General features: G+C 66.6%; 101 protein-coding genes and 2 pseudogenes (2 of these 103 only partly in view). 38 read left to right on the top strand and 65 right to left on the bottom strand.

From position 1 onward, the window contains the following. The 4 genes in view from ACUZUJ_RS14530 to ACUZUJ_RS14515 are tightly spaced (at most 26 nt apart) and all read right to left on the bottom strand, a layout consistent with a single transcriptional unit that may run on beyond the window. Positions 1-1,008: the 5' portion of a TolC family protein gene (locus ACUZUJ_RS14530; protein ID WP_478446223.1), read on the bottom strand. It extends 249 nt beyond the left edge of the window; only the first 1,008 of its 1,257 coding nucleotides appear in the window; its start codon is at positions 1,006-1,008; the stop codon falls past the left edge of the window. Between the two features lie 26 nt (positions 1,009-1,034). Then, positions 1,035-1,355: a DUF3240 family protein gene (locus ACUZUJ_RS14525; protein ID WP_104656787.1), complete on the bottom strand. Its 321-nt coding sequence runs from the start codon at positions 1,353-1,355 to the stop codon at positions 1,035-1,037. Beyond that, entirely contained in the window at positions 1,352-4,465 is a 3,114-nt protein-coding gene (locus ACUZUJ_RS14520) for an efflux RND transporter permease subunit (protein WP_104656788.1), read from the bottom strand. Before ACUZUJ_RS14520 ends, ACUZUJ_RS14525 begins: the two co-directional genes overlap by 4 nt. Positions 4,466-4,476: 11 nt before the next feature. After that, complete coding sequence (locus ACUZUJ_RS14515) at positions 4,477-5,688, bottom strand: efflux RND transporter periplasmic adaptor subunit (protein WP_197622091.1); 1,212 nt, start codon at positions 5,686-5,688, stop codon at positions 4,477-4,479. 280 nt (positions 5,689-5,968) lie between these two features. Between ACUZUJ_RS14515 and ACUZUJ_RS14510 the strand changes: the two genes are divergently transcribed. Both ACUZUJ_RS14510 and ACUZUJ_RS14505 read left to right on the top strand, forming a co-directional pair. Beyond that, on the top strand, positions 5,969-6,466 hold the full coding sequence (locus ACUZUJ_RS14510; RefSeq protein ID WP_478446222.1) for a cytochrome b: 498 nt from the start codon (positions 5,969-5,971) through the stop codon (positions 6,464-6,466). A 25-nt stretch (positions 6,467-6,491) separates the two neighbouring features. Next, complete coding sequence (locus ACUZUJ_RS14505) at positions 6,492-7,187, top strand: VIT1/CCC1 transporter family protein (RefSeq protein WP_104656791.1); 696 nt, start codon at positions 6,492-6,494, stop codon at positions 7,185-7,187. A gap of 2 nt (positions 7,188-7,189) precedes the next feature. Here ACUZUJ_RS14505 and ACUZUJ_RS14500 read toward each other — a convergent pair whose 3' ends face one another. From ACUZUJ_RS14500 to ACUZUJ_RS14480, 5 genes are all read right to left on the bottom strand, one after another. Then, positions 7,190-8,587, bottom strand: a complete 1,398-nt coding sequence (locus ACUZUJ_RS14500) for a sensor histidine kinase (protein WP_104656912.1) — start codon at positions 8,585-8,587, stop codon at positions 7,190-7,192. A gap of 17 nt (positions 8,588-8,604) precedes the next feature. Further along, on the bottom strand, positions 8,605-9,270 hold the full coding sequence (locus tag ACUZUJ_RS14495; protein WP_104656792.1) for a response regulator transcription factor: 666 nt from the start codon (positions 9,268-9,270) through the stop codon (positions 8,605-8,607). 210 nt (positions 9,271-9,480) lie between these two features. Next, positions 9,481-9,678, bottom strand: coding sequence for a YgaP family membrane protein (locus ACUZUJ_RS14490; RefSeq protein WP_104656793.1), 198 nt, complete (start codon positions 9,676-9,678; stop codon positions 9,481-9,483). A 63-nt stretch (positions 9,679-9,741) separates the two neighbouring features. Beyond that, positions 9,742-10,269 (bottom strand): rhodanese family protein, encoded by a 528-nt coding sequence (locus ACUZUJ_RS14485; protein WP_104656794.1) that lies wholly within the window; start codon positions 10,267-10,269, stop codon positions 9,742-9,744. A gap of 22 nt (positions 10,270-10,291) precedes the next feature. Beyond that, on the bottom strand, positions 10,292-10,603 hold the full coding sequence (locus ACUZUJ_RS14480) for an ArsR/SmtB family transcription factor (protein WP_104656795.1): 312 nt from the start codon (positions 10,601-10,603) through the stop codon (positions 10,292-10,294). Between the two features lie 82 nt (positions 10,604-10,685). Between ACUZUJ_RS14480 and ACUZUJ_RS14475 the strand changes: the two genes are divergently transcribed. Further along, the gene (locus tag ACUZUJ_RS14475; RefSeq protein WP_104656796.1) at positions 10,686-11,555 is read left to right on the top strand and encodes an MBL fold metallo-hydrolase; all 870 of its coding nucleotides are present in this window, start codon (positions 10,686-10,688) and stop codon (positions 11,553-11,555) included. Positions 11,556-11,693: 138 nt separating this feature from the next. On the opposite strand, the gene ACUZUJ_RS14470 is transcribed toward ACUZUJ_RS14475, so the two are convergent. From ACUZUJ_RS14470 to ACUZUJ_RS14430, 9 genes are all read right to left on the bottom strand, one after another. Continuing rightward, entirely contained in the window at positions 11,694-13,673 is a 1,980-nt protein-coding gene (locus tag ACUZUJ_RS14470; RefSeq protein ID WP_104656797.1) for a relaxase/mobilization nuclease domain-containing protein, read from the bottom strand. Positions 13,674-14,109: 436 nt separating this feature from the next. Continuing rightward, positions 14,110-14,721 carry a S26 family signal peptidase gene (locus tag ACUZUJ_RS14465; RefSeq protein ID WP_104656799.1) on the bottom strand — a complete coding sequence of 204 codons (612 nt, stop codon included), beginning with the start codon at positions 14,719-14,721 and terminating at the stop codon, positions 14,110-14,112. Next, the gene (locus tag ACUZUJ_RS14460) at positions 14,718-15,263 is read right to left on the bottom strand and encodes a DUF2840 domain-containing protein (RefSeq protein ID WP_104656800.1); all 546 of its coding nucleotides are present in this window, start codon (positions 15,261-15,263) and stop codon (positions 14,718-14,720) included. The genes ACUZUJ_RS14465 and ACUZUJ_RS14460 overlap by 4 nt, the downstream gene beginning before the upstream one ends. Continuing rightward, a complete protein-coding gene (locus ACUZUJ_RS14455) occupies positions 15,260-15,535 on the bottom strand; it encodes a chromosome partitioning protein ParB (protein WP_104656801.1) in 276 nt (91 codons plus the stop codon). Before ACUZUJ_RS14455 ends, ACUZUJ_RS14460 begins: the two co-directional genes overlap by 4 nt. Further along, entirely contained in the window at positions 15,532-16,170 is a 639-nt protein-coding gene (parA, locus tag ACUZUJ_RS14450; protein ID WP_197622094.1) for a ParA family partition ATPase, read from the bottom strand. Before parA ends, ACUZUJ_RS14455 begins: the two co-directional genes overlap by 4 nt. A 253-nt stretch (positions 16,171-16,423) precedes the next feature. Then, on the bottom strand, positions 16,424-17,293 hold the full coding sequence (locus ACUZUJ_RS14445) for a replication initiator protein A (RefSeq protein ID WP_425602037.1): 870 nt from the start codon (positions 17,291-17,293) through the stop codon (positions 16,424-16,426). A 14-nt stretch (positions 17,294-17,307) separates the two neighbouring features. Continuing rightward, positions 17,308-17,598, bottom strand: coding sequence for a helix-turn-helix transcriptional regulator (locus ACUZUJ_RS14440; RefSeq protein WP_104656914.1), 291 nt, complete (start codon positions 17,596-17,598; stop codon positions 17,308-17,310). A gap of 83 nt (positions 17,599-17,681) precedes the next feature. Beyond that, positions 17,682-18,464, bottom strand: a complete 783-nt coding sequence (locus ACUZUJ_RS14435) for a DUF2285 domain-containing protein (RefSeq protein WP_104656804.1) — start codon at positions 18,462-18,464, stop codon at positions 17,682-17,684. A 333-nt stretch (positions 18,465-18,797) separates the two neighbouring features. Further along, entirely contained in the window at positions 18,798-19,148 is a 351-nt protein-coding gene (locus ACUZUJ_RS14430; RefSeq protein WP_104656805.1) for a DUF2958 domain-containing protein, read from the bottom strand. Between the two features lie 258 nt (positions 19,149-19,406). Between ACUZUJ_RS14430 and ACUZUJ_RS14425 the strand changes: the two genes are divergently transcribed. Next, positions 19,407-19,697: a helix-turn-helix domain-containing protein gene (locus tag ACUZUJ_RS14425; RefSeq protein WP_104656915.1), complete on the top strand. Its 291-nt coding sequence runs from the start codon at positions 19,407-19,409 to the stop codon at positions 19,695-19,697. A 42-nt stretch (positions 19,698-19,739) separates the two neighbouring features. Here ACUZUJ_RS14425 and ACUZUJ_RS14420 read toward each other — a convergent pair whose 3' ends face one another. Next, positions 19,740-20,054 carry a DUF736 domain-containing protein gene (locus ACUZUJ_RS14420; RefSeq protein WP_104656806.1) on the bottom strand — a complete coding sequence of 105 codons (315 nt, stop codon included), beginning with the start codon at positions 20,052-20,054 and terminating at the stop codon, positions 19,740-19,742. A gap of 708 nt (positions 20,055-20,762) precedes the next feature. After that, positions 20,763-21,686, bottom strand: coding sequence for an AraC family transcriptional regulator (locus tag ACUZUJ_RS14415; protein WP_104656807.1), 924 nt, complete (start codon positions 21,684-21,686; stop codon positions 20,763-20,765). 102 nt (positions 21,687-21,788) lie between these two features. Here ACUZUJ_RS14415 and ACUZUJ_RS14410 point away from each other — a divergent pair, with 102 nt between their 5' ends. Together ACUZUJ_RS14410 and ACUZUJ_RS14405 are read left to right on the top strand one after the other, a co-directional pair. After that, the gene (locus ACUZUJ_RS14410) at positions 21,789-22,631 is read left to right on the top strand and encodes an NmrA family NAD(P)-binding protein (RefSeq protein WP_104656808.1); all 843 of its coding nucleotides are present in this window, start codon (positions 21,789-21,791) and stop codon (positions 22,629-22,631) included. Positions 22,632-22,666: 35 nt separating this feature from the next. Next, positions 22,667-23,092 (top strand): nuclear transport factor 2 family protein, encoded by a 426-nt coding sequence (locus ACUZUJ_RS14405; RefSeq protein ID WP_104656809.1) that lies wholly within the window; start codon positions 22,667-22,669, stop codon positions 23,090-23,092. A gap of 201 nt (positions 23,093-23,293) precedes the next feature. Here ACUZUJ_RS14405 and ACUZUJ_RS14400 read toward each other — a convergent pair whose 3' ends face one another. The 14 genes from ACUZUJ_RS14400 to purB form a co-directional block, all read right to left on the bottom strand. Next, entirely contained in the window at positions 23,294-23,503 is a 210-nt protein-coding gene (locus tag ACUZUJ_RS14400) for a hypothetical protein (RefSeq protein ID WP_104656810.1), read from the bottom strand. A gap of 62 nt (positions 23,504-23,565) precedes the next feature. Then, positions 23,566-25,632 carry a ParB/RepB/Spo0J family partition protein gene (locus ACUZUJ_RS14395; protein ID WP_458219945.1) on the bottom strand — a complete coding sequence of 689 codons (2,067 nt, stop codon included), beginning with the start codon at positions 25,630-25,632 and terminating at the stop codon, positions 23,566-23,568. A 65-nt stretch (positions 25,633-25,697) separates the two neighbouring features. Continuing rightward, a complete protein-coding gene (locus ACUZUJ_RS14390) occupies positions 25,698-26,525 on the bottom strand; it encodes a DUF932 domain-containing protein (RefSeq protein ID WP_104656812.1) in 828 nt (275 codons plus the stop codon). A 703-nt stretch (positions 26,526-27,228) separates the two neighbouring features. Then, positions 27,229-27,507, bottom strand: a complete 279-nt coding sequence (locus ACUZUJ_RS14385) for a hypothetical protein (protein WP_104656814.1) — start codon at positions 27,505-27,507, stop codon at positions 27,229-27,231. 65 nt (positions 27,508-27,572) lie between these two features. Then, on the bottom strand, positions 27,573-27,923 hold the full coding sequence (locus tag ACUZUJ_RS14380) for a DUF2958 domain-containing protein (RefSeq protein WP_104656815.1): 351 nt from the start codon (positions 27,921-27,923) through the stop codon (positions 27,573-27,575). 282 nt (positions 27,924-28,205) lie between these two features. Further along, entirely contained in the window at positions 28,206-28,715 is a 510-nt protein-coding gene (gene radC / locus ACUZUJ_RS14375; RefSeq protein ID WP_104656816.1) for a RadC family protein, read from the bottom strand. A 325-nt stretch (positions 28,716-29,040) separates the two neighbouring features. Continuing rightward, the gene (locus ACUZUJ_RS14370; protein ID WP_104656817.1) at positions 29,041-30,183 is read right to left on the bottom strand and encodes a PDDEXK nuclease domain-containing protein; all 1,143 of its coding nucleotides are present in this window, start codon (positions 30,181-30,183) and stop codon (positions 29,041-29,043) included. Next, the gene (locus ACUZUJ_RS14365; RefSeq protein WP_104656818.1) at positions 30,180-31,385 is read right to left on the bottom strand and encodes a tyrosine-type recombinase/integrase; all 1,206 of its coding nucleotides are present in this window, start codon (positions 31,383-31,385) and stop codon (positions 30,180-30,182) included. Before ACUZUJ_RS14365 ends, ACUZUJ_RS14370 begins: the two co-directional genes overlap by 4 nt. A gap of 252 nt (positions 31,386-31,637) precedes the next feature. Further along, positions 31,638-33,074: a dihydrolipoyl dehydrogenase gene (gene lpdA, locus ACUZUJ_RS14360; protein WP_008264626.1), complete on the bottom strand. Its 1,437-nt coding sequence runs from the start codon at positions 33,072-33,074 to the stop codon at positions 31,638-31,640. Positions 33,075-33,137: 63 nt separating this feature from the next. Next, positions 33,138-34,340, bottom strand: coding sequence for a dihydrolipoyllysine-residue succinyltransferase (gene sucB, locus ACUZUJ_RS14355; RefSeq protein WP_458219944.1), 1,203 nt, complete (start codon positions 34,338-34,340; stop codon positions 33,138-33,140). A gap of 40 nt (positions 34,341-34,380) precedes the next feature. Beyond that, positions 34,381-37,212 carry a 2-oxoglutarate dehydrogenase E1 component gene (locus ACUZUJ_RS14350; protein WP_014037774.1) on the bottom strand — a complete coding sequence of 944 codons (2,832 nt, stop codon included), beginning with the start codon at positions 37,210-37,212 and terminating at the stop codon, positions 34,381-34,383. A 186-nt stretch (positions 37,213-37,398) separates the two neighbouring features. Then, positions 37,399-38,295 (bottom strand): GNAT family N-acetyltransferase, encoded by an 897-nt coding sequence (locus ACUZUJ_RS14345; protein WP_458219943.1) that lies wholly within the window; start codon positions 38,293-38,295, stop codon positions 37,399-37,401. A 9-nt stretch (positions 38,296-38,304) separates the two neighbouring features. Beyond that, the gene (locus ACUZUJ_RS14340) at positions 38,305-39,717 is read right to left on the bottom strand and encodes a ribosomal protein uL16 3-hydroxylase (protein ID WP_119006508.1); all 1,413 of its coding nucleotides are present in this window, start codon (positions 39,715-39,717) and stop codon (positions 38,305-38,307) included. Between the two features lie 691 nt (positions 39,718-40,408). Beyond that, the gene (gene purB, locus ACUZUJ_RS14335; protein WP_049443184.1) at positions 40,409-41,776 is read right to left on the bottom strand and encodes an adenylosuccinate lyase; all 1,368 of its coding nucleotides are present in this window, start codon (positions 41,774-41,776) and stop codon (positions 40,409-40,411) included. A 294-nt stretch (positions 41,777-42,070) separates the two neighbouring features. On the opposite strand from purB, the gene ACUZUJ_RS14330 reads away from it, so the two are divergent. Further along, on the top strand, positions 42,071-43,510 hold the full coding sequence (locus ACUZUJ_RS14330; RefSeq protein WP_075677386.1) for a class II fumarate hydratase: 1,440 nt from the start codon (positions 42,071-42,073) through the stop codon (positions 43,508-43,510). A 70-nt stretch (positions 43,511-43,580) separates the two neighbouring features. Here ACUZUJ_RS14330 and ACUZUJ_RS14325 read toward each other — a convergent pair whose 3' ends face one another. The 7 genes from ACUZUJ_RS14325 to ACUZUJ_RS14295 form a co-directional block, all read right to left on the bottom strand. Continuing rightward, a complete protein-coding gene (locus ACUZUJ_RS14325; RefSeq protein ID WP_042358832.1) occupies positions 43,581-44,006 on the bottom strand; it encodes a hypothetical protein in 426 nt (141 codons plus the stop codon). Positions 44,007-44,112: 106 nt separating this feature from the next. Further along, complete coding sequence (locus ACUZUJ_RS14320; RefSeq protein WP_101765773.1) at positions 44,113-44,718, bottom strand: DUF2884 family protein; 606 nt, start codon at positions 44,716-44,718, stop codon at positions 44,113-44,115. Positions 44,719-44,748: 30 nt separating this feature from the next. Beyond that, positions 44,749-45,636: a DUF4097 family beta strand repeat-containing protein gene (locus tag ACUZUJ_RS14315; protein WP_049443187.1), complete on the bottom strand. Its 888-nt coding sequence runs from the start codon at positions 45,634-45,636 to the stop codon at positions 44,749-44,751. A 25-nt stretch (positions 45,637-45,661) separates the two neighbouring features. After that, positions 45,662-46,690, bottom strand: coding sequence for an ABC-2 transporter permease (locus ACUZUJ_RS14310; RefSeq protein ID WP_014037765.1), 1,029 nt, complete (start codon positions 46,688-46,690; stop codon positions 45,662-45,664). Then, entirely contained in the window at positions 46,687-47,562 is an 876-nt protein-coding gene (locus ACUZUJ_RS14305) for an ABC transporter ATP-binding protein (protein ID WP_014037764.1), read from the bottom strand. The genes ACUZUJ_RS14310 and ACUZUJ_RS14305 overlap by 4 nt, the downstream gene beginning before the upstream one ends. Then, positions 47,562-47,921 (bottom strand): GntR family transcriptional regulator, encoded by a 360-nt coding sequence (locus ACUZUJ_RS14300; protein ID WP_005410261.1) that lies wholly within the window; start codon positions 47,919-47,921, stop codon positions 47,562-47,564. The genes ACUZUJ_RS14305 and ACUZUJ_RS14300 overlap by 1 nt, the downstream gene beginning before the upstream one ends. A 2-nt stretch (positions 47,922-47,923) precedes the next feature. After that, positions 47,924-48,160, bottom strand: coding sequence for a hypothetical protein (locus ACUZUJ_RS14295; RefSeq protein WP_458219942.1), 237 nt, complete (start codon positions 48,158-48,160; stop codon positions 47,924-47,926). A 94-nt stretch (positions 48,161-48,254) separates the two neighbouring features. Between ACUZUJ_RS14295 and ACUZUJ_RS14290 the strand changes: the two genes are divergently transcribed. The 6 genes from ACUZUJ_RS14290 (at position 48,255) to ACUZUJ_RS14265 (ending at position 52,487) form a co-directional block, all read left to right on the top strand. Further along, on the top strand, positions 48,255-48,503 hold the full coding sequence (locus tag ACUZUJ_RS14290) for a hypothetical protein (RefSeq protein ID WP_458219941.1): 249 nt from the start codon (positions 48,255-48,257) through the stop codon (positions 48,501-48,503). Between the two features lie 23 nt (positions 48,504-48,526). Further along, positions 48,527-49,114: a glutathione peroxidase gene (locus ACUZUJ_RS14285; protein ID WP_101766425.1), complete on the top strand. Its 588-nt coding sequence runs from the start codon at positions 48,527-48,529 to the stop codon at positions 49,112-49,114. 96 nt (positions 49,115-49,210) lie between these two features. Beyond that, entirely contained in the window at positions 49,211-50,188 is a 978-nt protein-coding gene (locus ACUZUJ_RS14280; protein WP_014037761.1) for an FKBP-type peptidyl-prolyl cis-trans isomerase, read from the top strand. Positions 50,189-50,211: 23 nt separating this feature from the next. Next, the gene (locus tag ACUZUJ_RS14275) at positions 50,212-51,561 is read left to right on the top strand and encodes a UDP-glucose dehydrogenase family protein (RefSeq protein ID WP_049443188.1); all 1,350 of its coding nucleotides are present in this window, start codon (positions 50,212-50,214) and stop codon (positions 51,559-51,561) included. Then, positions 51,554-51,796 (top strand): SlyX family protein, encoded by a 243-nt coding sequence (locus ACUZUJ_RS14270; protein WP_005410256.1) that lies wholly within the window; start codon positions 51,554-51,556, stop codon positions 51,794-51,796. The genes ACUZUJ_RS14275 and ACUZUJ_RS14270 overlap by 8 nt, the downstream gene beginning before the upstream one ends. A 10-nt stretch (positions 51,797-51,806) precedes the next feature. Beyond that, positions 51,807-52,487: a DUF2058 domain-containing protein gene (locus ACUZUJ_RS14265; protein WP_049443189.1), complete on the top strand. Its 681-nt coding sequence runs from the start codon at positions 51,807-51,809 to the stop codon at positions 52,485-52,487. A gap of 48 nt (positions 52,488-52,535) precedes the next feature. Here the strand turns inward: ACUZUJ_RS14265 and ACUZUJ_RS14260 are convergent, their stop codons facing one another. The 4 genes and pseudogenes from ACUZUJ_RS14260 to ACUZUJ_RS14245 form a co-directional block, all read right to left on the bottom strand. Next, complete coding sequence (locus ACUZUJ_RS14260; protein WP_458219940.1) at positions 52,536-53,723, bottom strand: MFS transporter; 1,188 nt, start codon at positions 53,721-53,723, stop codon at positions 52,536-52,538. 85 nt (positions 53,724-53,808) lie between these two features. After that, positions 53,809-56,493 carry a methionine synthase gene (metH, locus tag ACUZUJ_RS14255; protein ID WP_458219939.1) on the bottom strand — a complete coding sequence of 895 codons (2,685 nt, stop codon included), beginning with the start codon at positions 56,491-56,493 and terminating at the stop codon, positions 53,809-53,811. A gap of 57 nt (positions 56,494-56,550) precedes the next feature. Further along, positions 56,551-57,642 (bottom strand): homocysteine S-methyltransferase family protein, encoded by a 1,092-nt coding sequence (locus tag ACUZUJ_RS14250; protein ID WP_049443192.1) that lies wholly within the window; start codon positions 57,640-57,642, stop codon positions 56,551-56,553. 145 nt (positions 57,643-57,787) lie between these two features. After that, positions 57,788-58,585: pseudogene (locus ACUZUJ_RS14245) on the bottom strand (ArsR/SmtB family transcription factor); the annotation flags it as partial. Positions 58,586-58,738: 153 nt separating this feature from the next. On the opposite strand from ACUZUJ_RS14245, the gene ACUZUJ_RS14240 reads away from it, so the two are divergent. After that, positions 58,739-59,887, top strand: coding sequence for an acyl-CoA dehydrogenase family protein (locus tag ACUZUJ_RS14240; RefSeq protein ID WP_458219938.1), 1,149 nt, complete (start codon positions 58,739-58,741; stop codon positions 59,885-59,887). A gap of 76 nt (positions 59,888-59,963) precedes the next feature. On the opposite strand, the gene ACUZUJ_RS14235 is transcribed toward ACUZUJ_RS14240, so the two are convergent. Next, on the bottom strand, positions 59,964-60,875 hold the full coding sequence (locus tag ACUZUJ_RS14235) for a hypothetical protein (protein ID WP_458219937.1): 912 nt from the start codon (positions 60,873-60,875) through the stop codon (positions 59,964-59,966). A 251-nt stretch (positions 60,876-61,126) separates the two neighbouring features. Here ACUZUJ_RS14235 and ACUZUJ_RS14230 point away from each other — a divergent pair, with 251 nt between their 5' ends. Next, positions 61,127-61,414: a hypothetical protein gene (locus ACUZUJ_RS14230; protein WP_075678314.1), complete on the top strand. Its 288-nt coding sequence runs from the start codon at positions 61,127-61,129 to the stop codon at positions 61,412-61,414. 153 nt (positions 61,415-61,567) lie between these two features. On the opposite strand, the gene ACUZUJ_RS14225 is transcribed toward ACUZUJ_RS14230, so the two are convergent. The 3 genes from ACUZUJ_RS14225 to ACUZUJ_RS14215 are packed head-to-tail and all read right to left on the bottom strand — an operon-like array spanning position 61,568 to position 66,681. Next, entirely contained in the window at positions 61,568-64,741 is a 3,174-nt protein-coding gene (locus tag ACUZUJ_RS14225) for a multidrug efflux RND transporter permease subunit (RefSeq protein WP_510468047.1), read from the bottom strand. 15 nt (positions 64,742-64,756) lie between these two features. Then, positions 64,757-66,025, bottom strand: a complete 1,269-nt coding sequence (locus tag ACUZUJ_RS14220; protein WP_014037750.1) for an efflux RND transporter periplasmic adaptor subunit — start codon at positions 66,023-66,025, stop codon at positions 64,757-64,759. Then, positions 66,025-66,681, bottom strand: a complete 657-nt coding sequence (locus tag ACUZUJ_RS14215; RefSeq protein ID WP_458219936.1) for a TetR/AcrR family transcriptional regulator — start codon at positions 66,679-66,681, stop codon at positions 66,025-66,027. The genes ACUZUJ_RS14220 and ACUZUJ_RS14215 overlap by 1 nt, the downstream gene beginning before the upstream one ends. Positions 66,682-66,931: 250 nt before the next feature. Here ACUZUJ_RS14215 and ACUZUJ_RS14210 point away from each other — a divergent pair, with 250 nt between their 5' ends. The 3 genes from ACUZUJ_RS14210 to ACUZUJ_RS14200 all read left to right on the top strand — a co-directional run bounded on the left by ACUZUJ_RS14210 (position 66,932) and on the right by ACUZUJ_RS14200 (position 73,882). After that, positions 66,932-71,908, top strand: a complete 4,977-nt coding sequence (locus ACUZUJ_RS14210) for an NAD-glutamate dehydrogenase (RefSeq protein WP_458219935.1) — start codon at positions 66,932-66,934, stop codon at positions 71,906-71,908. A gap of 208 nt (positions 71,909-72,116) precedes the next feature. Beyond that, positions 72,117-72,890, top strand: coding sequence for an NAD kinase (locus ACUZUJ_RS14205; protein WP_032962058.1), 774 nt, complete (start codon positions 72,117-72,119; stop codon positions 72,888-72,890). A 47-nt stretch (positions 72,891-72,937) separates the two neighbouring features. Further along, positions 72,938-73,882, top strand: a complete 945-nt coding sequence (locus ACUZUJ_RS14200; protein WP_458219934.1) for a 5'-nucleotidase — start codon at positions 72,938-72,940, stop codon at positions 73,880-73,882. Between the two features lie 135 nt (positions 73,883-74,017). Here ACUZUJ_RS14200 and ACUZUJ_RS14195 read toward each other — a convergent pair whose 3' ends face one another. The 12 genes from ACUZUJ_RS14195 to asnS form a co-directional block, all read right to left on the bottom strand. Further along, positions 74,018-74,569 (bottom strand): DUF2939 domain-containing protein, encoded by a 552-nt coding sequence (locus ACUZUJ_RS14195; RefSeq protein ID WP_432592516.1) that lies wholly within the window; start codon positions 74,567-74,569, stop codon positions 74,018-74,020. Between the two features lie 42 nt (positions 74,570-74,611). Then, the gene (locus ACUZUJ_RS14190; protein ID WP_458219933.1) at positions 74,612-75,604 is read right to left on the bottom strand and encodes an aldo/keto reductase; all 993 of its coding nucleotides are present in this window, start codon (positions 75,602-75,604) and stop codon (positions 74,612-74,614) included. Then, positions 75,604-76,290 carry a DUF2461 domain-containing protein gene (locus tag ACUZUJ_RS14185; protein WP_032127674.1) on the bottom strand — a complete coding sequence of 229 codons (687 nt, stop codon included), beginning with the start codon at positions 76,288-76,290 and terminating at the stop codon, positions 75,604-75,606. The genes ACUZUJ_RS14190 and ACUZUJ_RS14185 overlap by 1 nt, the downstream gene beginning before the upstream one ends. Beyond that, complete coding sequence (gene sbcB / locus ACUZUJ_RS14180) at positions 76,287-77,726, bottom strand: exodeoxyribonuclease I (protein WP_101765763.1); 1,440 nt, start codon at positions 77,724-77,726, stop codon at positions 76,287-76,289. Before sbcB ends, ACUZUJ_RS14185 begins: the two co-directional genes overlap by 4 nt. Then, a complete protein-coding gene (locus tag ACUZUJ_RS14175; protein ID WP_458219932.1) occupies positions 77,726-79,093 on the bottom strand; it encodes an FAD-dependent oxidoreductase in 1,368 nt (455 codons plus the stop codon). The genes sbcB and ACUZUJ_RS14175 overlap by 1 nt, the downstream gene beginning before the upstream one ends. 31 nt (positions 79,094-79,124) lie before the next feature. Further along, positions 79,125-80,399, bottom strand: a complete 1,275-nt coding sequence (gene kynU / locus ACUZUJ_RS14170; protein ID WP_049443201.1) for a kynureninase — start codon at positions 80,397-80,399, stop codon at positions 79,125-79,127. Positions 80,400-80,603: 204 nt separating this feature from the next. Then, positions 80,604-81,125 carry a 3-hydroxyanthranilate 3,4-dioxygenase gene (locus ACUZUJ_RS14165; RefSeq protein ID WP_049443315.1) on the bottom strand — a complete coding sequence of 174 codons (522 nt, stop codon included), beginning with the start codon at positions 81,123-81,125 and terminating at the stop codon, positions 80,604-80,606. Between the two features lie 19 nt (positions 81,126-81,144). Next, positions 81,145-81,807, bottom strand: a complete 663-nt coding sequence (gene can / locus ACUZUJ_RS14160) for a carbonate dehydratase (protein ID WP_014037740.1) — start codon at positions 81,805-81,807, stop codon at positions 81,145-81,147. Positions 81,808-81,879: 72 nt separating this feature from the next. Continuing rightward, positions 81,880-82,518, bottom strand: a complete 639-nt coding sequence (locus ACUZUJ_RS14155; protein WP_458219931.1) for an FMN-binding negative transcriptional regulator — start codon at positions 82,516-82,518, stop codon at positions 81,880-81,882. A 7-nt stretch (positions 82,519-82,525) separates the two neighbouring features. Beyond that, a complete protein-coding gene (locus ACUZUJ_RS14150) occupies positions 82,526-82,840 on the bottom strand; it encodes a hypothetical protein (RefSeq protein ID WP_014037738.1) in 315 nt (104 codons plus the stop codon). 7 nt (positions 82,841-82,847) lie between these two features. Beyond that, entirely contained in the window at positions 82,848-83,147 is a 300-nt protein-coding gene (locus ACUZUJ_RS14145) for a hypothetical protein (RefSeq protein ID WP_014037737.1), read from the bottom strand. Positions 83,148-83,177: 30 nt separating this feature from the next. After that, entirely contained in the window at positions 83,178-84,572 is a 1,395-nt protein-coding gene (gene asnS / locus ACUZUJ_RS14140) for an asparagine--tRNA ligase (RefSeq protein ID WP_014037736.1), read from the bottom strand. Positions 84,573-84,700: 128 nt separating this feature from the next. On the opposite strand from asnS, the gene ACUZUJ_RS14135 reads away from it, so the two are divergent. The 7 genes from ACUZUJ_RS14135 (at position 84,701) to zipA (ending at position 91,643) form a co-directional block, all read left to right on the top strand. Then, positions 84,701-85,039 carry a HesB/IscA family protein gene (locus ACUZUJ_RS14135; protein ID WP_006452998.1) on the top strand — a complete coding sequence of 113 codons (339 nt, stop codon included), beginning with the start codon at positions 84,701-84,703 and terminating at the stop codon, positions 85,037-85,039. 94 nt (positions 85,040-85,133) lie between these two features. Beyond that, positions 85,134-85,676, top strand: coding sequence for a CbrC family protein (locus ACUZUJ_RS14130; RefSeq protein ID WP_458219930.1), 543 nt, complete (start codon positions 85,134-85,136; stop codon positions 85,674-85,676). Positions 85,677-85,861: 185 nt separating this feature from the next. Further along, positions 85,862-86,299: a 30S ribosomal protein S6 gene (gene rpsF / locus ACUZUJ_RS14125; protein WP_006452997.1), complete on the top strand. Its 438-nt coding sequence runs from the start codon at positions 85,862-85,864 to the stop codon at positions 86,297-86,299. Positions 86,300-86,310: 11 nt separating this feature from the next. Next, positions 86,311-86,541, top strand: a complete 231-nt coding sequence (gene rpsR, locus ACUZUJ_RS14120; protein ID WP_002804494.1) for a 30S ribosomal protein S18 — start codon at positions 86,311-86,313, stop codon at positions 86,539-86,541. A 105-nt stretch (positions 86,542-86,646) separates the two neighbouring features. Next, the gene (gene rplI / locus ACUZUJ_RS14115; protein WP_014037734.1) at positions 86,647-87,096 is read left to right on the top strand and encodes a 50S ribosomal protein L9; all 450 of its coding nucleotides are present in this window, start codon (positions 86,647-86,649) and stop codon (positions 87,094-87,096) included. A gap of 259 nt (positions 87,097-87,355) precedes the next feature. Continuing rightward, positions 87,356-90,859, top strand: coding sequence for a chromosome segregation protein SMC (gene smc / locus ACUZUJ_RS14110; protein WP_458219929.1), 3,504 nt, complete (start codon positions 87,356-87,358; stop codon positions 90,857-90,859). A gap of 46 nt (positions 90,860-90,905) precedes the next feature. Next, on the top strand, positions 90,906-91,643 hold the full coding sequence (gene zipA / locus ACUZUJ_RS14105; protein ID WP_049443204.1) for a cell division protein ZipA: 738 nt from the start codon (positions 90,906-90,908) through the stop codon (positions 91,641-91,643). A gap of 101 nt (positions 91,644-91,744) precedes the next feature. Here the strand turns inward: zipA and ACUZUJ_RS14100 are convergent, their stop codons facing one another. After that, complete coding sequence (locus ACUZUJ_RS14100) at positions 91,745-92,869, bottom strand: pyridoxal phosphate-dependent aminotransferase (protein WP_049443205.1); 1,125 nt, start codon at positions 92,867-92,869, stop codon at positions 91,745-91,747. A gap of 230 nt (positions 92,870-93,099) precedes the next feature. Here ACUZUJ_RS14100 and ligA point away from each other — a divergent pair, with 230 nt between their 5' ends. The 9 genes from ligA (at position 93,100) to ACUZUJ_RS14055 (ending at position 107,530) form a co-directional block, all read left to right on the top strand. Continuing rightward, positions 93,100-95,571: an NAD-dependent DNA ligase LigA gene (gene ligA, locus ACUZUJ_RS14095; protein ID WP_458219963.1), complete on the top strand. Its 2,472-nt coding sequence runs from the start codon at positions 93,100-93,102 to the stop codon at positions 95,569-95,571. A 49-nt stretch (positions 95,572-95,620) separates the two neighbouring features. Next, entirely contained in the window at positions 95,621-96,106 is a 486-nt protein-coding gene (locus ACUZUJ_RS14090) for a GNAT family N-acetyltransferase (protein ID WP_458219928.1), read from the top strand. Then, positions 96,103-97,059, top strand: coding sequence for an EF-P lysine aminoacylase EpmA (epmA, locus tag ACUZUJ_RS14085; RefSeq protein WP_458219927.1), 957 nt, complete (start codon positions 96,103-96,105; stop codon positions 97,057-97,059). The genes ACUZUJ_RS14090 and epmA overlap by 4 nt, the downstream gene beginning before the upstream one ends. A gap of 138 nt (positions 97,060-97,197) precedes the next feature. After that, entirely contained in the window at positions 97,198-97,926 is a 729-nt protein-coding gene (locus ACUZUJ_RS14080) for a DUF3011 domain-containing protein (protein WP_458219926.1), read from the top strand. A 47-nt stretch (positions 97,927-97,973) separates the two neighbouring features. After that, positions 97,974-99,038: an S-methyl-5-thioribose-1-phosphate isomerase gene (gene mtnA / locus ACUZUJ_RS14075; RefSeq protein ID WP_458219925.1), complete on the top strand. Its 1,065-nt coding sequence runs from the start codon at positions 97,974-97,976 to the stop codon at positions 99,036-99,038. A gap of 217 nt (positions 99,039-99,255) precedes the next feature. Next, positions 99,256-101,976 carry a DNA gyrase subunit A gene (gyrA, locus tag ACUZUJ_RS14070; protein ID WP_458219924.1) on the top strand — a complete coding sequence of 907 codons (2,721 nt, stop codon included), beginning with the start codon at positions 99,256-99,258 and terminating at the stop codon, positions 101,974-101,976. 131 nt (positions 101,977-102,107) lie between these two features. After that, complete coding sequence (locus ACUZUJ_RS14065; protein ID WP_458219923.1) at positions 102,108-104,636, top strand: membrane-bound PQQ-dependent dehydrogenase, glucose/quinate/shikimate family; 2,529 nt, start codon at positions 102,108-102,110, stop codon at positions 104,634-104,636. 126 nt (positions 104,637-104,762) lie between these two features. Then, positions 104,763-105,851 carry a lysozyme inhibitor LprI family protein gene (locus tag ACUZUJ_RS14060; RefSeq protein WP_458219922.1) on the top strand — a complete coding sequence of 363 codons (1,089 nt, stop codon included), beginning with the start codon at positions 104,763-104,765 and terminating at the stop codon, positions 105,849-105,851. A 47-nt stretch (positions 105,852-105,898) separates the two neighbouring features. Further along, the gene (locus ACUZUJ_RS14055) at positions 105,899-107,530 is read left to right on the top strand and encodes a peptidoglycan-binding domain-containing protein (protein ID WP_458219921.1); all 1,632 of its coding nucleotides are present in this window, start codon (positions 105,899-105,901) and stop codon (positions 107,528-107,530) included. 51 nt (positions 107,531-107,581) lie between these two features. Here the strand turns inward: ACUZUJ_RS14055 and ACUZUJ_RS14050 are convergent, their stop codons facing one another. Continuing rightward, positions 107,582-108,571 (bottom strand): zinc-dependent alcohol dehydrogenase family protein, encoded by a 990-nt coding sequence (locus ACUZUJ_RS14050; RefSeq protein WP_119006486.1) that lies wholly within the window; start codon positions 108,569-108,571, stop codon positions 107,582-107,584. Positions 108,572-108,689: 118 nt separating this feature from the next. On the opposite strand from ACUZUJ_RS14050, the gene ACUZUJ_RS14045 reads away from it, so the two are divergent. The 3 genes and pseudogenes from ACUZUJ_RS14045 (at position 108,690) to ACUZUJ_RS14035 (ending at position 111,651) form a co-directional block, all read left to right on the top strand. After that, complete coding sequence (locus ACUZUJ_RS14045) at positions 108,690-109,595, top strand: LysR substrate-binding domain-containing protein (protein WP_049443215.1); 906 nt, start codon at positions 108,690-108,692, stop codon at positions 109,593-109,595. Between the two features lie 108 nt (positions 109,596-109,703). Next, entirely contained in the window at positions 109,704-110,156 is a 453-nt protein-coding gene (locus ACUZUJ_RS14040; RefSeq protein WP_424143675.1) for a DUF4952 domain-containing protein, read from the top strand. 63 nt (positions 110,157-110,219) lie between these two features. Then, positions 110,220-111,651 (top strand): annotated as a pseudogene (locus ACUZUJ_RS14035) (serine hydrolase domain-containing protein). A gap of 16 nt (positions 111,652-111,667) precedes the next feature. Here the strand turns inward: ACUZUJ_RS14035 and ACUZUJ_RS14030 are convergent. Then, positions 111,668-112,060 (bottom strand): DUF3037 domain-containing protein, encoded by a 393-nt coding sequence (locus ACUZUJ_RS14030; RefSeq protein WP_049443217.1) that lies wholly within the window; start codon positions 112,058-112,060, stop codon positions 111,668-111,670. Further along, positions 112,038-112,814: a HipA family kinase gene (locus tag ACUZUJ_RS14025; protein ID WP_021202746.1), complete on the bottom strand. Its 777-nt coding sequence runs from the start codon at positions 112,812-112,814 to the stop codon at positions 112,038-112,040. Before ACUZUJ_RS14025 ends, ACUZUJ_RS14030 begins: the two co-directional genes overlap by 23 nt. Positions 112,815-113,269: 455 nt before the next feature. On the opposite strand from ACUZUJ_RS14025, the gene ACUZUJ_RS14020 reads away from it, so the two are divergent. After that, positions 113,270-113,450, top strand: partial view of a hypothetical protein gene (locus tag ACUZUJ_RS14020; protein WP_049443219.1) — the 5' portion only. 149 nt of this gene lie beyond the right edge of the window; only the first 181 of its 330 coding nucleotides appear in the window; it begins with the start codon at positions 113,270-113,272; its stop codon lies off the right edge, out of view.

Raw genomic sequence — 113,450 nt, 5'->3', positions numbered from 1 at the left:
CGATTGCCATTGCGCGCGCTTGCTTTGCGCGGCTTGGACGGCCAGCCACGCGCCTTGCTCGATGGCGCGCCGCACATCGGCTGCCTCGGCTTCGGCGGCTGCGGCGTTGGCGCTCTCCGTGGCGGCTCGGGCGCTGCGGTAGTCCGTGCCGAAGGGAATGGAGAGCACCACGCCCACGACGCGCTCGGTGCCGCCGCGATCAGACAGGACGCGCACGCCCACGGTCGGGTCGGGCGTGCGCTCGGCGCGCGTGCGTTCGGCCACCTTGAACAGGCGCGTGGTTTCGCCGTTGGCAATCGCGATCTCGGCGCTTTCCCGGACGATGCGCGCCTGCCAGGCCTGCGGGCCGTCAGGCAGCTCCTGCGGCTCGGGCAGCGCTGGCAAGGCGGGGGGCACGGTGATCTCGGGGAACCCCAGGGCCAGGGTTTGTCGCGCCGCCAGTGCGGCGTCGCGCGCCATCAGGGCCTGCGCGGCCTGGGTGGCGCGCTCGGCGTCCAGCACGTCCATCTCGCGCCGTGCCGCATCACCGAGGGTCACGCGGCGGGCCAGGGCGTCGCGTTCGCGGGAAAGCAGTTGATCCTGCGCCGCCGTCTCTTCGGCCACGGCGCTGCTGCGCAACCAGCCCATCCAGGCATCGAGCAGGCGGCGGGCGACTTGGTGTTCGGCATCTTCCAGGCGCAGCTCAGCCACGCTGCGGGTGCTGCTGCCGATTTCTCGATCCAGCCGGGCCTTTCCCGGTAGGCGGATCGTGCGGCTGATGCCCAATTCCCATTCGTTGTAGCGGCGCTGCTCGGTGGTCACGTTGCGGCGCTGGAGACCCGAATTGGCCTGGAATTCGTGGCTGCCCACCTCCAGGGCGCGCTGGGTAGCCGCTGCGGCCTGCAAGCGCTCGGCCGCCGCGCGCACGGTGGGTTGCGCCTGCAGGGTGGCGTGAACTTGATCGGGCGGGGGGAGCCATTGGGGCGCTGGTTCCTGCGCCAGCGCCCACCAGGGGATGCAGGCCAGCACCGCTGCCGCGCAAGGGGAGAGAAACTTCATACCAGCCGCCCCATTGCCATGACAGGCTCCATCCACCAGCGCACGTCGCTGGATGCAATCCGCTGGCGCAGCGCGGCCAGCAGGCCATCCACGCGCTCGCGCTCGATCACGACCCACAGCACGCGCCGGTCAACGCGGCCACGCACCTGCTCGCGGATGGAGGCGTGTGCGAAGTCGCTGCTGTGCCCCTCGGCGTGCAGCAGCGTGAAGCCGGGCAGCGTCGGATCAGCCATCAGGGCGTCCGTCACGGCGTCTTCCAGCGCAGGGGGGAACACCAGGTTCAGGCGCACCCATTCGGTGCTGTGCGGCGCACTCATGCGGCGGCTCCTTTTGTTGTCAATTGCCCAAAGCGCCGGTACAGCACCGGCAGCAGCACCAACGTGAGCGCGGTGGAGCTGACCAGCCCGCCGATCACCACGATGGCCAGCGGGCGCTGGATCTCCGAGCCCGGCCCGGTGGACAGCAACAGGGGCACCAGGCCGAAGGCGGTGATGGAAGCGGTCATCAGCACCGGGCGCAGGCGGCGCAGCGAGCCTTCTCGCACCACCTGCTCCATGGGCAGGCCCAGCGCGTGCAGATGGTTGAAGTGCGTGACCAGCACCAGCCCGTTGAGCACGGCGATGCCCAGCAGGGCGATGAAGCCCACCGATGCGGGCACCGACAGGTACTGCCCCGACACCCACAGCGCGGCCATGCCGCCGACCAGGGCGAAGGGCACGTTGCCCAGGATCAGCACCGCCTGACGCACGGAGCCGAAGGTCATGAACAACACGAAGAAGATCATCGCCAGCGACACCGGCACCACCAGCCCCAGGCGGGCAGCCGCGCGCTGCTGGTTCTCGAACTGGCCGCCCCATTCCAGCCGGTAGCCTGCGGGCAGGGGGACGTCGCGCGCCACGGCGGCGCGGGCTTCCTCCACAAAGCCCACCAGATCGCGCCCGCTCACCATGGACTGGATCAACGCGAAGCGCGAGCCGCTCTCGCGCCGCACCAGCACCGGGCCTTGGGTGGTGGTGATGGCGGCCAGTGATGTAAGGGGAATGTCGCCAGCGTCGCCGGAGCCGGCTGAGCCGCTGCGGGCCAGCCGCAAGTCCTTGAAGCGCTCGGCCGAGCCGCGCAGTTGCGCATCGCCGCGCACGACGATGGGCGTGCGCCGGTTGGCTTCGATGACCATGCCCGCTGGCACGCCTTCGAGCTGCGCGCGCAACTCGTCCTGCACGGCCGTTACCGCCAGGCCTGCACGGCCCGCAGCTTGTGCATCCACCTTCACCTGCAGGTACTCGACGTGGTCGCTGGCCTGCGTCAGCACGTCGCGCGCGCCGGGCACTTTCTCGACGCTGGCCGCAACGCGCACGGCCAGTTCGCCCAGGGTGTTCAGGTCGGGGCCGAAGAGCTTGATGGCCACGTCGCCACGGCTGCCGGTGAGCATTTCGGAGACGCGCATCTCGATGGGCTGGGTGAAGCCGAAGTCCAGGCCGGGGAAGGCCGCCATCACCTTGCGGATTTCTTCGCCCAGCGCTTCCTTGTCCATGCGCCATGTCTTGCGGTCGCCGAGTTGCATGAACATATCGGTTTCGTTCAGGCCCATGGGATCAAGCCCCAGTTCGTCCGAGCCGACGCGGGCGATGCTGTGCTGCACTTCGGGCACTTTGGCCAGGATGGCTTTCTGCACGGCCAGGTCGATGTCGCGCGAGCGGTTCAGCCCGATGGAGGGCGGCTTCTGCAACTGCAGCAGGATGTCGCCCTCGTCCATCGTCGGCATGAAGGCCTTGCCGGTGCCCAGGTAGGCCACCACGCCCAGCACCAGGGCCGCCAGCGCCACGGCTGTGGCCCGCAGCGGGTGGGCCAGCGCGGCATCCAGCACCGGGCGGTACAGGCGCAGCGCGCCGCGCATCACCCAGGGCTCGCGGTGCGCATGCGCCTTGAGCAGTAGCGACGACAGCACCGGCACCAGCGTGAGCGACAGCAGCAGTGAGACGCCCAGCGCGAACACGATGGTCAGCGCCACGGGCGCGAACAGCTTGCCTTCCAGCCCCTGCAAGGTCAGCAGCGGCACGAAGGTCAGGCAGATGATGAGGATGCCCGAGGCCACGGGCAGGGCCACCTCGCGCGCGGCGGCGAACACGCGGTGCAGGCGCGGCAGTTGCGCGCCGCCTTCCCCATGAGCGTGCGGATCGAGGCGGCTGACGGCGTTTTCCACCACCACCACGGCGGCATCGACCAGCATGCCGATGGCGATGGCCAGCCCGCCCAGGCTCATCAGGTTGGCGCTCATGCCCGCGATGCGCATCAGCAGGAAGGTGCCCAGTGCGGCCAGCGGCACCATCAGCGCGACCACCAGCGCCGCGCGCATCTCGCCCAGGAAAAGCAGCAGCAGCACGACGACCAGCACCGTCGCTTCGATCAGCGCGCTTTCCACCGTGCCCACCGCGCGCTGGATGAGCGTGCTGCGGTCGTAGAAGGGCACCACCTTCACGCCCGGCGGCAGGCTGGGCGCGAGTTCATCCAGGCGCGCGCGGATTGCCTTCACCAGCGTCGAGGCATCAGCGCCGCGCAGCGCCACGACGATGCCCTCTACCGCCTCGCCCTGGCCGTCACGGCTGACGGCGCCGTAGCGGGTCAGCCCCTCCATGCGCACGGCGGCCACATCGCCCACGCGCACGGCAGGCGCGCTGGCCGTGGCGGCGCGCAGCACGACGCGCGACAGATCCTCCGCGCTGCGGATCGCGCCTTCCGAGCGCACGATCAGCGCGTTCTCTCCCGCGTCCAGGCGGCCTGCGCCGTCGTTGCGGTTGTTGCGGCTGACGGCCGTCACCACGTCGGCGAAGCTCATCCCGGCGGCGGACAGGCGTGCGCGGTCTGGCACCACAGCAAAGCTGGCGGCCTGGCCGCCCAGCACGTTGATGTCGGCCACGCCGGGCAGCGTGCGCAAGGCGGGGCGCAGCGTCCAGTCCAACAGGGTGCGCCGCTCGCTCAAGGACAGCGGGCCGCCCTCGATGGTGAACATGAACACGTCCGACAGCGGCGTGGAGATCGGCGCCAGCCCGCCACTCACGCCCTCGGGCAGGCTGCCCGCGACGGCAGCGTAGCGCTCGGCCACCTGCTGGCGCGCCCAGTAGATGTCGCTGCCCTCGGCAAAGTCCAGCGTGATGTCGGCGATGGCGTACTTGGCCGTGGAGCGCAGCATCACGCCGCGCGGCACGCCCAGCAGCTCCATCTCCAGCGGTGCGATGACACGCGATTCGACCTCTTCGGGCGTCATGCCCGGCACTTTCAGGATCAGCTTGACCTGCGTGGGCGAGATGTCCGGGTAGGCGTCGATCGGCAGTTGCAGGAACGAGGCCACGCCCGCGCCCGCGAGGGCAAGCACGGCCAGCAGCACCAGCAGCCGCTGGCGCAAGGAAAACTCGATGAGACGAGAGAGCATGCCCGGCCCCCTCACTGCAGCGGCAGCATGGACTTGAGCAGCGCCGTGCCGTGCGTGACGACCTGCTCACCGCTCATCAGCAAGGCAGGGCCGCCCTTGGAATCGGGCACCACTACGCTGACGGCTTCGTCCCCGCCCAGCAACTGCACGGCTACGGCGCGGACGCGGATCGCCCCCTTCTCTCCGCCCGCCGCATAGCTCGCCACATACAGAACATGCCTCTGCCCGGCGGGCAGCAAGGCCGACGGCGGCACGGCCAATGCGCCCGCAGGCGCGGGCAGCAGCAGGCTCACGCTGAATTGCTGACCCACAGCGAGCGCCGTCTGCCCTTCGATGCCGGCGCGCACGCGCAGGCTCTGGCTGGCGGGGTCGGCATCCGCGCCCACCGCCACCACCTTGGCCACCTTGCCATCGGGCAGGCCCACGGGCAGGCCGGGCTTGATGTCGCTGCGCAGGCGCAGCGGCGCGGTGAAGTTCACGTCCATGCGGCCCGCCTCGGCCACCACGAAGGCGGCTTCAAGCGCAGCCACCGACTGCCCCGGCATCAGGTGCCGCCGCACGACCTGGCCCGCCATCGGCGCCAGCAGCTCGTATTCGCCCGCCTGCCCGCCCGTCACAGGACGCAATTGCGCCAGCGCGCCCGTGGCCTGGTGCAGCGTGCTTTGCGTGGCCTGCGCGCGCGCCTGCGACTGCTCGTTGCGAGCGGCGGGGATGATGCCCTCGGTCAGCAAGGCCGCATCGCGCTTGGCTTGCAGCGCCGCCGCCGTGGCCTCGCTGCGCGCGCGGGCCAGTTCGCCCTGCGCGGCCAGCACGTCACGGCTCTGGATGCGCGCCAGGGGCTGGCCTTGCCGGACAAGAGCCCCTTCATCGACCAGGATGCGCGTGACCACGCCCGCGTAGGGCGCGCTGACCTGCGCGCTGGCGGCCAGCGGCGCTGCGGCTTGCGCGGGCAGGCCAGGCACCGGCAATTGCGTGGCGGTGTCCGCCGCCGCCGTTGCCACCCCGAGCGCGCGCTGTTGCGCCACGCCCAATGTGATGTGTCCGTCAGCGGCGGGGGCCGTGGCGGGCGTTTCCGCCGCTGACTCCTTTGCGGGGCGTGAAAGCATCCACCAGCCCGCACCCGCAGCAACTGCCAAGACCATGGCGGCGGCAACACCAGGGATGGCGAAGCGCTGATGTTTTTTCTGCGGCGCGCCTTCGGGCGGCGCTGTATTGGGGGACATACCAAGCATGCGGTTCGATCTGCTGCGGTGATAAACCGCCACATGCTTGCAGCCCAAGCTTTGGGCAAGCTTTGATTGAAATTTATTTATTCGCTCAAAGCTTGCCCAAAGCTTGAGCTGCCAGAGTGACGCGAGAACACGTGCAATACGCACACAAGGTGCGGCGTCCTCAGCATTGCTTCGCGTGTGTCGATCGAATCAATGTGTCGGAGAAAGTGAATTGATACTCAAGAACTCTAGAAACCGCTATGGCACTTCTGTCATAGCCTTGCACTGGCTGATGCTGGTGCTTCTCGCTGCGGTTTATGCCTGCATGGAACTGCGCGGCTTCGCGCCCAAGGGCAGCGAATTGCGCGCGAATATGAAATCCCTCCATTTCGTGCTGGGCCTGTCCGTCCTGGCGTTGGTGGTGGTGAGGCTGTGCGTGCGCTGGGTGGCAGGCGCCGCGCCGCCCATCGAGCCGCCCATGCCCCGGTGGCCGGCCTTGCTGGCGCGGCTCATGCACGTCGCGCTGTATGCACTGATGATTGCCGCGCCGCTGCTGGGTTGGCTGGCATTGAGCACGGCAGGCAAGCCGGTCAACCTGTTCGGCTTTGCGCTGCCCCTGCTGACGGGCACGAACGAAGCGCTTGCGCATCCCTTGAAGGATCTGCACGAAACACTGGCCACGGCGGGCTATGCGTTGATTGGATTGCATGCGGCGGCGGCGCTGCTGCACCACTACGTCATCCACGACAACACGTTTGTGCGCATGCTGCCGGGGCACGGCTCCCAATAAGAAACCCGAGAAACAGAGGATTCCCATGAAGTTCATGCACCGCGAACGCCACCGCACGGAACACATCGGCTGGCTGCGCGCCGCCGTCCTGGGCGCCAACGATGGGATCATTTCCACTGCTAGCCTGGTGGTAGGCGTCGCAGCGGCGCAGGCCAGTCACGCCAGCATCATGACAACCGCGGTGGCCGGGCTGGTCGCCGGCGCCATGTCCATGGCGGCCGGAGAATACGTGTCGGTCTTTTCTCAGGCAGACACGGAGAAGGCCGACCTGGCGCGGGAACATCGTGAGCTGACGGAAGACCCCGAGGCCGAACATCGGGAACTGACGGCCATTTACACCCGGCGTGGGATCGAGCCCTCCCTGGCCAGTACCGTCGCATCGCAATTGATGGCCCACGATGCGCTGGGGGCACATGCCCGCGATGAGCTGGGTATCTCGGAAGCGCTCAGCGCCAAGCCACTGCAGGCAGCGCTCGCCTCCGCCGCCAGCTTTGCCGTCGGCGCGGTTCTGCCACTCGGTGTCGTGATGCTGGCACCGAGGCCATCCTTGCTCTCATGGACGGTTGTCACCGCCATATTCTTTCTGGCGCTGCTGGGCGTCTTGGCCGCGAGGATAGGCGGCGCTTCCGTAGTCAAAAGCGCGTCCCGGGTAACGCTGTGGGGCACCTTGGCCATGGCCATGACGGCGGGTGTCGGCGCGATTTTTGGCGCGGCGCCGTAGGTTTACACCAGCGCGGCCCAGGGGCCCAGCCATGCGGTCAACCTGCCATCCTGCAGGCTGAAGCGCAGCGGCAGATCGATGGCTCGCGCCAGGGCGAACGCTAGGGCCAATCCCAGCCCTGCATGGTGTGCGGTGCCGCCTTCGGATTGCTTGCGCCAGAAGCGGTGGCCGAGGTGTTCGAGGTCGTCTTCATGAAGATCGGGCGCGGCATTGCCGATGGAAAGAAGCCAGCCCGCATCGCCTCGCTCCAGGCGGCAGGTGATCGCATCGCCATCGGGTGCGTACTCCATGGCGTTGCGCAGCAAGTTGGAGAGGATTCGTTCGATCACGCCCAGATCGCCCTGCACCCAGGCCGATGGCGGCAGATCGGTCTGCATGGTCAGCCCGCGGCGCGCCTGTATTCCCGCCAACGCGGCCAGCAGTTCGCGCACCAACCCTGCCATATCGAGCGGATCGGGCGCCTGTGTGTGTTGTCCGGATTCGAGCCGGGCCAGCAGCAGCAAGGTGTCCACGCTGCGTTGCATGCGTGCGGTAGCGCTCACAGCGGCGCCCAGGCTGTGCTGGGCCTGGGTGGGGTCGCCCGCGATCAGTGCGCTTTCGGCGCTGGTGCGGATTTCCGCCAGAGGGGTGCGCAGTTCGTGCGCCACGTCGCGCGAGAATTGGCGCTCACGTTCGATGGCGGTGTACAGGTGGTGCAGGCCCAGGTTGAAGGCATCGGCAAAGGGCTTGAGTTCACGCGGCAAGTCGCCGCCCAGCGGTTGCATGGGCTGGTCTGCATTCAGGCGCGCCGCCGCGGCACCCGTGCGGCGCAACACCACGATGACGCGCTGTACCAGGAGCAGCGCCGATCCGGTTGCCAGCAAGGTTGCCAAAGCGATGCCGATGAGCAACGCAAAGTGGACGCGCCGCTCGGTCTGATCCCACCCCTCGCGCTCCGTTGCCACCACCAATAGCCGGTTCTGGCTGCCATGCAATGCCACATGGGTGGCGAGCGCACGGCCTGCGTGACCGTCGGGCAGCGTCACGTCGTAATAGCGCGGCGTGCCTTGCGCCGCCAGTCCCACTGGAAGTGTGGCACCCGCGCTGCTGGGCGAGCGCAACACGGCCTGGCCGTTGTCTTCGTTGAAGACGGTGAAGAACTCGGTGTGCCCGCCCGGCTCGTATTCGGGCATCAGGCGTTCGAGCTGCTGCGGATCAGGTTCTTGCAGTACGCGCCCGACGGCAGCGGCACGCTGCGAAAGCGTGAGATCCATTTGCTGGTAGATCGCCCGGTCGATCAGGCGATCCAACACCGGGAATACGGCGGCGAAGGTGCCGCCTATGCACAAGACCAGGCCCACAGCCAGACGCCGATGCAGTGACCAGGCCGTATCTTTGGATGGAGCGAGAAACGGCTTCATGCGCATGTCCTCACGGCTCACGCCAGCACGTACCCAAAACCCCGCCGGGTCACGATCAACTCATCCAGGCCGCACTGTGCAAGCTTGGTGCGCAAGGTACTGACGATGACCTCCACCACTTTGTCCGATGCATCGCTGCTGCTGTCGTACAGGTGCTCAAAAATTTGTGCGCGTGACAGCACCGCGCCCTGCCGGCGCAGCAACAACTCCAGGCATCCGTATTCCTTGGGCGTGAGCTTCAGGTCATCGCCGCGCCAGCGCGCCGTGCGCGAGCGCGGATCGACGGTCAGTTCGCCATGGCGCAAAACGGGCGTATCGCGCTGCGCCGGGCGCCGTACCAGGGCGCGCAGCCGGGCCAGCAGTTCCGCCAGTTCAAAGGGCTTGGTCAGGTAGTCATCCGCGCCCGCATCCAGCGCGCGCACCCGGTCATCGAGTTGTTCCCGCGCCGAAAGCACCAGCACAGGGGCCGTTCCGGCATCGCCGCCCAACGCCCGCAATACTCCGAAGCCGTCCACACGAGGCAGCATCAAATCCAGAATGATCGCGTCGTAGCGGTAGCTTTGGAGAAATTGCAGCGCAGCCTGGCCGTCCGCTGCAATATCGCAAGCGTAGCCCTCGGTCTTGAGACTGCGATTCAAGGCCTCAGACAGCGTTTCGGAGTCTTCAACGATCAAGATGCGCATCTATTTCTCAGGATCAAAGTAACCCTGGATCAGAAAAATAGAACATTCTGGCGCGCCAACCTTTGGCCAAGCTTTTGACTCAAGTAGTCAGGGGAATCTCTGCCTAAAGAGACTTCACCAACCTATCGAAAGCCCCTGCTGCGGGACGCGCTCACAACACTATTCTGTCCACCGTTGCAGAAAATTGCTGCCCTGACTGTGACCCGACGCCTATTTGCCGGTCTTCAGTGGACAGGTATTGAGCCCGACCAGCGAATACAGCGGGCAAAAGCGCACCACCCCCGTCAGGAGCGGAATAATGCCCAGCCAGCCCCACCAGCCCACTGCGCCTGTGGCGGCCAGTGCGATGAGCACGAGCCCGACGACGATGCGAAGAATGCGGTCGATACCGCCGACATTGAGTTTCATGGTTTCTCCTGAATTAATCCAACAAAAGTGAACTTGGGCAGCGCTGGGCGTTGGCGACTTCGCTCATCCGGCCAGCGCGTTGCGGTTCCAGGGCATGCGCGTCAGCACACGCGCCAGCCCACAAAACCCCGAGGCGCCAGCGAAAACGAGCCCCGCCCCCACGAAGCCCGAGAGCGCATGGAACCAAGGCGATACCGTGACGCCGAGTACCGCACCCAGCACAATCAAAGACCCTGCGGCAATCTGTACCTGCCGCTGCAGTTCCAGCGGCTGCGATACATCGGCCACGATGGGCAGCCCCGCCTTTTTCCAGGCGTCCAGCCCGCCTTCGAGGGCGTAGGCGTCGCAGGCGGCGCATGCCTTCAGCGCCGACGCATTGACCTGCGTCCGGTGGCCCGAACGGCAATGGAAGATGACAGCCGAAGCGCCGGCCAGCGGCAGGCTGCCGGCTTGCAGGCGATCCATGGGCACATGGCGCGCCTGCGCGATGCGCTCGCGGGCATGTTCGTCCGCCGCGCGGATGTCCACCAGGACGGCGCCCCGGCTCAGGAGTTCGCGGGCGTCTTGGGGCGAGATGGGTTTCAGGGGCATGGGGATGGCCTCCGTTGATGGATCAAGGGCAGAAAAGGGTCTTGAGCGTGGCGATGAGCTTGGCCACGTCCGGGTTTTCAATCCGGTAGTGCAGGGTCTGCGACTCGCGCCTATAGGCCACCAGGCCGTCCTCGCGCATCCTGGCCAGGTGCTGGGACAAGGCGGACTGGCTCAATGCCACGTCCTCAAGCAGGGCGCCGACGGTCATCTCCCCGTGCTCGATCAGCAGGCACAGGATGAGCAAGCGATGTTCATTGCCGACCGCACGCAGCATGGCCGCGGCGTTGGCCGCGCCGTCCTGCATGAAAGATCGATCCTTCTTGTTGAGCTTCATGGCAACGTTTATTTCAATGTTTACTAATTTAGCATTTTCTAATATAAAGTCAAGGCATCCCCTCCAAGGCAGGACACTTCCCATGCAATCCGCTGCGCAGATCCAGGCGTTTTTCGACGAAGCCACGAACACCGTGACCTATCTGGTGTCCGACCCCGCGACGCGGCAAGCCGCCGTGATCGACCCGGTGCTCGACTATGACCACCGCAGCGGCAAGGTGTCCACCACATCGGCTGACCAAGTGCTGGCCGCGGCAGCGGGCCAGGCGCTGGAGGTGGCGTGGATCCTGGAGACCCATGCCCATGCGGATCATCTGAGCGCGGCCCCGTACCTCAAGGCGCGCACAGGCGCACGGGTGGCCATCGGGGAGCACATCCGCGACGTGCAAGCCATCTTCCGGCCAGTGTTCAACTTGGACGACGTGTCCGGCGACGGAGGAGAGTTCGATCGCCTGCTACGCGATGGCGAGACCTTGAGCATCGGCGATTTGACGGTGGACGTGCTGCACACCCCAGGCCACACGCCTGCCTGTCTGTCCTACCGCGTGGGCGATGCCGTGTTCGTGGGCGACACCTTGTTCATGCCGGACTACGGCACTGCGCGCGCCGATTTCCCGGGCGGAAGTGCCCGCACCCTGTACCAATCCATCCAGAAACTGCTCGCACTGCCCCCCGAGACCCGTCTGTTCATGTGCCACGATTACAAGGCACCCGGGCGCGACAGCTACGCCTGGGAAAGCACGGTCGCCGAGGAGCGCGCACGTAACGTGCACGTTCACGACGGTGTGAGCGTGAATGAGTTCGTGGCCATGCGCCAATGCCGTGACGCGACGCTGGCAGCGCCCGCGCTGCTGCTGCCTTCAATTCAGGTCAACATCCGCGCGGGCCGGTGGCCCGAAGCCGAATCCAACGGGATGCGCTATCTCAAAATCCCGATGCGCCTGCCTGTATGAACATCGCAGGCCATCCCCACGCTGGGTTGCTCCAAGGCCTGCCGTCACCTTGCGTCCATGTGGCCCTTGGCTTGTCGAGAGCCCAAGGCATGTAGGCACTGAAGTTTGATTCGTGAAGAGCGTCCCTAACTCACAACACTAGATTGCTGGCCCCCGCTGCCGCCCGATTTCCCATGACACCCCGCTACCGCGCACCGTCGCCGCAAGCTGCTGCCCCAGCCGCTGCTCGATCACCGGCCTCCATGGCACCAGGCTGAATCCCATGCCGTCATCCAGCATTGCGTAGCGGCCACTGGCAAGCATGACGCTGCGGCGATAGATGCCCGCCACGCGCTGGCCGTCCGCCGCCGGGCGATGCTCCAGGCCGGTGTCGGCAGCAATGTCCTTGGCAGCCTGCGCCACCTCCCGGTTGCGCAGCGTGCCCAGCAGATTCCGGGCGAGGATCACACGCTGCCCGCGCCGCTCGGCCAGTCCCTGTTCGGTCAGGAAGTCGGCGCGCTGCTGCATCGCCTGCTTGGCCTCGCTGCCAAAGCCCAGGTCGCCCAGGCCCGAGCCGCCGCCGATCAGTTGCTGGTCGAGCCAGGTGGCCCCGATCACGCGGGCCTGCCGCTCGATGGGCAAGTGCGATTTCAGCTCCACAGCGACGCCGCCCAAACGCTGCGCGTCGTACTGGCGACCACGTTCGGGCAGGTCGTCTGGCACCTTCCATAGACCCTCGGCCACTCGTTCCACGATGCCGGCGCGGCGCAGGGCTTCCAGCCGGCGAACGTGGGTTGCCACCACCTCTTGCGGATCGCGGCCAGGCACGGCCTGGCCCTGGGCGATGGCAAGGTGATGGTCGGTGCGGTACAGGCCACCGCTCGCCAAGGCGGCGACGTTCCTGTCGGCGGCGCGCACGTCGGCCGATCCCTTCACCTCCACCACGGCGCCGGCCGGATAGTTCGCCAGCTCGTCGCGGGCATTCAGTGCGACGTAGTGGGCCTTGCCGTCCACGCCATCGATGACCAGATAGCCCCGGTCGTGCAGCTCGTCGGACAGTCCCTTGGCGGCGACACGCCCGACGACAGTGCGGCCATCATCGCCCGGCTCGAAAACAGCCAGCTCGCGCGGCTGGCCGCTCATGGCCCGCTGCATGGTACGGATGATGTCGCCGCGCTCGCCCAGGGCGCGCAAGGTCTTCTCCGCATCGGCATGGACGGCCCAGGTGCCGGGCTGCACTTCATCGACCAGGCCCAGGCGCTGTAAACGCTGCAGGCGGCCGATCAGCAGCAGGCGCTGGCGTTGCAGCCGCGGTTCGTTGAAGCGTTCAATCTGCACTTGGCCGTCGTCGCCAAGCTCGCGCTTCAGAGTGCGATCCAGGCTTGTCCACCGTTCCTGCTCCACCTCGCGCTGCAAGGTCTGCTGGATCTCCAGCTCGGTGCGCGGCCCCAGCCATTCGGTCGCCAGCTCGGCAGCGCGATGCCGGAAGCCATCGGCGATGTAGTCGCCCGCGATGATGAGGTCTTTGCCCGTGTCGTCGCGCCCGCGCACGATCAGGTGGGTGTGCGGGTTGTCGGTGTTCCAGTGATCGACCGCCACCCATTCCAGCCGCGTGCCCAGGTCGGCTTCCATGCGACCCATGAGGTGCCGCGTGTAGGTGCGCAGGTCTTCCAGCTCGGCGCCATCCTCGGGCGAGACGATGAAGCGGAAGTGGTGCCGGTCATCGGCGCAGCGTTCCTTGAAGGCGTCGAGGTCGGCGGCGTCGGTCTGCGGCCCATAGGCTCGGCCGGGCTCGCCGTCGCGGCCCACGCCGTCACGCTCGACGTACCGCAGGTGCTTGGCGAGCGACTGCGGGCTGGCCCGCTGCTGGTTGACCAGCAAGGTCTTGATGGTTACGCGCCGCGACATGGGCGTGAGCTTCGCGCCCGCGAAGCGCGCCGCCGTATGCCCGCGCCCCAGGCGCGAGCCGGGCCGCTGGCCGGTGGTCTTACCGCCGCCAGCCGTTGCAGGGCGACGCACCGAGGACTTGCCGCTGCTGGCCTTGCCGGCCTGCTTGAGCACCTTGGCGATGAAGCCCTGGCCCCGGTTCTTCGTGGCACTGGGACGGATGCGGAAATCGTCATCGCGCCGGTTGCTCATGGCTTCTCTCCCTGAATGCTCCAGCGTGTCCGGTCGTGCGAAGCACGCGGACATGGCCGCATCGGCGCGGGCCTCGCGCCCCCAGCGGCACGGCGGCGAAGCCGCCGCGTGCCGCGCCACCCCCACGTGCAGACTGGCTTTCGACGCGGCCCGGTGCCGCGTCCTTTTGTCTTGCCTTCCGCATTTGCCTCCCGCATCCGCTCCCGGCAATTGCGGCCCGGTGGCAAGGCTGCACCAGCAGCCAGCGCACCGGCGAACACGGCGAGGGCCGAAGGCCAGCCGTGTTCAAGGCAAGACGCCTGCACGTTGGACGGCTGCGCCGGAGGCAGCGCGAAGTGCGGCGCGGATGCGCCCGCACTGCATGCGTGACGACATGGCAACAGCAGCCGGAACGACACGCCCGATAGCACGATGATGCGCAGCGAGTCGGCGGCCATCATGGGCGCTTCTCCAGCCAGACCGGGCGCGCAACGCCGATCACGGCGGCTGCGCTGACCGGCCCGAAATACCGGCTGTCGAACGACGCTGGATTGGTGACGCTGAGCAGAAACAGCTCGCCAGGCCGAAGGCGGCGGCACTGCAGCCAGGATGGCAGCGGCCGGCCCCAGCGATCGGCAGGCAGCACGGCGGCCGAAGGCACGCCGTCGATGCGAACGCTGCCTCCTGTGATGCACACCTCCTGCGGTGCGACCGCGCCCACGCGCTTGAGCAGCGGGATGCGCGTCGGCAGGTAGCCGCGCTGCGCAGCGAGCGCGGCAGCCTCGGCAGGCAGCGGCACTAGCACGATGCTGCCCACGTGCAATGACGGCGGTAGCAGACGTGGCGACGAGCTGGCGCGATGGTCGAGCGGATCGACGCGATACCAGCCAACCGCCACGCTGTCGGACGGGTTGTAGGTCAGGCGCGGCAGCGGATGCACGAAGGACGCCCAGGCCAGCGCAGCGAGGCCGCAGGCGGACAGGCCCGTCAGCACGAAGCGAGCGCGCAGGCGCGAGCGAGGACGCGGCGGGATGCCGGTTGCACCGGCAACGGCGGATGGGAGCGTCATGGCAGCGCCCTCCCGGTCAGCCAGGCGGCGTGCCGCTCGGCGCTGTAGTCAGGCAGCGGCAAGCGCGCAGCGAGCCGGTTGCCCAGCGTGCGCCAGTACGCGGGCGAAGCGCCAGCAGGCGCGATGCCCAGCGCCTCGATGGCGTCGATGCACTCCAGCACGGCGCGCACCGTTTGCTCACCTTCGGCGTGCAACAGTAAGCGCGCGCCCGGCTGCACGCCGGGGATGCGCTGCGCAGCGTCCAGCGGCGTGCAAGCCTGCATCACCATGAGCTGCCAGCGGACGGTGCCGTAGTCGTTGGCCTGCCAGCGAATGCGGCAGAACACGGCGCTGGGCATGAACACGGCGAGACTGCGCCAGCGGTCGAGCCGCTGCGTGCGCGCCGGTTCGCCAAAGCGCAGATAGAGCTTGAAACGGTGCTCCAGGAAGGCCAGCGAAACGCGCGTCAGTGGTGTTGAGGTAGGCCGCGCCGCGTGTGCTGGGATGGACGAGGACGGTGCAGCCGTGGCCGCACCAGCGGCAGGCAAAGCGGATGCGGTCATGGTGTGTTCTCCCTGCGGTGTTCTGGGAACTCCCTCTCCAACAGGCCGCGCAGAAGATCAGCCACGGTCACGCCCTGCGTGAAGGCCGATACCTTGATGCGCGCCCGCATGGCGGGTGTGATGTCGAGGGTCAGGCGTGCCGTGTAAAGGTCGCCCTTGCCCAGCGCATCGGCATCGCCCTGGCGAATCCATGCCTCGGCGTGCGGATTCGCGGGTGGACGCGCGCCGATGCCGATGCGCTTGCCCGTGCGCTTGCCAGCGGGACTGCTCATGACGGCCACCGCAGCAGTTCATCGACCAGCGCGGTGATTTCGCGCGCGGCGGCGCTGTCGGGCGCCGTTTCGCGGGTAAGCCGGCCAGCGGCCACGCTGTCGGCGAACACGATGCGCTGATGCACTTCCGCGCGCAGCGCAGGAAGCGGCTGCTCGGCCAGCGCGCCGCGTGCTTCGCGTCCGATCACGGTGGTGCTCACGCGCCGGTTGATGACGAAGGCCGCGCGCAGCGCAGGCCGGAACACGTGCGCCTCGCGGATCAGTGTCACCATCTCGGCAGAAGCCCACAGGTCGTAGGGGCTGGGCTGCACGGGAATCAGCACACGCTCGGCCGCCAGCAGCGCGGAGCGCGCCAATGCGGCGATGCGCGGCGGCCCGTCGATGACGACGTGATCGGCCCGCCTGGCGAGTTCTGGCGCTTCCTGATGCAGCGTTTCGCGTGCAAGGCCCACGGCGCTGAACAGCCGTGGCAAGCCTTGCTGGCTGCGGCGCTGCGTCCAGTCCAGCGCGGAGCCTTGCGGGTCGGCATCCAGCAGGATGACCGACTGCCCGCGCATTGCCAGCTCGCCGGCGATGTGGGTGGCGAGCGTGGTCTTGCCCACGCCGCCTTTCTGGTTGAGCAGCGCAACGATCATGGCCTGGCCCTCCACGTTGGAAAGCCCGGCTGTTGCTGCTGCTTTTCTGGCCGCGCGGTGGTTGTCCACCGTGGCGCGGCGCTTCTACTATCAGTTAGTTGATTTAAGTTAGGGAAGTTAGAGGGGCCGAAAACCCGCGCCGTTATTGGCTTTGCGGCCGATCCGTACTCCTGATAGCACGAGAGTCGTACTCCCGATAGCACGATACCCCGTACTCCTAATAGCACGAGCCCGTCCACAGGCTTCGCACCGTTTATCCCCGTGCCGCGAACGGCACGGGCCGGAAGGTCAGCAGCTCGGTGCCGTTGTCCGGCATCCGCTCGATGCTCAGGACGTAGCCGGGTAGCGACTGCCGCCCGACCAGCGCGCGCAGGTCGTAGGCGAAGTCCGAGAAGCGCGTGGCACTGCCGGACTTGCGGTGCAGGTGCCGGAAGTCGAATTGCCATCCACCAGGCTGCCGTCCGCCGTGCTTGCGCACCAGCCGGTACAGCCAGCGCTCGATGCCCCCGGTGAGCCGGAAATACGCCGGGTCGATGGTCAGCACCAGGGCGGCGTCCATGACGCCCGCATAGAACCAGTCCGGCAGGATCAGCTCCAGCCCCAAGGGCGTGCCTTTGGCATCGGCCAACTCCTTCCACTCGTTGATCCACGAAAACCGATGCAGCCGTCGGCCGGTCGTTTCGCGGATGGACGTGGCCACCGTCGTGGATTGCAGGCGATCCAAGGCCGCCTTGAGGCGCTGGTAGTCGCGCAGCGACGTACCGCGTCCGATGAAGCGCAGGATCTCGTAGGGCGTGGCCTGCATCAGCCGCGACGGGCGCAAGCCTGCATCGCGTGCTTCCACGATCTGCGAGGCGGCCCAAATGAGCACGTCCGCATCCCAGATCGTGGCGATGCCATGCTCCTGCGTGCCCTCCACGCGGATCGTGATGCTGCCGGCGCGGAAGTCGATCGGCGCTGTGCGCCGCGACTTCGCCAGCGAGAAGAACGGAAAGGCCATCAAGTCCTGGCTGTCGCGCGGCGCCATGTCGCCCGGCAGGGCGCGGAACAGGTCGAGCTGTTCGCGCTCCGGCACGGGCCGCTGCCGGGACGGCAGCGCAGGGCTGGACATGGCGAAGGCCACCCGCGCGCCAGCGATCAGCGCGCACGGCTGTCCGCCGAGTGCTGCTCGGCGTATTCGGGGTCGGAAGTCGTCTCGAAGCTGCGGTCGGCGGCCCAGGCATCGAGGTCGGCCACGGCGTACATGACACGCCGGCCGAACTTACGAAAACGCGGGCCACCGCCGAGCACGCGCTGCTTTTCCAGCGTGCGCGGCGACAGCCGCAGGTAGTCGGCGGCCTCGTCGTTGGTGAGATAACGCTGCGGTTGCGCGGCAGCGGTCGAGGTGGTTGCGGGTGCGGCGGCAGGCCGCAAGGGAGCAGGACGCATGGTGTGAACCTCCATCGGTTGCAGGGCTCCGGCCACACAGCGCAACCGGATGGAGGCAGTCTCAGAAAACGAAGCTGTCCTGCTCAGGGACGTTTTGCGTCCCCTTCAAAACGTCCCTTCTCAGGCGACGGCAGTTGTGCTAGGCGGCGATAGCCGCCGCGCATCAACGCATCGCCGCGCCGCACTAGGCGGCGCACGCGGGCTCGCAAGTCGCCATCGGCATGCCAGTCAGCAGTCACTGCATCGGCCCCGAACAGTCCTTCGGCGACCTCGCGCAAGGACGCGCCCGCCAGGGTCGCGTCGAGCGCCTGCAGGGTGTGCAGCTCCAGCAGCGCAGCAGGCGACGGCCTGGGCTTGGTATTGGCCTGAGCCTGGGCCGCACCGAGCGCATGGCCGCGGCCATGCGCGGCAGCGCCGCCGCGATGGGCATAGGCCACCGCCATGCCGTCTTCCAGGCCGGGCGCCAGCGCGTAGCGCTGGCAATGGCCGGGGCTGTGCGCGATCAGCGCCAGCCGCTTGCCGTCATGGAGCAGTTGCTTGTGGCCTGGGATGTGCCAGAAGTCGAATGCAGCAGCGTCGGGCGGTGGATCGGCATCGGGATAGAGCTGGATCACGCCGGCATGGCCGGGGAGCCAGGCCGGATGCGCGTCGCGCGCATCCAGGGCCGGGTCTTCCAGCAGGCGCAAGCCCCAGCGATGCGCCGCGTGCTGTGCCGCGTGCGACCGGCGATGACGGTGTAGCCAGTCGAGCCGGTAGTCAGGATGACGGCGCAGGTACTCCCAGGCCAATGCGAACGCATCGAGCCAGAGAACGTAGAGATAGGCGGCGGTGGGATACCAGTGCGCGAAATGGTGAGGGCTGACCATGACGAAGCTCCTGTCGGATAGCAGGAACGTCGCCACGGCGTCAGACATGCGGGAGCATCAAATCAACGTAGAAATCCGGTTAAGCTGTAACTGCTGGTGTCAAGACCGATGGGCTCCGGCGTGTTGCGAAATTCGTCCGAATGCGACGGCCGCCCGACTCCAAAATGTCATGCGGCACGAAATACCGTGCCGTAACGCCCGCAAAAGATCGTGGCTGTTTTACGCACGCGAGCACTGTTTCGGTGCATGAGTGCAGATTCAGACTAAGCAGGTCTGAAACAAGGCCGGAATAGTCTTAATGCGTTCGCTCGGCTGAACTGAGACGCGGGCGATTCAATCGACGATTGAACCGTTTTCCTGGGCCAGTCGTAGATATTCCGACAGCGGGCGCATCGCCTGGAAATACAAATCCCGCATCACGGGCTGTTTGTTCGGGCCGACGATGGAAGCGAGGTCGGACAGCTTCACGCGGCCCAGCTCGGGCATGCTGATTCCCAGGTCGATCAGGCCGTAGGCCGTGTCGCCATCGACGGGATCGAGCGAGGTCAGCAGCCAGGTGGCGTGCGCGTCGGGAGTGAACAGCCGCACGACCGGCAACGGGTCGTTGGGCTCGTCGGCGGCGGCAAGCCGCCCGTTCACCAGCAGCGCGGCGCGCTGCTCCTCGGTGACCAGGGGAGCGTTCATCGGGGTGCTCCTGTTCCAGCGTGGAATCGTGGCTTTGTGGTTCCCCTCGCAAGCGTGGATGCGTATTCCATCCAAGCCGTGGAAACACGAAAGCGCAGAAGCGCAATTGTAGAAATCTGGAAAGACACGATGGCGGTTCTCCGGTTTTGTCGGAATCCGCAAAAGCGGATTTCCGTAAAAGAACGAATAAGAGCCAAAGGCATGAATGAGTTAAAGATAACGTGGTTTTAATTGTGCTGCGACTTGACGCTTCTGTCCATGCAGAAGCGACCCATCCAGCGCGGCCGACCGGCCGGCGCCACCACCTACGACGCCGAATTGGCGCAAGCCTTCGGCGCGGCGGTGCGCGCGTTGCGGACGGAGCGCGGCATCGCGCAGGAGTCGCTGGCGCACCTCGCCGGCATCGAGCGCTCCCACATGGGCAAGGTCGAGCGCGGCGAGCACATGCCCACGCTGGCGATCATCTTCAAGATCGCCAACGCACTCGAATGCAGCACGGCAGTGCTGATGAGCGAGACCGAAGGCCAGCTTGAGGCGGCTCGGTCGTAGCGGGACTGCGCCCCGCCGCAGCGGGCGGGGCGTCGGCGGCCGTCAGGCCGCCTGGGGCTTGCTGCGCGACCAGATCAGGTCGTGCGTGCCGCTCTCGCCTTCGATCAGGCGGGCGTAGACCGTGGCCGGGAACGAAGGATCGTCGAGGGTCACGGAGATGTACTCCCGCCCGGCCTCGCTTGTCTTCTTCCACGCCGCGCCGATGTCGTGGCCGGCCGCCTGCAGGCGGAAGTCCGGGGCCTTCTCGTTGTCGCCCTTGTCGTTGGGCACCAGCTTGACCTTGACGTTGAGCGTCAGGGTGCGAAGCGTGCCGGTGAAGCCGTCTTTGTCTGCGGTGAAGCTGCCGATGTTGGCCATGATGGATCTCCTTTTGGTGGAACAAGGTTCGCGCCCATCGCGTCCTTGTTGTGATCCGGCCGGCGGGGGACGGGCTGGCTGCACCGCTTGCGGCCGCAACGCAGTGGAGGGCCGGGAGGCGAAAAGAATTTGGCCCGCGAGGAATGCGCGCAGCGCAGGGGAAATTGTTTTCGCCGGACGGTTGCAGCCATGAAGCCCGAGGCGCAGCCGCGCCACCGCCAGGGTTCACAACAACACAAGGACGCCTTGGGCCGAACCGCATCGAAAGGAGACAGGGCTGGCTCGGCATCCCCGCATGAAGGCTGCACCGGCTCGCCCACTGACGCGGGCCAGGTCAACCACCCGACGACAGGCGAGAAAGCCCCTGCCGCACCTTGCGGCGCCGGTCTTGAGGCGTGGCGTGGAAGCTCCATAGCGATGCCGGGCGAGATGCCCGTGAACCGTCCTTCGTGACGTGATGGGCGAGAACCACCAGCGTTGAGGACGGCACGCATTCGCACAACCTGCCGCAGCAAGCTCCAACGTGTTCGCCAGCCCCGTCCATTGCGGCGGGGGAAAGCCCGCAGGGCTTTCCCCTGGAAGCAAGCGCAGCGCGCAGCGCCGCAGGCGCGAAGGCGTGAGCGGATTGAAGCCGAATGGCCGTGACGGCGAAGTCGGCACGGGGCACAGCCCGAAAGCCCGGCGGCGCTGCGCGCCGACACGCCCCCGCTAGTGAGTCAGCGTGGCTTCGGGCAAATCCTGCCCACTCTGGCGCCACCGTCCTGGGGGCTGTCCATGATGTCGGCGGAACGCCGTCGCAAAAGCGTACAGAGACGAGTACCCGACCCGTTCCGCCACTTCCGTCAGCGGAACGTCCTGCGTCCGCAAGAGATCACGTGCCACGGTCATCCGCCAGTCGGTGAGATACCGCATCGGCGTATCGCCCAGCACCTCCTGGAACACGCGCGCAAACGTGGCACGGGACATATGGCTCATCCTCGCCAGTTCTTCCACCGTCCACGGCTTGCCGGTGTCCCCGTGCATAGCCTGCAATGCTTTCGACAGACGTGCATCCGACGCACCTCGAACCCATGCGGGTGCATTCGGGCTTGATGTCAGCCCTGTCCGAAGCCCCAACACGACGAGAACATCCAGCAGTCGATCCAACACCGTCTGACGACCCGGCTCCGACTGGGACAGCTCTCTCGACAGCAGAGCGACCACCGCTTGGATGGGGTTGTCCATACGCGAGGGAATCAGGAACACCGGCGGAAGCGCATTGACCAGCCCTACACCGATGTCCCCGGCAAAGCGATAAGCCCCGCAAAGGAATGCCGACGCTCGCGGATCGCGTTCGGCCTCGTCAGAGGCGTGCGCAACCTGGAAATCCTCCGGCAAGACGCAATGCGCCCCTGGTTCGTGGGCGATGAAGTGGTCAGGCCCACCGCGAACCAGTGCCAGGTCTCCCGGCCTGAGTTCGACAGGCTCACCCCCGCCATCGAGCCACAGCCACGCATGACCCTGAATCACCGCGTGAACGGCCAACTGGATCGTGCCCGGTAGCCGAAGCCCCCAAGGTGCGACGGCGATGGATCGCGCGAACACGCCGCCAGCAGCGCGGGCGCGCACCAGATGCTCTTGCAATATGTCCATGTTGTGAGCGTATCACGCAAATTATTGAGTGCATAGATTATTGATGCTCTCATTCGATGCGCCTAAATTCACTTCATCGACCCACCTACCGGAAACCCCGACATGAATAACCTTAGCGACCACCTCACCCTGGTGCTCGGCGCCACCGGCAAGACCGGCTCCCGCGTCGCCCAGAAGCTCAGCGCCCAGGGCATTCCCGTCCGCACCGCAGCGCGTAGCGGCGCGGACGTCCGATTCGACTGGAGCGACCCATCAACCTTCGCCGGTGCTCTGAACAAGGTCTCGGGCATCTATCTCGTGTCGCCCGTGATGCGCGTGGACTTCGCCGACATCGTGGCCCGATTTCTCGACGAGGCGGAGCGCGCTGGTGTGGGCCATGTCACCTATCTCAGCGCCTACGGCATGGAGCACGCGCCTGCCGAAGTCGCGCTGCGCGCTGTGGAGCTGGATCTGGCTTCGCGTGCCTCGCTGTCCCATTCCATCGTGCGTCCCGCCTGGTTCATGCAGAACTTCAGCGAAACCTTCGTCAAACCCGTGAACGATGAAATCGTGGTGCCCTGCGGCACGGGGGCCGAAGCCTTTGTCAGTGCAGAGGACATCGCATCCGTCGCGGCAGCAACGCTGAGCGACCCCGCACGGCACGCTGGCCGCGCTTATGCACCCACCGGCCCCGAGGCGCTGACTTTCGAGGAAGCCGCAGCGCATATCTCGAACGTCACCGGCCGCAAGATTGCGTACCGGGACGTGGATCGCAGCGCCTGGGTCAACGCAATGATCCAGGCCGGCGTGCCTGCCGAATATGGCGAGGTGCTTCGCATCCTGACCGAGACGATCGCCAGCGGCCGAGGCTCCCGGCCGAATAACGATGTGCTGGCCGCCACTGGCAAGGCACCCACCCACTTTACGGACTTCGCCGCAGCGACTGCCGTCGCATGGCGCCAATGAAGCCTGCCCCACGAATTGAGCTAGGGAGCACAGAAATGCCAAATCAGAAATATTCAGTCTTCCAACCCGCCAAGCCTTACTTCGATCTGGTGCGGAGCGCCTTGGGCGACCTTGTCGATGGTGAGCACTTCTTCGACATCGTCACCGATGACACCATCTACGAAGTGCTCTACGACCTCGGCTGGCCGCGCATCATCCAAGGGCGGACTGACCTGATGGCAGCATTCCGGGGCTACGTGGAAAACATCGCGCTGCAATCGGCCGACAACTTGATCGCCCACAAGACCGGCGACGGCTGCGTCATCGAATACGAGGTGCATGGAACCATCCTCGCAACGGGCACGAAATACAACAACAGGTTCTGCTCGATCATCAAGATCGAGAACCGGAAGATCGCGCACTGGAGGGACTACATGGACTCCCATGCGGCCTGGAAGGCACTGACGCCAGGCGCGACCTAGGCCGAGCGCAGATCGTTTGTTTACCAAACCAAAGGCATCGCGGCTGCGCGATGCCTACGACGCCGCCTTAGCGAGAGCGAAGGCAGCGGCGTTCTGATTCGGCTGTTGGCCTTGAACACCGGGCGCGGCCACTGCCGCGCCCGGATTTTTGAAGTTCACCGCGCCCAGGGCGGAACGGCCTGGGCGCGGTGTTGACGACGGTTATTCCTTCGTCTCGATGATCCACCACACGGCGCGCGCCAAGGCGCGGCCCGTGATGGGATGAATGTCGGTGAGGTCTGCGCGGGCCGTCCAGCCCGAGGGCGGACGGTAGCCGCGCACGTCGCCATCGCCGTGCCAGCGGCGGGCGCGCACCGTGCCGGGGGCGTCGATCGCCGCCATGCGCGGGCGGCTGGTGATGGTGCGGGTCATGGGGGCTTCTCCTTGCGGCGAAGCGCCCCGGTCGAGGCCGGAGCGCTTGCCTTCGGCGCGGGTCAAGCAGCCAGCGCCTCGGCGGGTTCATCCGCCATTTCTTCTGCATCGTCCGGGGCGTCCTGCTCCGGGCTTTCCTTCTGCGCGGCATCCTGCGGGCCTGCGGCCTTGAAGATGGCGGGCATCCAGCCCGTGCCATCGGCCAACCGCTCGGCCTCGCCGGCAATGTCGGCCTTCTTGAGCTTCGCCAGCCGGGTGACGGATTCCGGTGCAAACGCGCCCACGGCATCCAGAATCACAGCCTTGGAAACGTGCTTGAAATAGCCTTCTGCGGTCGGTTTCCACCATGCGGCCATGTCGAGGCCTACGGCCCGCGCCAGTTCCGCGCCGGGCTGGTGCGGCGTAGCGCGGGGTGTCACCACGTCCACCGTGGATGCCACGCACACGGCCAGCAGCCACACCAGTTCGTCTTGCGGCTTCGCCAGCAGCGCGGCGAACAGTTCGGCGCTGTCCTCCGGCAAGGCTTCGCCCGCCACCTGTTGCAGTTCGCGCAGCGCCACGGCGGCGGACGACTCCGGCCAGTCCGGGGCCATGCCTTCCAGCCGATCTTGCACTTTCAGGCTCACGCCCAGCAGTAAGGAATCACGGTTGAGGCTGTAGCGGCTTTCCTGCAAGACGGTCTGCACCATGCCATGCACCACGGCGGCCAGCGCGGCTTGCGGATGCCGTGCGACTTCGATTTGCAGCGCGGCGGTGCGGTGGGCGCTCAACCGCTGCGCCAGCCGGTCGGACATGGCGGTGCTCTTGGGTTGCTCGTCGTCCTCGCCTTCGTCGTCGTTCTCGGCATCCTCGCCGGTGAACCCTTGGCGCAGCCGTTCCAGTGTGCGCAGCGCCTTGGCCTCGGCCTCGCGCATCAGACCGCGATGAATGACCGCCTCGCCGTTGCGGTCGATGCTGACGATGGCACCGGCTGCGGCCTTCACGTTCGCGCCATAGTCCTGCAAGCCATCTTCCAGCGCCTGCAACTGCTCGCCCAGGGTTTCGCCTTCCTCCTGCAAGGCATCGGCCTTTTCCTCGTCGTCGGCGTCCATCGCGGCGTCCACGGCTTCACCGATGGCCCGCATTTTCTCTTGGAGCTTTTCGATGCGCTGCGCTTCGCGCTTGTTTGGCTCGCGCCGTTCCCTCGGCGCACGCTGGAAGACGTGCAGGTCGGCATGGGTCACGCCCGGCGTGGCATCCACCCACGCCCAACCCTCGGCGCGGACAGTGGCGGCAATGCCTGCCAGCTTGTCTTGCGCCAGCCGTTCCAGCAGCGCGGCGTCGTTGAGGTACACGCCCGCATCGCCCTCCGCGAACAGGTCGCGGCGGATGCCGCCGCCTTCGGCTTCGTAGCTGTCCAGTCCGACGAAGCGCACCAGCGGATGCCGGTAGGCGTCGATTTCCCGCTCGGTCAGGCGCTCGCGCAAGTGCGAGGGATGGCGCTGCCACTGCGGCGCATCGTAGAACGCGGCTTCCTGCGCGGCGTGGTCGTCGGTGATGGCAAGGGCCATCAACTGGTCAAGGCTCACAGCATCGGCGCGATAGTCCGCCATCAGGCGCGGGGAGACGTTCGCCAACTTCAAACGGCGCTGCACCACCAGCGGCGTGACGGAGAAATCCGCCGCAATGTCTTCGATGGGGCGACCTTCGGCCACCAGCGCCGCAAAGGCTTCAAACTGGTCTGCGGGATGCATGGCTTCGCGCTGCACGTTCTCGGTGAGACTGGCTGTGCGTGCGGTGCCATCGGCCACTTGCAAGCAAGGCACGTCCCAATCCTTGGCGATGCGGTGTTTCTTCGCCAACAGCTTCAACGCGGCAAGGCGACGGCCACCGGCCACCACTTCGTAATGCTCGCCATCGGCGGCGGGAATCACGATCAGGTTTTGCAACAGGCCCACGCGCTGGATAGATGCTGCCAGCTCCGGTACAGACATGCGCGGAACGGTCTTGCGCACGTTGCGGCCCGTGGGGCGCAGCACCAGCCGCGACAGTGGAACCAAAATCAGGTTCTTGGTCGGGTCGGCAGCTTCCAGCGGGATAACTGCGGCGGTATTGACGGCGCGGGCTTCGGTTTGGGTGATGGCGTTCATGGTGTATCTCCAATCGAGTGAAACAAGGGAATGGAGGGGAAACCGCCCCTCCGGCGGGGGAGCGGTCAAGCCTTGAGGGAGCGCATGCCATCGGCCAGCAGCCACAGGGCGCGGTTCAGGCGAATGTCGGAATCAATGCCCTGCACGGGCCGGGTGCTCTGGCGGCGTCCATTGCTGCTGCGGCCATGCAGTCCGCCCTTGGTCAAGTTCTCCTGCGTGCGGTTAAACACGCTCCACAGGTCGGGGCGGCGGTCGTCGAACCGGCGCGGCATCAGGATTTGCGATTCGGTGATGGGCGCGGGCTTGTCCGGGTCGTCGTACTTCAACGCCAGCGCAGCCCGGGCGAACACTTCGGATTCGCCATCGTCCAAAGTGATGCTGCGCATCAGGTCGCGCGATTCCTTCACGCGCTCGAAGCCGCTCAACACCTCGAAAGCGCCTTCGATGACGGAACCGGCCACGTCGCCCTTGTGGGGCACGCGCACATCGGCCACGGTGTCACCACACACAAGGCCATTGCTGCACACGAAGCGGAACATTCCGGCCAGCATCTGATAGCTGCTCGTGCCGTCGTGCGAGTTCAGCAGCACGATTTCGTTAGCCTCCGCGCCGTTGATCTGGCTGGCGTGGCGCAGGCGCAGCATGTGTTTCGTGTGCTCGCGCTTGCCTTCATCGCGCACGCGGGTCTGCGTCACCATGAAGGGCTGGAAGCCTTCTTTGCGAAGCTCGGTCAGGACGGCAGCGGTCGGGATGTAGCTGTACCGTTCGGAACGGCTCTCGTGCGGGGCGTCCGCGAAGATGGACGGGGCCACGCTGCGAATCTGGTCATCGGACAGCGGGTAATCGCTGCGCAGCGAAGGGGAACGGGAAGCGAAACGGGATGCGAGTTGCATGGTCTTTCTCCTGACAAAAAGAGGTTTGCTGTTCACACCGCACACCGGATTCCTAGATTCGGAGCCCAGCCTTTCGGCTGTTCGGTGCGGTCGGCACGAGGAACCCGGTTGGCCCTGTTGCCACCGTCTTTCCTGAGTTCATCGCCCGCGACGGTCAGGAGCGCGCGAACGGGTGCCGTCAAGGAAACAAGCGCAGGGTTGGTGCGGCCCGCAGCGCAGCGAGGACACGGCCCTGCGCGCCTTGACGGCGCACGGGCGCGGGCTACAGTCGCGGACAAGGTGATGAAGTCAGGGGAGACGGCTGGACAAGGCAACGGCCCCTCAACACGCCGACCGCACGGCAAGCGAAGCGCGCAGGCCCGAAGCTGGAAGCCGGGCCGGAGGCGTCAGCCGAGCGGAGCGAGGGAACGATGGAAGCCCGACAGGGGCGAAACCCCGCAGGGGGTTCGATGCGCAGCACGACAGCGCGACCGGCCATCTCCCAGGAGGCCGGGGACGCCCAGCCTTCAATGCCAAAGAAACAGCAAGATCAGAACTTGCACACGCAAGGCATCGTGGATCTGCTGCGAATGTGGTCTGGCCGATCCGGCGCAGCCGGGTCGGCGGTGTTCAGGGGCGCCAAGCCTGCGCGGCGGGGATAGCCCGCAGGGCTTTCCCCTGGAGGCAAGCGAAGCGCGTAGCGCCCCGCAGGGGCGCGAAGGCATCACGCCGAGTCGTCAAGGCGCAGACTGGATTCCGACACCGGCATCCACGGTGCCGACGAGTCCAGCAGATAGCGCGCACCGCGCGCGTACAGACCCGAAAGCCCGGTGGGCTGATAGAGCCCGGTGACGCGACACCGGAACTGTGCGCCGTACTCTTTGGTGTAGATCACCGCGTCGCCGACCTTGAAGCGCAAGGGCTGGCCGTTCTCCGGCGCGAACGGTTTGAGCGCATCGTGCTGCGCCGTGATTTCGATGATGTAGTCGTGATGGCTGCTCATGGCATGGATTTCCTTCGGTGGTTGAAAAAACGCAAGGAGCGCCTTGCGACGCTCCACAGGCCACGTCAGACAACGACACGCCCGGCCAGCCGCGCATCACGCGCATAGGCACTCAGCCGCTTCTCGGCGCGGAACGACAGGTCGCGTTCGATCGGCAGGCCCAGCCCACCGCGCACCGTCGCCAACTCGCCCAGGCTGACCCAGCCGATTTCCGGCTCACCCAACCCCAGGTCGCAAAGACCGAAAGCGTGGTCGTGGTCATCGGGATCAATCTCGGTCAACAGCCAAGTCGCGCCGGCATCCGGCGTGAACAGCTTGACCACGGGCGCCGGATCGAAGTCCGGGTTCTCCAAGGATTCGCGGCCGTTGGCCAGCAGCACGATGCGCTGCTCGTCGGTGATGAATGCGTGGTTCATGGTGAACTCCTGAAAGGTTGCCGGGCGGAATTGCCCGACCCTTCCGGGGCACGGCGCAGCGCAAGCAGTCAAAGATCGAAGACGGCCGCCAGGCCGCAAGCGTGCCCGCACGCGCAGTCATTGACGGCGAGCACGCCGTGGCACGATGGGGGGGAACAGCAAGACCGCCACCCTCGCACTTCCACGCACCCCGGCTTCCGGCAAGTGCGAAGCACGCGCAGGCCCGCATGGGCCGTAGCTGCGCTGCCGGACGCAGCAAAAAGGGGGCCGAAGCCCCCTCGGTCAGAGCAGGCCACATTCAGCGAAAGACGTGGTGGCGCAGCCAGCCACGATGATGTGATCCAGCGTGCGAACGTCTACCAGCGTCAGCGCTTGCTGAAGCTGTGAGGTCAGCGCCTTGTCGGCCGCGCTCGGCTTGGGGTTGCCGCTCGGGTGGTTGTGCGAAACGATGACCGCCGCCGCATTGAGCCGCAGTGCCTCCTTGACCACCTCGCGCGGATGCACCGATGCACTGTCGATCGTGCCGCGGAACATCTCGACGTATTCGATCAAGCGATGCTGCGTGTCGAGGAACAGCACTGCAAAGACTTCGTGCTCGTAGCCGGCCAGCTTGGCGCACAGATACTCCTTGACCGCCGCCGGCGAACTGAACGCTTCACCGCGCTGCATCTTGTGCTCGATGGCCTGGCGCGCGGCCTCCAGAATCTGGTCAGTCGTCGCCAGCAGGTAGCGGCCCTGCGCATCACGCACCATCAGCGAGACATCGAACGAGGAAAAGGACAGTTGCGACATGATCGTGCTCCGGTTGCTCGGGCGGAATTGCCCGGAACCGTCGGGAGCACGGCGCAGCGCAAGCAGTCAGGGGTCGCAGACGGCCGCCAGGACGCAAGCGCGCATTCGCGCGCGCCGCCCTTGACGGCGAGAACGCCGTGATACGGTGAAGGGAACAGCAAGACCGCCCACACCCCGCCCACTGCACACACCCGCCTTTGGGCAAGCGCAGCGCGCAGGCCCGAGAGGGCCGGAGGCGTCAGGGATCAAAGCCGGATGGCCGCGATTCGGCACGAAGCGCGGGGCGCAGCCCGCGAGCCCGACGGCGGCACGCCGGGACGCCCGGTTATCGCTTGCGCTTCCTGGGAAGCGCGGTCACGCGAGATTCGATCAGCCGACGCGTGTTCTCCAGTTCCTGTTGCAGCACTTCGGCATCCGGCAGCACCATCTTGTAATTCGCCGCCATCACCTTGTTGGGCAAGCCTTCCAGCGCGTACCGCGCCAAGGCGTACCCCTTGTCGGCGCAGAGAATCAAGCCCACGGGCGGGTTTTCCTCGGGGAACGTCCAGTGTTCCTTCGCATAGTTGCAATACAAGTGCATCTGGCCCACGTCGGCATGCGTCAACGCGCCGAGCTTCAAGTCGATGATGACCAGGCAACGCAAGCGCCGATGGAAAAACAGCAGATCGACGCGATACCACGTCTGGTCGATGCGCAAGCGACGCTGCCGCCCGACGAAGGTGAAGCCATCGCCCAGCTCCAGCAGGAAATCCTCCAGCCGCCGAATCAAGGCTTGTTCGAGGTCGGATTCGGAATACTCGTCCTTGAGGTCAAGGAACTCCAGCACGAGCGGGTCTTTGATCGCATCATCGACCGTCACGGCATCGGCCGGCTTCGGCACGGCGCCCTTGACCAGCATCGCCGCCTTGTTCTTCGACAGCGCCGTGCGCTCGTAGAACTGGCTGCCGATCTGCCGGTCAAGCTGGCGCACGCTCCAGCCGCCGCGCAGGGCTTCGGCTTCGTAGAACTGGCGCGCATGGTCGTCCTTGACCATCAGCAGCCGCACATAGGCCGACCACGGCAAGGGGAAGACCTGAGCCAGTTCGTCCAGCCGCCCAGGGCGCCCCTGCGACAGCGCTAGGGAAGATTCGCTAGACACTGTCTGGCGAATTGGCCAAGTCAGGAAGAATGACCGCATCTGCTGCAAGTTCGGGCGGCTGAACCCGCGCCCGAACTGCGTGGTCAGGTCTGCCGACAGCCGCTCGATCAACTGCTCGCCGTACCCCGCGCGGCGTTTGCCCTGCTGCTCGGCCTCCACGATGCGGCGGCCGATTTCCCAATAGCTGGCGGTCATCAGCGCGTTGACGCTGCGCGCCGTGGCGCGGCGTGCAGCGTCGAGCAGTTCCACGATGCCGCCGTGGATGCCGGCGTAGCCGGCAGGCAAGGCGGCAGCCTTGGCCGCCACTGCGGACGATTGCTTGCTGCTCATGCCGTTGCCTCCTGTGGCTGACTCTGCCGCGCCCCCGTGATGGCCTGGCGCCGGCTGGCCACCAGCTCGGCCGCATCGCGCACCGGCTTGTCCTCGGTGTGGACGTAGTGCATGAACTGCGCGACGGTCTTGTGCTGGGTCAGCTCCATACCGACCTTGATCGGGACACCAGAATTGGCAATGTCCGTCGCCGAGCGGTGGCGGATGCCGTGCGTGCCAACGTGCGGCACGCCAGCGGCCTTGAGCACCCGGCACCAGCCGCCATAGTGCTCGCCGAAGGTCAGGTGCTTGTCCGGGTCGTTGGGCGACGGCAGGACGTAGGGGCAACCTTCACGGCGCGGCGCCGTCGAAAGCAGCCGATAGGCTTCCGCGCTCATGGGCTTGGACATGCCGCCGGTCTTGCTGTCGGGCCAGACCACGCGGCGGTTCTCGAAGTCCAGCCAAGTCCATTCGAGTGGGCAGATTTCGGAGCGACGCGCAGCGAACTCGAATTGGAGGCGTATCGCCAGTGGGATGACGTAGTTCTCCAGTTCCTCCGCTTCCAGCTTCTCCAACTGGCGGAAGACGCGCACCAGTTCATCGTCCACGATGAGCCGGGTTTCCTTGCCAGGCGGGTACATCGGAACATGGCGGCACGGATTCGTGCCGTCCGGGCGGAAGCCCCACACTTCGGCCAGGTTGAACATCTTGCGCAGCACGCCGAAAGCCTTGTTCGCCTCGGTCGGCTTGTAGGCCAGCTTCTCCATCAGGCCCGCAATATCGGGCCGTTTCACGTCCTGCACCTTCTTGCGGCCCAGCAGCGGGATGATGCAGCGGTCGATGACGCCCTGATAGCCTTCCTGCGTGCTGGGCTTGTTGCGCTTCTTGGAGTAGTCCTCCATGAACTTCGTGCACAACTCGGCCATCGTGGGCGCTTTGCGCGCCTCGGCCTTGGCGCCGCCGGGGTCGCCGCCCCGGCGAACCTCGGCCAGCCAGTCCTGCGCCATGACGCGGGCCTGTTCAACCGTCAGTTCCCCGAACAACCCCAAGGCGGGCTTGCGGCGTTCCCCGGCGTTCGTGCGGTACTGAAGCATGAACACCCGACGGCCCGCCGGGGTGATCTTGCAGAGGAAGCCGGGCACCACGGTATCCCGCAGTTCGATGGCCGTGGCCTGGGGTTGCGCCGTCTCTACGGCGGTCTTGGTGAGCTTGATCTTTGCCATGATGACTCCTTGGAACGACCCGATTCCAGGAGCCAGATAGGAGCGGCGCGAGGGGAAACCGGGTCAGGTTTCGGAAAGCACCGGCATATGATGGACGCGCGTAAGTTATTGATAAACCTGCTGTATCGAGCTACAGCGCAGTCCAGCGAAATGTCGGGCTGGAGTCATCGTGAAACAAAAAACCCCGCCGAGGCGGGGTTCTTTGTTTGCAGGCGCCTGCCGATCAACGGCCGGCACCTACCCGGATGCAGATCAGTTCGCCTTGTGGATGGCGCGCTTGCTGACCGCCATCGCCGCGTCGTGGATCACTTCCGACAGCGACGGGTGGGCGTGGCAGATGCGGGCCAGGTCATCGGCCGAGCCGCTGAACTCCATGGTCAGCACGCCTTCGTGCACCAGTTCGGAGACGTTGGCGCCGACCAGGTGCATGCCGAGGATGCGATCGGTTTCGGCATGGGCCAGGATCTTCACGAAGCCAGCCGGCTCGATCATCGCCACGGCACGGCCGTTGGCGGCGAACGGGAAGCTGCCGGCCTTGTACGGAATGCCTTCGGCCTTCAGCTGGGCTTCGGTCTTGCCGACCCACGCCAGTTCCGGCTCGGTGTAGATGACCCACGGGATGGTGTCGAAGTTGACGTGGCCCGGCAGGCCGGCGATCAGCTCGGCCACCGCGATGCCTTCCTCGAAGCCCTTGTGGGCCAGCATCGGGCCGCGCACGCAGTCGCCGACCGCCCACACGCCGTTGACGCCGGTGTGGCAGTGCGCGTCGACTTCGATCTGGCCGCGCTCGTTGATTTTGACGCCGGTACCTTCGGCCAGCAGGCCCTTGGTGGCGGCGCGACGGCCAACGGCCACCAGCAGCTTGTCCACGGTCAGGGTCTTTTCGCCTTCGCTGTCGGTGTAGGTGACAACGACTTCCTTCTTCTTGCCCTTGCCGGTGATCTCGGTCTTGGAGACCTTGGCACCGAGGCGGATGTCCAGGCCCTGCTTCTTGAATTCCTTGGCAGCGGTCTTGGCCACTTCGGCGTCGGCCACGGCCAGGAACTCCGGCAGTGCTTCCAGGATGGTGACTTCAGCGCCCAGGCGCTTCCACACGCTGCCCAGTTCCAGGCCGATCACGCCGGCGCCGATCACGGCCAGGCGGTTCGGCACTTCGGTGAAGTCCAGGCCGCCGACGTTGTCGACGATGGTCTCGCCGTCGAACTTGGCGAACGGCAGTTCGATCGAATCCGAACCGGCCGCGATGATGACGTTGGTGCCCTTCAGCTCGACGATGGAACCGTCATGCTGGGTGACCTTGACCACGTTGCCCGGCTGCAGTTCGCCGAAACCGTAGTAGGCGGCGACCTTGTTGGCCTTGAACAGCATGCCGATGCCGCCGGTGAACTGCTTGACGATCTTGTCCTTGCGGCCAACCATCGCCTCGACGTCGATCTTGGCATCCTTGAAGCTGATGCCGTGGTCGCCAAAGATGTGGCCCATGTTCCAGAACTGGCGCGAGGAATCCAGCAGCGCCTTGGACGGGATGCAGCCCACGCGCAGGCAGGTGCCGCCGAGGGCCGGCTTGCCGTCCTTGCCCAGCGCTGCGTCGATGCAGGCGGTCTTCAGGCCCAGCTGGGCCGCGCGGATGGCAGCGTGGTAACCGGCCGGGCCGGCACCGATGACGACGACGTCGAATTGTTCAGCCATTGAATTATTCCTTGATGCATTACCAGAACCCCTCCGCGCAGGCGCGGAGGGGCGGGAGGTTTCTTACAGGCCGAACAGCATGCGGCCCGGGTTTTCCAGCTGGTTCTTGATGTCCACCAGGAACTGCACCGAGTCCTTGCCGTCGATGATGCGGTGGTCGTACGACAGCGCCAGGTACATCATCGGCGCGATCACGACCTGGCCGTTCTGGGCGATCGGACGCTCCTTGATGGCGTGCATGCCCAGGATGGCGCTCTGCGGCGGGTTGATGATCGGGGTCGACAGCAGCGAACCGAAGGTGCCGCCGTTGGTCACGGTGAAGGTGCCGCCCTGCAGTTCTTCCAGGCTCAGCTTGCCGTCACGGGCCTTCTTGGCGTAGTCGGAGATGGTCTTCTCGATGTCGGCGAACGACATGCGCTCGACGTTGCGCAGCACCGGCGTGACCAGGCCCTTCTCGGTCGACACGGCGATCGAGATGTCCGAGTAGCCGTGGTAGATGATGTCGTCGCCGTCGATCGAGGCGTTGACCAGCGGGAAGCGCTGCAGCGCGTTGGCAGCGGCCTTCACGAAGAAGCTCATGAAGCCCAGCTTGATGCCGTGTGCCTTGACGAACTCGTCCTGCAGTTCCTTGCGCGCAGCCGAGACCTTGGACAGGTCGACTTCGTTGAAGGTGGTCAGCATGGCGGTGGAGTTCTTCGACTCCATCAGGCGCTCGGCGATGCGCTTGCGGATGCGGGTCATCGGCACGCGTTCTTCCGGACGTGCGCCACCGGCCTTGCCGGCGCCGCCGTTGCGGGCGAAGTTGACGATGTCTTCCTTGGTCACCGCGCCGCGACGGCCGGTGCCGTCGACGTCGGCCGGGTTCACGCCTTCCGTGATAGCGGTGAAGCGGGCGCCCGGCGGCAGCGCGTCGGCGGCCGACTTGGCAGCCGGGGCCGGAGCGGCGGCAGCGGCCGGAGCCGCGGCGGCCGGGGCAGCAGCGGCAGCCGGAGCGGCTTCAGCGGCCGGAGCCGGGGCAGCAGCGACGGCGCCTTCCTCGATGATCGCCACGACCTGGCTGGAGGTCACGGTCGAGCCTTCGGCGAACTTGATTTCCTTGAGCACGCCGTCGACCGGCGACGGCACTTCCAGGACGACCTTGTCGGTTTCCAGGTCAAGCAGGTTTTCGTCGCGCTTGACGGCGTCGCCCACCTTCTTGTGCCAGGTGGCGATGGTGCCGTCGGCGACGGATTCGGGCAGTACCGGGGCTTTGACTTCGGTGGCCATTGCGGGAGCTTCCTGGTTTGTCTTCTAAATAGGGGGAGGATTATTCAGCGAACGTGTCGTTGAACGGGTTGACCAGTGCATCGGCGACCAGCTGCTGCTGTTCGCGGACGTGGTCAGCCATGTGACCGGCAGCCGGCGAAGCCGAACGTGCGCGACCGGCGTAGTGCAGGTTCTGGCCATCGGCCAGGCAGAACTGCAGGTGGTGGCGGATCTGGTACCACGCACCCTGGTTCTGCGGTTCTTCCTGCGTCCACACCACGTCGGTGGCCTTGCCGTACTTCTTCAGTTCGGCAGCCAGCAGCGCACGCGGGAACGGGTACAGCTGCTCCACGCGGATGATCGCCACGTCGTCCTGGCCACGCTTGGTCTGGTCTTCCAGCAGGTCGTAGTAGACCTTGCCCGAGCACAGCACCACGCGCTTGACCTTCTTGGCGTCCGCGTTGGCGTCGCCGATCAGGTGCTGGAACTCGCCGTTAGCCAGTTCGTCCAGGGTCGACACGGCCAGCTTGTGGCGCAGCAGCGACTTCGGCGACATCACCACCAGCGGCTTGCGGGTGGTCAGGTGCAGCTGGCGGCGCAGCATGTGGAAGGCCTGTGCCGGGGTCGACGGCACGACCACCAGCATGTTCTCCAGCGCGCACAGCTGCAGGAAGCGCTCCAGGCGCGCCGAGCTGTGTTCCGGGCCCTGACCTTCATAGCCATGCGGCAGCAGCAGGGTCAGGCCGGAGATGCGGCCCCACTTGGCTTCACCGGCGGCGATGAACTGGTCGATGACGACCTGGGCACCGTTGGCGAAGTCGCCGAACTGGCCTTCCCAGATGCACAGCGTGTTCGGATCGGTGGTGGAGAAGCCGTACTCATAGGCCATCACCGCTTCTTCGCTCAGCAGCGAATCGATGACGGTGGCCTTCTCCGGCGAATCCACCAGCTGCCGCAGCGGCATGTAGTAGTTGTCGGTCTTCTGGTCGTGCAGGATCGCGTGGCGGTGCGTGAACGTGCCGCGGCCGACGTCCTGGCCGACCAGACGCAGGGCACTGCCTTCGTCGAGCAGGGTGGCGTACGCCAGGTTCTCGGCAAAGCCCCAGTCGCCCGGGATCTCGCCGGCGGCCATCTTGCGGCGGTCGTCGTAGACCTTGGCCACGCGCGAATGCAGCTGCACTTCGTCCGGAATGGTGTTGATCAGCTTGGCCAGCTCGACCAGCTTGTTCTTCTCGACCTTGGTCGAGACCGGATCGGACAGTTTGCCTTCCAGCAGCTTCGGCCAGTCGACGAACAGCGGGCTGGTCGGCGGAGTCTTCTCGACCTTGGCCAGCTCGGTGGTCACTTCACCGGCGTCCAGCTTCTCACGGTAGGCATCGACCATCGCCTTGCCGGCACCGGCGGCGATCACGCCCGCCTTTTCCAGCTGCTCGGCGTACATCTCGCGGGTGGTGGCGTGCTTGCGGATCACCTGGTACATCAGCGGCTGGGTGATCGCCGGTTCGTCGGCCTCGTTGTGGCCCCAACGCCGGTAGCACATCAGGTCGATGACCACGTCCTTGGCGAACGTCTGGCGGAACTCGAAGGCCAGCTGTGCGGCGAACACCACGGCTTCCGGATCATCGCCATTCACGTGCAGCACCGGTGCGGCGATCATCTTCGCCACGTCGGTGGCATAGCGCGTGGAGCGCGTATCCAGCGGGTTGGAGGTGGTGAAGCCGACCTGGTTGTTGACCACGATGTGCACGGTGCCGCCGACGGCGAAGCCGCGGGCCTGCGACATCTGGAACAGTTCCATGACCACGCCCTGGCCGGAGAAGGCCGCGTCGCCGTGGATCAGGATCGGCATGACCTGCTTGCGTGCGGTGTCCTTGCGGCGCTCCTGGCGCGAACGCACGGAACCGGCCACGACCGGGTCGGCGATTTCCAGGTGCGACGGGTTGAACGCCAGCGCCAGGTGCACCGGGCCGCCGTCGGTGGCGACGTCGGCGGAGAAGCCCATGTGGTACTTCACGTCACCGGCCGACGCGTGCTCGTCGTGTTCGAACTTGCCTTCGAATTCGTCGAACAGCTTGCGCGGGTTCTTGCCCAGGGTGTTGACCAGCACGTTCAGGCGGCCGCGGTGGGCCATGCCGATCACCACGTCCTTGACGCCATCCTTGCCGGCGCTGCGGATGATGGTGTCCATCATCGGGATCAGCGAGTCGCCGCCTTCCAGCGAGAAGCGCTTCTGGCCGACGTACTTGGTGTGCAGGTAGCGCTCCAGGCCTTCGGCCGCGGTCAGGCGCTCCAGGGTGCGGCGCTGGGTGTCAGCGTCCAGCTGGTAGTTGCCACCGGCCGCTTCCAGCTTCTTGTAGATCCACTGGCGCTGCTCGACCTCCGAGATGTGCATGAACTCCGCACCGATCGAGCCGGTGTAGGTCGCCTTCAGGCGTGCCAGCAGGTCGCGCAGCTTCATGCGCGGCTGGCCGCCGACGCCGCCGGTGCTGAACTCGCTGTTGAGGTCGCCATCGGACAGGCTGTGGAACGGCAGGCCCAGGTCCGGGGTGTTGACCGGCGCGGCCAGGCCCAGCGGATCGAGGCGGGCGTCCAGGTGGCCGCGCGAACGGTAGGCGGTGATCAGACGACCGACATTGCGCTCGCGCTCGTCGCCCGCACCATTGCCGGTGCCGGCTTTCAGCGCATCCTTGGCCGCGTCCGCGATGTGGGAGATGACGGCCGAGTGCGGAATGTCACCTGCTTCGCGGCCCTTGAAGCCGTCGAAGTAGGTTTTCCATTTGGGATCGACACTATCCGGGGAGACCAGGTACTGCTCGTACAGGTCCTCGACATAGGAGGCGTTGCCGCCGGCGAGTTGCGAAGATTGCGCAAACTGCTTCAGTTGATTGTCCACGATGGAGGGTGTTGATTCGCTTTGTGGGGTATGGCTTCAGAAGGACCCGGCACGAAGATGAATAGCCATGCACGGGCGCGTTCAAACAGCCAAATTGTACCCCCAACCGGACACGAAGGGGCACCACCCGAGGCATCGTGCGTCCCCCGGTGCCGCTCCCAGACAGGTTGGCGCGGTGGCGCGCGCTCAGATGCCGAGCGCACGCAGTTCGCTGCAATCGCGCGAACGGTCCCAGACGCGCTGCAATTGCTGCTCGAACGGCTGCGAACGTGCAGGCAGCGCGATGCCGGCCTCGCCGTCGAGGCGATGGCCGATCAGACGAAAGTAGAAGTCGCCCGCATCGTTGAGCAGGCACGCCGAGGCCAGCGCGCGGTCGATCGGGTCGCTGACCTCGCGGAACTGGATCACGCTGGGCAGGCGCTGGGCCAGCGCCAGCAGCGGCGCGCCGGCAGCGGCGATCGCGGCCGCGTCGTGCACGATCACCCGCAGCTGCTTGTCGTGACGGGCGGTGACGAAGCGGCGCAGGGCGGCCTGCACCGGCGGTGCGTCAAGCAGTCCGGGGTCCAGCTGGCGGCTGTGCAGCCACAGCTGGCGGCGGGCGCGGTGGATGATGGCGGTGGTGATGGCCACCGCCTCGGCGCGGCTGTCGATGGCGCTGGCCGCGCCCAGCCGGCGGCGCATCTGCTGGTGGCCGATGCCGGCCTCCTCGAACACCTCGCCCTCGGGCAGGAAGCCCTGGCGGGCATAGAAATCGCGGGCCGGCAGCTGGGCGTGCAGGTGCAGTTCGGCCAGGCCGAGCCTGCGCCCAGCCTCGACCAGTGCCTCCAACAGGGCCTCGCCGACACCGTTGCTGCGATGGCTGGCCAGCACGGCCATGCGGCCGATGCGACCGTCCGGGGCCAGCCGGCCGGTGCCGACCGGCTGGCCGTCACTGTCCAGCGCCAGCACATGGGCGCTGACCGGGTCCAGCGCATCGCGTTCCAGCTCGGCGGCGATGCCCTGTTCCTGCACGAACACGCGTTGGCGCACCTCGTGGATGGCGACGTGGGCATCGGCGTGGCTGACCTGCTGGACCCGGATCATGGCGATGGCTCAGGCCCGGCCGGCGCTGTCGTCTTCTTCGTCGTCCTCGAAGTTGACGATGACCTCGATACCGTCGTCGTGCACGGTCACGGAGTGGACATCGTCGGACACCGCATCGGCGTCGATCGCATCCACGCGGTCGCGGCCTTCGACGACCTCGCCGAGCACCACGGCATCCTCGCCGTCTTCCTCGTCTTCGGCCTCGTATACCTCATTCGGGTCGATCAGCTGGAACACACCACCGACCAGCAGCTGCTGGACCACGGCCCGGCCCTTGTCGGACAGGCCGCGATAAGCGGCGGCATCGAGCTGTTCGGCGCCAGCCAGGCGCTGCGCGTCCTTCACTGGCAGCGCGAAGTCCTGGCCGCTGACGTACAGGCTGGCGCCACGCTTGGCCCGGCGCCAGGCCAGGCGGGCCCACGGGTGGCGCTGCAGCAGCAGGCCCGAGGCCAGCGCTTCGACCACTTCCTCCGCGGCCGGTGCGGCCTGGTGGGCCATCACTTCGCCGGCGGCGCGGTAGGTGGTGATGAAGCGGCCGAACCAGTCGCCCAGCTTGTCCGGGTCGTTCATGCGGATGGCGTTGAGGGCGGTGATCACCCGTGCCATCGCCACCGTATCGATTTCGTTCGGGTCGGCCGGCACCTTCAGGTCGGCATCCTGGTAGCGGATGTTCTCGTCGGCATCGGCGATCAGGGTGTCCAGGTAGTCGCTGATCAGCTCGGCCGACGCCGGTGCGCGCATGCCGAACGAGAAGGTCAGGCAGGGATCTTCGGCGACACCGTGGTGCGGCACGTTCGGCGGCAGGTACAGCATGTCGCCCGGCGCCAGCACCCAGTCGTGGGTCGGCTTGAACACCTTCAGCAGCTTCAGTTCGACGTCCGGGCGGAAGCCCAGCGGCGGCTGCTTGCCCTTGATCGATTCGCTGGCGTCGATCTGCCAGCGGCGATGGCCATGGGCCTGCAGCAGGAACACGTCGTACTGGTCGACGTGGGCGCCGACCGAGCCGCCGGTGGCGGCAAAGCTGATCATCACGTCATCCATGCGCCAGCGCGGCAGGAAGCTGAAGTGCTCGATCAGGGCGCGCACGTCCTTGTCCCACTTGTCGACATCCTGCACCAGCAGGGTCCAGTCGTGGTCGGGCAGGGCGGGGAAGATGTCTTCCTGGAACGGGCCGCTGCGAACGCGCCAGCTGTCCTGCGTCTTGTCGTGCTCGATCAGGCGCGCCAGCACGCCTTCCTCGCAGGCCAGGCCGGCCAGGTCTTCCGGCTGCACCGGGGTCTGGAAGTCCGGGAAGGCATTGCGGATCAGCAGCGGGCGCTTCTGCCAGAAGTCGCGCAGGAACACGGCCGGGGACATGCCCAGCGGCTGTCCGGGGCGGGCGGTGACTTCGATGACGGGGGCGGTGGATTTACGGGCGGCCATGGGGGGATCCTTGCAGCGGAAAGCGGGAGGGGCGGTGTGGCGGACCGCCTGAGATGTCCATTGTCCGCCGTTCGTGGGGATTGCGCACGTGCGCGGGTTTGTCGCGGGGTGTCCGGCCAACGGCGGAGCCCCTTGTGGCGACATCTTGGTAGGGTCGACTGTTAGTCGACCGTCTTCATGAGCTGGGCCGGGCGGGTGGGCCATGCAGGGGACGCTGCAAGTACGTCCCTGTAAGCTCGATGGCGCCATCCATGGCGCCAACGCCCCTGCATGGCCCACCCGCCCGTCCCCTGACAGTTTCCTGCGCGGCCCGCCACGGAATGGAAGAAGATCAAAGGCAACAGCGGGTCGCGCGCTGCGCTTGCTCATGCTCCTGACCCCATCGGACAAACAAAAGAGGGACGCGGCGAAGCCGCGTCCCTCTTTCAAATTCCATCTCGATAACCCAATGCTCTTCGATCCGTCACCGGAAATCTGTCAGAGGTGGGGCGGGATGGGTTCGCGGGGGTGTCCGCGGCATGGATGCCGCGGCCAAGCCCCCAGGGACGGGTTCACGGCGTCCCCCGCGAACCCAACCCGCCCCGCCAAGCACGGCATAACCCAGAGCCGCCTTTGACGTTGCAGTTGCTGTTGCCGTTGCAGTAAAGCCTGCCGCAGGCAGCGCCCGCGGCCGCCGCCGCAAAGGAAACCCTTAAATCTTCTTCGCCAGCGACTCGGCCAGGCCGGTGTAGCTGCCCGGGGTCATCTCCAGCAGACGCTGCTTCGCATCCGCCGGCAGCTCCAGCCCCTGCACGAACGCACGCATCGACTCGGCCGTGATGCCCTGGCCGCGGGTCAGCGCCTTCAGCTGCTCGTACGGATTCGGCAGGCCGTGGCGGCGCATCACCGTCTGCACGGCCTCGGCCAGCACTTCCCAGGCCGCGTCCAGATCGGCGTCCAGGCGCTGCGGGTTCACTTCCAGCTTGCCCAGGCCCTTGGCCAGCGAATCCAGTGCCACCTGGCTGTGGCCGAACGCGGTACCCAGCGCACGCAGCACGGTGGAGTCGGTCAGGTCACGCTGCCAGCGGCTGATCGGCAGCTTCGCGCTGAAGTGTTCGAACAGCGCGTTGGCGATGCCGAAGTTGCCTTCCGCATTCTCGAAATCGATCGGGTTGACCTTGTGCGGCATCGTCGACGAACCGACTTCGCCTTCCTTCAGGCGCTGCTTGAAGTAGCCCAGCGAAACGTAGCCCCAGATGTCACGGGCCAGGTCGATCAGGATGATGTTGGCGCGGCGTGCGGCATCGCCGATCTCGGCGATGTTGTCGTGCGGCTCGATCTGGGTGGTGTACGGGTTGAACACCAGGCCCAGGCCGGTCACGAAGCGCTCGGCGAAGGCCGGCCAGTCCACGTCCGGGTAGCTGGCGATGTGGGCGTTGTAGTTGCCGACCGCGCCGTTGATCTTGCCGGTCAGTTCGACGGCGGCGATCTGCCTGCGCTGGCGCTCCAGGCGGGCGACCACGTTGGCCAGTTCCTTGCCCAGGGTGGTCGGCGAGGCGGTCTGGCCGTGGGTGCGCGACAGCATCGGCTGGCCGGCCTGGGCGTGGGCCAGGGTGCGCAGGGTGCTGGCGATGCCGTCCAGGGTCGGCAGCAGCACCTCGCGGCGCGCCTGTTCCAGCATCAGCCCGTAGCTGAGGTTGTTGATGTCTTCGCTGGTGCAGGCGAAATGCACGAATTCCAGCGCCGGGGCCAGCTCGGCGTCGTCCTTCAGCTGTTCCTTGATGAAGTACTCCACCGCCTTGACGTCATGGTTGGTGGTGCGCTCGATCTCCTTCACGCGCGCGGCCTGGGCCGGGCTGAAGCCGGCGGCCAGCGCGCGCAGGCGGGCGATGGCGGCGTCGGAGAACGGCGCCAGTTCGACGATGCCCGGCTCGGCGGCCAGGGCCAGCAGCCATTCCACCTCGACCGTGATGCGGGCCTTGATCAGGCCGTACTCGGAGAAGATCGGGCGCAGGGCGTCGACCTTGCCGGCGTAGCGGCCATCGAGCGGGGACAGGGCGAGCAGGGCGGAATCGGACATGTCGGCAGGGCTGGGACGAGCGGCGGGGCCGATATTCTACGACGTGCCGGTGAGGTAGTGCCGGCCGCTGGCCGGCAAACACGCCCGGCCCACGATTCCATGGAATTCCGGCCAGCAGCCGGCACTACCTCTTGTGCGTGCAGGACGGCCGTGCAGATGGAACGATCTGGCCCGTCCTCGTCATCCCACGCTACGGGCAAGGGAGTATCGTTGGCACAGCCGCCAGCCCGGGAAGCGACACCCTGCCAGCCGCCGCTTCCCTTTCCCCAACTGAAGTAGTGCGGAGTTGATGCAATGAGCAAAGCTGCAAGCAAGGGTGCCACCCCGGGATTCCGGATCGAACATGACAGCATGGGCGAACTGCAGGTGCCTGCCGATGCCCTGTGGGGCGCGCAGACCCAGCGTGCCGTGCAGAATTTCCCGGTGTCGGGCCAGCGCATGCCGCGCGGTTTCATCCGTGCACTGGGCCTGGTCAAGGGCGCTGCTGCCGGCGTCAACGCCGAGCTGGGCCATCTGCCGAAGACCGTGGCCAAGGCCATCCAGACCGCTGCTGCCGAAGTGGCTGCCGGCAACTGGGATGCGCAGTTTCCGATCGATGTCTACCAGACTGGTTCGGGCACTTCCTCGAACATGAATGCCAACGAGGTCATCGCCACCCTGGCCAATCGTGCCGGCAAGGCCGGCAAGACCGCGGTGCACCCCAATGACCACGTCAACCAGGGGCAGAGCTCCAATGACGTGATCCCGACCGCGTTGCGCGTATCGGCGGTACTGGCGGCGCATGAGCAGCTGCTGCCAGCGCTGGTGCACCTGCGCAAGACCCTCGACAAGAAGGGCCGCAGCCTGCGCAAGGTGGTCAAGACCGGCCGTACCCATCTGATGGATGCGATGCCGCTGACCTTCGAGCAGGAGTTCGGCGCATGGTCCGCACAGCTGGCCTCGGCGCAGGAGCGCATCGAAGACAGCCTGAAGCGCGTGCGTCGCCTGCCGCTCGGCGGCACCGCCATCGGTACCGGCATCAATGCCGATCCGCGCTTCGGCGCGCAGGTGGCCAAGGCGCTGAAGCAGCAGACCGGTTTCAAGTTCGACAGCGCCGAGAACAAGTTCGAAGGCCTGGCCGCGCAGGATGATGCCGTGGAACTGTCGGGCCAGCTCAATGCACTGGCCGTGGCGCTGATCAAGATCGCCAATGACCTTCGCTGGATGAACGCCGGTCCGCTGGCCGGGCTGGGCGAGATCGAATTGCCGGCGCTGCAGCCGGGCAGCTCGATCATGCCGGGCAAGGTCAATCCGGTGATTCCGGAGGCGACGGTGATGGCCTGCGCGCAGGTGATCGGCCACCACACCGCGATCACCGTGGCCGGGCAGACCGGCAATTTCCAGCTCAATGTCACCCTCCCGCTGATCGCGGTGAACCTGCTGGATGGCATCGGCCTGCTGGCCAATGTGTCCCGCCTGCTGGCCGACAGCGCGATTGCCGGGCTGAAGGTGCGCGAGGATCGTGTCGCCGAGGCGCTGGCGCGCAATCCGATCCTGGTCACCGCGCTGAACCCGATCATCGGCTACGAGAAGGCGGCGGCCATCGCCAAGCGTGCCTACAAGGAACAGCGCCCGGTGCTGGACGTCGCGCTGGAGGACAGCGGCCTGGACGAAGCCGAACTGCGCCGCCTGCTGGACCCGGCCGCGCTGACTGCCGGTGGCATCCAGGCGGGGGGCGGTGGCGCCGGCGGTTGATCGAACGGCGTGCGGACCAAGGTCCGCACCCACCACACGCAGAAACGCCGCCCTTGGGCGGCGTTTTTCTTCAGCGACGGTCGGCGACGATGTTGCCGAACGTGTCGGTGTAGTCCTTGAACTCCGGGATGCGCTGGATCAGGTCCGCCGGAATCACTTCCATGCCCTCGGGCGGCTGGATCTTCACCGGCTGCATGTTGGGATCGGCCGGTGCGGCCACCAGGGTGTTCTGGCGCAGCACCTGCAGTTTGCCGAACATGGTCTGCAGCATCTGCTTCTGTGCCTCGTCCAGCGGGATCTGGATCTCGTCCACCTTCATCGAGCCATCGCCGAGGATGATGATGTTCGGTGCCGGCGGGCGACGCACGGTGACCATGCCTTCGCTGACGGAAATCTTGGGCTTGCCGCGCTCGGCGCGGTGGTTGCGGTAATCCTTGTCACAGCCGACCAGGCCCAGGCAGAGCAGGGCGGCCAGCAGCAGGAACAACTTCTTCATGGCATTCGGTTCGGGGGCGTCCGGGGCCGCCATTGTAAGCCGGTCGGCGCACTGCGGCCGGCAGCAGGGCGCCACTGCCGGCCGGGTGCGCTGATCTGTCACAGGCCTAGCGCTGGACCACGGTGTCCTTGCCGCAGTCGTCGACGTCACTCTGGTCCATCGTTGCGTAGGGCTTGAACGCGGGCAGCGATGCGGCCAGCGCCTGCTGGCTGGCCAGCATCGCCGGCAGGCGCTCGCAGATGCGCTTTGCCTGGGCCTCGATCTTCGCCGCCTTGGCGTTGATCCGCTTCTCGATGCCATCGCTGTCGCCACTGAAGATGCCCTTCAGCGCTTCGCTGGCAGCATCGGTGCCGAGTTTGGCGCCGGCCAGGCCGATCTCCATGCCTTCATTCGCCACGGCCACCACCTGGCTGCGGTATGCCTGCAGCTGGCGGCGCTGGTTGGCATCGGCCGGTACATCCTTGCCGTCGATCAGCAGACGGCCGTCGGGGGTGATCTCGGCCTGTGGCTGGTTGGAGGCGGAAATCTTGATGTTGCCCTCGGTGATTTCCTTGCGGGCATCGTCCATAGCCTCCTTGACGGTCTGGCCGACGCCACTGGTGGCCTCGGCGACGCTCTTGCCGACGGTCTTGTCGGGCGCGGAAGAAGTGCCGCCGCAGGCGATCAGCGGCAGGCACAGCAGGGTGGCAGGCAGCACGCGCAGCAGGTTCATGGCAATTCCCTCGAATCGGTCGGGTGGCGGTTACTTGTTGCGGGGCAGGGTGACCGTGCCGCTGACGTTGCGGTGGCCGACATCGCCGCTGCCGCTGTGGTCGACGGTCAGGCTGCCGCGCACGCCATCGACCTGGATGTCCCCCGAACCATGGCTGCGCACATGCACGTTGCCGCCGATCTCGGACAGATCGACATCACCGGAGCCGACCACGCCGACCTCGACGTTGCCCTGCACGCGCTTGAACCCGATATCGCCGGAACCGACGGTGTCCAGCCGCGCGTTGCCGCGGACATCGCTGATCTTCAGGTCGCCCGAACCGACGGTGCCGGTGACCGCATCGCCACCGATGTTGCGCGCCTTGACGTCGCCGGAACCCAGCGACAGCAGGTTCAGCGAGCCGCCGCCGTCGATGTCCAGGTCACCCGAACCCACCGCTGCGTGGATGCTGCCGCGGGTGCCGCGAACGATCGCGTCGCCCGAGCCGACGTCCACGCTCAGCGACTGGGCGTTGTCCACGCTGGCATCGCCGGAGCCGACCTTGAGCTGCAGTGGCAGGTTGTCCGGCACGCTGCCGCGGATGTCCAGCCAGGCATAGCTGTTGCCCAGGCTGATGCCGCTGTGGCGGCCGTCGCGGCGCAGGCTGACGACCAGCTTGTCGCCTTCCCTGCGCTGGTCCAGTACCAGCTGGTCCAGCCATTCCTGGCTGGAGGCACAGGCGCGGCCATCGAGCTGGCCACCGCCCTTGCTGGCGACGACCTTCAGGTCATGCTGGTTCACCTCCAGCACCACCGCCTTGGCGCCGGCCACATCCAGCTTCAGCGTGCGGGCGGCGGTGAACTTGCAGTTCGGAGCATCGGCGGCCAGCGCCGACAGCGGCAACAGCAACAACGCAGAACAGGCGAGCAGGGAACGCATGGGTGGTGCCTCCGGGTGGATGGAATCAGATCTCGCCGGCGCGCTTGCGCAGGCGGATGGCAAGGACGATGAACACGACACCGACGGCGGCGCCGATCCACAGCTCCGGCATCGCCAGCGATTTCAGCTGCGAGGCCGGCGACATCAGGCTGACCACCGATTCAAGATCGCGACGCGTGCCTTCCTCGGCGCTGAGGCGATACACCAGGTCGGTGCCCGGTACGCCGCCCAGCAACAGGCGGCCGACGATGTTCTGCCAGAACCAGCCGGTGGTCAGGCCGATCAGCGGCATCACCTTGGTGGTGCTGACAATGACGCCGGCGAACAGCGGCAGCATCACTGCCCACAGGAACGGCTTGGTACGGGCCCAGGCCGAGCACAGCAGCAGCCAGCCGGCGGTGGGCAGGGCCCACAGGGCGTAGACCGGGATCCAGGCCAGGTGACCGGCGGCCAGGGTCAGCGGGCTGGCCGGGCCCCAGATCAGGGTCATCGGGCTGCCACCGTGCATCAGCGCGACGATGCTGATCACCAGCATGAAGCCGAACATGGTGATGATGCCGGCGATCACCGCGATCAGCGGGGCCACGACCAGTGCGCTGATCACCTTGGACAGCACGGTCTGGGTGTCCGACAGCGGCAGCGACTTCCAGAACAGGATGCTGCGGTCGCGACGGTCGTCGTACAAGGCGCCCAGGCAGTAGAAGAACACCACGAAGGCCAACACCAGGAACGGCCAGGCCGAGCTGAGCACCAGGGTCAGGTCGAGGCCGTTGCCGAGGTCGGTCAGGTCCTTGGCGCTGATGTCGCGGGTCAGCAGGGCCAGGTCCAGGCCGTTGATGTTCACGCTCTCGCCGTCGACATGCAGTGCACCGTTGCGGGCTGCACGGTTCAGCGCAAACAGACCGAAGGCGATGCCGACGGTGCTCATCACCAGCGAGATCAGACCGGCGATCAGCGGCGCATACAGGAAGCCGCCACGGTTCTCCCAGTACTCGCGCTTGAGCAGCCAGCGCAGGGTGCCCATCGGGCTGACGGGGTGGTTGACGGCATTCATGCGTAGGTCCCCTTCATGATGGCGACGAACAGGTCGGCCAGGCCCGGGCTGCGGGTCTCGCCAAGGGTGGAGAGCTGGGTGCGCGGCACGCCATCGAACAGCATCACGGTCTTGCCGAACGTCAGGCTGCGCTCGTCGATCGGCTTCAGCGCCCGCGCGGTCTCCAGCTGGTCGGCGTTGACCAGCAGTTCGGTGTAGCGCTGGCCGACATCGTCCATTTCTGCATCGAGCACGATGCGGCCATCACGGATGAACATGACGTCGCTGAGGATGTGCTCGATCTCCTCCACCTGGTGGGTGGTGACGATGATGGTCTTCTGTTCGTCGAAATAGTCTTCCAGCAGGCGCTGGTAGAACTCCTTGCGGTACAGGATGTCCAGGCCCAGGGTGGGTTCGTCCAGCACCAGGATGCGGGCATCGATGGCCATCACCAGCGCCAGGTGCAGCTGCACGATCATGCCCTTGGACAGTTCGCGCACGCGCTGCTTCGGCTGCAGCTTGGTGTTGGCCAGGAAGCGCTCGCAGCGGGCGCGGTCGAAGCGCGGGTGCACGCCGGCCACGAAATCGATCGCCTCGCGGACCTTCAGCCAGCGCGGCAGCACGGCGACGTCGGCAATGAAGCAGATGTCGTTCATCAGCTCGTCGCGGTGCAGCCGCGGGTCGCGGCCGAGCACGCTCAGCTCACCTTCCACCGAAGTCAGGCCGAGGATGGCCTTCAGCGCGGTGGTCTTGCCGGCGCCGTTGGGCCCGATCAGGCCGACGATGCGCCCGCTCGGAATGCTGAAGCTGGCATTGTCGAGGGCAACGGTGGTCTTGTAGGCCTTGCGCAGGCCTCGGGCGGTGATGACCGGTTCACTTGCAGTGCTATTCATCAGACTTTCCCCTGGGGCAGCAATTCGTCGAGGCTCAGGCCCAGGCGCTGGATACGCTCCAGCACCGCCGGCCATTCTTCGTTGAGAAAGCGCTCGCGCTCGCTGCTGCGAAGCTGCGTGGCCGCCTGCTCGGTCATGAACATGCCCAGGCCGCGGCGCTTCTCGACCAGGCCTTCATCGGCCAGTTCCTGGTAAGCGCGCGAAACGGTGATGGGGTTGAGCTGGTAGTCGGCGGCCACCTGGCGCACCGAAGGCAGGGCATCACCCGGCTTGAGGATTCCGTCGAGCATCATGGCGATCACGCGCTCCTTCAACTGACGGTAGATGGGAGCGCCGTCGCTCCACTGGATGTCGCTCATATTCAGCTCCGTGGGGTCAGCGGCTGTGCGAACGAGAAATACGGCATGGACAGGGAGCTGTGCAGCCGACGCGGGGGAGGGGCGGAGGGATCGGCGTTCCCGGCCGGTGAAACAGATGCGTCCTGCGCACTGTCGGCGGAGGCGGGGGCGGTTGGCATGGCCAGCCAGGCCAGCACGATCAGGGTCGAAACAGCAGCGGCCGCGGGTGCGGTGAGGTTGCGACGGATCCGGGCGTTCATGGCTTCCCCCTGTCTCAGGTGACTGGTGTTGTATGCAACTATAACACCGGCACGCCTAAGTGCAACCCCTTGCCGTCCCCAACTGATGGCACGGGTGGTCAAGTTGCTGAAATATCCCATTATCTCTTTGATTGAAAAGGGAAATAAAATTGTCGTGCGGGCCGATCAAGCCCTGCCTTCCATTCAGCGTTGTCCATGCTATGTCATCCCTGCGCCGTTGCTGGTGGGTTCTGCCGGGAAAGGCCACGCCACGCAAAGCCACTGGCGCTCGCCGCAACAAGGGGGAGAGGAGCCCGGTGCTATAGTTCGGCCGATTCCCGGCCGCTACCGGCCGGCCCTGTGAATGGCTACCGCGGACTGTTCTCGATGCCTCTGCCGACCGTTATCCCGCGCCGCCTGCGCGGCCTGTCCCTGCTGACCCTGCTGGTGGCCGGCTTGACCGGTTCCGCCCATGTGCTGGCGGCCGATCTGCTGGACCTGGAGTACCGCCCGCTGGCCAGCAAGCAGCAGGTCAACCTGCAGCAGCGCTACCACGGGCAGGTACTGCTGGTGGTCAATACCGCAAGCAAGTGCGGCTATACCCCTCAGTACGAAGGCCTGGAGGCGCTGCAGAAGCGCTATGCCGGCCGCGGCTTTGCCGTGCTCGGTTTCCCGTCCAACGATTTCAAGGGCCAGGAGCCGGGTGACGAGAAGCAGATCCAGGATTTCTGCACGCTTACCTACGGCGTCAAGTTCCCGATGTTCGAGAAGGTGCACGTCGTCGGTGCGCAGGCCACGCCGCTGTACCAGCGGCTGACCGCAGCCACCGGCGTGGCGCCGGGCTGGAACTTCCACAAGTACCTGGTCGGCCGCGATGGCAAGGTCATCGCCCAGTTCGCCAGCAAGGTGACGCCGGACGATCCACAGCTGACCGCGGCGATCGACAAGGCGCTGGCCGCCGCCGCTACGCATTGATATCCGGCACGGATGCCTCGACATCTCGGGCATGCGTGCGACAATGTTTCTTTTCGCGCCGACGTCGGCGCCCAGACACTTCCAGGAATGCAGCGAATGAAGATGGGAATGCGCGGCGCCGCGGCGTCGGTTCTGATTCTGGCGATGGGCACTTCGGGTGTCGCTCTGTCGCAACAACCGGCTGCCCCCGCGGCCGCCAAGGAGACCGCAACCTTGAATTCCCCCAAGCAGAAGCTCGGCTACGCCATCGGCCTGGATGTCGCCAAGTCGTTCACCCCGATCGCCGATGAGATCGATGTGGCCGCGCTGCGCACCGCCGTGGAGCGTTCGTTCGAAGGCCTGCAGCCGCAGATCACCCAGGAACAGGCCAAGGCCACCGATGCCGCGCTGCGCCAGGTCGTTATGGCCCGCAGTGGCCAGCAGGTGCCGGGCATGGCGCCGGGTTCGCAGCCGCCGAAGGTCGATCGCGTCAAAGTGTCGCAGATGATCGGTTCGTACTCGGTCGGCCCGTCGCTGGCACAGCTGAAGGACGACATCGATGTCGCCTCGCTGTTTGACGCGATCAGCACCGGCCTGAGCAAGGGTCAGCCGAAGATGACGGAAGCTGACGCGACCGCCACCATCCAGGCCTTCATGGGCAGCAAGCAGGCCGAAATGCAGGCCAAGGCCGCCGCCGCCGCGCAGACCAACCGCGAGGAAGGCAACGCGTTCCTGGCCAAGAACAAGACCCAGCCGGGCGTGGTGACCACCCCGTCGGGCCTGCAGTACCAGATCATCCGCCCGGGTAGCGGCGAGCGTCCGCTGCCGAGCAGCAAGGTGCGCGTGAACTACGAAGGCAAGCTGCTCAACGGCACCGTGTTCGACAGCTCCTACGGTCGCCAGCCGGCTGAGTTCGGCCTGGACCAGGTGATCAAGGGCTGGACCGAAGGCGTCGCGCTGATGCCGGTCGGTTCGAAGTACCGCTTCTGGATCCCGGGCGAGCTCGCCTACGGTGAGAACGGTACCCCGGGTGGCCCGATCGGCCCGAACGCGACTCTGACGTTCGACGTCGAGCTGCTGGGCGTCCTGCCGTAAGCGACCACGGAGCCTGCACGGACATGCGCGTTGCGATTTTCGGTACCGGTTATGTAGGGCTGGTGACCGGTACCTGCCTGGCCGACGTCGGCCACCAGGTGGTCTGCGTCGATATCGACCAGGCCAAGGTCGATGGCCTCAACCAGGGCATCATCCCGATCTATGAGCCGGGCCTGGAGCCGATGGTGAAGGCCAACCACGCCGCGTCGCGGCTGGCGTTCACCACCGATGCCGCGGCCGCGATCGGCCACGGCCAGGTCGTGTTCATCGCCGTCGGCACGCCGCCGGACGAGGATGGCAGCGCCGATCTGCAGTACGTGCTGGCCGTGGCCCGCACCATCGGCCGGCACATGAGCGTGCCGACCGTGGTGGTCAACAAGTCGACGGTGCCGGTGGGCACCGCCGACAAGGTACGTGCCGCCATTGCCGCAGAGCTGGCGGCACGTGGCGCCGACATCGCCTTCGACGTGGTGTCCAACCCGGAATTCCTGAAGGAAGGCGACGCCGTTGCCGACTGCATGCGCCCGGATCGAATCATCATCGGTGCGACCAGTGCCGAGTCGGTGGCGGTGATGCGGCGCCTGTATGCACCGTTCAACCGCAACCACGATCGTGTGGTGGAAATGGACGTGCGTTCGGCCGAACTGACCAAGTACGCCGCCAACGCGATGCTGGCGACCAAGATTTCGTTCATGAACGAAATCGCCAACATCGCCGAGCGTGTCGGCGCCGATGTCGAGCAGGTCCGCCAGGGCATCGGCTCGGATCCGCGCATCGGCTGGCATTTCATCTACCCGGGGGCCGGCTACGGCGGCTCGTGCTTCCCCAAGGATGTGCAGGCGCTGGCCCGCACCGCGCAGCAGGCCGGCCTGGAGCCGAAACTGCTGAACGCGGTGGAAGCGGTCAACGATGCGCAGAAGGGCCATCTGTTCGCCCTGATCCAGCGTCATTACGACAAGGGTGAAGACGAAGGCGTGCGTGGCAAGACCTTTGCCGTGTGGGGCCTGGCGTTCAAGCCAAACACCGACGACATGCGCGAAGCCTCCAGCCGTCGCCTGCTGGCGCAGCTGTGGGAAGGTGGTGCGACGGTGCGTGCCTACGATCCGGAGGCGATGCACGAGTCGCAGCGCATCTTCGGCGAACGCGATGACCTGGTGTTCTGCAGCAATGCCAACGAGGCGCTGCAGGGCGCCGATGCACTGGTCGTGGTGACCGAGTGGAAGCAGTTCCGCAGCCCCGATTTCCAGAAGCTGCGCGAGCAGCTGAAGGACGCGGTGGTGTTCGACGGCCGCAACCTGTACGAGCCGGCGGATGTGGAAGCAGCGGGCCTGGCGTATTACGGCATTGGCCGGGGGCGCTCGCTGCATGTCTGATCTGCTGCCAACCGAACGCGAGCAGGCGCTGGAAGCGCGCCTGGTCGAACTGGAAATGCGCGTGTCCTTCCAGGAACAGGCGCTGGCCGAACTGAGCGATGCGCTGGCCGATGCCCGCATGCAGGGCATGCGCAACGCCGACGTGCTGCGCGTGCTGCTGGAAGACCTGGGCAAGGTCCGCAACGCGCTGAATTCTTCCGATCCGGCGAGCGAACCGCCGCCGCCGCACTACTGATCCGAATCCTATGAGCGATACCCTCCGCGACCAGCTGATGGGCCTGGGCTTCAAGCCTGCGCCCAAGCCCGAGCGCAAGAATGATGGCCCCCGCCGTGATGGCCGCCCGCAGGGCAAGGGTGGCAACGGCAATGGAAAGCCGCAGGGCGCTGGCAAGGGCGAGCACAAGCCCGGCGAGCGTCGTGGGCATGGCCATGGCGGCCCGGGCAAGCCCGGCCAGTCGCGTGGCCCGGGCCAGCAGGGCCCGCGCAAGCCGCGCAGCGCCGAAGAGATGGACCTGGCCAAGGCCTACGCCATCCGTGCGCAGAAGGAAAAGGAAGAGCGCATCGAGACCGAGCGCCTGAAGCAGGAAGAGGCGCGGGTGCGCCGCGAGGCCAAGGCCAAGCTGGAAGAGCTGCTGAAGGACAAGGGCCTGAATGCCGAAGCGGCGGACATTGCCCGCCACTTCCCGTACGGCGGCAAGATCAAGCGCATCTACGTGACCGCCGAACAGCTGACCGCGCTCAACGCCGGCGAGCTGGGTGTGGTCCAGCTCAATGGCCGCTACCTGCTGGTGACCGCCGAGGTGCTGGCGCAGTCCGAAGCGGTGTTCGCCGCGTCGGTGGCACTGAAGGTCGATCCGAATGCGCCGGCCGAGGAAGATCCGTACGCAGACCCGCAATACCAGGTGCCGGACGACCTGGTCTGGTAAACGGGCCTGCAGGATGATCGAAACGCCGGGCATTTCCCGGCGTTTTCGTTATGGAGTGTGCGCGGCGCTGCGGCGCGCGCGGATCAGCGGCAGGCTCAGCGCGAAGAAGCACAGCAGTGCACCGACCAGAGCGAAGCCACTGCCGGCCAGGAATGCGGTGCGACCGTCGTCTATTTTCCAAAGCTGGCCGGCGATGAGCGCACCCAGCACGCCACCGACGCCGGACGAGAATCCGTACAGCAGCCCCTGGCCATGCGCATTGAGGCGGCCGGGGAAGTAGGTCGCCAGCATCTGCATCGCCGCAGCGAAGAACGCCGCAAAGCCCAGCGCGTGCGCAGTCTGCGCCAGCAGCATCACCGGCAGGTTTTCCGGGAACAGTGCGGTCACGGCCCAGCGCAGGCAGGAACTGACCAGCGCGATCAGCAGCATCCAGCTGGCGTCATAGCGGCGGAAGAAGCGGCCGATGGTGAAGAACACGCCTACTTCGAAGACCACGCCGATGGTCCACAACAGGCCCAGGGTGGAGGTGCGGTAGCCATGATGGTCCATGTAGACCGAGAAGAACGTGTAGTACGGGCCGAAAGACAGCTGCTCCATGAAGGCGGCCAGGAAGAACGCCAGCACCGGCGGTCGGCGCACGATCTGCCAGAAGCCGTTGGCGTCGCCGTCAGTCTTGCCGATACTGCGCGCGTAGTGGTTGCTGAAGGCCGAGGCGACCAGCAGCGCGAACAGGGGCAGCATCATCCACGGCAGCAGCCCGGCGCGGCTGGTCGTGCCGTCACCTTCGATCAGCCAGCCGAACAGGGTCACGACAGCGATGAAGCCGAGCGAGCCCCAGACCCGGATCAACCCGTAGCGATGGCTGTCACTGCCGAGGTGGGTGAGTGTGATCGACTCGAACTGCGGCATCACAGCGTTGTAGAAGAAGCAGAACACCACCATCGCCGGGTACATCCACGGCTGTGGCAGTGGCAGCAGGAATGCGGCGAAGCTGAGCAGGGTCAGCACACAGCCGACGCGCAGCAAGCGGATCGGTCGCGCTGATGCGGCCGCCAGCGAAGTCCAGGTGCTGGGCGCGATCACCCGGGTGGCGTACCACAGGCCCATCATTACGCTGATGGCGGTCACGCTCATGCCGCGCGCGGTCAGGAACAGGCTCCAGTACGGAGTGAACGCGCCCAGCGCCGCGTAGTAGAACAGGTAGAAGCTGGAAAGGCGGGCAACGGGAACGGTCATCGCGGAATGATGAGGCAAAAAGGGGACGGAGGGGATCAAGTCGTCTGTGCACAAACGACTTGATCCCCTCCGTCCCGTTTTCATGTCATTCGGGGTCGTAGTCGAGGTTGGAGGCCAGCCAGCGTTCGGCCTGGGCACGGTCCACGCCCTTGCGGCGGGCGTAGTCGCTGACCTGTTCGCGGCTGAGGCGGCCGACCACGAAGTACTGGCTCTGCGGATGGCTGAAGTAGTAGCCCGAAACGGCCGCCGTGGGCAGCATCGCGAAGCTCTCGGTCAGTTCCATGCCGGCGTTCGCTTCGGCCTGCAGCAGGTCGAACAGGCGGCGTTTTTCGCTGTGCTCCGGGCAGGCGGGATAGCCCGGCGCGGGGCGGATGCCACGGTACTGCTCGTCGATCAGGGCTTCGTTGTCCAGCGTCTCGGCGCGCTCATGGCCCCAGAACTCGGTACGCACGCGCTGATGCAGGCGCTCGGCCAGTGCCTCGGCGAAGCGGTCGGCGAGGGCCTTCAGCAGGATCGCGTTGTAGTCGTCATGCTCGGCCTCGAAGCGCGCGACGTGCGCGTCGATGCCGATACCGGCAGTGACCGCGAACGCGCCGATCCAGTCCTGCTTGCCACTGTCGGCGGGCGCGATGAAATCGGCCAGGCAGAAATCCGGGCGCTCGGCCGGCTTGTCCACCTGCTGGCGCAGGAAGTGCAGGGTGGTTTCGCCCTGCGGGTGCTGTACGCGCACGTCGTCGCCGATGCTGTTGGCCGGCCACAGGCCGAACACGGCCTTGGCGGTCAGCCATTTCTCATCGACGATGCGCTCGAGCATCGCGCGGGCGTCCTCGTACAGTTCGCTGGCCTGGGTGCCGACGATCTCGTCGGTGAGGATGGCCGGGAACTTGCCGGCCAGCTCCCAGGCCTGGAAGAACGGCGTCCAGTCGATGTAGTCGACCAGTTCGGCCAGCGGGTAGTCGTCGAATACGTGCAGGCCGGGCTGGTCCGGTGCCGGTGGCGTGTAGCTGTCCCAGCCGCCCTGGAATTTCTGCCCGCGCGCATGTTCCAGCGTGACCAAGCGCTTGGCGTCGCCGCGGTTGCGGTGGCGTGCGCGGATTTCGGCATAGTCGGCTTCGTTGGTGGCGACGAAGGCCTCGCGCAGGTCGCGCGAGATCAGCGACTGGGCCACGCCCACCGCGCGCGAGGCATCCTTCACCCACACCGTGGGTGCCTTGTAGTGGGGGTCGATCTTCAGCGCAGTGTGCGCGCGCGAGGTGGTGGCGCCGCCGATCAGCAGCGGCAGGTCGAAGCCCTGGCGCTCCATCTCGCGGGCGACGTGGCTCATCTCCTCCAGCGACGGGGTGATCAGTCCGGACAGGCCGATCAGGTCGGCGTTGTGCTCGCGAGCGGCATCGAGGATCTTCTGTGCCGGCACCATCACGCCGAGGTCGACCACTTCGAAGTTGTTGCAGGCCAGGACCACGCCGACGATGTTCTTGCCGATGTCATGCACATCGCCCTTCACCGTGGCCATGATGATCTTGCCGTTGCTCTTGGCGGTGTCACCGCTGCGCGCTTTCTCCGCCTCGATGTACGGCAGGAGGTAGGCCACGGCCTTCTTCATCACGCGCGCGGATTTCACCACCTGCGGCAGGAACATCTTGCCGGCACCGAACAGGTCGCCCACGATGTTCATGCCGTCCATCAACGGGCCCTCGATCACGTCCAGCGGGCGGCTGGAGGCCTGCCGGGCCAGCTCGGTGTCTTCCTCGACATAGGCATCCAGGCCGTGCACCAGCGCATGTGCCAGGCGCTGCGCGACCGGCTTCTCGCGCCAGGCGAGGTCTTCGGTCTTCGCCGCGCCCTTCTTGCCCTTGTAGCGCTCGGCGATTTCCAGCAGTCGCTCGGTGGCATCGCTGCGGCGGTTGAGGATCACGTCCTCGACGCGCTCGCGCAGCTCCGGCTCCAGCTCGTCGTAGATCGGCATGGCGCCGGCGTTGACGATGCCCATGTCCATGCCGGCGGCGATGGCGTGGTACAGGAACACCGAGTGGATGGCCTGACGCACCGTTTCGTTGCCGCGGAACGAGAACGAGACGTTGGAGACGCCGCCGGAGACGTGGCAGTGCGGCAGCGTCTGCTTGATGATGCGGGTGGCTTCGATGAAGTCCACCGCATAGTTGTCGTGCTCTTCGATGCCGGTGGCGACGGCGAAGATGTTCGGGTCGAAGATGATGTCCTGCGGCGGGAAGCTGATCTCGTCGACCAGGATGCGGTAGGCGCGGGTGCAGATCTCGACCTTGCGCGCACAGGTATCGGCCTGCCCGCTTTCGTCGAACGCCATCACCACCGCGGCGGCACCGTAGCGCAGCACCTTGCGCGCGTGCTCGCGGAACAGCGCCTCGCCTTCCTTCAGCGAGATCGAATTGACCACGCTCTTGCCCTGCAGGCACTTCAGGCCGGCTTCGATCACGCTCCACTTGGAGGAGTCGACCATGACCGGGATGCGGGCGATATCCGGCTCGGACATGATCAGGTTGAGGTAGCGGGTCATCGCCGCTTCCGAATCGATCAGGCCCTCGTCCATGTTGACGTCGAGGATCTGCGCGCCGCTGGCGACCTGCTGGCGGGCCACGTCCACCGCTTCTTCGTAGCGGCCTTCCTTGATGAGCTTGCGGAACTGCGCGCTGCCAGTGACGTTGGTGCGTTCGCCGACGTTGATGAACAGCAGGTCCGGAGTGATGACCAGGGGTTCCAGGCCGGACAGGCGGGTAGGGCGGACAGGCGTCATGGCAGGCGTCGGCTCAACAGCAATAGGGCGGGAAGTGCGGAACGGTGGCGGCGACATTCATGCGGCCTGCTCCTGGACACCGGGCAGGGCGCGCGGCGGCAGCCCGGCCACGGCCTGGGCGATCGCACGGATGTGGTCGGGTGTGGAGCCGCAGCAGCCGCCGACCAGGTTCAACAGGCCATCCTCGGCGAAACCACGCAGGGTGCCGGCCATGTCCTCGGGCGTCTCGTCGTACTCGCCGAAGGCATTGGGCAGGCCTGCGTTGGGATGCGCACTGACGTAGCAGTCGGCGACCTGTGAGAGGGTTTCCACGTGCGGGCGCATCGCATCGGCGCCCAACGCGCAGTTCAAGCCGATCGACAGCGGGCGCGCATGCGCCAGTGACGCATGGAAGGCCTCGGCGGTCTGTCCGGACAGCGTGCGCCCGGAGGCATCGGTGATGGTGCCGGAGATCATCACCGGCAGGCGTGCGCCACGGGCGTCGAAGGCCTCCTCCAGTGCATACAGCGCGGCTTTCGCGTTGAGGGTATCGAAGATGGTTTCGACCATGAGGGTGTCGGCGCCGCCGTCGATCAGGCCCTCGATGGCTTCGCGATAGGTGTCGCGAAGCTCGTCGAAGCTGGTGTTGCGGAAGCCGGGATCATTGACGTCGGGGCTGATCGAGGCGGTGCGGCTGGTAGGGCCGATCACCCCGATCACGAAGCGCGGTTTGCCCGGCGTGGTCGCGGCCACGGCATCGCAGCAGGTGCGTGCGACCGCGGCCCCGGCTTTGTTCAGCTCGTATACCAGGTGTTCGAGGTGGTAGTCGGCCTGGCTGACCGACGTGGCGTTGAAGGTGTTGGTCTCGACCAGATCCGCGCCGGCATCCAGGTAGGCGGTATGGATGTCGGCGATGACCTGCGGCCGGGTCAACAGCAGCAGATCGTTGTTGCCCTTCAGGTCATGGCCTTCCGGCGCGCCGTGGTCGCAGCCGGGGCCGTGCGCATGGTCATAGCCACCGGCGAAACGCTCGCCGCGGTAGTCGTCTTCCTGCAGGCCATGGCGCTGGATCATGGTGCCCATCGCACCGTCGATGATCAGGATCCGCTCGCGCAGGGCGTCGAGCAGGGCATTGGCACGATCAGGATGCAACCAGGGCAGGGCGGGCATGGCGGTCTCGGGCTCAGGGCTTGTTGGCGATCAGCGAAATCACTTCGAAGTGCGGCGGACGCTTCTCGCGGGTGACCGTCTCCAGGCTGGACACCTGCAGGCCGGCCTTGTCGACGAACTTGCGCAGCTCCTTGTCGCTGAAGCCGAGGTTGACGTGGCCGTAGGCCTCCACCGCCGCCTTGTGCTCGTGGCGGGCCAGGCTGCACAGCAGCAGGCGGCCGCCCGGGCGCAGCACGCGTGCGGCCTCGGTCACCGCCTGCGCCGGTTTGCTGGCGTAGGTCAGCGCGTGCATCAGCACCACCAGGTCGAAGCTGCCGTCCTTGAACGGCAGGGCATGCATGTCGCCCTCGCGCACCTCCACATTGGGCAGCCGGCGCAGGCGCTCGCTGGCGGCCGCGACCACGCGCGCGCTGGTATCGATGCAGATGTAGCGCTTGGCGTGGGGGGCGACCAGTTCGGCCAGCACGCCGTCACCGGAGGCGATGTCCAGCACGTCGCCGGTTTCCAGCAACGGCAAGGCGGTGCGCGCCAGCGCCTCCCAGGTACGGCCCGGAGAGTAGTGGCGTTCCATGTCGCCGGCCACGCTGTCGGCCCAGTTCTGGTCCGAGGCGCGGTGGGCCAGTACTGCAGCCACGCGCTCGGCGTCCTGCCGCAGCAACGGGTCGTCGCTTCCGTTGCTCAAGGCATGCCACAATGCACGCTGCGCTGGGTCCAGCTGGGCCTCGTCGAAGCGGTAGTAGGCCGACACGCCGGCACGGCGGTCGCGGACCAGGCCGGCTTCCTTCAGGCGCGCCAGGTGGGTGGACACGCGCGGCTGCGCCAGCCGGGTGATCGCCGACAGTTCGGCCACGGTCAGTTCCTCCTGCTCCAGCAGCGCCAGCAGGCGCACGCGGGTGGCATCGGCGAACACCTTCAGGCGGGTCGACCAGTCTTCCAGATCCATAAATATCTACCTATCGCGATATAGAGATATATTCGCCGAGAAGGCCTGCCGCGGTCAAGTCGCCAGCGTACGGAAGCATCCGGGCCCCGGTACAATCGGGGCACCTGGGCGCGCCGTATGCGGCCCATAACTTCATGTACCCGGGAGGGTGTTGTGGATTTCAGCTTTACCGAAGAGCAGTTGATGCTGCAGGACGTGGCGCGGCGCATCGCGCAGGAAAAGATCGCCCCCAGCGCGGAGCACCATGACCGCACCGGCGAGTTCCCGCTGGACAACATCCGCCTGCTGGGCGAGAACGGCCTGATGGGCATCGAAGTGCCGACCGAATACGGCGGTGCGGGCATGGACCCGGTTGCGTACGTGCTGGCGATGGTGGAGGTCGCCGCCGCCGACGCAGCCCACTCGACCATCATGTCGGTCAACAACTCGCTGTTCTGCAACGGCATCCTCACCCATGGTACCGAGCAGCAGAAGCAGACCTACGTGCGTGCCATCGCCGAAGGCATGGCCATCGGCGCGTTTGCGCTGACCGAGCCGCAGTCCGGCTCCGATGCCACCGCCATGCGCTGCCGCGCGGTGAAGCAGGCCGACGGCACCTTCGTCATCAATGGCAAGAAGAGCTGGATCACCTCCGGCCCGGTGGCCAAGTACATCGTGCTGTTCGCGATGAGCGAGCCGGACAAGGGCGCGCGCGGCATCACCGCCTTCATCATCGATACTGACAAGGCCGGTTTCGGTCGTGGCAAGACCGAGCCCAAGCTCGGTATCCGTGCCTCGGCCACCTGCGAGATCGAGTTCAACGATTACGTGGCACAGGCCGAAGACGTGCTGGGCCAGGAAGGCGAGGGCTTCAAGATCGCGATGAGCGTGCTCGATGCCGGCCGCATCGGTATCGCCTCGCAGGCCATCGGCATCGCCCGTGCTGCCTATGAAGCGACCCTGGCGTACGTGAAGGAGCGCAAGGCGTTCGGCGCGGCCATCGGTACCTTCCAGATGACCCAGGCCAAGATCGCCGACATGAAGTGCAAGCTGGACGCAGCGCTGCTGCTGACCCTGCGCGCGGCATGGGTGAAGGGCCAGGGCAAGCGCTTCAGCACCGAAGCAGCGGTGGCCAAGCTGACCGCTTCGGAAGCGGCGATGTGGATCACCCACCAGGCCGTGCAGATCCACGGCGGTATGGGCTATTCCAAGGAAATGCCGCTGGAGCGCTACTTCCGTGATGCGAAGATCACCGAGATCTACGAGGGCACCTCGGAGATCCAGCGCCTGGTGATCGCCCGCAACGAGACCGGGCTGCGCTGAGTTGCATGGCCGCGCCGCCGCAAGGGCGGCGCGGCCCCCTGCCATGCAGGGATGACGACATCCCACCGGCAGCGCGTCAGCGCGGCACATCGCACTGGAGTTGCCTGCCATCCCAGCGGCAGATGGGGCCGGACGGCGCTGCGCCCGGATTGATGATGATCTGCACGCCATACAGGTGCGCTGAATCCAGCCAGTTCTGGTAGCTCTGTTCGTCATTGAAGTGATAGGCGCCAGAGTAGCCTTCGCCGGTTTCGGCATTGGATGCCGCGCCATCGGGAATGCGGTTGCCGCTGGCATCCACGCTTTCGCCGGAAACGTATCGGGCTCTGTCGACGGAGTCCGGTGAGATCACCAGCCTGGTCCGGGAGCCATCGCGCCAGGTGATGACATAGGTCACCGTCTGCACCCCGAACAGCTTGCTGACCCAGCTCAGGACGATCGAAGAGAGGGTGGTGGCCAGCGAGTTCCACGCCGCGTGTTCGCTGTTGGCGCCGCTGAAGGCCTGGCCAACGGCGAGTTCCAGCTGGCTGCGGTAGGTTGCCGAATGGACCACGTCATAGGCGTTGAGGTCTTTCATTGCTGGCGGGAAGGTGATCCCGTTCGCGCTCTGTGGATCGTCGGGGTGGATGGGGACGACGGCGCCGTTGCCGAAGGCTTGCGGGACGAACTGTGTCCCGGATGCAATGTGGCCCTGCGGCAGTGCAAGGATCCGCTTGAACGTCGCGGTCACTTCCGCTGGGACCGCTGTGGGAACGGCACGATAGCGCCGTAGCTCGCGGTCATATTCCACGGTGTAGCCATTGAGCCGACGCTGGTCCGGGTCGACCACGACCGTCAGGCCCACTCCGGACTGGAGTGCGGCCGAGCGCGGGTCGGCGCAGGGGCTGCAGGGCACGACGCCGCCGGCACGGGCGGGCGATTGTGAGGCGATGGCAGCTGCAAGCAGGAGGCAGGCGGCGAGCCGCTGACTGCGAGGAAAGCCGGGCATGGGAGCTCCTTGTACAGTCCATTGAAGGAGCGACATGGATAGCGTCGCCACGCGAGCAGCGTTGCGAGGCAGTTCACACCTTCTTCGGCTGTGTTGGCAGGCGTCAACGATCGCCGCAGATGACCTGGACGAGCCGGCACGAGCCGACAGCCGCTGTCTGGCAGCGTTGAAGTGGCTGGCCGGCACTGGATGATCACGACAGCGTTGGCCTTCCCACTACAATGCCATCCGCTTTCACGGAGAACGTGCAGATGATCTACCGCGGTTGGGGAATCATGACGCTGGTGACGCCGATTGCAGCGATCCTGCTGCTGGCGTACTTCTTCCCGCATGACGGCCCCAAGGGCAATATTCCGCTGCAGCAGGTGCTGCTGGGGGCAGGTATCGGCGCAACCGTGAACGTGCTGCTGGGCCTGTGGCTCAACCGTGCGCCCCGGCAGAAGGGCGAGGCTGCGCGCCATCATTTCTTCTTCGTACCGATGCAGTGGGCCGCGCTGGTTCTGGTGGCGGTGTGCGTGGTGGTCGCACTGCTGCGCTGAGGCGCTGCCCGAACAGCGCCAACCAAGGTTGGCGGCTACCGGCCATGCTGTTGTTCCTGTAGAGGCCAACCTTGGTTGGCAGGAATTCAAAAGCGGCAAGAAAAAAAGGCCCCGGATCACTCCGGGGCCTTTTCGTTTCAGCGCACTGCCGGATCAACGATCCGGGCGGTGTGCAGCATCCGCGTCGCGCTGGCGTTCCATGAACTCCTTGGACGGTTCATCCAGCTTGTCACCCAGCATGCGGCGCACGACCACGAAGAACACCGGGATCATCAGCAGGCCGAGCAGGGTGGCGAACAGCATGCCGCCGATCACGCCGGTACCGATGGCGTGGCGGGAGTTGGCGCCGGCACCGGTGGAGATCGCCATCGGGATCACGCCCATGATGAACGCGAACGAGGTCATCAGGATCGGGCGGAAGCGCAGGCGGGCCGCTTCGATGGTGGCATCGCGCAGGTTCCTGCCGGCTGCGCGCTGCTCCACCGCGAACTCCACGATCAGGATCGCGTTCTTCGCCGCCAGGCCGATCACGGTGATCAGGCCGATCTTGAAGAACAGATCGTTGGGCAGGCCGCGCAGCATCGACAGGCCGAGGGCACCGAGCACGCCCAGCGGCACGACCAGCAGCACCGCCACCGGGATCGACCAGCTTTCGTACAGGGCCGCAAGGCAGAGGAACACCACCACGATGGACAGCACCAGCAGCAGCGTCGCGGCATTGCCGGCCAGGATTTCCTGGTAGGACATGCCGGACCAGTCGTAGCCGAAGCCGGCCGGCAGGTTGTCGTTGACGATGCTCTCCATGGTCTGCATCGCTTCACCCGAGCTGGTGCCCGGGGCCTGCGAGCCGACGATGTTGATCGCCGAGTAGCCGTTGTAGCGGCTCAGCGACGGCGGTGCCGACACCCATTCGGACTTGACCACCGTGTTGAGCGGGATCATCGCGTTGGTGCCGTCGGCATTGGTGGTCAGGCTGGACGGGCTGTAGAAGCTCTTCAGCGATTCCTGGCCGGTGCGGTACGGGCCATCGGCCTGCATGGTCACGCGCTTGATGCGGCCTTCGTAGAAGAAGTCGTTGACGTACACCGGGGCCAGCATCAGCTGGATGGTGCTGTACACGTCCGATACCGACATGCCCATCGACTGCGCCTGCACGCGGTCCACGTGCAGCTGCAGCTGCGGGGCGTTTTCCAGCCCGTTCGGACGCACGCCGACCAGTGCTTCGGGCTTCTGCGCAGCCTTGCCCAGCAGGATGTTGCGCGCCTGGGTCAGCTGTTCGTAGCCGGCACCACTGCGGTCCTGCAGCCACATGTCGAAGCCGCCGAACTGGCCGAGGCCCTGCACGGTGGGCAGGTTGACCACGAAGATCTGCGCTTCCTTGATGCCGTAGAACGCGCCGTTCATGTTCTGGATGAACTCGGGCGCGGTGAACTTGCGTTCCTCCCACGGTTTCAGGCGGATGAAGCCCATGCCCACATTCTCGCCGGAACCGACGAAGCTGAAGCCGGCCACCTGCAGCATGCCTTCATAGCCATCCTGCTTTTCCAGGATGCCACGCATCTGCGCGAACACTTCGTTGGTCTGGCCCTTGGTCGAGCCCGGCGGCAGCTGCACGATCGCCAGCGCATAGCCCTGGTCTTCTTCCGGCAGGAAGCTGCCCGGCATGCGGGTGAACAGGAAGCCGCACAGCGCGGTCAGCACCACGAACAGGATCATCCAGCGCGGCGCATGGCGCACCGCCGAGGTGATGTGGCCCACATAGGTGTGGCTGATCTTGTCGTAGTACTTGTTGAAGGTGCGGTAGACGATGTTCGGGTTGTCGTTGTGCGTCGGCTTGAGGAAGGTCGCGCACAGCGCCGGGGTGAAGCCCAGGGCCAGGAACGCCGAGAACGCCATCGAGATGGCGATGGTCAGCGCGAACTGCTTGTAGATCTCACCGGCGGCGCCGCCCTGCAGGGCGGACGGGATGAACACCGCAGCCAGCACGACGGTGATCGCCACCACCGCGCCGGTGATCTGGGTCATCGCCTTCTGCGTGGCCGGCTTCGGCGCCAGGCCTTCCTCGGTCATGATGCGTTCGACGTTCTCGATCACCACGATCGCGTCATCGACCACGATGCCGATCGCCAGCACCATCGCGAACAGGGTCAGCTGGTTGATCGTGAAGCCGATCATCCACATGCCCAGGAAGGTGCCGAGCAGGGCCACCGGGATGACCAGGGTCGGGATCAGCGTCGCGCGGAAGTTCTGCAGGAAGATCAGCATCACCAGGAACACCAGGAACACTGCTTCAAACAGTGTCTTGACCACTTCCTGGATAGAGATCTTGACGAAGGTGGTGCTGTCGTACGGCGAGAACCAGGTCACGCCGGACGGGAAGCTGGGCTGCAGCTCGTCCATCTTGGCGCGCACCGCATCGGCCACGTTCAGGGCGTTGGCGCCCGGCAGCAGCTGGATGGCGAAGGCGCCGGTCGGCTTGCCGTTGTACTGGGTGTCGAAGCCGTAGTTGTTGGCACCGAAGGCAACGCGGGCGATGTCCTTCAGCAGCACGCGCGAACCGTCAGCGTTGGCGCGCAGGATGATGTTCTCGAACTCCTGCGGCGAGCTGAAGCGGCCTTCGGCCGAGACCGTGGCGGTGAAGTGCTGGCCTTCCGGCGACGGGTCCGAACCCAGCGCACCGGCAGCGAACTGCACGTTCTGCGCACGCACCGCGGCCAGCACCTGGCTGGCCGACAGGCCGTAGCCCTGCATCTTTTCCGGGTTCAGCCAGATGTTCATGGCGTACTCGGAACCGAACTGCTGGGTGCTGCCGACGCCGGGGATACGCGAGACCTGGTCGAGCACGCGCGAACCGACGATGTCGTTCAGGGCATCACGGTTGATGGCCGGCGTATCGGACTGCAGCGCGATCACCATCAGGAAGCCGGCGTTGGCCTTGGCCACCACCACGCCCTGCTGGGTCACTTCCGAAGGCAGTCGTGGCGTGGCCAGCGAGACCTTGTTCTGCACCTGCACCTGGGCGATGTCCGGATCGGTACCGGTCTCGAAGGTCAGGGTGATCTGCGCACGGCCGTTTGAGGCCGACGAGGAACTGAAGTACAGCAGGTGATCGATACCGGTCAGCTGCTGCTCGATCACCTGGGTGACCGATTTCTCGGTGGTGTCCGCGCTGGCGCCCGGGTAGGTCGCCGAGACGGTGACCTGCGGCGGGGCGATGTTGGGATAGGACTCCACGCCCAGGTTGAGGATCGCGATCACGCCGCTGAGCGAGATCAGGATCGCAACCACCCAGGCGAAAACTGGATGCTCGATGAAAAATTTAGGCATGACGGAAGGTTCCCGTTACTGCTTGTTCGAATCGGTGGCGGCCGGCTTGGCCGCATCGGCCTGCTCGGGCTTGGCCGCGTCGGCCGGTGCCTTGCCTGCAGCCGGTGCTGCGCCCGCCGGAGCGGCGCCGCCTGCGGCAGGCTTGCCGTTGGCGTCCTGCCCCGGGGTCCACGGCTTGGCCACCGCCGGTGCACCTTCCTTGACCTTCTGCACGCCGGCCACGATCACCTTGTCACCGGCGGCCAGGCCGTCGCTGACCAGCCAGTTGCCGTTCTGCGCGCCATCGGTCTTCACGTTCTTGCGCACGACCTTGCCGTCGGCACCGACCACCATCACGTAGCCGCCGGTGGTGTCGCGCAGCAGGGCCTGCTGCGGCACCAGGTAGGCGTTGTTGCGCTCGCCCAGGTTGGCCTGGAAGCTGACGAAGGCACCCGGCAGCAGGATCTGCTGCGGGTTCGGCAGCAGCGCGCGCAGCGACACCGCACCGGTGGCCGGGTCGACCGTGGTCGAGGAGAAGTCCAGCGTGCCCGGCTCGCCATAGGTGCTGCCGTCGGCCAGCTTGACGTTGACCGTGGCCTTGCCGTCGCCGGACAGCGCCAGCGCGCCCTTGGCCTGCTGCGCGCGCAGCTGGGTCAGTTCATCCACGCTCAGCGAGAAGTTGACGTACAGCGGGTCGAGCTGGTCGACGGTGGTCAGCAGGGTCACGTCGCCCTGGCCGACCAGCGCGCCCTCGGTGACCTGCTGCTTGTTGGCCACGCCGCTGATCGGCGCGGTCACTTCGGTGTAGCCCAGGCTGATGCGCGAGGAGGTCACCGATGCTTCGGCCTGCTTGACCGCGGCCAGCGCGGTGCGCTCGGCCGATTCGGCATTGTCCAGGTCGGCCTTGGAGACGAACTGCTGCGGGGCCAGCGAACGTGCGCGGTCGGCGGCGACCTTGGCGTTGGCGTAGGTCGCGCGGGCCGAGGCCAGCTGCGCCTCGGAGGCATTGAGCGAGGCACGCAGCGGCGCCGGGTCGATCAGGAACAGGGTCTGGCCCTGCTTGACCTGCGAGCCTTCCTGGTAGACGCGCTTGAGCAGCACGCCGGGCACGCGTGCGCGGACGTCGGCGCTGCGGAACGGCGACAGGCGGCCGACCAGCTCGCGCTGCAGCGGCAGGGTCTGCGGCTTGGCGTCGATCACGCCCACCTCCGGCGGCGGGGGCATCTGCTGTTCCGGCTTCTTGCAGGCAGCCAGAGCGACAGCAACGGCGCACGTCAAGGCAAGGGTGCGGAGTGGGGCGGTCATCAGGAGGAACTCCGGGGTTGGTTTGTAGACGGGGCCGGCGACGGCTGTGGCGCGAACGCGCGCAGGAAGCTGTCGACGGAGAACTCTGCCCAGCGCCGACGCAGGAGCGCGTCATCACGATGGGGGGTATGGAAGCGCTGTTTGTCGAAATCCTGACCGGCGATCATGCTCAGCAGCAGTTCGGCCATGAAGTGCGGGTCGTCATGCCGGAGCTGGCCTTGCATGCAAACGGTTTCAATCCATTCAGCAAGATGAAGCGTCAGCGCGCCGGCACCATGCCGGTACAGCGTACGCGCCTCTTCGGGAAACTGGGCCGCCTCGGCCGCAATCAGCCGGCAGGCCTGTCCTACGTGCGGTTGGTTGAAATGCTCCAGGAAGTAGGTGGCGAACTGGAGCAGGCTGGCACGCAGGTCGTCACCGCGGAGTGCACGCAGCATGGCCCCGGTGGCGTGGCCGACGTGGCGCTGCATCACCCGGCGCAGCAGTTCCTGCTTGCTGCCGTAGCGCGAGTACAGGGTCTGCTTGGAGCAGCCGGCATGCTGGGCCACCGCGTCCATGCTCATCTGCATGCCCTGCTGGGCCAGCAGTTCGCGCACGGCATCGAACACGCGCTCATCGCGCGCGTCGAGGGCAACGGGGAGGTAGGCCGGGTTCACGCGGTGGACTATACCGTCCAGTTCAGGATTGTGGAATCGAATCGGCGTCGCTGCGTGTGTCTTCCGGTAACACGCTTTGCCGATCCTGTCGGCAGTGCTGAAGCAGGCGCCAGCTCCATACCGGAGCGAACTGAATAGGCGTCTAAACCGCAGCAAACCCGAATCTGGTTATTCCGTCCTGCAGCAAGGCCTTTTCGTGCGGTAGGGCTACAATTTCATTTTCCCAACTGAGCAAGCGCATCGCTCTGCCATGAAACCGCAAAAAACCGCAGCCAAGACCGTGAAAAACAAGACCAAACCAGCAGAGTCGGAGGTCGCAGTGACCGCTGGTTTCTCCCTGGAGCCGGTGTACACGGCATTGCGCAAGCGTTACCCCGCGGCCGCACAGGCCGAAGCGGTGGCCTTCGCCACTGACTTCTACAAGCGCATGGAGTCGGACGAGTTCCCGCACCACAGCGCTGAAGAGTGGGCCGCGCTCGCGGCTGAGACGCTGGAATTCGCCCGGACCCGCAAGGCCGGCAAGGCCAACGTCCGCGTGTTCAATCCGACCGCGAAGGCCAACGGTTGGGAATCGCCGCACACCGTGCTGCAGATCGTCAACGACGACATGCCGTTCCTGGTCGATACCGTCACCATGTCGCTGGCCGAGCAGGGCGTGGGCGTCCACGTGCTGGGCCACCCGGTGCTGCGCTTCACCCGCGACAAGGCCGGCAAGCTGGTCAAGGTCGGCGAAGGTGACACCGAGTCGGTGATGCTGCTGGAAATCGACCGCCAGCCGGCCGAAGCCATGGCTGCCATCGAGCAGGCCATCAACAAGGCGCTGGACGAAGTGCGTGCGATCGTGCGCGACTGGCAGCCGATGAAGGACAAGGCGCTGGCGCTGGCCGACGACCTGGGCAGCCGCCAGCTGCCGGTCGACGACGCGTCGCGCAAGGAAGCACAGGAGTTCCTGCGCTGGGCCGCCGACAACCACTTCACCTTCTTCGGCTACCGCGAGTACCGCGTCGAGAAGCAGGGCAAGGAAGAAGTGCTGGCGCCGCTGAACGACACCGGCCTGGGCCTGATGCGCGGCAAGGACAAGTCCGCCGCCCGTCCGGTCAAGACCCTGGCCGCGCAGGGCCTGAACACCACGTCCGGTCTGAAGGACGCGCTGATCCTGACCAAGACCAATGCCCGTTCGCGCGTGCACCGCGCCGGCTACATGGACTACATCGGCGTGCTGGAATTCGACGCCAAGGGCAAGATCATCGGCGAGCAGCGCTTCCTCGGCCTGTTCACCTCCAGCGCCTACAACCGCCGCCCGTGGGAAATCCCGCTGGTGCGCCAGCGCCACGAGCACGTGATGAAGCAGTCGGGCCTGGCCCCGGCCAGCCACAGCGGCAAGGCGCTGCGCCACATCCTGGAAACCCTGCCGCGCGAAGAACTGTTCCAGTCCAGCGAGGACGAACTGTTCCGCACCGCGATGGGCGTGCTGGGCCTGCAGGAGCGCGTGCGCAGCCGCCTGTTCCTGCGCCGCGACAAGTACAGCCGTTTCATCTCCGCGCTGGTCTACCTGCCGCGCGAGCGCTTCAACACCGACGTGCGCCTGCGCATCGAAGCGATGCTGAAGGAAGCGCTGCACGGCGAGTACGTCGACAGCTCGGTGGTGCTGGGCGAATCGCCGCTGGCCCAGGTGCACCTGATCGTGCGCCCGAAGCCGGGCGAAATGCTCGACGTCGATACCGCCGAACTGGAGCAGAAGCTGGCCCAGGTGCTGCGCAACTGGCAGGACGACCTGCGTGAAGCGCTGGTGACCCGCCACGGCGAGACCGAAGGCCTGCGCATCGCCGCCCGCATCGGCAAGGCGCTGCCGGCCGGCTACATCGAAGACAACAGCACCGCGGTTGCCGCCAACGATGTCAGCCAGCTCGACGCCCTGACCGGCCCGGACGACCTGCGCCTGAGCCTGCAGGCCGTGCCGCGCGAAAGCGGCGATGGCCTGCGCCTGAAGCTGTATCGCCAGCTGGACGACATTCCGCTGTCGGACGCGCTGCCGATGATGGAAAACATGGGCCTGCGCGTGATCGCCGAGCGTCCGTACCGCCTGTCGGTCGACAACGCCCCGGTGTACGTGCAGGACTTCGAGGTCGAGTCGACCGCCGGCGCGATCGATGCCGCCAGCGTCGATGAAGCCTTCGGTGAGACCTTCGCCCGCGTCTGGCACGGCGATGCCGAGAACGACGGCTTCAACCGCCTGGTGCTGGCTGCGGGCCTGCACTGGCGGCAGGTCGCCATGCTGCGTGGCTACTGCAAGTACCTGCTGCAGACCGGCGTGCCGTTCTCGCAGGCTTACGTGGAAGGCACCTTCGCGCGCTACCCGCTGCTGGCCCGCCTGCTGGTCGAGCTGTTCGAAGCCCGCTTCGATCCGGCCACCGGCCATGAAGGCAAGGACGACATCGCGGCTGGCCAGGCCCAGCTGAAGGCCCACTTCGACGTGCTGGCTGCTGGCGACGACGCCACCCTGAAGGTGCTCAAGACCGTGGTCGACGCCCGCAAGGGTGACCGCGACGCGCAGATGCAGGCCGCGCGCGATGCGCTGCTGAAGCTGATGGACCGCGTGTCGAGCCTGGACGAGGACCGCATCCTGCGCTCGTTCATGGGCGTGATCGACGCGACCCTGCGCACCAGCTACTACCAGACCGATGCCAAGGGCCAGCACGGCCACGTCATCAGCTTCAAGTTCGATTCGGCGCTGGTGCCGGACCTGCCGAAGCCGCGCCCGTACCGCGAAATCTTCGTCTACGGCCCGCGCGTGGAAGGCACCCACCTGCGCTTCGGCGCGGTCGCCCGTGGCGGCCTGCGCTGGTCGGACCGTCGTGAAGACTTCCGTACCGAAGTGCTGGGCCTGGTCAAGGCACAGATGGTCAAGAACACCGTCATCGTGCCGGTCGGCGCGAAGGGCGGCTTCTTCGCCAAGACCCCGCCGGTGAACGGCGACCGTGATGCGATCTTCGCCAACGGCGTGGCCTGCTACAAGCTGTTCATCCAGGGCCTGCTGGACATCACCGACAACATCGTCAACAACAAGATCGTGCCGCCGGTGGATGTCGTGCGCCACGACATGGACGATCCGTACCTGGTGGTGGCCGCCGACAAGGGCACCGCGACCTTCTCCGACATCGCCAACGGCCTGGCCATCGCGCACGGCTTCTGGATGGGCGATGCGTTCGCCTCCGGTGGTTCGGTCGGTTACGACCACAAGGGCATGGGCATCACCGCACGCGGTGCGTGGGAGTCGGTCAAGCGCCACTTCCGTGCGCTGGGCCGTGACAGCCAGAGCCAGGACTTCACCGCGGTCGGCGTCGGCGACATGTCCGGCGACGTGTTCGGCAACGGCATGCTGCTGTCGCGCCACATCCGCCTGGTCGCTGCGTTCGACCACCGCCACATCTTCCTGGACCCGAACCCGGATGCGGCCACCACGTTTGTTGAACGTGAGCGCCTGTTCACCGTGCCGCGTTCGAGCTGGGCGGACTACGATGCCAAGCTGATCAGCAAGGGCGGCGGCGTGTACCCGCGTACCCTGAAGTCGATCGAGATCACCCCGCAGGTGCGTGAAGCGCTGGGCCTGGACGAGAACGTCAAGGCGCTGTCGCCGAACGACCTGATGAGCGCGATCCTGAAGGCGCCGGTCGACCTGCTGTGGAACGGCGGCATCGGTACCTACGTCAAGGCCGCCAGCGAGCAGCACAGCGATGTCGGCGACCGTGCCAACAACGCGCTGCGCGTGAACGGTGGCGAGCTGCGCTGCAAGGTGGTGGGCGAGGGCGGCAACCTGGGCATGACCCAGCTGGGCCGCATCGAAGCTGCCCAGGCCGGCGTGCTGCTCAACACCGACTTCATCGACAACTCGGCCGGTGTCGACACCTCCGACCACGAAGTCAACATCAAGATCCTGCTCAACGATGTGGTGCGGGCCAAGAAGCTGACCGTCGAGCAGCGCAACAAGCTGCTGGCCTCGATGACCGATGAAGTCGCCGAGCTGGTGCTCAACGACAACTACCGCCAGAACCAGGCGCTGAGCCTGATGGAGCGGATGGCGGTCAAGCGCCTGGGTTCCAAGCAGCACTTCATCCGTACCCTGGAACAGCAGGGCCTGCTTGATCGCCAGATCGAGTTCCTGCCGTCCGATGCGGAGCTGTCGCAGCGCAAGGCACGCGGCCAGGGCCTGACCCGTCCGGAACTGTCGGTGCTGCTGTCCTACTCCAAGCTGGTGGCGTTCGCCCAGCTGCTGGATTCGGACATCCCGGAAGATCCGTACCTGTCCAAGGAACTGCAGCGCTACTTCCCGACCCCGCTGCAGAAGAAGTACGCCGACGCGATGGAGCGTCACCGCCTGAAGCGCGAAATCATCGCCACGGCCGTGACCAACCAGACCATCAACCGCATGGGCGCCACCTTCCTGATGCGCATGCAGGAAGACACCGGCCGCTCCATCGCCGAGGTCGCCAAGGCCTACACCATCAGCCGTGAAACGCTGGATGCGCGCGCGCTGTGGGCGCAGATCGATGCCCTCGACGGCAAGGTGCCGGAGTCGGTGCAGATCGACGCACTGGAAGTGATCTGGAAGCTGCAGCGCTCGTTCGTGCGCTGGCTGCTGTCGCGTCCGGGCGCGATGCCGGGCATCACCGAAGCGGTCAACCGCTACCAGGGTCCGTTCAACGACATCCGCGTTGCCTCGGGTGTGCTGCCGGATTCGCAGCGTCCGACCTATGAAGCCCTGGTGGCCGAATGGAAGGAAAAGGGCCTGCCGTCCGCGCTGGCGCAGCAGCTGGCCGAACTGCACTTCCTGGAGCCGGCGTTCGACATCATCGAACTGGCCCGTACCCGCAAGCTGAAGCCGGTGGACGTGTCCAAGGTCCACTTCCGCCTGGGCGATGCCCTGCAGCTGCCGTGGCTGTTCGAGCAGGTCGATGCGCTGGAGGTCAACGGCCGTTGGCATGCCGTGGCACGTGGCGTGCTGCGTGACGAACTGGCGGCCAACCACCGCAACCTGGCCGGCCAGGTGCTGGGCACCAAGGGGGGCAGTGCCGAAGCCAAGGTGGCCGCATGGATGGGCCGCGATGACAACAGCCTGCGCTTCACCCTGGCGATGCTGGCCGAACTGGCCGAGCAGAAGACCCTGGACTACCCGACCGTCTCGGTCGCGGTCCAGCGCCTGGGCCAGCTGGCCGCACATGGTGCGTAAGTGGAGTAGTGCCAGGCGATGCCTGGCATGAGTGAAACAGAACGGCCCCGCGAAAGCGGGGCCGTTCTGTTTTGTAGCGCGCGCCTGGGACGGGGAGTGCCGGCCGCTGGCCGGCAACCCCATGGACCTCCCCGCAGATGGGCGATTGCCGGCCAGCGGCCGGCACGACCGGGTATGCTCTTGCTGGCACACCCATCCGGATCCACCGATGAGCGACACCCCCCGCATCGCCTTCCTGGCCAGCGCCACCGAACCTGCACAGATGGCCCGCGCGGCGATGGTCTCGCGCTATGGCGATCACGCGCCGGAGCAGGCCGACGTGCTGTGTCCGCTGGGCGGCGACGGCTTCATGCTGCAGACCCTGCACCGGCATGGGCACCTGGGCAAGCCGGTGTTCGGCATGAAGCTGGGCACCGTCGGCTTCCTGATGAACCAGTACCGTGGCGACGACGACGTGCAGGCGCGCATTGCCCGTGCCGAACCGGCCAACCTGCGCCCGCTGGAAATGGTGGCGCTGACCGAGTCGGGCACCAGTACCGGTTCGCTGGCTTACAACGATGTGTCGCTGCTGCGCCAGACCCGGCAGGCCGCGCATATCGGCATCGACCTCAACGGCCAGGAACGCGTGGCCGAGCTGATCGGCGACGGCGTGCTGGTGGCCACCCCGGCCGGCAGCACCGCCTACAACTATTCCGCGCACGGTCCGGTGCTGCCGCTGGGTTCGCATACCATCGCGCTGACGCCGTTGGCCCCGTACCGGCCGCGTCGCTGGCGCGGGGCGATTCTCAAGGCCGACACCGAGGTGCGCTTCCGCGTGCTCGATCCCTACAAGCGGCCGGTCAGCGTCACTGCGGATTCGCACGAGACCCGCGACGTGGTCGAGGTGACCATCCGTGAGTCGAAGGACCGCCGCGTGACCCTGCTGTTCGACCCGGAGCACAACCTGGAAGACCGGATCCTGAGCGAACAGTTCGTTTTTTGAGGACAATGGGCGGCCGGCCCCGCCGACCGCTTGAAGGACCCCCACCGATGGGCGACAACTCCCCCCGTTTGCTGACCGTCGCGGTGACCTCGCGCGCCCTGTTCGACCTCGAGGAAAGCCATGCGCTGTTCGAGAGTGATGGCGTGGCGGCCTATGCCGAATTCCAGCGCCAGCATGAGGACGATATCCTCGGCCCCGGCGTGGCCTTCCCGGTGGTGCGCAAGCTGCTGGCGCTGAACCAGGGCACCAGCCCGGAGAGCCCACGGGTCGAGGTGATCCTGCTGTCGCGCAACTCGGCCGATACCGGCCTGCGCATCTTCAACTCGATCCAGCACTACGGCTTGGGCATCATCCGTGCGACGTTCACCGCCGGCGAGCCGACCTGGCCGTACGTGAAGCCGTTCGGTACCGACCTGTTCCTGTCGGCCAACCCGGAATCGGTGCGCAGCGCGCTGCGGCATGGCATTGCGGCGGCGACCATCCTGCCCAAGCCGCCTGGCGAGACCGCCGCTGCGGCGGCCGACCAGATCGATACCGGTCGCCCGGCCGGCCAGCTGCGCATCGCCTTCGACGGTGACGCCGTGATCTTCGGTGACGAGAGCGAGCGCATTTCGCGCGAGCAGGGCGTGGAAGCCTTTGGCCGCCACGAGCGCGAACGCGCCCGCGAGCCGCTCAGCGGCGGTCCGTTCCGCGGTTTCCTGTCGGCCCTGCATACATTGCAGGAAGTGTTCCCGGCCGGCGAGAGTGCGCCGATCCGCACCGCACTGGTCACCGCGCGATCGGCACCGGCGCATGAGCGGGTGATCCGCACCCTGCGCGAGTGGGGCGTGCGCCTGGACGAGGCGCTGTTCCTCGGTGGTCGCCACAAGGGGCCGTTCCTGCAGGCGTTCGGCGCCGACATCTTCTTCGATGATTCGCAGCACAACATCGACAGTGCCCGCGAGCATGTGGCCGCCGGTCACGTACCACACGGCGTCGCCAACGAGGGCTGAGGCCACGACGGGTGGGTGCCAACCGTTGGTTGGCACTGCCATGCATCCGTGCCCACCAAGGCGGGCACCTACCAGAGCGCCGCGCCTTGGTAGTCGCCAACCTTGGTTGGCGTTGCCGTCAGGCCACGGGTCGGGTCACGGGCTGCCGGACATCCCCAGCTGCAGGTCCACCACCTTCCAGCGCAGGCCCTGCGGTTCCAGCACCACCTTCAGCGGCGGCTGGCCGGGGCCGCGATCGACATCGATCACGAAGCGGTCCAGTGCCTCGAAATGGTGCTCGGCATGCTTCAGCGGCCGCGCCGGTTCGGTCGCACCGAAGGCATCGCCGCCCTGCAGCTCATTGCGGCCACGCTTCCACAGCACGTGGCCCTGCAACATCGCGCCGATCCCGGTCGGGGTCACCATGGTCTCCACCGCGGCACCGCCAAGCTGGTCGCCCAGCCCATAGAGCAGGGCGCCGAACGGGCTGGCTGCCAGGTCGGGGCCGGCCTGGCGCACAAGATAGTCGTTGAGCTGGGCGCGCAGGCTGCTGCGCACGCGCGGGAAATCGACGTAGCGTTCCAGGCGGGCGGTGTCGCGCTGCTCGATGGCCTTGGACAGGCCATTGACGGTCATGTAGGGGCCGCCGAACCACCAGGCCGCGACGGCTAGGACCAGCAGCACAATGAGTGCGGTGAGTTTCTTCATGCCGACCAGACTGCCGCAATGGCGGCAGTGCCGGGTGAAGACTCAATGACTGGGCGAGCCACGGCCGTCACCGAAGGCATCGACCAGCTGTTGCCGTTCGGCCGGGGTCAGCGCTTCCAGCCGCGTCGCCAGCACCTCGTCGAGGCTGCGGGTACGGGTGGTGCCGAGGATGCCGCTGGCCACGCCGGGATGGCCCAGCGCATAGGCGAAGGCGGTCTGGGCCGGGCGTTGGCTGTGGATCGCGCCCATGGCGCGCCGCATCTGGCGGGCGCTGCGCATCAGCTGGCGGCTGCTGGGTTTCAGCCAGGCGCGCGCCAGGTACCAGCCATCGGCCAGCCGCGGCAGGCGCGGACGCGGGGGCAGCAGGTGGCCTTGCGCCAGCACGGTACCGGCCAGCACGCCGATGCCCACCGCCTGCAGCTGGTCGATCAGCGGTTCGCGGTCCTGTTGTAGGGCGTTGTAGTCCAGCAGCACCACATCGAAGGTGTCGGGATGGGCGATCATCCAGCGCAGGGTCGATGCCGAGTGGGTGTTGATGCCGGTGTGCCGGATCAACCCACGCTCGCGCAGGCGCTGCAGCGCGGCCAGCAGGTCGTCGTTGATGTCGTGTTCGCTGGCGCCATGCAGCTGGTAGATATCCAGATGATCCAGACCGAGGTTGCGCAGCGAAGCCTCGCAGCTGGCGGTGATGGCCGCGGGCGAGAAGTTGCGTTGCTCGGCGCCGCTGATACCGGCCTGTCCGGTCAGCGTGCCACCCTTGCTGGAGATCACCAGTGAATCGCGCGGGTACTGCTTCAGCAACGGGCGCAGGATGCGGCCCAGGCGTGGCTCGGCATGGAAGCCGGAATAATTGTGGCCGGTATCGAGCAGGTTCACCCCATGGGCGAGCGCCTGTTCGACCACGGCGGCCGCCTCATGCTCCGGGAAACGGCGATGACCCCAGAAGCCGGAGCAGCCCAGGCCGATCGGTGAAACGGCCAGGCCGGTGCGGCCGAGCACGCGCCGCTGGCGGGCCAGCGGAAGATGCTGAGACATCAGAACTCCAGGTCCAGCGCGGCGCACAGGTAGTCCACGAACGGGCCGAGCGCCGCCAGGTCCTTGCCCAGCGTGGAAAGCAGGCGCGGCCCGGTCATGGTGGCATCGTCCAGCGAGCGCCACATCACCCAGTTGCGGTGCTTGAGGTCGTCGATGAACTCGAAGTCGGCCGGGAAGCCACGCGGGGGCCGCACCAGCTTCTCGCTCTCCTCGAAATCGAAGCGCTTGCGCAGGGCCGGCGCATGCGCGGCGGCCTTCCAGCTGCCCGGGTTGTCGAGGATGAAGTGGCGCACGCGACGCTGGGTTTCAGGCTCCGGATGCCACAGGCCGGCACCGACGAAGCTCTCGCCGGGCTGCAGGTGCACGTAGAACGAAGGCGCGGCCACTTCGCGGCGGCGCTCATGGAACAGGCGCGCGCCCTGCCAGGTCTTGTACGGTGACTTGTCGTTGGAGAAGCGCGCGTCGCGATGGATGCGGAACAGCGAGCCGCCCACGCCGCGGGTATCGGCGCGGAAATGGTCGCTGACCTCGGCCAGGGCCGGCTGCAGGTCGCCCAGCAGGCGCAGGAACGGCTGCCGTACGTGGTCTTCATACTGCTGGCGGTGGTCGTTGAACCAGGCCTTGTCGTTATGCCGCGCCAGGCTGCGCAGGAACTTGAAACTGGCGTCCGAGAAGTAGGTGCTCACAGCGTCTCCTGCAGGTGCTGGCCCCAGTCGCGCAGCGATTGCAGCAGGGTCTGACGCCGTGCGTCGTCGGGCGCTTCGGCGGCCAGTGCATCGAGCTGCTGCTGGTACTGGGGCAGGTTGAGTTCGCCCAGGCCATCGTCGCCGAGCAGTCGCTGGCGGCGGTAATCCTGCCAGCGCTGGCGTTCAGCCGGCGCGAGGCTGTCGGGATGGTTGCGTGCGCGGTAGCGGAACAGCAGCTCTGGCAGGCGCGGGTCGCGGAAGCGGCCTTCCAGTGCGGCCAACTGCTCCGGCGCGGTGGTGCGCGCCAGCGCAAGCAGCGGCTTGTCGCCGTTGCCGAGGAAGCCGTCGTACAGCGAGGCATCGACGTCGGCCACGGTGGCGGCGCGGGGCTGGTTGTAGACCTGGCGAGCCTTCTCGGCCAGCTGCGGGGCGAACGCACGCAGCCGTTCCACCTTGGCCTCGATCGCGGCCACGTCCAGGCCGAGGCGTGCGTGATCATCGGTGCGCAGGTGGTTCCAGGCGATCAGCGCCGGCACCTTGTTCAGATGCACTTCCTTCAGCGGCACCCGCGCCACGCCTTCGGGCAGCTCGCTGGCGCGCATGTACAGGCGCTGTGCGATCACCTCGGCCGGCAGTTCCAGCAGGTCGTCGATCTCGCCTTCCAGGTCGAACACGATCACCCGGTTGTTGATGGTCGGGTGTACGGCCAGCGGCAGCACCGGGGCCGCACACAGGCGGCTGGCCGGGTAGCGCATGGAAATGTGCAGCACCGGCTTCATCGCGGCCACGTCCAGCAGGCTGCCGACGAAGCGTTTGTCACGCAGCTTCAGCGCGTAGTCCCACAGGCGTGGCTGCGATTGCTTGAACAAGCGTGCCATGCCGATGGTGGCGCGTACGTCGGACAGCGCTTCGTGCGCATCGCCCTCGCGCACGTTGTTGGCCTCGGCGAGGTGCTCGAGCTTGAACGAAGTGGCGCCATCCTCGCGCAGCGGCCACTGGATGCCGTCCGGGCGCATCGCGCGCATCAGTCGCAGCATGTCCAGCAGGTCCCAGCGCGAATTGCCGTTGCGCCACTCGCGCTCGTACGGGTCGTGGAAGTTGCGGAACAGGCCGTAGCGGACGAATTCATCGTCGAAGCGCAGCGTGTTGTAGCCCAGCGCGCAGGTGCCGGGGCGCGACAGCTGCTCGTTGATGCGGTCGAAGGCCTCGGCCTCGCTGATGCCCTCGGCCAGGGCCTGCTGCGGGGTGATGCCGGTGACCAGGGTGGCCATCGGCGAGGGCAGCAGGTCATCGGCCGGGCGCACGAAGAAGCTGACCGGGGTGTCGATTTCGTTGAGGTCGGCGTCGGTACGGATCGCGGCGTACTGCGAGATGCGCGTGCGCCGCGGGTCCTGGCCGAAGGTTTCCAGATCGTAGAACAGGAAGCTGTCGGCCATCAGTGCGCGCCCTCCAGGACCGGCAGCTGCGCGTGGATCTGCGCTTCCAGTGCGGCCCAGTCGATGTTGTCCAGTGAATCGTGACCGGCGGTGGCGGCCACCAGCATGTCGCGCTGCAGCTCGGTGCGGCGCAGCGCCTCGGCGTAGGGCGTGTGCAGGAAGGTGACCATCGTGTAGTGCGGTACGAAACGGGTCGGCCAGCGCCGCTGCAGTTCCTGCTCCAGTTCGCGCTGCAGCAGGAACGCAGGATCGGCGACGCGGTCGCGCATCTCCAGGTAGTTCTCCAGCGCCATCTGCTGGATGGCACGTGCATTCGGCTTGCGCTCGGCTTCGAACGCGGCGAACGCGCCTTCCAGGTCATCGGCCTCCATCAGGTGGCGGGCCAGCGCAACGCAGTCCTCGAACGCGCAGTTCATGCCCTGGCCGTGGAACGGCACCATCGCATGCGCGGCATCGCCGATCAGCACGGCGCGGCCGTGCTGGTGCCAGCGCTCCAGGGTGAGCGTGCCGAGCAGGCCCGGCGGGTGCTGTTCCCAGTCCGCGCGCAGGTTCGGGATCAACGGCAGGGTGTCGGCGAACTCGCGTGCGAACAGCGCCTCGGCCTGCGCGCCGGTGTTGACCGTGGCGAAGCTGGGATCGCCCTGGTTGGGCAGGAACAGGGTGACGGTGAAGGTGCCTTCGTGGTTGGGCAGGGCGATGCACATGTAATGGCCGCGTGGCCAGATGTGCAGCGCATTGCGCTCGATGCGGAAGCTGCCGTCGGCGGCCGGCGGGATCTCCAGCTCCTTGTAGGAGTGGTCGAGGAAGGCGATGTCCTCGCCCAGCGGCGCACGGCGGTTCATCGCCGCGCGCAGTGCCGAACCGGCGCCGTCGGCACCGATCAGGGTGTCGAAGCGGATGTCGTGCGGGCTGTCGTCGCGGTCATCGATGAAACGCGCGTAGCCGGCATCGAAATCAACGGTGTGCAGGCGGCGATGGAAGTGCACGGTGGCGCCGGCGTGTTCGGCCAGTTCCAGCAGCGTGGTGTTCAGATCGCTGCGGTGGATCGACCAGATCACTTCGCTGTCATCACGGCCATAGCGCTGCAGCTGCGGTTCGCCGTCGCGCGGGTGCACCATGCGGCCGCGCATCATCACCGCGCGTGCCATCACTTCATCCTCCACACCCGCCTGGCGCAGCGCATTGCGCCCGCGCTCGGCCAACGCCAGGTTGATCGAGCGGCCACTCTCGTAGTCGGCCACGCGCGGATCGCCGCGGCGTTCGTACAGGGTGATGCGCCAGCCTTGCCGTGACAGCAGGATGGCCAGCAGGGACCCGGCCAGGCCGGCACCGATAATGCTCAACGAGCGGGAAGCATGTGCGATCAACGAACTGTCCAGCAGTAGGGGAGGGACCGGCTTAAAGGCCAGCCCAGGCTTCCACTTCCTCGACGAAGTGGTGCACGTCCAGGTAGCGGTTGTAGAGCGGGGTGGGCGAGATGCGGATCACGTCGGGCTCGCGCCAGTCACCGAGCACGCCGATGCCGCGCAGGTGCTCGAACAGTGCGCGGCCACGCTCGCGGCCACCGATCACGCGCAGCGACAACTGGCAGCCGCGGCGCTGCGGGTCGGCCGGGGTGATGATGTCCAGCACCTGCGGCAGGCGCGCGCGCACCAGCGCCTCGAGCATGCCGGTCAACGCCAGCGATTTGCTGCGCAGCGCTTCCATGCCGGCGCGCTCGAACAGGTCCAGCGAGGCACGCAGCGGTGCCAGGCCGAGAATCGGTGGATTGCTCAGCTGCCAACCCTCCGCGCCGATGGCCGGCGTGAACTGCGGCGCCATCTGGAAGCGGGTGGCTTCCTCATGGCCCCACCAGCCGGCGAAGCGCGGCAGGGTGGTGTCGCGGTGGTGGCGCTCGTGCACGAAGGCGCCTGCGACTGCCCCCGGGCCGCTGTTGAGGTACTTGTAATGGCACCACACGGCGAAATCGGGGGCTACGTCATGCAGGCGCAGCGGCAGGTTGCCGACCGAGTGCGCCAGGTCGAAGCCGATGCGTGCGCCCTGCAGGCGTGCGGCGCGGGTGATCGCATCGAGGTCGAAGGCCTGGCCGGTGCGGTACTGCACGCCGGGCCACAGCACCAGCGCCAGGCGCGGGCCGTGTTCGGTGATGGCGCGCTCGATGGCGTTCAGCGAGATCGTGCCGTTGGCTTCGTCCGGCTGCACTTCCACCAGACATTCGGCCGGGTCGAAGCCATGGAAGCGGATCTGAGCTTCCACGGCGTGGCGATCGGTCGGGAACGCGCCGGCTTCCATCAGGATCACCGGGCGCTGGGCGGTCGGCCGGTAGAAGCTGACCATCATCAGGTGCAGGTTCACGCTCAGCGTGTTCATCGCCACCACTTCGCTGGGCAGCGCACCGACCACGCGGGCCAGCTGCGCGCTCACCAGGCGGTGGTAGGACAGCCACTGCGTCGGGCCGGTGAAGTGGCCTTCCACCGCCAGTTCGCCCCACTGCTTCATCACTTCCTGCACCGCCGCCTGCGCGCCGCGCGGCTGCAGGCCCAGCGAGTTGCCGACGAAGTAGGTCTGCTCGCCGCCACCGTGGCGCGGAATCAGGAATTCATTGCGCAGCGGGCGCAGCGGATCGGCGGCGTCCAGGGCGATGGCGTGGGTGCGGCTGAGCAGGTCGGACATGGTCGGGCAACAGGCTGCAACGGGACCGCCAGTGTAGCGCCTGGGGCATGGCCCGGTAGCTGCCAACCCAACGCTAGTGCCGCTTGGCCCGGTAGTCGCCAACCTTGGTTGGCGCACGTACAAGCAAGCGCCCACCAAGGTGGGCAACTACCAGAGCGGGAGCGAGCAAGCGCCCACCAGGGTGGGCATCTACCGTTCGATGGCTCAGCCCGCCGCTGGCACCGGCAGCGGATCCACGTGCCCGCACTGGCTGCAGGTGCGCAGCTCCAGGCTGGCGTGGTAGCGCGCGAATACCTTGGGCAGGTCGGTTTCGATGTTCTGCAGCGGGAAATACTCTTCGTGCAGCTTGTGGTTGCAGCGCTCGCAATGCCAGATCACGCCATCCATCTCGTGCGGCAGGCGCTTGCGCTCGACCACCAGGCCGATGCCACCGGGCGGGCGCCGCGGCGAGTGCGGCACTTTCGCCGGCAGCAGGAAGATCTCGCCGGCACGGATCGGAATATCACGCACCGCGCCGTTTTCCTGCACCTTCAGGACCATCTCGCCTTCGAGCTGGTAGAACCACTCCGGACCTTCGTCGTAGTGGTAGTCGGTGCGCGAATTCGGCCCGCCGACCACCATCACGATGAAATCACCGTTGTCGATCATCTTGTTGCCCACCGGCGGCTTCAGCAGGTGGCGGTTCTCTTCGATCCAGGCGTGCAGGTTGATCGGCGAAGCGAGCATGGTGGTCATCCGTAAGGGATCAGTCGCGCTTGCCCTTGCGCGGGACGTAGGACAGGGCCTTTTCATAGGCCGGCTGCAGCTCTTCCTGCGAACCGACGTCGATGCCCATCTCGCGCACGCGTCCGTCCTTCAGGCTGTAGACCCAGCCGTGCACCATCAGCTTCTGGCCGCGGGCCCAGGCGTCCTGCACGATGGTCGAGCGGCACAGGTTGGCGACCTGCTCGATCACGTTCAGTTCGCACAGGCGTGCGTGCTTGAGCTCATCAGTCTCGATCGCATCGAGGATGCCGGTGTGCTTCTGCATCACGTCACCGACGTGGCGCAGCCAGTTGTCGGCCAGGCCGACGCGGGTGTTGTGCAGGCAGGCATGCACGCCGCCGCAGCCATAATGGCCAACGATCAGGATGTGCTTCACCTTCAACTGGTCCACCGCGTACTGCACCACGCTCAGGCAGTTCAGGTCGGTGTGGGCGACCACGTTGGCGACGTTGCGGTGCACGAACACTTCGCCCGGGGCCATGCCGATGATCTGGTTGGCCGGCACGCGCGAATCGGAACAGCCGATCCACAGGTACTCGGGGTGCTGCTGCTTGGCCAGCTGGTGGAAGAACTCGGGGTCTTCCTTCTCGATCCGGTCGGCCCAGTCGCGGTTGTTCTGCAGCAGCTTGTGGATGTCTTTCATGTACGGGTCCCTGGCGTCGGGTGGGGGCTCGCCGCAGCCGTCCGGCTGCGTCGTCGCGGGAATCTGGGGCGTTCAGTCGCTGCGGGCGGCCTGTTCGCGGTGCCAGCGCATCCACTGCGCCAACTCGGTGGAAGCGGGGGTGCCCAGCTGTTCCAGTTCGGCGATCACCGCGCGCTGGTTCGCATCGGGATGGTTCTGGCTCAGTTTGAGCTTCAGCTGCACGTGTTCGACCTGGAAGCGGAAACCGACGATGGCGCGCAGCTCCGGGCCATGTTCGGCACGCGTGGCATCGAACTGCCAGGCCTGGCCGACACTCGCTTCGAAGTGGTCGCTGATCGCACCAACCAGCTCGGCCAGCGCATCGGTTTCGTCGAAGGTCTGCAGCTGGCCACGCAGCTCGGCAGCAGCGTAGTTCCAGGTCGGCACCCGCGCGGCGGGCTCCTTGTCCGGGTACCAGCTGGCCGAGACGTAACCGCGTGGGCCGTCGACCAGTACATTGGCCGCGCCGCCCTGGCGCGACTGCGGGTTGGCGCGGGCCCAGTGCCCGCGCAGCTCGATACGCTCGCCATCACGCCGGTACAGCACCGGCATCCGGGTCAGCTCCGGCAGGCCATCATTGCCGGCGGTGAGCACGGTGACGAATGGATCGCGCGCCAGCAGGCGGTCCAGCCAGAGCAGGTCGGTCTCGGCGAAGGCGCGCGGGGTGAACATGCGAGGGTCAGGCGCGCCCGCCCAGCGACTGGATCATGCGACCACGCAGGCCCTCGTCGCTGTCGGCCTGCGGCGGCTGCACTTCGTGCAGGCTGAAGCCGCGCACCAGCGCGTCTTCCTCGTCCAGGCCGTCGTACTCGACGAATTCGGCGTCGAACAGCTGCGAACGCGCGGTGTCTTCGCTGTCATAGCTCAGCGTGTTGCCATCGCTGTCGAGCACCTCGGCGGTGCCGGCCGGGCGCACGCGCAGGCGCGCCCAGATCAGGGTGTTGCCGAGGCTGGCCAGCCACCAGCTGTCGCGCGAGGCGGAGATGTCATTCATGGAGGTATTACCAGAGCGAGGCCAGCCAGAGCAGGGCGGCCATGCCCAGTCCGGTCAGCAGGGTCAGCAGCGATACCCAGGCCGGCGTCGCCAGCCCGGACAGCGAACGGTCCGGCTGTTGGCGATAGTCGCGGCGCAACAGCCAGGCCAGGGCATCGGGCTTGAGGAAGGCGCCGCTGCCGAAGCGCTCGGCGAGCGCCGGATGGCGGTCGCGTACGTGCACCAGGGTCAGCGGCCAGAAGATCACGAAGGCACTGAACCCGGCCACTGCAACGCCGACGAAACAGAGGGCGAAGAACAGGGTCATGGGAGCGGTACCTCCGTGGTCGTGTGGGGCTTAGAAGTCCGCGCTGCCCGGGGCGCGCGGGTAGGGGATCGCATCGCGGATGTTGGACAGCCCGCAGACGTACACCACCAGGCGTTCGAAGCCCAGGCCGAAGCCGGCGTGCGGCACCGAACCATAACGGCGGAAATCGCGGTACCAACTGTAGTGCTCACGGTCCAGGCCGAACTGGGCCATGCGCGCGTCCAGCACGTCCAGACGCTCTTCGCGCTGGCTGCCGCCGATGATCTCGCCGATGCCCGGGGCCAGCACGTCCATCGCGGCGACGGTCCTGCCGTCGTCGTTCAGGCGCATGTAGAAGGCCTTGATGTGTTCCGGATAGTTGGTCACCACCACCGGGCGGCCGACGTGCTCCTCGGTCAGCCAGCGCTCGTGCTCGGTCTGCAGGTCCAGGCCCCATTCGACCGGGAAGTCGAACTTCTTGCCGGACTTCTGCAGCAGGCTGACCGCATCGGTGTAGTCGATGCGCTCGAACGGCGCGTTGATGAAGTCTTCCAGCTTGGTGATCGCGTTCTTGTCCACGCGCTCGGCGATGAAGGCCAGGTCGTCGCCGCGCTCGTTCAACACCGCGCGGAACAGGTACTTCAGGAACTCTTCGGCCAGGCGTGCGTCTTCGGCCAGGTCGGCGAAGGCGATTTCCGGCTCGATCATCCAGAACTCCGCCAGGTGGCGGGTGGTGTGGCTGTTCTCGGCGCGGAAGGTCGGGCCGAAAGTGTAGACCTTGCTCAGCGCCAGGCAGTACGCCTCGACGTTCAGCTGACCGGACACGGTCAGGAACGTTTCCTTGCCGAAGAAGTCGCGGCTGAAATCGATCGCGCCCTTCTCGTCGCGCGGCAGGTTCACCATGTCCAGGGTGGACACACGGAACATCTGGCCGGCGCCTTCGGCGTCGGAGGTGGTGATGATCGGGGTGCTGATCCAGTTGAAGCCGTTCTCGTGGAAGAAGCGGTGCACGGCCTGGGCCAGGCAGTTGCGGATGCGGGTGACCGCGCCGAACAGGTTGGTGCGCGGGCGCAGGTGCGCCACTTCGCGCAGGAACTCCGGCGACATCGGCTTGGGCTGGATCGGGTAGGTGAGCGGGTCTTCGACCCAGCCGACCACCTCCAGCGCGCTGGCCTGGATCTCGAACGACTGGCCCTTGCCCTGCGACTTCACCAGCGTGCCGGTGGCGATGACCGAGCAGCCGCTGGTCAGGCGCTTGATCTCATCGAAGTTGGCCAGGCTGTCGCCGGCCACGACCTGGATCGGGGCGAAGCAGGAGCCGTCGCTCACATTCACGAAGGCCAGATTCGCTGAACCGCGCACCGTGCGCACCCATCCGCGTACCGTGACTTCGCCGCCTTCCGGGATCTTCCCGGCAAGCGCATGTTCAACGCTGACCACCGTCATGACTTGAATCCTCTGCTGATCGACTCGATCTGTGAACACGGGAGTTTACCGGTTGCAGCGTTCTGCTTGCGAGGCATTTTTCGTGGCAACGGCTCCTTATAATGTCCCCGTACCTCTGGAGTAGCCCCATGGCCGTCAGCCTGACCCCCATTGCCTTCGAGCGCGTGCAGCGCTTTGTCGCCCAGACCCCCGGCGCGCTGGGCCTGCGTTTCGGCGTGACCAAGACCGGCTGCTCGGGCTGGGGTCACGTCACCGACCTGGCCCGCGACGAGCGCGAGGGCGATACCGTGTTCGACCAGGACGGCGTGAAGATCTACGTCGATGCCAAGAGCCTGGCGCTGGTGGACGGCACCGTGATCGACTTCGGCAAGCATGGCCTGAGTGAGACGTTCACGTTCAGCAACCCGAACGCCACCGCCGAGTGTGGCTGCGGCGAGAGCTTCACCACCGACGCCGACAAGGCTTGAGGGCCGGCCGCCGGGCATGGCCCTGCGCTGACAAGGCGTGCTCTGGTAGGTGCCGACCTTGGTCGGCACGCTGGGCTCGGCAGGGATCCCGAGGATGGAACGACCGGCTTTCACCTATCACCCCAATGCCTACGCCCTCTCCTTCGAAGAGGTCGACGGGGTCTGTGACTGCTGCGGGCAACCGCGGACGCTTCGTTACCGGGGGCCGTTCTACACGCGCCTGCGTCCCGATTACCTGTGCCCCTGGTGTATCGCCGATGGCGGGGCAGCGGCCAGTTACGAGGGTGAATTCACCGGCTGGAGCGATATCGAGGGGGTATCCCCGGATCCGGCCGATCCGCCGCCGACCATCGCCCGTGAGCTGCTGCTGGAGATCTGCGAGCGCACCCCGGGTTACTCGTCCTGGCAGCAATCGGTCTGGTTGAGCCACTGCGAACGGCCCTGCGCCTTCCTCGGCTACGCCGGCAGCGACGATCTGCTGCCGATCCTCGACCAGGTCCGGCCTGACGTGGTCGAGATCAATCCGCGCGACGCCGACTGGGTGCTGGAGCATCTGAGCCGGGACGGGATGATGGTCGGCTGCCTGTTCCAGTGCCTGGAATGCGGCCAGCATCGCCTTCACGTCGATCTGGGATGAGCACGTGCCGGACATGGTGCGGCGCTCCCGTTCAGGTTGCCCGGTTCCCGCCCGGTTGCCCGGTGGCGCCGCTTGCCGCATAATGCGCGGCTTCCTGCCTTCCTGGCGGGAATCCTTGCCCCACCGCGGTCTCAACGGCGGGGGGCTGTCCGGCCGCAAGGCCACATCCGAAAGGTAGAAAAAACATGAGTCGTCATTACGAAATCGTGTTCATGGTCCACCCGGACCAGAGCGAGCAGGTCCCGGCCATGATCGAGCGCTACAAGTCGCTGGTCGAGAACGGCAACGGCACCATCCACCGTCTGGAAGACTGGGGCCGCCGCCAGCTGGCGTACCCGATCCAGAACCTGGTGAAGGCCCACTACGTGCTGATGAACATCGAAGCCGATCAGGCCGTTCTGAACGAACTGACCGAAAGCTTCCGCTTCAACGACGCCGTGCTGCGCAACCTGGTCATCAAGCGTGACGAGGCTGACACCGAGCAGTCGCTGATCATGAAGAGCAAGGACGAGAAGGGTGACAAGCCGGAGCGCGGTGAGCGCCGTCGTCGTGACGACGAAGAAGGCGAGTCCACCACCACCGCTGACAACGAAGCCGGCGACGACGCCGCTTCCGCCGCCTAAGGAGCCTTCCCATGTCCAAGTTCTTCCGTCGCCGCAAGTTCTGCAAGTTCACGGCTGAAGGTGTGAAGGAGATCGACTACAAGGATCTCAACACCCTGCGCCAGTACCTGACCGAGAACGGCAAGATCGTGCCGAGCCGCGTCACCGGTACCAAGTCGAAGTACCAGCGTCAGCTGGCGACCGCCGTCAAGCGCGCTCGCTTCCTGGCCCTGATCCCGTACACCGACAACCACGACGTCTGATGCCCGGCGGGGCGGCCCGGTGCCGCCCCCGCTGTGCCAGCTATTCGGACAGCCTTTGTTGCGGGGCATCGCCTCGCTAACGAATAACTCATCTGGAGCAATACCATGCAGCTGATCCTCCTGCAGAAAGTCACCAACCTCGGCAACCTGGGCGACCTGGTCGACGTGAAGCCGGGCTACGGCCGTAACTTCCTCGTGCCGCAGGGCAAGGCCGTTCCGGCCACCGAGAGCAACAAGGCCGAGTTCGAAGCCAAGCGCGCCGAATACGAAGCCAAGGCCCAGGCCATCCACGCCGACGCTGACGCCCGCAAGGCCAAGCTGGAAGGCGCGAGCGTGACCATCCCGGCCAACGCTTCGACCGAAGGCAAGCTGTACGGCTCGGTCGGCGCCCGCGAAATCGCCGATGCCTTCACCGCTGCCGGCCTGCCGGTCAGCAAGAGCGAAGTCATCCTGGGCGAAGGCGCCTTCCGCAACATCGGCGAATACGACGTGCTGGTCCACCTGCACGCCGACGTCGAGACCACCGTCAAGGTCGTCGTCGTCGCCGAAGCCTGATCCCACGCCGCAAGGCCTGGAATCACCGCAGAACGGGCGCCCGCAAGGGTGCCCGTTTTGTTTTATGGCTCCGTTTCGTGGCGTCGGGCCACGTCCGGCCGGCGGGGTAGGGCTGGACAATGTTCCACGCCCATTCGTAGAACACGGCCACATCGGTATACTCAGGGCGTCACACCCGTTCCACGGGCATCGATCCCAACAGGATCAATGACTTGGAGGGTAAACGCAGGCCGCTTGCCGGCCCCAGTCCGGAACCCCTATGCGTCTTTCCACGATCAAGCTGTCCGGCTTCAAGTCGTTCGTCGATCCGACCACCCTGCACCTGCCGACCAACATGACCGGCGTGGTGGGGCCCAATGGCTGCGGCAAGTCGAACATCATCGACGCCGTGCGCTGGGTCATGGGCGAGAGCTCGGCCAGCCGCCTGCGCGGCGACTCGCTGACCGACGTGATCTTCTCCGGTTCCAATGCCCGCAAGCCGGTCTCGCAGGCCACCGTCGAGCTGATCTTCGACAACTCGGACCACACGATCTCGGGCGAGTACGCCTCGTTCAACGAGATCTCGGTCAAGCGCACGGTCAGCCGCGACGGCACCAGCAACTATTACCTCAACGGTACCAAGTGCCGCCGCCGCGACATCACCGACCTGTTCCTCGGCACCGGCCTGGGCCCGCGCAGCTACTCGATCATCGAGCAGGGCATGATCAGCCAGATCATCGAGGCGCGGCCGGAAGACCTGCGTGTGTACCTGGAAGAGGCAGCCGGCATCTCCAAGTACAAGGAGCGCCGCAAGGAGACCGAGACCCGCATCCGCCACACCCGCGAGAACCTGGACCGGCTGGGCGACCTGCGCGACGAGATCAGCAAGCAGCTCGAACACCTCAAGCGCCAGGCCAAGCAGGCCGAGCAGTACCAGGCGCTGCAGGAAGAGCGCCGGGTCAAGGATGCCGAGTGGAAGGCCCTGGAGTTCCGCGGGTTGGACGGTCGCCTGTCCAAGCTGCGCGAAGGGCTGTCGCAGGAAGAGACGAAGCTGCAGCAGCTGATCGCCGACCAGCGTGACGCCGAGGCCCGCATCGAGACCTCGCGCGTTCGACGCGAAGAGGCCGCCGACGCGCTCAACACCGCGCAGGCTGCGGTCTACCAGGTCGGCAGCACGCTGGCGCGCCTGGAACAGCAGATCCAGCACCAGCGCGAGCTGTCGCAGCGCCTGCACAAGGCACGCGATGAAACCCGCCAGGCACTGGCCGAACTGGGCCAGCACATCAGCGGCGACGAGGCCAAGCTGATGGTGCTGCACGAAGCGGTCGAGGCCGCCACCCCGCAGCTGGAGGAGCTGCAGGAAGAAAACGAGATCAAGCAGGAAAGCCTGCGCGAGGCCGAAGACCGGCTGGCCAGCTGGCAGCAGCGCTGGGAACAGCACACCTCGCAGAGTTCGGAGGCCTCGCGCGCCGGCGATGTCGAGCGCACGCGCGTGGACTACCTGGACAAGCAGATCCTCGATGCCGACCGCCGTCGCGAGGCTCTGGCCGCCGAGCGCGCCGGGCTGGACGTGGACGCGCTGGAAGAAGCCTTCGAGCAGCTGCACCTGCAGCACGACACGCAGAAGACCGCGCTGGATGAATTGAGCGAAGACGTCGAACTGCGCAAGCAGGGCGTGGCGGCAGTGCAGGAACAGCAGCGCAATGGCCAGAACGAACTGGCCGAACTGCGCAAGCAGGCCAACGGCCTGCGCGGTCGCCTGGCTTCGCTGGAAACCCTGCAGCAGGCCGCGCTGGGCCAGGAGCAGGGCGCGGCCGTGGCGTGGCTGAAGGCGCGCGGGCTGGATTCGGCGGCGCGTGTCGGCGAACGCCTGGACGTCGATGCCGGCTGGGAAAATGCGGTGGAAAGCGCGCTCGGCCAGTTGATCGAAGGCGTGCTGGTCGATGACCCGGGCAGCCTGGTTGATGCCCTCGGCGAACTCGGCGACGGCCACATTGCGCTGGTCGCCAGTGCGGGTGCCGACGTCAAGGCTGCACCGACTTCGCTGGCGGCACGCGTGCGCGGCCCGGCCGCGATCCGTCGCCTGCTGGCGCACCTGCATGGTGCCAAGGACCTGTCCGAGGCGAAGGCCCTGCAGGCCAGCCTTCCGGAAGGCGATTCGATCATCACCCAGAGTGGCGAACGCCTGGGTCAGGGCTGGCTGCGCGTGTCGCGCTCCGGTGCAGCCCAGCAGGGCGCGCTGCTGCGCGAACGCGAGATCAACGAGCTGCGCGAGCAGATCGAACAGCTGCAGGATCGCGAGGCCGAGCTGGAAGAACAGCTGGGTGGTTTCCGCGAGCAGTTGCAGGCGGCTGAACAGCAGCGCGAAGACGCGCAGCGTGAGCTGTACCAGGCCCATCGTGCGGTGTCCGAGCTGGCTGGCCAGCTGCAGGGCCAGCAGGGCAAGGTGGAAGCGGCGCGTACCCGCATCGACCGCATCGAAGGCGAACTGAAGCAGCTGCAGGAAACGCTGGAAGCCAACAACGAGCAGGCGCGTGAAGCGCGCTCGCGGTTGGAGAACGCGGTCAGCAGCATGGGTGACCTGGAATCGACCCGGCAGGGGCTGGAGGGAGAGCGCCGCCAGCTGACCGAGGCCCGCGACCTGGCCCGCGACGCCGCACGTGCGGTGCGCGAGCGCTCGCATTCGCTGGCCCTGACCCTGGAATCGCAGCGTGCGCAGCTCGCTTCACTGAGCCAGGCGTTGGAGCGCATGGGTACCCAGCGAGGGCAGTTGGATTCGCGACTGGGTGAGCTGCATTCACAGCTGGACGAAGGTGATTCGCCGGTCGAATCGCTGCAGGCCGAGCATCAGAATGCACTGGAAGAGCGCGTGCGGGCTGATCGCGTGCTGACCGAAGCGCGCACGTTGTTGGACGGCATCGACGCCGAGCTGCGCAATTACGAGCAGACCCGTCACCAGCGCGACGAACAGGCGCTGGCCCAGCGCGAGCGTATTTCGCAGCGCAAGCTGGACCAGCAGGCGCTGGTGCTCAGCGCGGACACCCTGCAGGGCGCGGTGGAGAAGGCCGGTTTCGTGCTGCAGGACGTGCTCAACGCACTGCCCGAGGACGCCCGCCTGGGCGACTGGGAGCAGACCGTGCACCAGATCGATGGCCGCATGCGCCGGCTGGAGCCGGTCAACCTGGCCGCCATCCACGAGTACGGCGAGGCCTCGCAGCGTTCGGACTACCTGGATTCGCAGCACACCGACCTGACCACGGCGCTGGAAACCCTTGAGGATGCCATCCGCAAGATCGACCGCGAGACCCGCGGCCGCTTCAAGGACACCTTCGACCGCGTCAATGCCGGCGTGCAGGCGCTGTACCCGCGCCTGTTCGGTGGCGGCCACGCCTACCTGGAACTGACCGGTGAAGACCTGCTCGACACCGGTGTGACCATCATGGCGCGCCCGCCGGGCAAGCGCGTGTCCAGCATCTCGCTGCTGTCCGGCGGCGAGAAGGCGATGACCGCAGTGGCGCTGGTGTTCGCCATCTTCCAGCTGAACCCCGCGCCGTTCTGCCTGCTGGACGAGGTGGACGCGCCGCTGGATGAAGCCAACGTCGGCCGGCTGGCCAACATGGTCAAGGAAATGAGCGAGAAGGTGCAGTTCCTGTTCGTCAGCCACAACAAGGCGACGATGGAGGCCGCGCACCAGCTGTCGGGCGTGACCATGCGCGAACCGGGCGTCAGCCGTCTGGTCAGCGTGGACCTGGAAGAAGCCGCGCGATTGGCGGGCGCGGCCTGACGTGCCATCCTAGTTACCTGAATGAACTAGCCGGAGAACCTATCGAATGTCCGACACGGCACTGTTGCGCATCGGCATCCTGGCCGCCGGCCTGCTGTTGATCGCCGCGATCTTCCTGTTTGGCCGTCCGAAGAAGAAGCCCCAGGGGCGCCGCGTGGACAGCGCGGAACCGACCAGCGGCGAGCGCCGCGAACCGGTCCTGGGCGAGGACGGCGTTGTCGTGGCCGATGGCCGCGTCGAACCGGGCATGGGCACGGAAGGCGAGCAGGCCGAACTCGGCCTGGCCGATACCGATCCGGGCGCCAGCGATCTCGGCAAGCGCGCCACCCAGGATTTCGACAAGATCGTTTCGCTGTTCGTGGCCGCCCGGGCCGGCGAGCAGCTGCGCGGCGAAGACATCGTGGTGGCGGCGGAGAAGACCGGCCTGGTGTTCGGCCACATGAACGTGTTCCACCGCTTGGTGGAAGGCCACCCCGAGCGCGGCCCGATCTTCTCGATGGCCAGCATCATGAAGCCGGGCAGCTTCGACATGGCCAACATCCGTGCCATGGAAACCCCGGCCATCGCCTTCTTCCTGACCCTGCCGGCGCCGCTGACCGCGCTGGACGCCTGGGAGAAGATGCTGCCGACCGTGCAGCGCATGGCCGAACTGCTGGATGGCGTGGTGCTGGATGACAGCCGCAACGCCCTGGGCCGCCAGCGCATCGCACACATCCGTGACGAGCTGCGCGCCTACGACCGCCAGCACCAGGCCCCGCCGCTGACCAAGACCCCGCGCTGGTAAAGGCATTTTTTGGGGTGTGCCGACCAACGGTCGGCACCCACAACAGTAGATCCACGCCATGCGTGGATAGGGCGAACCAAGGTTCGCCCCCACCAACAGGGTCAGGCCGGCACGCCGGCCACCTTCGCGAACGCGCGGCGGAACGCGGCCATCTCGTCCTCGCTGCCGACGGTTACGCGCACGCGCTGCGGCCAGATCGGCCAGCTGCGCCCGATCACCACGCCGTTGTCGGCCATCGCCTTGGCGAACGTGCTGCCGTCGCGTTGCACGTCGACCACGAAGCAGTTCGCCTCCGACGGCAGGCAGCTGAAACCGCGCTTGCCCAGCCATGCGATGGTGGCCTGGCGCACCTTGGCGTTCTGCAGGCGACGCTGCGGAATCAGCTGCGGATCGTGCAGGCTGGCCAGCGCCGCCGCCAGCGCGGGCACCGGCAGCGGGTTGTCGCCGAGGCTGGCCAGCTCGCGCAGACGCTCGGGATGTGCGGCCGCTACACCCAGGCGCAGGCCGGCCATGCCGTACAGCTTGGAGAACGTACGCAGCACGATCAGATCGTCGCGCTGTGTCACCTGCTCGATCAGACTGGGCTGCTCGCTGTATTGCAGGTAGGCCTCGTCGACCAGCACGCGGGTGGACGCGGGCTTGTGGGCCAGCAGCCAGGCGAGCTCATCCGGTGGGCTGATCGAGCCGGTCGGGTTGTTCGGATTGCACACGTAGAGCAGCCCGGTCGGGCGCGCGTGCGCGGCTGCGACCATCGCACGCAGGTCGTGTGCGCCGTCATTGCGCAGCGGCACCTTCTGCACGTGCGCGCCATGCGCGGCAGCGACCTCGCCCAGCGTCTCGAAGGTCGGGTCGGCCACCACCAGTCCCGCCTGCGGGCCGGTCCACAACGTGGCGGCGCGGTTCAGCGGTTCGCTGGAGCCCGGATAGAGCCGCACATGGTCGGCTGGGATGCGGGCCTGCTCGATGAAGGCATCGCGTACCTGTGCCGCCAGGGCGAAGCGGTAGCGGCCGCAGCTGGCGATGCTGTCGCGCGCCGCCTGCTGGGCGGCGGGGGAGGGGCCGTACGGGCATTCGTTGAAGTTCAGTAGTACGGCGCCTTCGGCAGGCGGCGCGGCGACGGCGGCCGCGGGTTGGGCCTGGCCGAGTTGCGGCAGGCCGCTGCTGGCGACGGCGAGGCCGGCACCGGCCAGTTGCAGGAAGCGTCGACGGGAGGCAGGCAGGGGCACGGGTGGGATTCCGAGGGGCAACCGTCGCACGCTAGCGCTGGTGGGGGGTGGGCGGCAAGCTGCTTTTCGTGGAGTCGAACCATGCTCGACCGCAGATGTGCCAACGAAGGTTGGCACCTACCAGAGCGGGGGAGCGCCAGTCGAGCAAGCTCGACGCTACGAAAGGCGGCGGCGTTACAGGGCCTGACGGCCGGGCGCGGTAGAATCCCCGGCCATCCCAGAACCACCGGATCCCGATGAGCCCCAGCCCCGCCGAACGCGCCGAAGACCTTCGCCGGCAGATCGCCCAGGCCAACCGCGCCTACCACGAGCTGGACGCGCCGGAGATCCCCGACGTCGACTACGACCGGATGGTGCGCGAGCTGGAAGCGCTGGAGCGCGAGCACCCGGAACTGGCCCGTGCGGACAGCCCGACCCAGCAGGTCGGTGCGCGCCCGTCCGGCCGCTTCCCCGAAGTGCGCCACGCGGTGCCGATGCTGTCGCTGTCCAATGCCTTCAGCGATGAGGAAGTGGCCGACTTCGTGCGCCGCATCGATGAGCGCCTGGGCCGTCGCAGCCTGCGGTTCTCGGCCGAGCCGAAGATGGACGGCCTGGCGATCAGCCTGCGCTACGAGGACGGTCATTTCGTACTCGGCGCAACCCGCGGTGATGGCAGTACCGGCGAGGACGTGACCGCCAACCTGCGTGAGATCGGCGATGTTCCCAAGCGCCTGCACGGCAAGGACTGGCCCGACGTGCTGGAGGTGCGTGGCGAGGTCTACATGGCCCGCGCCGACTTCGAGGCCTACAACGAGCGCGCGCGCCAGCAGGGCGGCAAGGTGCTGGCCAACCCGCGCAACGCGGCAGCCGGTTCACTGCGCCAGCTCGATCCGAAGATCAGTGCGCAGCGCAGGCTCAGTTTCTTCGCCTACGGCACCGGCGAAGTGCAGGGCGGCGAGCTGCCGGACACCCATTCGGGCACGCTGGCCCAGCTCGGTGCCTGGGGCTTTCCGGTCAGCGAGTTGTGCAAGGTGGTGGAAGGCACCGACGGCCTGCTCGGCTACTACCGTGACATCGGCGAGCGCCGCGACGGCCTGCCGTTCGATATCGATGGCGTGGTCTACAAGCTGGATGACCGCGCCGGCCAGCAGGCCATGGGCTTCGTCTCGCGCGCGCCGCGCTGGGCCATCGCGCACAAGTTCCCGGCACAGGAACAGAGCACCACGGTGGAAGCGATCGAGATCCAGATCGGCCGCACCGGTGCCGCGACACCGGTCGCACGGCTGGCGCCGGTGGCTGTGGCCGGCGTGATCGTGTCCAACGCCACGCTGCACAACGCCGATCAGATCGCGCGCCTCGATGTGCGCGTGGGTGACAGCGTGATCGTGCGCCGTGCGGGCGACGTGATTCCGGAAGTGGTCAGCGTCATCCTCGACCGCCGCCCGCAGGGCACCTCGCCCTGGCAGATGCCGACGCGCTGCCCGGTGTGCGGCTCGGAAATCGTGCGCGAGGAAGGTGCCGCCGCATGGCGCTGTTCGGGTGAACTGTCCTGCCCGGCGCAGCGCAAGGAGGCGATTGCCCATTTCGCTTCGCGTCGTGCGATGGATATCGACGGCCTCGGCGACAAGTACATCGAAACCCTGGTCGACGCCGGCATCGTCAGGAGCGTGGCTGATCTGTACCGGCTCAACCGCGACCAGCTGCTGCACCTGAAGCTGGTGCTGGATGCCGAGGACCCTTCCGCACTGGCCGCCGCGCTGAAGCTGCACCTGCCGGCCGAAGGCAGCGGCGCGGTGCTCAATGCGGTGCTCAAGCTGGATGGCAACGATCCGGCGTGGCGCGCGCAGGCGCTGGCGCAGCCGGCCAGCTTCGAATGGAACACGAAGAAGATCGCCACCAAATGGGCCGACAACCTGATCGCGGCAATCGACGCCAGTCGTGCGGCCACGCTGGAGCGCCTGCTGTTCGCGCTTGGCATCGAGCACGTCGGTGAGAGCACGGCCAAGGCGCTGGCGCAGTGGTTCGGTGACCTGGAGCTGATCCGCCACCTGCCGTGGCCGTTGTTCAAGCGTGTGCCGGACATCGGTGGCGAAGTTGCGCGTTCCCTCGGCCATTTCTTCGAGCAGCAGGGCAACCAGCAGGCCATCGATGACCTGCTGCAGGTCGGGCAAGTGCGCATCAGCGATGTGCACGCGCCCAGCGCCAAGCTGCGCGAAGGCCTGGATCTGGCGCAGCTGCTGGTTGAATCGGAAATCCCCGGCATTACCCGCCTGCGTGCGGAGAAACTGGCGGCTGCGTTGCCGGGCGCTCAGGCGGTGCTGGATGCCGAGCATGGCCAGTTCGTCAACGCCGGCCTGCCGGACGACACTGCGCGCGGTCTGGCCGACTGGCTCGATGCCGATGGCCATGGCGCGATGCTGCTGGCGGCCGAGAAGGCGATGCAGCAGATCCTGGCCAAGGCGCCAGCGCTGGCCGAGATCGTGGCCGGCCCGCTGGATGGGCAGACCGTGGTGCTGACCGGCACCCTGGCCCAGCTCACCCGCGATGCCGCCAAGGAACGCCTGGAAGCGCTGGGTGCCAAGGTTTCCGGCAGCGTGTCGAAGAAGACCAGCTTCGTGGTGGCCGGTACCGAGGCCGGCTCCAAGCTGGACAAGGCGCAATCGCTGGGCGTGCCGGTGTGGGACGAAGACCGCCTGCTGGCCTACCTCGCCGAACACGAATGATGACCCCGCCGGGTGCCTGGCGCCCGGCATGAAACACAAAGGAACACCGATGCAGACCGCCCCGCTGGATTTCCGCCTGGCCACCCGTGCCGACGAAGAACTGTTGATCGAGCTGATGCGTGAGTTCTACGCCGAAGACAGGATCGACTTCGATGACGCGCGCGTGCGTGGCGGCGTGGATGCGCTGCTGGCCGATCCGCGCAATGGCGAAGTGCTGCTGTGGCTGGACGAGGCGGGCGAGGTGGTTGGCTACGCGGTGATCGCGATGGGCTTCAGCCTGGAGCAGGGCGGCCATTTCATGCTGCTGGACGAGTTGTACCTGAGCCATCGCGCGCGCGGTCGTGGTCGCGGCAAGCAGGCGCTGGCCATCTGTGAACAGCGCGCTCGCGGGCGTGGCGTCAGCCGCCTGCGCCTGGAAGTGAACCACCACAACGAACTGGCCCGCCGCCTGTACCTGGCCAGCGGCTACATCGACGACACGCGCGATCTGCTGACCCTGCCGCTCGACCATCCGCGCCCGGAGGGCATCCTGTGAGCGAGGGCCTGCTGCGCGCGCTGCAGCAGCGTGCCGCGCTCAATGCGCTGGTACGCCGCTTCTTCGCCGAGCGCGATGTGCTGGAGGTGGAAACGCCGATCCTGTCGGTGGCAGGCAACACCGAGCCGAACATCGACAGCTTCCATACCGATTTCACCGGCCATGTCGATGCCGGTGGCCGTCGTCGGTGGCTGCGCACTTCGCCGGAGTATCCGCTCAAGCGACTGCTGGCGGCCGGCGTGGGCGACTGCTACGAACTGGGCAGGGTGTTCCGCAACGGCGAGGCCGGCGGCCGCCACAACCCGGAATTCACCATGCTGGAGTGGTACCGGGTCGGCTGGGACCACCACCGGTTGGTGCAGGAAACCGCCGAACTGGTCGGCCAGGCGCTGGCCCTGGTCGGGCGCAGTGCGACCCTGCGCGTGCTCAGCTACCGCGAGCTGTTCCAGCAGCACGTGGGCGTGGATCCGTTCGAGGCCGACGAAGCCGCGCTGCGTGCTGCGCTTGGCGACGTGCACATCGACCCGGTCGGGTTGACCCGTGATGACTGGCTGGACCTGTTGATGACCCACCACATCCAGCCGCAGTTCGATGACGCGGTCATGACCGTGGTCCACGATTGGCCCGCCAGCCAGGCCGCGCTGGCCCGCATCCGTTCGGGCACGCCGCCGCTGGCCGAGCGTTTCGAGCTGTATCTGGGCGCGGTGGAGCTGGCCAACGGCTATCACGAACTGAACGACGCCCAGGAGCAGCGCACGCGCTTCCAGCGTGACCTGCAGCGCCGACACGAACGCGGCCAGGTGCAGCCGGCGCTGGACGAAGCATTGCTGGCTGCGCTGCCCTCGATGCCGGCCTGCGCGGGTGTGGCGGTGGGCGTGGACCGGCTACTGATGGCGATGAACCGCACGCCGCGCATCGCCGACGTGTTGGCCTATGACTTCGCCCACGCGTGACGCTCGCGTGTTGCTGAACATCGCAGGCTGAACGAAACGCGGGTTCTGTGCGCTTGCGTCGGTAAGCAGGATGATGCTCTTATCACGGCCAATGCCGGACACTGGCATGCAGTTCATCCATTCCTGCTGGGGAAGGCTTTGGTCAAGTGGTTCGCGGTTGTCGCTGCACCGGTGTACTCCATTGCGCTCTGGGGTGCCTGGCTGCCGTCGCCGGCGTCGGCCCAGCAGGTGGGCTACGACGACGAAGTGGTGACCTGCGAATCACGCGACATGGGCTGGATGCACTGCGATATCGAGGTCGCCAACGGCGTTGATCTGGTGCGCCAGCTGTCCAGCAACAGCTGCATCCGTGGCAGCGAGTGGGGCACCGACCGTAGTGGCGTGTGGGTCACCCTGGGCTGCCGTGCCGAGTTCCGCGCGCGCCGTGCCGCGGGTGCCGCACCGGCAGCGAACGAAGGCAAGCGCCTGGTGCGCCGCGTGGTGCGCTGTGAATCCAATGGCCGTCCGCAGAGTTGCCCGGTACGACTCGATGGCGCGCCGGTGCGCCTGCTGCGCCAGTTGTCGGTACTGCCGTGCCGCGAAGGGCAGGGCTGGGGCTACAAGCGCAATGAAGTCTGGACCAGTCGTGGCTGTCAGGGCGATTTCGAGGTGGCCGATGACGATGGCCGCTTCGTCGACATGCCGCGCCGCCTGACCTGCGAATCGAAGTCGAAGAAGCGGCGTTTCTGCGGTGCCAGCATCTCCGTTGGCGCCGTGGTCTCCGAGCAGCTGTCCAGCACGCCCTGCGAGGAAGGCAGCACCTGGGGCTGGAACCGCAACGGGATCTGGGTGGACGGCGGCTGCCGCGCCGAATTCTCGGTGAATTGAGCCCCGGCAGTCTCCAACCCTGCCGGGCGTGGCCCTACAATGGGGCCATGAACACTGCCTCTGACATCGACTACGCCCGTTACGACCACATCCGCCCGATCCTGTGGACCGGCGATGCCCTGCAACTGCTGGACCAGCGCAAGCTGCCGTTCGTGGTCGAGCACGTGGTCTGTCATGACAGCGACGAGGTTGCCAGCGCGATCCACGCGTTGACCGTGCGTGGCGCGCCGGCAATCGGCATTGCCGCTGCCTGGGGTGTCGTGCTGGCCGCACGCGCGGTGCAGGCCGTCGATGGTGCGCACGCCCTGCAGCAGCTGGAACCGGCCCTGCAGCGCCTCAACGCATCGCGCCCGACTGCGGTCAACCTGGCCTGGGCGCTGGCACGCATGCGCCGTTGCCTGAACGCCGCCGGCGCCGACTGGAAGGCATTGCTGGAATCGGAAGCGCAGGCCATCGCCGAGGAAGACCTGGCCGCCAACCGCCACATGGGCGCACTGGGCGCGGGCCTGATCGAGGCCGGCAGTGGCGTGCTGACCCACTGCAATACCGGCTCGCTGGCCACTGCAGGCTTCGGTACCGCGCTGGGCGTGATCCGCGCCGGCATGGCCCAGCATCGCATCGCCCGCGTGTTCGCCGGCGAGACCCGGCCGTGGCTGCAGGGTGCACGCCTGACCGTGTGGGAGCTGCAACAGGATGGCATCGATGCCACCCTGATTGCCGATTCCGCCGCCTCGCACCTGATGAAGACCGGTGCCGTGCAATGGGTGATCGTGGGCGCGGACCGCATCTGCGCCAATGGCGATACCGCCAACAAGATCGGCACCTACCAGCTGGCCATCGCCGCCCGCCACCACGGTGTCAGGTTCATGGTGGTGGCACCGTCCTCGACCGTGGACATGGAGACCGTGGACGGCAGCCAGATCGAGATCGAGCAGCGCGACCCGGGTGAGCTGTACGGCGTGGGTGGCACCCGTACCGTCGCCGAGGGCATTGCCGCCTGGAACCCGGTGTTCGACGTCACCCCGGGCGAGTTGATCGACGCCATCGTGACCGAGCGCGGGGTCATCCTGAACCCGACCGCCGAGAACATGCGCGCCGCCTTCGGCGGTTGAAGCGCAGGGGAGGGGCGGCGTGACCTCCGCCCCCGATAGTGCCGGCCGCTGGCCGGCAACCCCCTAAGTTCCTGATTTGTGCCGGTAAAATCCCCGTAAAGGGAGGCGGAAAACGGCCTGTTGTGGTAGTATCCACAGGTTGAATCGAGGTTCCGGCACGACCCCCTCCCGCAGAGGGCTGCGCCGGACTGGACCGCTACCAGACAACGGAACCCGAATGGCAGAAACCGCCAAGGAAATCATCCAGGTCAACCTGGAAGACGAGATGCGCAAGAGCTACCTCGATTACGCCATGAGCGTGATCGTGGGCCGCGCGCTGCCGGATGCGCGCGACGGCCTCAAGCCGGTGCATCGCCGCGTGCTGTACGCGATGAACGAACTCAACGCGCACAGCAACAAGCCCTACTTCAAGTCGGCGCGTATCGTCGGTGACGTCATCGGTAAGTACCACCCGCATGGCGATCAGTCGGTGTACGACACGCTGGTGCGTCTGGCACAGCCGTTCTCGCTGCGCTACATGCTGGTCGACGGCCAGGGTAACTTCGGTTCGATCGACGGCGACTCCGCTGCAGCGATGCGATACACCGAGGCGCGCATGTCGCGCCTGGCGCATGAGCTGATGGCGGACATCGACAAGGAAACCGTCGATTTCCAGCCCAACTACGATGAAAAGGAACTGGAGCCGACGGTCATGCCGACCCGGTTCCCGAACCTGCTGGTCAATGGTTCGGCCGGTATCGCGGTGGGCATGGCGACCAACATTCCGCCGCACAACCTGAGTGAATCGATCAACGCCTGCATCGCGCTGATCGACAACCCGGACATCGATGTCGACGGCCTGATGGAGTACATCCCGGGCCCGGACTTCCCGACTGCCGGCATCATCAATGGCACCGCCGGCATCGTTGCCGGCTACCGCACCGGCCGTGGCCGCGTGCGCATCCGTGCCAAGGCCGATATCGAAGTGGCCGACAACGGCCGCGAATCGATCATCGTCACTGAAATTCCTTACCAGGTGAACAAGGCGCGTCTGATCGAGAAGATCGCCGAGCTGGTCAAGGAAAAGAAGATCGAAGGCATCAGCGAGCTGCGCGATGAGTCCGACAAGGACGGCATGCGCATCTACATCGAGATCAAGCGCGGTGAATCTGCCGAGGTTGTGCTGAACAACCTGTACCAGCAGACGCAGATGGAATCGGTGTTCGGCATCAACATGGTGGCGCTGGTCGATGGCCGCCCGCAGTTGATGAACCTCAAGCAGATGCTGGAGGCGTTCGTCCGCCACCGTCGCGAAGTGGTCACCCGCCGCACCGTGTTCGAGCTGCGCAAGGCGCGCGCCCGTGCCCACGTGCTGGAAGGCCTGACCGTTGCGCTGGCCAACATCGACGAGATGATCGAACTGATCAAGACCTCGCCGAACCCGAACGAAGCCCGCGAGCGCATGCTGGCGCGCGTGTGGGAGCCGGGCCTGGTCGGTGCGATGCTGGGCGCGGCCGGTGCCGAAGCCTCGCGTCCGGAAGACCTGCCCAAGGGCGTGGGCCTGATCGAGGGCGGCTACCAGCTGACCGAGATCCAGGCCACCCAGATCCTGGAGATGCGCCTGCACCGCCTGACCGGGCTGGAGCAGGACCGCCTGACCGACGAGTACAAGCAGCTGCTGGAAGTGATCGCCGGGCTGATCCACATCCTGGAAGATCCCGACCGCCTGCTGCAGGTGATCCGCGAGGAGCTGGTCAACGTCAAGGCCGAATTCGGCGACGAACGTCGTACCGAAATCCGCCACAGCGAAGAAGACCTGGACATCCTCGACCTGATCGCGCCGGAAGACGTGGTCGTCACCGTGTCGCATGCCGGCTACGTTAAGCGGCAGCCGGTGAGCGTGTACCGCGCACAGCGCCGTGGTGGCCGTGGCCGCAGTGCGGCGGCGACCAAGGAAGAGGATTTCATCGAACAGCTGTGGCTGGTCAACACGCACGATACGCTGCTGACCTTCACCAGCTCGGGCAAGGTGTTCTGGCTGCCGGTCTACCAGCTGCCCGAAGCCGGTTCCAACGCCCGCGGCCGTCCCATCATCAACTGGATCCCGCTGGAGCCGGGCGAACGCGTGCAGGCCGTGCTGCCGGTGCGTGAGTACGCCGACGGCCAGTTCGTGTTCTTCGCCACGAAGAACGGTACGGTCAAGAAGACCCCGCTGAGCGAGTTCGCCTTCCGCCTGGCCCGCGGCAAGATCGCGATCAACCTCGACGAGGGCGATGCCCTGGTCGGCGTTGGCCTGACCAATGGCGAGCGTGACATCCTGCTGTTCGCCTCCAACGGCAAGACCGTGCGCTTCGGTGAAGACAAGGTCCGCTCGATGGGCCGTACCGCCACCGGCGTGCGCGGCATCAAGATGCCGGCCGGCGAGGAAGTGGTCAGCCTGATCGTGGCCGAAAGTGCCGGTGGCATCGAGGACGAGAACGAGGACGACAACGGTGTCGAGGAAGCCGTCGCCAATGGCGATGCGGTGATCGACGGCGCCGATGACGCCAGCGTGCAGTACATCCTCACCGCCACCGAGAACGGCTACGGCAAGCGCACCCCGCTGCCGGACTACCCGCGCAAGGGCCGTGGTACGCAGGGCGTGATCGGCATCCAGACCACCGAGCGCAACGGCAAGCTGGTCGCCGCAGTGCTGATGGGGTCGGGCGACGAAGTCCTGCTGATCTCCGATGGCGGCACCCTGGTGCGTACGCGTGGCTCGGAAATCAGCCGCGTCGGCCGCAACACCCAGGGCGTGACCCTGATCCGCCTGTCCAAGGACGAGAAGCTGCAGGCGGTGGAGCGCATGGACGCCTCGATCGACGAGGACGAGGACGAGGTGGCAGTGGCCGCCCCGGCCACGACCACGACCGATGGCGCCCCGGCGGCTGCCAGCAGCGAGGACGCCGCACAGGAGTGATCCTGCCGCGAGCCTGAGGTACCCGACGACGCCGGCCCTGTGCCGGCGTCGTCGTATCCGGATGCGGCACATACGCGCGCGCTTCACGTCGGTGGTGGGATAACGGCGTATGCTGCCCCCGGAGATCGACGATGTCCGCCACGCCGCCGTCTGCTCCTGCTCCCGTCCGCGCCTTCCGGCATCCCCTGGTCACCGTGCTGTCGCTGCTGCTGGTCTTGCTCGGCCTGGTCATCGGCGGGCTCGGCGCGTGGCTGCTCAGCCTGGGCGGCTCGGCGTACTACGCCATTGCCGGGCTCGGCCTGCTGGTCAGTGGCATCCTGTTGTTCGGCAACCGCCGCAGCGGCGCGCTGCTGTACGCGCTGGTGTTCGTCGGCACGCTGCTGTGGACCTGGTGGGAATCGGGCAGCGACTACTGGCGCTGGGTACCGCGGCTTGGGCTGGTGACCGCGCTCGGCATCGTGCTGGCGCTGCTGGCGCCGACCCTCCACCAACCGGTCTCCCGGCGCCTGTCGCGCAGCGTGGCCGGCGTGCTGATGCTGGTGTTCGTCGCTGCCTTCGGATTGGCGTTCGCGCCGCATGGCGAAGTGGACGGGCACCAGCCGTTCCCGGAAGGCGCGGCCAGCGCCGGGCTGGAACCCACGCGCGACACCACCGGCCTGCAGCCCGCTGACCAGCCTGCCGAGGGGGACTGGCCCGCGTGGGGCCGCAGCAATGCCGCCACCCGCTATTCGCCGCTGCAGCAGATCACCCCGGCCAACGTGGCCACGCTGCAGCCGGCCTGGCAGTTCCGCACCGGCGATATGCCGAAGAAGCGCTGGGGTGCGGAAACCACGCCGCTGAAGATCGGCGGCCGCCTGTACCTGTGCACCGCCCGCAACCGCCTGATCGCACTTGATGCGGCCAGCGGCAAGGAAGTGTGGCGGTTCGATCCGAAGGTGAAGGACGCTTCGATTCCGTACACCGCCGCCTGCCGCGGCGTGAGCTACTACGAGCAGCCGGCCACGCCGACCTTCGCCGATGCGGCATTGGCCGATGTCGCTGCTGATCTGGCGTTGCCGGAGCCGCCGCCCAGTGCCACCCGCAGTGCTGCACCGGGCAGTCGTCCGGCATGCTGGGCGCGCATCATCGAAGGCACGCTGGACGGGCGCATCATCGCGGTGGATGCGGACAGCGGCCGTCCGTGCGCGAATTTCGGCAACAACGGCCAGGTCGACATCACCCTGGGCATGGGCGAGGTGCCCCCCGGATACGTGTCGATCACCTCGCCGCCGGCCATCGTGCGCGGGGTGATCGTCACCGGCCACCAGGTGCTGGATGGGCAGCGCCGCGATGCGCCATCGGGCGTGATCCAGGCCTACGACGCGATCACCGGCAAGCTGCGCTGGGCATGGGACATGGACCAGCCCGAGCGCAGCGGCCTGCCGCCGCATGAGCAGACCTACACGCGCGGCACGCCGAACATGTGGACCACCGCGACCGGTGATGAGGCGCTGGGGCTGGTCTATCTGCCGCTGGGCAATTCCGCGGGCGATTACTGGAGTGGCTCACGCACGGAAAACCAGAACCGCTATGCGACGTCGCTGGTGGCGATCGATGTGGCCACCGGCAAGCCGGCCTGGCATTTCCAGGCCGTGCGCAAGGATGTGTGGGATTACGACCTGGGTTCGCAGGCCAGCCTGATCGACTACCCGACGGCGGCGGGCAAGGTGCCGGCGCTCCTGCTGCCGACCAAGCAGGGTGATCTCTATATCCTCGACCGCCGCAACGGCCAGCTGCTGACCGCCGCCGAAGAGCGCAAGGTGCCGGTCGGTGGTGTCGAACCGGAACAGCGCTCGCCCACGCAGTTGTTCTCGCTGTACCACACGCTGCGCCGCGAGCATGACCTGACCGAGCGCGACATGTGGGGCATCACCCCGATCGATCAGCTGATCTGCCGCATCCAGTTCCGCAAGGCCTATTACGAAGGCTTCTACACGCCGCCGAGCAGTGATCGCCATTCCATCGAATACCCCGGCTACAACGGCGGCTCGGACTGGGGCAGCGTGTCCATCGATACGCGCCGCGGCGTGATCGTGGCCAACTACAACGACATGCCCAACTACAACCGGCTGGTGCCACGTGCCGAGGCCGACCGGCTGGGCTGGCTGCCACGCGAGAAGATCCGGTTCGACAAGGGCGGCGCTGAGGGCGCGGGCGACCCCCAGGTGGGCACACCCTACGCCATCCAGGTGAATGCCGGTTGGCGCCTGCCGTTCACCGGTCTGCTGTGCAAGCAGCCGCCCTATGGTGGCATCCGGGCCATCGATCTGCGCACCGGCAAGCTGCTGTGGGATCGGCCGTTCGGCAGTGCGCGCGGCAATGGGCCGTTCGGCATCCGGTCCGGCCTGCCGATCGAGATCGGCACGCCGAACAATGGCGGTTCGGTGGTGACTGCCAGCGGACTGATCTTCATCGCCGCCGCGACCGATGACCTGCTGCGTGCCATCGACCTGAAGACCGGCAAGGAGCTGTGGCACGCCAAGTTGCCTGCCGGCGGCCAGGCCACGCCGATGGTATACGCGCAGGGCGGGCGCCAGTACGTGGTGATCATGGCTGGCGGCCACCATTTCATGGAAACCCCGAACGGCGATTACGTGATGGCCTTCGCCCTGCCGAAATAGCGGCTGCCGGCCTGAACACGGCATGCGGGGGCTGTGACCGCTGTCGCTGAAGTTGCGCTGGTGAGCGGGCAGCATCCATCATCGGAACAGGACGGGGCCGGTCAAAGCCCCCAGGGAAGGAATCGCATGCTGAACTCTGAACGCCTGCCGGGGCGCGCCACCCGGTTGCTGGCAGGACTGCTTCTGCTTGGCCCGTGCATGGGGGCAAGCGCGCAGGCGTCACCCCAGCCCGCCGTACGCAAGGTGCCCAGTGGTGCCGAACTGATCGCGGGCGATGCGCGCTATCTGAGCCCTGCCCATGCGCCCTGCATGGCGGCCGCGGGCTACGCGCTGGACGCCCGGCGTCGTTGTGCCGACGCTGAGTTCAAGGTGCACGACGATGCGCTCAACGCCGCCTATAGCGCGGCGCGCTCCGCGCTGACGGCCAGTGACCAGCAGGTGCTGCGCGACCTGCAGCGGCAATGGCTGCGCCAGCGCGACAGCCGCTGCCCGGAGGGTGGCACGGCCGTTGCCCAGCTGGATGCACAGCAGTGCCGCACGCACATGACCCTGCTGCGTGCCCGCCAGTTGCAGGGCGGTGGTGCGGCGGCGCTGGTGGCGGAAGCCAAGGCGGCCCCGGCGCCGGCGCAGGCCGCTGTGCACACCGCCGATGCCGCACCCGACGAGCAGGGCAGGATCGTCCTGCGGCCCGGCGAGGGCAGGATCACGCCTGCACTGCAGGTGGTTTTCCAGGTGGCCGATTGCGGCGGCACCGACAACGTGACGACCTGCCGGGTGCGCAGCATGAGCGTGACCCGTGGTGGGCGCAACGTGGCGGTCACGGGCGCGCAGCCGCGCCTGACCCGCGCTGGTGCCGATGCCCAGGGGGCGGCCGCCGTGCTGCTGACCGCTTCGGATTTCAATGGCGATGGCGTGCCGGACCTGCAGGTATGGCAGGACAACAACGGTGTCTACAACGTACCGGTGCATGCGTTCTATCTGTTCGATGCCAAGGGCAACCGCTATGTGCGTGCCAAGGCATTGGAAGCGGCCATCGGTGGGCGCGACATCGACCATATCGACAATGGGCGGTTCGTGCTGCGTGCGAAGGTCAGCCCGTGCGAGCGTGAGGACAAGGTCATCCAGCTGCGCGGAACCGAGCCACGCACGCTGCTGCAGCGCCGCTATGACACCTGCAGGGGCGAGGCCCCTACCGAATCGGACCTGCTGAAGTAGGCCGTCCCCTGACGAACGGATGCGTTCCGGAACTGGAGAGCTGAAGGATGAGCGAAGGCTATGGAAAAGGTGGGGTGGGCTTCGGCCTGACCCGGGACCAGTCGGTCGAGATGATCGTGCGCACCTGCATCGACAACGGCATTACCGACCATCGGCAGATTGCCTATGTGCTGGCCACGGCGCAGCACGAATCGCGTGATTTCGCCGCGCCCGAGGAAGACTGGGGCAGGAAGCAGGCGGTGGATCTGCGCTACTTCGGCGGCGAGGAGTATTTCGGCCGGGGCTTTGCCCACCTTACCCACGTCAACAACTACGAGCGGCTGGGCGAGGCACTGGGGATGGGCCGCGAGCTGGTCGAGCATCCGGAACGGGCTGCCCAGGCGGAAATCGCCACCAAGGTGCTGGTGGTGGGGATGCGCGATGGCATGTTCGGTGCGCGGCTGTCCGACAACGTCAACGCCAACCATGCCGACTACCGGCAGGCGCGGGCCTCGGTCAATGGCGGTGAGCTGATCAACGGCAGTCCCTATCCGGACGCCATCGCCACGCTGGCCACCGGATGGGAATCCCAGGTCGCCGGCCTGGTCCAGCGTGTGCAGCAGCCAGGCTTCCAGATGCCGGTGCCGACTTTCCAGGCGCCCGCCGGGGCGATGGACCTGCACCGGGGTGACGCCAACCAGCAGGTGCTGGAAGCGCAGCAGTACCTGCAGCGGTTGGACATCCGCAACAACGCCAATGCCGCGATCAAGCCCGACGGTGATTTTGGCGCCTCCACCGAGCAGGCCGTGCGCCGCTTCCAGACCGAGCGGGGAATCAGCCCGGCCAATGGCCGCATCGACGATACGCTGCTGGAACGCATGCGCAGCGACACGCTGGCGGTCGATCCGGACTTCAAGCGCCGGACGGTGACCGACCTGACCGGCCCGCTGGCCGACGGCAACCTTGGGCCCGGTGAGAAGGGCGAGCCGGTGTTCGAAATGCGCCGGCAGCTGGAGGCGTTGGGGTACCTGACCGAACCGAACCCACGTGCCGAGCGCGAGGCGCGCACGTTTGACGCCGGCATGCAGGCAGCCATGCGCACCTTCCAGCAGGACTACGGCCTGCCGCTGCGCCCGGGCGGCATCATCGACGCGGATGCGCGCAGGCAGTTGAACGATGCCGCCGTCGCACGCGAGCATGCGCCGACCACCGAGTTCGACCGCGCGGAGAACTGGCCGCCGCAGCGCCCGCCCTATACGCGGGCGGAGTTCCAGCCGGAGCAGGTGCAGGCGCGGCAGCAGGCGGCGGCGAATCCACCGGTCGCTGGTCCGGCCACGCCGGAGCCCGCACCGCAGCCCAATGGCGTGGAATCGCTGTCGCCCAGGGACGCCGCGCTGTTCGAGCGCATCCGCCAGGGGGCACCTGGCACCATCGGCGACGAGCACGTGATGCAGGCGGTGCTGGAATCCAAGCGCAATGGCATCGACGATGCCGGGCGCGTCGACCGGGTGATGATGGCCGGAGATCGCCTGTGGGTTGCCGGGTTGATTCCAGGTGAGCGCGCCAGCGTGGATACGGCGCAGCCCGCGCGCTCGATGGAGCAGACCGTGAATGATCTGGCCGGTGACAACCGGCAGCGCGAGCACCAGCTCGCCCTCGACAGCCGCCAGCATGAGAGCCGCGGGCCTTCAATGGCCTGAGCCTGCGGCAGCGACGTGCCCGTTGTGGGCCTGTCGCTGCCGCCCAGGGGATTACAGCGTCACCACCACCTTGCCGATCTGCTCGTTCGATTCCAGGTAACGGTGTGCGTCCTGGATCTGCGCGAACGGGAACACCCTGGCGATCTTCGGTGCCAGCGTGCCCTTGTCCAGGCCATCGACGATGAACGCCTTGGCACGTGCCAGTGCGGCATCGTCGGAGACGATTTCCGAGTACAGGTAGCCCTTCAGCGTCAGCGACTTGCCCAGCACGTTGAACAACGGGAACGGGGTGGGTTCGTTGCTCAGCGCGCCGTACTCCAGCAGGATGCCGCCACGCGCCATCGCCTCGGTCAGCGGCACGAACTGCGGGCCACCGATCGGATCGAACACCACGCGGGCACCGGCACCGCCGGTGATGCGCGCCACTTCGGCTGACAGGTCCTGCTCCTCGGTGGCGATGACATGGGCGGCACCAGCATCGAGCAGGGCCTGACGCTTGCCCGGGCCACGCGTTACCGCGATCGGCGTGGCGCCCACCGCGTTGGCGATCTGGATCGCGGCCAGGCCGACACTACTGCTGGCAGCGGTGATGATGACGAAATCCCCGGCGGACAGGCGGGCCTGCTCCAGCAGCGCACCCCAGGCGGTGACGTACTGCATCCACACTGCGGCGGCCGTTTCAAATTCCAGTGCCTGCGGGTGCTTGACCACCAGTCGTGCCGGCACGTTGGCCAGCTCGCCATAGGTGCCCCAGCGCGCGATATCCAGCGGCGGCACCACGCTGACCGCATCGCCCACGGTGAATCCACTCGCCGCACTGCCGATGGCTTCGACCACGCCGGCCGCTTCGTAGCCCAGCCGGCTGGGGAACTGCGCCTCCTGCAGATAGGCGCCGTTGCGGAACATCACCTCGGCGCGGTTCAAGCCGATGGCCTTGACCCGGATCTGGACTTCGTCGGTGGCGGGGGCGGGAACGTCGATGTCGTCGATGCGCAGTACATCGGCATTGCCGTATTCGTGGATGCGGACAACCTGGCTCATGGGGGCTCCTGGACAAGGCCGGCGCAGGGGCCGGCGGAAAGGTGAGGGCTACTGTGCGCGTGGCCTGCATCCAGAATAAGGGGTAATCTGGCGTTTCATTAAAAAACAATTGTTTGCAATGGACCTGATCGCTCCCCTGCGTACGTTCGTCAAAGTGGCCGAGGTCGGCTCCTTCGCCGCTGCTGCCGACGCGCTGGACCTGTCGCCGCAGCTGGTCGGCAAACACGTGCAGTCGCTGGAACACCACCTGGGCGTACGCCTGCTCAACCGTACCACGCGCAAGCAGAGCCTGACCGACTTCGGCCAGGCCTACCTGGCGCGGGCGCGGGTGATCCTGGAAGAAGTGGAGGCGGCCGAGCAGCTGGCTGAAGTGGCGCGTGGGCGGCCGATGGGGCGCCTGCGCATCAGCGCACCGGTCACCTTCGGCGTGCATGCACTGGGACCGGCGGTGGTGGCCTACCTGCAGCAGTACCCGGACGTGCAGGTCGATCTGAACCTGTCCAACAGCCTGGTGGATATCGTTGAGGACGGCTTTGATCTGGTGTTCCGCACCGGCGATCTGGCCGACAGCGGGTTGGTGGCGCGACGGTTGGGGCCGTATCCGCTGGCGCTGTGTGCGTCGCCGGGTTATCTCGCTGCACGTCCGGCCATTACCCATCCGACCGATCTGAGCCGACACGAGTGCCTGGGATTCGCACATTCGATCATCCGCACGCGCTGGAGTTTCCGCGACACCGATGGCAGCGTGCTGACCGTGCCGGTGTCCAGCCGCTTCATGGTCAATCAGGCCGAGCCGCTGCTGACCGCCGCCATCGGAGGGCTGGGGCTGATCCTGCAACCGCACGAAATGCTGGCCGGAGCGATGGCGCGTGGTGAACTGGTGGAGGTGCTGCCGGCGTACGTGCCGGTGTCGACCTGGATCAACCTGGTGTATCCACGCGATCGCCAGCTGACACCCAAGCTGCGCAGCTTCCTCGACTTCTGCGTGGCGTGGTTCAACGAACAGACCATGGCACGGCGATAGCGCGACCATCGGTTAGCATGGTTTCCATCAACCGCGAAGGATCGCATCCTCATGTCGCCTCCATGGCCGGAACGTCTCGCGCGTTTCATGCTGCCAGTACTGCCTGCATTGCTGTTCACCACCGGTTTGCTGGCTGCCGAAAGTCCAGCACAGGCACTGGCGGAGTGGGAGGCGCACGGCCGTGCCGACGGCCTGGCCCGACCTGACATGGTCTGCCAGGACTTCCTGCAGGCAATGGGGCGGAAACCAGCGGGACTGGAATACATCGGCTGCAGCCAGGACGATGCGTCCTACATCAAGCCGATGGAAGCCCACTATCGGGTTGCGGGTGCCGGGGCAGCGAAGGTCGAAGCCTTCCTGCACGCAACGTTCGGCCTGCCAGCGTTGCGTTACGTCTGCTGTGGCTGGAGCAGCGGTGAACCCTATTACTGGCGCGAAGGTCCGGACGCAGTGAGGTACCAGATCGGCATGGGCGTGGAATCCCTGCCGCACGCGCGGAGCGAATGGCATCGCATCGAGGCATTCAATGTAACGGTTGAGGTATTTCGGCAGAGTCCCTAGCGCCGATGCGGCGGACGTAGCCTTGGTCTAGGATGCATCCAGGGATCCCGCAAAGGAACGGCCATGAAGGCGGTTGGACGTTTGTTTCTCTGCAATGCGCTGGCCTGTTCGGTTCTGATGGCTACCCCGGTTTTTCCAGCAGTAGGCGCAACCTCTTCCGAGCGCGCACATCCACGTGCGCAGGACGCCATCGATGACTGGCTGGCGGCCTTCAATGCTGGCAGCCTCGAGGATCTGCAGGCATTCGCCGATACCTACGGGAAGAAGGAGGGCAGCAGCCCAGGGGACTATCTCGAATTCCGCGGGAGTACCGGCCCACTGCGCGTACTGGAAACAATCCAGAGCACGCCCAACCAGGCGAAGCTGCTGGTGATGGGTCAGCTGAACGAACGTGCGATGTGGGTGACGGCCGGCATGGACCCGGACAACCCGTCGCACGTGAAGCAGTTCCAGATCGAGGGCACTGAAAACGCCGGGCAAGTACAAGCCGGCACGGGTTGCATTGCCTGTCCTGATGGCCGATGCCACAGCAAAACTGGAGGCGCTGCGGGCGCAGGACGCGCTGTCGGGAGCGCTGCTGGTGGCGCGGAACGGCGAGGTGCTGCTGGACTGGCGCGGTGGCGAGGCGAACCGCGAAGGCGGCATTCCGGTGGATGCGGATACGCGCTTCCGGCTGGCCTCGTCCAACAAGATGTTCACCTCGGTGGGCATCCTGCAGCTGGTACAGACCGGCAAGCTGGGGCTGGACGATACGATCGGCATGCACCTGCCGGACTATCCGAACAAGGCCGTTGCCGGCGCCGTGACCGTTCGCCAGCTGTTGACCCATACCAGCGGCCTGGGCGATTTCTTCGGGGATGATTTCGACCAGTATTCCGCCTCGCTGAAGACGCTGGATGACTACGTGCAGCGCTTCGCCAAGGATCCGCCGCAGTTCACGCCTGGCAGCCAGGACAGCTATTCCAACTATGGCTTCATCGTGCTTGGGCGCATCATCGAGGCCGTTTCCGGGCAGTCGTACTACGCCTATGTGGAGGAGCACATCCTGCGTCCGGCCCGCATGGCCGGCACCGGCTTCGAGCCGGAAACAGTGACGGTGCCACAGCGTGCCGTCGCCTACACGAAGCAGGATGGGCAATGGATGCGCGAAACGAAGTCGCTGCCCTGGCGCGGCATGTCGGCCGGTGGTGGTTACAGCACGGTAGGCGACATGATGAAGTTCGCCGAGGCGCTGCAAAGCGGAAAACTGGTCTCACCTGCATTGCTGCAGCAGGCCACCACAGCGCAGAACCACAAGGGCTGGTACGGCTATGGTTTCGTGGTGCAGGGCGAGGGCAGGGAGCACCAGTACGGCCATGAAGGCGGTGCGCCCGGCTCCAACAGTGCCATCGTGGTGCTGCCCGCGCAGGGCTATGTGATTGTCGGGCTGGCCAATGTCGATCCGGATGCGATCGGCAATGTGGTCAATTACATCGCGCGACGGGTGCCACTTTGATCGTGACGCGTGCCGTTCATTCCGGCACGCGCACCATCTTCGTCATCAGGTGTTCCACCACACCCGCAGGATCGGCGGTGCGGCCGACATGCGTGCTCGACATCTGCACGACCGAGCTGCGCTTGGCGGTGAGGAAATGGAAGCGCGCGCGCGCGGGCAGCTGCGCGATTGGTCCGGCGGTCGCGTCGCCGCGGCAGATGGCCACGATCGCATCCAGCCACGGCTGCAATGCGTCCTGGTCCAGCGCCGGCGCGAACGCGTGCAGGCGTGCCGGATCAATCTCGATGGCCGCTTCCAGATGGCGTGCGCCCGGGCAGGAGACGATCACCCCGACGTTGATGAATTCCTCGCGTTCCACCCGCGGTACCACGCGGATGACCGCGTAGTCATACGTGTGCAGCGTGGGCACGGATGGCCTCCTGCACGAACACCGCACGCACTTTCAGGCGGTGCTTGAGATAGTCGATGTAGCCCTGGCGATAGGCCTGCGGGCTGTCGAATGCCGGCTCGTTGACCAGCCAGCTGTCCGGCACCAGGCCGACGATGCGCTCGATCTCAGCATCGGTCAGGCGGGCGGCCAGCTCGGCATCCACCTCGGCGATGCGGCTGGCGAACGACAGCAGCACGTGGTCGCGGATCAGCACGAAGGGCTTCTCGCAGGCATCGCCGGCGTTGGCCCAGTCGTGATGGAAGTACATCGCCGCGCCGTGATCGATCAGGTACAGCTTTCGATGCCACACCATCAGGTTGGGATTGCGCGTGGTGCGATCGACGTTGCTGGTGAACGCATCGAACCAGACGATGCGCGAGGCCAGGTCGGCATCCACCGGCATCGCTGCCGGGTCGTAGTTGATCGCGCCGGGCAGGTAGTCCAGGCCCAGGTTCAGGCCCTCGCTGGCGCGGATCAGCTCCTGGATCTCCGGGTCGGGCTCGGTGCGGGCGAACTCGCGGTCCAGCTCGACGAACAGGATTTCCGGAATCGGCAGGCCCAGCGTGCGCGCCATCTCGCCGGCGATCAGCTCGGCGATCAGCGCCTTCGGGCCCTGGCCGGCGCCACGGAACTTCAGCACGGCCATGCCGTCGTCGTCGGTCTCGACCACGGCCGGCAGGGAGCCACCTTCCCGCAAGGGGGTGATGTAGCGGAGGGCATGTACGGTGCGCATGGACGCATTCTAGCGTGGCATCCGGGGCAGGCGTGCCGCACTAGGGTGGGGCGGCAGCTTAATGAACGGGTACCGCGCGAACCACCTTTTACAGGTCGCCTGCAATCTTCACTTGTTCCTTCCGCGCAGAGTGGCAGCATTCGTTTCAACGGAGCAGTACACCCGCGTGTGACCTTCAACGGGAGGCCCTCATGCCGCTACAGTGCAGCTGTCACGCTTCACCGTGTATGCAACGCAACGCGTGGTGTTGACCTTGACCTGACACGGTCACGCCATCGGCGCAGATGGCGATCCCCGCAGTCCCAGATAGCTTTCACGCATCGCGCCCCGGCGTTGCCCGGTTGGTCCTGCGATCCAGGTACTTGCGCCCCAAGAGAGATCCCTGCGTTGCCGTCGACGCTGGCAACGTGGGCCGCCGAATCCACGCTATCCCCACAGGCTTTGGAGGTGCTCCGATGAACGACGAATTCAATCCCATGCTGCCCCCACTGGACGATGCCAAGGCCGAGGAAATGATCGGCAAGGTCGTGCTGGTGGGTGTCACCCGCTATGGTGGCGACGGTCAGGTGCAGGGTCTGGAGCAGTACGCGGGCACCGTGCTGCGCATCAGTGCCGACGAAGGCGTGGTGCTGGCCG

Source organism: Stenotrophomonas sp. S4 (genome assembly GCF_054187805.2).
This window is presented reverse-complemented; position numbering and strand designations above follow the sequence as displayed.

What these genes read in the sequence shown, in the direction of transcription:
- ACUZUJ_RS14525 (WP_104656787.1), bottom strand. Translation starts at nt 1,355, where the DNA reads ATGAGTGCGCCGCACAGCACCGAATGGGTGCGCCTGAACCTGGTGTTC.
- ACUZUJ_RS14520 (WP_104656788.1), bottom strand. Translation starts at nt 4,465, where the DNA reads ATGCTCTCTCGTCTCATCGAGTTTTCCTTGCGCCAGCGGCTGCTGGTG.
- ACUZUJ_RS14515 (WP_197622091.1), bottom strand. Translation starts at nt 5,688, where the DNA reads ATGTCCCCCAATACAGCGCCGCCCGAAGGCGCGCCGCAGAAAAAACAT.
- ACUZUJ_RS14510 (WP_478446222.1), top strand. Translation starts at nt 5,969, where the DNA reads ATGCTGGTGCTTCTCGCTGCGGTTTATGCCTGCATGGAACTGCGCGGC.
- ACUZUJ_RS14505 (WP_104656791.1), top strand. Translation starts at nt 6,492, where the DNA reads ATGAAGTTCATGCACCGCGAACGCCACCGCACGGAACACATCGGCTGG.
- ACUZUJ_RS14500 (WP_104656912.1), bottom strand. Translation starts at nt 8,587, where the DNA reads ATGAAGCCGTTTCTCGCTCCATCCAAAGATACGGCCTGGTCACTGCAT.
- ACUZUJ_RS14495 (WP_104656792.1), bottom strand. Translation starts at nt 9,270, where the DNA reads ATGCGCATCTTGATCGTTGAAGACTCCGAAACGCTGTCTGAGGCCTTG.
- ACUZUJ_RS14490 (WP_104656793.1), bottom strand. Translation starts at nt 9,678, where the DNA reads ATGAAACTCAATGTCGGCGGTATCGACCGCATTCTTCGCATCGTCGTC.
- ACUZUJ_RS14485 (WP_104656794.1), bottom strand. Translation starts at nt 10,269, where the DNA reads ATGCCCCTGAAACCCATCTCGCCCCAAGACGCCCGCGAACTCCTGAGC.
- ACUZUJ_RS14480 (WP_104656795.1), bottom strand. Translation starts at nt 10,603, where the DNA reads ATGAAGCTCAACAAGAAGGATCGATCTTTCATGCAGGACGGCGCGGCC.
- ACUZUJ_RS14475 (WP_104656796.1), top strand. Translation starts at nt 10,686, where the DNA reads ATGCAATCCGCTGCGCAGATCCAGGCGTTTTTCGACGAAGCCACGAAC.
- ACUZUJ_RS14470 (WP_104656797.1), bottom strand. Translation starts at nt 13,673, where the DNA reads ATGAGCAACCGGCGCGATGACGATTTCCGCATCCGTCCCAGTGCCACG.
- ACUZUJ_RS14465 (WP_104656799.1), bottom strand. Translation starts at nt 14,721, where the DNA reads ATGACGCTCCCATCCGCCGTTGCCGGTGCAACCGGCATCCCGCCGCGT.
- ACUZUJ_RS14460 (WP_104656800.1), bottom strand. Translation starts at nt 15,263, where the DNA reads ATGACCGCATCCGCTTTGCCTGCCGCTGGTGCGGCCACGGCTGCACCG.
- ACUZUJ_RS14455 (WP_104656801.1), bottom strand. Translation starts at nt 15,535, where the DNA reads ATGAGCAGTCCCGCTGGCAAGCGCACGGGCAAGCGCATCGGCATCGGC.
- parA (WP_197622094.1), bottom strand. Translation starts at nt 16,170, where the DNA reads ATGATCGTTGCGCTGCTCAACCAGAAAGGCGGCGTGGGCAAGACCACG.
- ACUZUJ_RS14440 (WP_104656914.1), bottom strand. Translation starts at nt 17,598, where the DNA reads ATGCGTCCTGCTCCCTTGCGGCCTGCCGCCGCACCCGCAACCACCTCG.
- ACUZUJ_RS14435 (WP_104656804.1), bottom strand. Translation starts at nt 18,464, where the DNA reads ATGGTCAGCCCTCACCATTTCGCGCACTGGTATCCCACCGCCGCCTAT.
- ACUZUJ_RS14430 (WP_104656805.1), bottom strand. Translation starts at nt 19,148, where the DNA reads ATGAACGCTCCCCTGGTCACCGAGGAGCAGCGCGCCGCGCTGCTGGTG.
- ACUZUJ_RS14425 (WP_104656915.1), top strand. Translation starts at nt 19,407, where the DNA reads ATGCAGAAGCGACCCATCCAGCGCGGCCGACCGGCCGGCGCCACCACC.
- ACUZUJ_RS14420 (WP_104656806.1), bottom strand. Translation starts at nt 20,054, where the DNA reads ATGGCCAACATCGGCAGCTTCACCGCAGACAAAGACGGCTTCACCGGC.
- ACUZUJ_RS14415 (WP_104656807.1), bottom strand. Translation starts at nt 21,686, where the DNA reads ATGGACATATTGCAAGAGCATCTGGTGCGCGCCCGCGCTGCTGGCGGC.
- ACUZUJ_RS14410 (WP_104656808.1), top strand. Translation starts at nt 21,789, where the DNA reads ATGAATAACCTTAGCGACCACCTCACCCTGGTGCTCGGCGCCACCGGC.
- ACUZUJ_RS14405 (WP_104656809.1), top strand. Translation starts at nt 22,667, where the DNA reads ATGCCAAATCAGAAATATTCAGTCTTCCAACCCGCCAAGCCTTACTTC.
- ACUZUJ_RS14400 (WP_104656810.1), bottom strand. Translation starts at nt 23,503, where the DNA reads ATGACCCGCACCATCACCAGCCGCCCGCGCATGGCGGCGATCGACGCC.
- ACUZUJ_RS14395 (WP_458219945.1), bottom strand. Translation starts at nt 25,632, where the DNA reads ATGAACGCCATCACCCAAACCGAAGCCCGCGCCGTCAATACCGCCGCA.
- ACUZUJ_RS14390 (WP_104656812.1), bottom strand. Translation starts at nt 26,525, where the DNA reads ATGCAACTCGCATCCCGTTTCGCTTCCCGTTCCCCTTCGCTGCGCAGC.
- ACUZUJ_RS14385 (WP_104656814.1), bottom strand. Translation starts at nt 27,507, where the DNA reads ATGAGCAGCCATCACGACTACATCATCGAAATCACGGCGCAGCACGAT.
- ACUZUJ_RS14380 (WP_104656815.1), bottom strand. Translation starts at nt 27,923, where the DNA reads ATGAACCACGCATTCATCACCGACGAGCAGCGCATCGTGCTGCTGGCC.
- radC (WP_104656816.1), bottom strand. Translation starts at nt 28,715, where the DNA reads ATGTCGCAACTGTCCTTTTCCTCGTTCGATGTCTCGCTGATGGTGCGT.
- ACUZUJ_RS14370 (WP_104656817.1), bottom strand. Translation starts at nt 30,183, where the DNA reads ATGAGCAGCAAGCAATCGTCCGCAGTGGCGGCCAAGGCTGCCGCCTTG.
- ACUZUJ_RS14365 (WP_104656818.1), bottom strand. Translation starts at nt 31,385, where the DNA reads ATGGCAAAGATCAAGCTCACCAAGACCGCCGTAGAGACGGCGCAACCC.
- lpdA (WP_008264626.1), bottom strand. Translation starts at nt 33,074, where the DNA reads ATGGCTGAACAATTCGACGTCGTCGTCATCGGTGCCGGCCCGGCCGGT.
- sucB (WP_458219944.1), bottom strand. Translation starts at nt 34,340, where the DNA reads ATGGCCACCGAAGTCAAAGCCCCGGTACTGCCCGAATCCGTCGCCGAC.
- ACUZUJ_RS14345 (WP_458219943.1), bottom strand. Translation starts at nt 38,295, where the DNA reads ATGATCCGGGTCCAGCAGGTCAGCCACGCCGATGCCCACGTCGCCATC.
- ACUZUJ_RS14340 (WP_119006508.1), bottom strand. Translation starts at nt 39,717, where the DNA reads ATGGCCGCCCGTAAATCCACCGCCCCCGTCATCGAAGTCACCGCCCGC.
- purB (WP_049443184.1), bottom strand. Translation starts at nt 41,776, where the DNA reads ATGTCCGATTCCGCCCTGCTCGCCCTGTCCCCGCTCGATGGCCGCTAC.
- ACUZUJ_RS14330 (WP_075677386.1), top strand. Translation starts at nt 42,071, where the DNA reads ATGAGCAAAGCTGCAAGCAAGGGTGCCACCCCGGGATTCCGGATCGAA.
- ACUZUJ_RS14325 (WP_042358832.1), bottom strand. Translation starts at nt 44,006, where the DNA reads ATGAAGAAGTTGTTCCTGCTGCTGGCCGCCCTGCTCTGCCTGGGCCTG.
- ACUZUJ_RS14320 (WP_101765773.1), bottom strand. Translation starts at nt 44,718, where the DNA reads ATGAACCTGCTGCGCGTGCTGCCTGCCACCCTGCTGTGCCTGCCGCTG.
- ACUZUJ_RS14315 (WP_049443187.1), bottom strand. Translation starts at nt 45,636, where the DNA reads ATGCGTTCCCTGCTCGCCTGTTCTGCGTTGTTGCTGTTGCCGCTGTCG.
- ACUZUJ_RS14310 (WP_014037765.1), bottom strand. Translation starts at nt 46,690, where the DNA reads ATGAATGCCGTCAACCACCCCGTCAGCCCGATGGGCACCCTGCGCTGG.
- ACUZUJ_RS14305 (WP_014037764.1), bottom strand. Translation starts at nt 47,562, where the DNA reads ATGAATAGCACTGCAAGTGAACCGGTCATCACCGCCCGAGGCCTGCGC.
- ACUZUJ_RS14300 (WP_005410261.1), bottom strand. Translation starts at nt 47,921, where the DNA reads ATGAGCGACATCCAGTGGAGCGACGGCGCTCCCATCTACCGTCAGTTG.
- ACUZUJ_RS14295 (WP_458219942.1), bottom strand. Translation starts at nt 48,160, where the DNA reads ATGAACGCCCGGATCCGTCGCAACCTCACCGCACCCGCGGCCGCTGCT.
- ACUZUJ_RS14285 (WP_101766425.1), top strand. Translation starts at nt 48,527, where the DNA reads ATGCCTCTGCCGACCGTTATCCCGCGCCGCCTGCGCGGCCTGTCCCTG.
- ACUZUJ_RS14280 (WP_014037761.1), top strand. Translation starts at nt 49,211, where the DNA reads ATGAAGATGGGAATGCGCGGCGCCGCGGCGTCGGTTCTGATTCTGGCG.
- ACUZUJ_RS14275 (WP_049443188.1), top strand. Translation starts at nt 50,212, where the DNA reads ATGCGCGTTGCGATTTTCGGTACCGGTTATGTAGGGCTGGTGACCGGT.
- ACUZUJ_RS14270 (WP_005410256.1), top strand. Translation starts at nt 51,554, where the DNA reads ATGTCTGATCTGCTGCCAACCGAACGCGAGCAGGCGCTGGAAGCGCGC.
- ACUZUJ_RS14265 (WP_049443189.1), top strand. Translation starts at nt 51,807, where the DNA reads ATGAGCGATACCCTCCGCGACCAGCTGATGGGCCTGGGCTTCAAGCCT.
- ACUZUJ_RS14260 (WP_458219940.1), bottom strand. Translation starts at nt 53,723, where the DNA reads ATGACCGTTCCCGTTGCCCGCCTTTCCAGCTTCTACCTGTTCTACTAC.
- metH (WP_458219939.1), bottom strand. Translation starts at nt 56,493, where the DNA reads ATGACGCCTGTCCGCCCTACCCGCCTGTCCGGCCTGGAACCCCTGGTC.
- ACUZUJ_RS14250 (WP_049443192.1), bottom strand. Translation starts at nt 57,642, where the DNA reads ATGCCCGCCCTGCCCTGGTTGCATCCTGATCGTGCCAATGCCCTGCTC.
- ACUZUJ_RS14235 (WP_458219937.1), bottom strand. Translation starts at nt 60,875, where the DNA reads ATGCCCGGCTTTCCTCGCAGTCAGCGGCTCGCCGCCTGCCTCCTGCTT.
- ACUZUJ_RS14230 (WP_075678314.1), top strand. Translation starts at nt 61,127, where the DNA reads ATGATCTACCGCGGTTGGGGAATCATGACGCTGGTGACGCCGATTGCA.
- ACUZUJ_RS14225 (WP_510468047.1), bottom strand. Translation starts at nt 64,741, where the DNA reads ATGCCTAAATTTTTCATCGAGCATCCAGTTTTCGCCTGGGTGGTTGCG.
- ACUZUJ_RS14220 (WP_014037750.1), bottom strand. Translation starts at nt 66,025, where the DNA reads ATGACCGCCCCACTCCGCACCCTTGCCTTGACGTGCGCCGTTGCTGTC.
- ACUZUJ_RS14210 (WP_458219935.1), top strand. Translation starts at nt 66,932, where the DNA reads ATGAAACCGCAAAAAACCGCAGCCAAGACCGTGAAAAACAAGACCAAA.
- ACUZUJ_RS14205 (WP_032962058.1), top strand. Translation starts at nt 72,117, where the DNA reads ATGAGCGACACCCCCCGCATCGCCTTCCTGGCCAGCGCCACCGAACCT.
- ACUZUJ_RS14200 (WP_458219934.1), top strand. Translation starts at nt 72,938, where the DNA reads ATGGGCGACAACTCCCCCCGTTTGCTGACCGTCGCGGTGACCTCGCGC.
- ACUZUJ_RS14195 (WP_432592516.1), bottom strand. Translation starts at nt 74,569, where the DNA reads ATGAAGAAACTCACCGCACTCATTGTGCTGCTGGTCCTAGCCGTCGCG.
- ACUZUJ_RS14190 (WP_458219933.1), bottom strand. Translation starts at nt 75,604, where the DNA reads ATGTCTCAGCATCTTCCGCTGGCCCGCCAGCGGCGCGTGCTCGGCCGC.
- sbcB (WP_101765763.1), bottom strand. Translation starts at nt 77,726, where the DNA reads ATGGCCGACAGCTTCCTGTTCTACGATCTGGAAACCTTCGGCCAGGAC.
- kynU (WP_049443201.1), bottom strand. Translation starts at nt 80,399, where the DNA reads ATGTCCGACCTGCTCAGCCGCACCCACGCCATCGCCCTGGACGCCGCC.
- ACUZUJ_RS14165 (WP_049443315.1), bottom strand. Translation starts at nt 81,125, where the DNA reads ATGCTCGCTTCGCCGATCAACCTGCACGCCTGGATCGAAGAGAACCGC.
- can (WP_014037740.1), bottom strand. Translation starts at nt 81,807, where the DNA reads ATGAAAGACATCCACAAGCTGCTGCAGAACAACCGCGACTGGGCCGAC.
- ACUZUJ_RS14155 (WP_458219931.1), bottom strand. Translation starts at nt 82,518, where the DNA reads ATGTTCACCCCGCGCGCCTTCGCCGAGACCGACCTGCTCTGGCTGGAC.
- ACUZUJ_RS14150 (WP_014037738.1), bottom strand. Translation starts at nt 82,840, where the DNA reads ATGAATGACATCTCCGCCTCGCGCGACAGCTGGTGGCTGGCCAGCCTC.
- ACUZUJ_RS14145 (WP_014037737.1), bottom strand. Translation starts at nt 83,147, where the DNA reads ATGACCCTGTTCTTCGCCCTCTGTTTCGTCGGCGTTGCAGTGGCCGGG.
- asnS (WP_014037736.1), bottom strand. Translation starts at nt 84,572, where the DNA reads ATGACGGTGGTCAGCGTTGAACATGCGCTTGCCGGGAAGATCCCGGAA.
- ACUZUJ_RS14135 (WP_006452998.1), top strand. Translation starts at nt 84,701, where the DNA reads ATGGCCGTCAGCCTGACCCCCATTGCCTTCGAGCGCGTGCAGCGCTTT.
- ACUZUJ_RS14130 (WP_458219930.1), top strand. Translation starts at nt 85,134, where the DNA reads ATGGAACGACCGGCTTTCACCTATCACCCCAATGCCTACGCCCTCTCC.
- rpsF (WP_006452997.1), top strand. Translation starts at nt 85,862, where the DNA reads ATGAGTCGTCATTACGAAATCGTGTTCATGGTCCACCCGGACCAGAGC.
- rpsR (WP_002804494.1), top strand. Translation starts at nt 86,311, where the DNA reads ATGTCCAAGTTCTTCCGTCGCCGCAAGTTCTGCAAGTTCACGGCTGAA.
- rplI (WP_014037734.1), top strand. Translation starts at nt 86,647, where the DNA reads ATGCAGCTGATCCTCCTGCAGAAAGTCACCAACCTCGGCAACCTGGGC.
- smc (WP_458219929.1), top strand. Translation starts at nt 87,356, where the DNA reads ATGCGTCTTTCCACGATCAAGCTGTCCGGCTTCAAGTCGTTCGTCGAT.
- zipA (WP_049443204.1), top strand. Translation starts at nt 90,906, where the DNA reads ATGTCCGACACGGCACTGTTGCGCATCGGCATCCTGGCCGCCGGCCTG.
- ACUZUJ_RS14090 (WP_458219928.1), top strand. Translation starts at nt 95,621, where the DNA reads ATGCAGACCGCCCCGCTGGATTTCCGCCTGGCCACCCGTGCCGACGAA.
- mtnA (WP_458219925.1), top strand. Translation starts at nt 97,974, where the DNA reads ATGAACACTGCCTCTGACATCGACTACGCCCGTTACGACCACATCCGC.
- gyrA (WP_458219924.1), top strand. Translation starts at nt 99,256, where the DNA reads ATGGCAGAAACCGCCAAGGAAATCATCCAGGTCAACCTGGAAGACGAG.
- ACUZUJ_RS14065 (WP_458219923.1), top strand. Translation starts at nt 102,108, where the DNA reads ATGTCCGCCACGCCGCCGTCTGCTCCTGCTCCCGTCCGCGCCTTCCGG.
- ACUZUJ_RS14060 (WP_458219922.1), top strand. Translation starts at nt 104,763, where the DNA reads ATGCTGAACTCTGAACGCCTGCCGGGGCGCGCCACCCGGTTGCTGGCA.
- ACUZUJ_RS14055 (WP_458219921.1), top strand. Translation starts at nt 105,899, where the DNA reads ATGAGCGAAGGCTATGGAAAAGGTGGGGTGGGCTTCGGCCTGACCCGG.
- ACUZUJ_RS14050 (WP_119006486.1), bottom strand. Translation starts at nt 108,571, where the DNA reads ATGAGCCAGGTTGTCCGCATCCACGAATACGGCAATGCCGATGTACTG.
- ACUZUJ_RS14045 (WP_049443215.1), top strand. Translation starts at nt 108,690, where the DNA reads ATGGACCTGATCGCTCCCCTGCGTACGTTCGTCAAAGTGGCCGAGGTC.
- ACUZUJ_RS14025 (WP_021202746.1), bottom strand. Translation starts at nt 112,814, where the DNA reads ATGCGCACCGTACATGCCCTCCGCTACATCACCCCCTTGCGGGAAGGT.